General features: G+C 67.9%; 82 protein-coding genes and 18 pseudogenes. 57 read left to right on the forward strand and 43 right to left on the reverse strand.

The features are described 5' to 3' along the window. The 4 genes and pseudogenes from ABZT12_RS27560 to ABZT12_RS27575 all read left to right on the forward strand — a co-directional run. A pseudogene (locus ABZT12_RS27560) lies at positions 1–338 on the forward strand (hypothetical protein); the annotation flags it as partial. After that, positions 335–505, forward strand: a complete 171-nt coding sequence (locus tag ABZT12_RS27565) for a hypothetical protein (protein WP_356389479.1) — start codon at positions 335–337, stop codon at positions 503–505. The pseudogene ABZT12_RS27560 and the gene ABZT12_RS27565, both read left to right, overlap by 4 nt. A 78-nt stretch (positions 506–583) precedes the next feature. Continuing rightward, positions 584–1588 carry a glycosyl hydrolase family 18 protein gene (locus ABZT12_RS27570; protein WP_356389481.1) on the forward strand — a complete coding sequence of 335 codons (1005 nt, stop codon included), beginning with the start codon at positions 584–586 and terminating at the stop codon, positions 1586–1588. 419 nt (positions 1589–2007) lie between these two features. Next, positions 2008–2388 (forward strand): annotated as a pseudogene (locus tag ABZT12_RS27575) (DMT family transporter); the annotation flags it as partial. Between the two features lie 349 nt (positions 2389–2737). On the opposite strand, the pseudogene ABZT12_RS27580 reads toward ABZT12_RS27575, so the two are convergent. Together ABZT12_RS27580 and ABZT12_RS27585 are read right to left on the reverse strand one after the other, a co-directional pair. Beyond that, positions 2738–2944, reverse strand: a pseudogene (locus ABZT12_RS27580) (hypothetical protein); the annotation flags it as partial. A 614-nt stretch (positions 2945–3558) separates the two neighbouring features. Continuing rightward, complete coding sequence (locus ABZT12_RS27585; RefSeq protein ID WP_356389483.1) at positions 3559–4182, reverse strand: TetR/AcrR family transcriptional regulator; 624 nt, start codon at positions 4180–4182, stop codon at positions 3559–3561. A gap of 84 nt (positions 4183–4266) precedes the next feature. On the opposite strand from ABZT12_RS27585, the gene ABZT12_RS27590 reads away from it, so the two are divergent. From ABZT12_RS27590 to ABZT12_RS27610, 5 genes and pseudogenes are all read left to right on the forward strand, one after another. Further along, positions 4267–5202 (forward strand): aldo/keto reductase, encoded by a 936-nt coding sequence (locus ABZT12_RS27590; protein WP_356389485.1) that lies wholly within the window; start codon positions 4267–4269, stop codon positions 5200–5202. 84 nt (positions 5203–5286) lie between these two features. Beyond that, positions 5287–5427, forward strand: a pseudogene (locus tag ABZT12_RS27595) (DUF2316 family protein); the annotation flags it as partial. A gap of 122 nt (positions 5428–5549) precedes the next feature. Then, complete coding sequence (locus ABZT12_RS27600; protein ID WP_356389617.1) at positions 5550–6248, forward strand: helix-turn-helix domain-containing protein; 699 nt, start codon at positions 5550–5552, stop codon at positions 6246–6248. Beyond that, positions 6149–6664 (forward strand): transposase, encoded by a 516-nt coding sequence (locus ABZT12_RS27605; protein ID WP_356389619.1) that lies wholly within the window; start codon positions 6149–6151, stop codon positions 6662–6664. Before ABZT12_RS27600 ends, ABZT12_RS27605 begins: the two co-directional genes overlap by 100 nt. A gap of 75 nt (positions 6665–6739) precedes the next feature. Continuing rightward, a pseudogene (locus ABZT12_RS27610) lies at positions 6740–7027 on the forward strand (IS21 family transposase); the annotation flags it as partial. A gap of 71 nt (positions 7028–7098) precedes the next feature. Here the strand turns inward: ABZT12_RS27610 and ABZT12_RS27615 are convergent. From ABZT12_RS27615 to ABZT12_RS27640, 6 genes are all read right to left on the reverse strand, one after another. Then, positions 7099–7830 (reverse strand): SMI1/KNR4 family protein, encoded by a 732-nt coding sequence (locus tag ABZT12_RS27615; protein ID WP_356389487.1) that lies wholly within the window; start codon positions 7828–7830, stop codon positions 7099–7101. A gap of 264 nt (positions 7831–8094) precedes the next feature. Next, positions 8095–8283 carry a hypothetical protein gene (locus ABZT12_RS27620; protein ID WP_356389621.1) on the reverse strand — a complete coding sequence of 63 codons (189 nt, stop codon included), beginning with the start codon at positions 8281–8283 and terminating at the stop codon, positions 8095–8097. Between the two features lie 41 nt (positions 8284–8324). Next, positions 8325–9914, reverse strand: coding sequence for an ISL3 family transposase (locus ABZT12_RS27625; RefSeq protein ID WP_356389489.1), 1590 nt, complete (start codon positions 9912–9914; stop codon positions 8325–8327). 449 nt (positions 9915–10363) lie between these two features. After that, positions 10364–10804 carry a hypothetical protein gene (locus tag ABZT12_RS27630; RefSeq protein ID WP_356389491.1) on the reverse strand — a complete coding sequence of 147 codons (441 nt, stop codon included), beginning with the start codon at positions 10802–10804 and terminating at the stop codon, positions 10364–10366. A 387-nt stretch (positions 10805–11191) separates the two neighbouring features. Continuing rightward, positions 11192–12370 (reverse strand): ABC transporter permease, encoded by a 1179-nt coding sequence (locus ABZT12_RS27635; protein WP_356389493.1) that lies wholly within the window; start codon positions 12368–12370, stop codon positions 11192–11194. Next, positions 12346–13074: a TetR/AcrR family transcriptional regulator gene (locus ABZT12_RS27640; protein WP_356389495.1), complete on the reverse strand. Its 729-nt coding sequence runs from the start codon at positions 13072–13074 to the stop codon at positions 12346–12348. Before ABZT12_RS27640 ends, ABZT12_RS27635 begins: the two co-directional genes overlap by 25 nt. 239 nt (positions 13075–13313) lie before the next feature. Here ABZT12_RS27640 and ABZT12_RS27645 point away from each other — a divergent pair, with 239 nt between their 5' ends. From ABZT12_RS27645 to ABZT12_RS27655, 3 genes are all read left to right on the forward strand, one after another. After that, positions 13314–13901, forward strand: coding sequence for a flavodoxin family protein (locus tag ABZT12_RS27645; protein ID WP_356389497.1), 588 nt, complete (start codon positions 13314–13316; stop codon positions 13899–13901). A gap of 219 nt (positions 13902–14120) precedes the next feature. Then, the gene (locus tag ABZT12_RS27650; protein WP_356389499.1) at positions 14121–15110 is read left to right on the forward strand and encodes an aldo/keto reductase; all 990 of its coding nucleotides are present in this window, start codon (positions 14121–14123) and stop codon (positions 15108–15110) included. Positions 15111–15273: 163 nt separating this feature from the next. After that, positions 15274–15597 carry a hypothetical protein gene (locus ABZT12_RS27655; protein WP_356389623.1) on the forward strand — a complete coding sequence of 108 codons (324 nt, stop codon included), beginning with the start codon at positions 15274–15276 and terminating at the stop codon, positions 15595–15597. A gap of 24 nt (positions 15598–15621) precedes the next feature. Here the strand turns inward: ABZT12_RS27655 and ABZT12_RS27660 are convergent, their stop codons facing one another. The 5 genes and pseudogenes from ABZT12_RS27660 to ABZT12_RS27680 form a co-directional block, all read right to left on the reverse strand. Further along, positions 15622–15951, reverse strand: coding sequence for a fic family toxin-antitoxin system, toxin component (locus ABZT12_RS27660; protein WP_356389501.1), 330 nt, complete (start codon positions 15949–15951; stop codon positions 15622–15624). 448 nt (positions 15952–16399) lie between these two features. Beyond that, a complete protein-coding gene (locus ABZT12_RS27665; protein ID WP_356389503.1) occupies positions 16400–17344 on the reverse strand; it encodes a methyltransferase domain-containing protein in 945 nt (314 codons plus the stop codon). A gap of 130 nt (positions 17345–17474) precedes the next feature. Then, positions 17475–17669 (reverse strand): hypothetical protein, encoded by a 195-nt coding sequence (locus ABZT12_RS27670; protein WP_356389638.1) that lies wholly within the window; start codon positions 17667–17669, stop codon positions 17475–17477. Positions 17670–17706: 37 nt separating this feature from the next. Then, a pseudogene (locus ABZT12_RS27675) lies at positions 17707–17892 on the reverse strand (hypothetical protein); the annotation flags it as partial. Then, positions 17840–18001, reverse strand: a complete 162-nt coding sequence (locus ABZT12_RS27680) for a hypothetical protein (protein WP_356389640.1) — start codon at positions 17999–18001, stop codon at positions 17840–17842. The pseudogene ABZT12_RS27675 and the gene ABZT12_RS27680, both read right to left, overlap by 53 nt. A 3-nt stretch (positions 18002–18004) precedes the next feature. Here ABZT12_RS27680 and ABZT12_RS27685 point away from each other — a divergent pair, with 3 nt between their 5' ends. The 13 genes from ABZT12_RS27685 (at position 18005) to ABZT12_RS27745 (ending at position 30944) form a co-directional block, all read left to right on the forward strand. After that, the gene (locus tag ABZT12_RS27685; RefSeq protein ID WP_356389625.1) at positions 18005–18352 is read left to right on the forward strand and encodes a lytic polysaccharide monooxygenase; all 348 of its coding nucleotides are present in this window, start codon (positions 18005–18007) and stop codon (positions 18350–18352) included. 352 nt (positions 18353–18704) lie between these two features. Further along, positions 18705–19454: an SDR family NAD(P)-dependent oxidoreductase gene (locus ABZT12_RS27690; protein WP_356389505.1), complete on the forward strand. Its 750-nt coding sequence runs from the start codon at positions 18705–18707 to the stop codon at positions 19452–19454. 517 nt (positions 19455–19971) lie between these two features. Further along, entirely contained in the window at positions 19972–20811 is an 840-nt protein-coding gene (locus tag ABZT12_RS27695) for a helix-turn-helix transcriptional regulator (protein ID WP_356389507.1), read from the forward strand. 240 nt (positions 20812–21051) lie between these two features. Continuing rightward, complete coding sequence (locus tag ABZT12_RS27700; protein WP_356389509.1) at positions 21052–21645, forward strand: helix-turn-helix domain-containing protein; 594 nt, start codon at positions 21052–21054, stop codon at positions 21643–21645. A 106-nt stretch (positions 21646–21751) separates the two neighbouring features. After that, positions 21752–22492: an NAD(P)-binding domain-containing protein gene (locus ABZT12_RS27705; RefSeq protein ID WP_356389511.1), complete on the forward strand. Its 741-nt coding sequence runs from the start codon at positions 21752–21754 to the stop codon at positions 22490–22492. 160 nt (positions 22493–22652) lie between these two features. Beyond that, positions 22653–23255, forward strand: coding sequence for an NUDIX domain-containing protein (locus ABZT12_RS27710; RefSeq protein WP_356389513.1), 603 nt, complete (start codon positions 22653–22655; stop codon positions 23253–23255). 81 nt (positions 23256–23336) lie between these two features. Further along, positions 23337–23786 carry a histidine triad (HIT) protein gene (locus ABZT12_RS27715; protein WP_356389515.1) on the forward strand — a complete coding sequence of 150 codons (450 nt, stop codon included), beginning with the start codon at positions 23337–23339 and terminating at the stop codon, positions 23784–23786. Then, on the forward strand, positions 23783–25402 hold the full coding sequence (locus tag ABZT12_RS27720; RefSeq protein WP_356389517.1) for a phosphotransferase: 1620 nt from the start codon (positions 23783–23785) through the stop codon (positions 25400–25402). The genes ABZT12_RS27715 and ABZT12_RS27720 overlap by 4 nt, the downstream gene beginning before the upstream one ends. 601 nt (positions 25403–26003) lie before the next feature. Next, the gene (gene uppS / locus ABZT12_RS27725; RefSeq protein ID WP_356389627.1) at positions 26004–26723 is read left to right on the forward strand and encodes a polyprenyl diphosphate synthase; all 720 of its coding nucleotides are present in this window, start codon (positions 26004–26006) and stop codon (positions 26721–26723) included. Then, the gene (locus ABZT12_RS27730) at positions 26720–28189 is read left to right on the forward strand and encodes an oxygenase MpaB family protein (RefSeq protein WP_356389519.1); all 1470 of its coding nucleotides are present in this window, start codon (positions 26720–26722) and stop codon (positions 28187–28189) included. The genes uppS and ABZT12_RS27730 overlap by 4 nt, the downstream gene beginning before the upstream one ends. Before the next feature lie 198 nt (positions 28190–28387). Continuing rightward, positions 28388–28732, forward strand: a complete 345-nt coding sequence (locus ABZT12_RS27735) for a hypothetical protein (protein ID WP_356389521.1) — start codon at positions 28388–28390, stop codon at positions 28730–28732. A gap of 170 nt (positions 28733–28902) precedes the next feature. Further along, positions 28903–30078 carry a protein-L-isoaspartate O-methyltransferase gene (locus tag ABZT12_RS27740; RefSeq protein WP_356389523.1) on the forward strand — a complete coding sequence of 392 codons (1176 nt, stop codon included), beginning with the start codon at positions 28903–28905 and terminating at the stop codon, positions 30076–30078. Further along, complete coding sequence (locus tag ABZT12_RS27745; RefSeq protein ID WP_356389525.1) at positions 30075–30944, forward strand: methyltransferase domain-containing protein; 870 nt, start codon at positions 30075–30077, stop codon at positions 30942–30944. Before ABZT12_RS27740 ends, ABZT12_RS27745 begins: the two co-directional genes overlap by 4 nt. Positions 30945–30999: 55 nt before the next feature. Here the strand turns inward: ABZT12_RS27745 and ABZT12_RS27750 are convergent. The 6 genes and pseudogenes from ABZT12_RS27750 to ABZT12_RS27775 all read right to left on the reverse strand — a co-directional run. Further along, positions 31000–31668: pseudogene (locus ABZT12_RS27750) on the reverse strand (IS3 family transposase); the annotation flags it as partial. After that, positions 31665–31832 (reverse strand): hypothetical protein, encoded by a 168-nt coding sequence (locus ABZT12_RS27755; protein WP_356389527.1) that lies wholly within the window; start codon positions 31830–31832, stop codon positions 31665–31667. The pseudogene ABZT12_RS27750 and the gene ABZT12_RS27755, both read right to left, overlap by 4 nt. Before the next feature lie 527 nt (positions 31833–32359). Beyond that, entirely contained in the window at positions 32360–32935 is a 576-nt protein-coding gene (locus tag ABZT12_RS27760) for a hypothetical protein (protein ID WP_356389529.1), read from the reverse strand. A 20-nt stretch (positions 32936–32955) separates the two neighbouring features. Beyond that, on the reverse strand, positions 32956–33174 hold the full coding sequence (locus ABZT12_RS27765; RefSeq protein ID WP_356389531.1) for a hypothetical protein: 219 nt from the start codon (positions 33172–33174) through the stop codon (positions 32956–32958). A gap of 83 nt (positions 33175–33257) precedes the next feature. Further along, entirely contained in the window at positions 33258–33533 is a 276-nt protein-coding gene (locus ABZT12_RS27770; protein ID WP_356389533.1) for a hypothetical protein, read from the reverse strand. A gap of 174 nt (positions 33534–33707) precedes the next feature. Further along, positions 33708–34604, reverse strand: coding sequence for an aminoglycoside phosphotransferase family protein (locus tag ABZT12_RS27775; protein WP_356389535.1), 897 nt, complete (start codon positions 34602–34604; stop codon positions 33708–33710). Positions 34605–35708: 1104 nt separating this feature from the next. Between ABZT12_RS27775 and ABZT12_RS27780 the strand changes: the two genes are divergently transcribed. The 4 genes and pseudogenes from ABZT12_RS27780 (at position 35709) to ABZT12_RS27795 (ending at position 38585) form a co-directional block, all read left to right on the forward strand. After that, entirely contained in the window at positions 35709–36044 is a 336-nt protein-coding gene (locus ABZT12_RS27780; protein WP_356389537.1) for a hypothetical protein, read from the forward strand. Between the two features lie 314 nt (positions 36045–36358). Beyond that, positions 36359–36823 (forward strand): annotated as a pseudogene (locus tag ABZT12_RS27785) (DUF6233 domain-containing protein). Between the two features lie 319 nt (positions 36824–37142). Next, entirely contained in the window at positions 37143–37751 is a 609-nt protein-coding gene (locus tag ABZT12_RS27790) for a superoxide dismutase (protein ID WP_356389539.1), read from the forward strand. 378 nt (positions 37752–38129) lie between these two features. Continuing rightward, positions 38130–38585: a helix-turn-helix domain-containing protein gene (locus ABZT12_RS27795; RefSeq protein WP_356389541.1), complete on the forward strand. Its 456-nt coding sequence runs from the start codon at positions 38130–38132 to the stop codon at positions 38583–38585. Here the strand turns inward: ABZT12_RS27795 and ABZT12_RS27800 are convergent. After that, complete coding sequence (locus ABZT12_RS27800; RefSeq protein ID WP_356389629.1) at positions 38579–39424, reverse strand: EamA family transporter; 846 nt, start codon at positions 39422–39424, stop codon at positions 38579–38581. The two genes, ABZT12_RS27795 and ABZT12_RS27800, sit on opposite strands and share 7 nt — an antisense overlap. A gap of 158 nt (positions 39425–39582) precedes the next feature. Between ABZT12_RS27800 and ABZT12_RS27805 the strand changes: the two genes are divergently transcribed. Further along, a complete protein-coding gene (locus ABZT12_RS27805; RefSeq protein WP_356389543.1) occupies positions 39583–40485 on the forward strand; it encodes a LysR family transcriptional regulator in 903 nt (300 codons plus the stop codon). Between the two features lie 216 nt (positions 40486–40701). On the opposite strand, the gene ABZT12_RS27810 is transcribed toward ABZT12_RS27805, so the two are convergent. The 5 genes from ABZT12_RS27810 to ABZT12_RS27830 form a co-directional block, all read right to left on the reverse strand. Then, positions 40702–41364 carry a hypothetical protein gene (locus tag ABZT12_RS27810; RefSeq protein ID WP_356389545.1) on the reverse strand — a complete coding sequence of 221 codons (663 nt, stop codon included), beginning with the start codon at positions 41362–41364 and terminating at the stop codon, positions 40702–40704. Next, positions 41361–41810 carry a hypothetical protein gene (locus ABZT12_RS27815; protein ID WP_356389547.1) on the reverse strand — a complete coding sequence of 150 codons (450 nt, stop codon included), beginning with the start codon at positions 41808–41810 and terminating at the stop codon, positions 41361–41363. Before ABZT12_RS27815 ends, ABZT12_RS27810 begins: the two co-directional genes overlap by 4 nt. Before the next feature lie 19 nt (positions 41811–41829). Beyond that, the gene (locus ABZT12_RS27820; RefSeq protein ID WP_356389549.1) at positions 41830–42024 is read right to left on the reverse strand and encodes a hypothetical protein; all 195 of its coding nucleotides are present in this window, start codon (positions 42022–42024) and stop codon (positions 41830–41832) included. A 9-nt stretch (positions 42025–42033) separates the two neighbouring features. After that, complete coding sequence (locus tag ABZT12_RS27825; RefSeq protein ID WP_356389551.1) at positions 42034–42492, reverse strand: hypothetical protein; 459 nt, start codon at positions 42490–42492, stop codon at positions 42034–42036. A gap of 165 nt (positions 42493–42657) precedes the next feature. Beyond that, the gene (locus tag ABZT12_RS27830) at positions 42658–44082 is read right to left on the reverse strand and encodes a non-reducing end alpha-L-arabinofuranosidase family hydrolase (protein WP_356389553.1); all 1425 of its coding nucleotides are present in this window, start codon (positions 44080–44082) and stop codon (positions 42658–42660) included. 434 nt (positions 44083–44516) lie between these two features. Here ABZT12_RS27830 and ABZT12_RS27835 point away from each other — a divergent pair, with 434 nt between their 5' ends. Then, positions 44517–44837 (forward strand): hypothetical protein, encoded by a 321-nt coding sequence (locus ABZT12_RS27835; RefSeq protein ID WP_356389555.1) that lies wholly within the window; start codon positions 44517–44519, stop codon positions 44835–44837. Positions 44838–44873: 36 nt separating this feature from the next. On the opposite strand, the gene ABZT12_RS27840 is transcribed toward ABZT12_RS27835, so the two are convergent. From ABZT12_RS27840 to ABZT12_RS27850, 3 genes and pseudogenes are all read right to left on the reverse strand, one after another. Then, positions 44874–45179, reverse strand: a complete 306-nt coding sequence (locus ABZT12_RS27840) for a TetR-like C-terminal domain-containing protein (protein WP_356389557.1) — start codon at positions 45177–45179, stop codon at positions 44874–44876. Between the two features lie 9 nt (positions 45180–45188). Then, positions 45189–45524, reverse strand: coding sequence for a TetR/AcrR family transcriptional regulator (locus tag ABZT12_RS27845; RefSeq protein ID WP_356389559.1), 336 nt, complete (start codon positions 45522–45524; stop codon positions 45189–45191). A gap of 618 nt (positions 45525–46142) precedes the next feature. Beyond that, positions 46143–47386 (reverse strand): annotated as a pseudogene (locus ABZT12_RS27850) (IS110 family transposase). Between the two features lie 1553 nt (positions 47387–48939). On the opposite strand from ABZT12_RS27850, the pseudogene ABZT12_RS27855 reads away from it, so the two are divergent. Next, a pseudogene (locus tag ABZT12_RS27855) lies at positions 48940–49143 on the forward strand (transposase family protein); the annotation flags it as partial. Positions 49144–49652: 509 nt separating this feature from the next. Here the strand turns inward: ABZT12_RS27855 and ABZT12_RS27860 are convergent. From ABZT12_RS27860 to ABZT12_RS27870, 3 genes and pseudogenes are all read right to left on the reverse strand, one after another. Beyond that, positions 49653–51371 carry a cellulose-binding protein gene (locus ABZT12_RS27860; protein WP_356389561.1) on the reverse strand — a complete coding sequence of 573 codons (1719 nt, stop codon included), beginning with the start codon at positions 51369–51371 and terminating at the stop codon, positions 49653–49655. Between the two features lie 529 nt (positions 51372–51900). Continuing rightward, positions 51901–52098 (reverse strand): annotated as a pseudogene (locus ABZT12_RS27865) (transposase); the annotation flags it as partial. Positions 52099–52126: 28 nt separating this feature from the next. Continuing rightward, positions 52127–52321, reverse strand: a pseudogene (locus ABZT12_RS27870) (abortive infection family protein); the annotation flags it as partial. A 199-nt stretch (positions 52322–52520) separates the two neighbouring features. On the opposite strand from ABZT12_RS27870, the gene ABZT12_RS27875 reads away from it, so the two are divergent. Both ABZT12_RS27875 and ABZT12_RS27880 read left to right on the forward strand, forming a co-directional pair. Next, a complete protein-coding gene (locus ABZT12_RS27875) occupies positions 52521–53042 on the forward strand; it encodes a hypothetical protein (RefSeq protein ID WP_356389563.1) in 522 nt (173 codons plus the stop codon). Between the two features lie 221 nt (positions 53043–53263). Then, positions 53264–53569: a hypothetical protein gene (locus ABZT12_RS27880; protein WP_356389565.1), complete on the forward strand. Its 306-nt coding sequence runs from the start codon at positions 53264–53266 to the stop codon at positions 53567–53569. A gap of 333 nt (positions 53570–53902) precedes the next feature. Here the strand turns inward: ABZT12_RS27880 and ABZT12_RS27885 are convergent. Further along, a pseudogene (locus ABZT12_RS27885) lies at positions 53903–54416 on the reverse strand (WYL domain-containing protein); the annotation flags it as partial. Next, complete coding sequence (locus tag ABZT12_RS27890; RefSeq protein WP_356389567.1) at positions 54410–55069, reverse strand: helix-turn-helix domain-containing protein; 660 nt, start codon at positions 55067–55069, stop codon at positions 54410–54412. The pseudogene ABZT12_RS27885 and the gene ABZT12_RS27890, both read right to left, overlap by 7 nt. A gap of 93 nt (positions 55070–55162) precedes the next feature. On the opposite strand from ABZT12_RS27890, the gene ABZT12_RS27895 reads away from it, so the two are divergent. Together ABZT12_RS27895 and ABZT12_RS27900 are read left to right on the forward strand one after the other, a co-directional pair. Further along, a complete protein-coding gene (locus tag ABZT12_RS27895; protein WP_356389569.1) occupies positions 55163–56128 on the forward strand; it encodes an NAD(P)-dependent alcohol dehydrogenase in 966 nt (321 codons plus the stop codon). Between the two features lie 626 nt (positions 56129–56754). Further along, on the forward strand, positions 56755–57789 hold the full coding sequence (locus tag ABZT12_RS27900; protein WP_356389571.1) for an aldo/keto reductase: 1035 nt from the start codon (positions 56755–56757) through the stop codon (positions 57787–57789). Positions 57790–57866: 77 nt separating this feature from the next. Here the strand turns inward: ABZT12_RS27900 and ABZT12_RS27905 are convergent, their stop codons facing one another. Further along, positions 57867–58454, reverse strand: coding sequence for a YdeI/OmpD-associated family protein (locus ABZT12_RS27905; RefSeq protein ID WP_356389631.1), 588 nt, complete (start codon positions 58452–58454; stop codon positions 57867–57869). 552 nt (positions 58455–59006) lie between these two features. On the opposite strand from ABZT12_RS27905, the pseudogene ABZT12_RS27910 reads away from it, so the two are divergent. Next, positions 59007–59096, forward strand: a pseudogene (locus ABZT12_RS27910) (IS5/IS1182 family transposase); the annotation flags it as partial. A gap of 6 nt (positions 59097–59102) precedes the next feature. On the opposite strand, the gene ABZT12_RS27915 reads toward ABZT12_RS27910, so the two are convergent. Beyond that, positions 59103–59699: a TetR/AcrR family transcriptional regulator gene (locus ABZT12_RS27915; RefSeq protein ID WP_356389573.1), complete on the reverse strand. Its 597-nt coding sequence runs from the start codon at positions 59697–59699 to the stop codon at positions 59103–59105. An 86-nt stretch (positions 59700–59785) separates the two neighbouring features. On the opposite strand from ABZT12_RS27915, the gene ABZT12_RS27920 reads away from it, so the two are divergent. From ABZT12_RS27920 to ABZT12_RS27935, 4 genes and pseudogenes are all read left to right on the forward strand, one after another. Further along, positions 59786–60295, forward strand: coding sequence for an SDR family oxidoreductase (locus ABZT12_RS27920; RefSeq protein ID WP_356389575.1), 510 nt, complete (start codon positions 59786–59788; stop codon positions 60293–60295). Beyond that, the gene (locus ABZT12_RS27925; protein WP_356389577.1) at positions 60280–60447 is read left to right on the forward strand and encodes an SDR family oxidoreductase; all 168 of its coding nucleotides are present in this window, start codon (positions 60280–60282) and stop codon (positions 60445–60447) included. The genes ABZT12_RS27920 and ABZT12_RS27925 overlap by 16 nt, the downstream gene beginning before the upstream one ends. Before the next feature lie 54 nt (positions 60448–60501). After that, entirely contained in the window at positions 60502–60960 is a 459-nt protein-coding gene (locus tag ABZT12_RS27930) for a nuclear transport factor 2 family protein (RefSeq protein ID WP_356389579.1), read from the forward strand. A gap of 88 nt (positions 60961–61048) precedes the next feature. Beyond that, positions 61049–61150, forward strand: a pseudogene (locus ABZT12_RS27935) (IS5/IS1182 family transposase); the annotation flags it as partial. Positions 61151–62292: 1142 nt separating this feature from the next. Here the strand turns inward: ABZT12_RS27935 and ABZT12_RS27940 are convergent. Continuing rightward, entirely contained in the window at positions 62293–62904 is a 612-nt protein-coding gene (locus ABZT12_RS27940; RefSeq protein WP_356389581.1) for a TetR family transcriptional regulator, read from the reverse strand. A gap of 86 nt (positions 62905–62990) precedes the next feature. On the opposite strand from ABZT12_RS27940, the gene ABZT12_RS27945 reads away from it, so the two are divergent. From ABZT12_RS27945 to ABZT12_RS27960, 4 genes are all read left to right on the forward strand, one after another. Further along, the gene (locus ABZT12_RS27945; protein WP_356389583.1) at positions 62991–63416 is read left to right on the forward strand and encodes a nuclear transport factor 2 family protein; all 426 of its coding nucleotides are present in this window, start codon (positions 62991–62993) and stop codon (positions 63414–63416) included. Beyond that, positions 63413–64252: an NAD(P)H-binding protein gene (locus ABZT12_RS27950; RefSeq protein WP_356389585.1), complete on the forward strand. Its 840-nt coding sequence runs from the start codon at positions 63413–63415 to the stop codon at positions 64250–64252. The genes ABZT12_RS27945 and ABZT12_RS27950 overlap by 4 nt, the downstream gene beginning before the upstream one ends. Then, entirely contained in the window at positions 64249–64722 is a 474-nt protein-coding gene (locus tag ABZT12_RS27955; RefSeq protein ID WP_356389587.1) for a hypothetical protein, read from the forward strand. The genes ABZT12_RS27950 and ABZT12_RS27955 overlap by 4 nt, the downstream gene beginning before the upstream one ends. Positions 64723–64807: 85 nt before the next feature. Continuing rightward, positions 64808–65452 carry an alpha/beta fold hydrolase gene (locus tag ABZT12_RS27960; protein WP_356389632.1) on the forward strand — a complete coding sequence of 215 codons (645 nt, stop codon included), beginning with the start codon at positions 64808–64810 and terminating at the stop codon, positions 65450–65452. A 66-nt stretch (positions 65453–65518) separates the two neighbouring features. Here ABZT12_RS27960 and ABZT12_RS27965 read toward each other — a convergent pair. Further along, positions 65519–66444, reverse strand: a pseudogene (locus ABZT12_RS27965) (transposase family protein). 88 nt (positions 66445–66532) lie between these two features. Further along, complete coding sequence (locus ABZT12_RS27970) at positions 66533–67105, reverse strand: TetR/AcrR family transcriptional regulator (RefSeq protein WP_356389589.1); 573 nt, start codon at positions 67103–67105, stop codon at positions 66533–66535. 104 nt (positions 67106–67209) lie between these two features. On the opposite strand from ABZT12_RS27970, the gene ABZT12_RS27975 reads away from it, so the two are divergent. The 6 genes and pseudogenes from ABZT12_RS27975 to ABZT12_RS28000 all read left to right on the forward strand — a co-directional run bounded on the left by ABZT12_RS27975 (position 67210) and on the right by ABZT12_RS28000 (position 73841). Next, positions 67210–67518, forward strand: coding sequence for a hypothetical protein (locus tag ABZT12_RS27975; protein ID WP_356389591.1), 309 nt, complete (start codon positions 67210–67212; stop codon positions 67516–67518). 84 nt (positions 67519–67602) lie between these two features. Next, positions 67603–68325, forward strand: coding sequence for a VOC family protein (locus tag ABZT12_RS27980; RefSeq protein ID WP_356389593.1), 723 nt, complete (start codon positions 67603–67605; stop codon positions 68323–68325). A gap of 190 nt (positions 68326–68515) precedes the next feature. Then, positions 68516–69374, forward strand: a pseudogene (locus ABZT12_RS27985) (transposase); the annotation flags it as partial. A 1240-nt stretch (positions 69375–70614) separates the two neighbouring features. Next, positions 70615–72348 carry a group II intron reverse transcriptase/maturase gene (gene ltrA, locus ABZT12_RS27990; RefSeq protein WP_356389595.1) on the forward strand — a complete coding sequence of 578 codons (1734 nt, stop codon included), beginning with the start codon at positions 70615–70617 and terminating at the stop codon, positions 72346–72348. Positions 72349–72501: 153 nt separating this feature from the next. Then, positions 72502–72831, forward strand: coding sequence for a hypothetical protein (locus tag ABZT12_RS27995; protein ID WP_356389597.1), 330 nt, complete (start codon positions 72502–72504; stop codon positions 72829–72831). 524 nt (positions 72832–73355) lie between these two features. Then, the gene (locus ABZT12_RS28000; RefSeq protein WP_356389599.1) at positions 73356–73841 is read left to right on the forward strand and encodes a transposase family protein; all 486 of its coding nucleotides are present in this window, start codon (positions 73356–73358) and stop codon (positions 73839–73841) included. A 19-nt stretch (positions 73842–73860) separates the two neighbouring features. Here the strand turns inward: ABZT12_RS28000 and ABZT12_RS28005 are convergent, their stop codons facing one another. Next, the gene (locus tag ABZT12_RS28005; RefSeq protein WP_356389601.1) at positions 73861–74466 is read right to left on the reverse strand and encodes a hypothetical protein; all 606 of its coding nucleotides are present in this window, start codon (positions 74464–74466) and stop codon (positions 73861–73863) included. Positions 74467–74820: 354 nt separating this feature from the next. Here ABZT12_RS28005 and ABZT12_RS28010 point away from each other — a divergent pair, with 354 nt between their 5' ends. Next, entirely contained in the window at positions 74821–76449 is a 1629-nt protein-coding gene (locus tag ABZT12_RS28010; RefSeq protein WP_356389603.1) for a helix-turn-helix domain-containing protein, read from the forward strand. Here ABZT12_RS28010 and ABZT12_RS28015 read toward each other — a convergent pair. Further along, positions 76354–76845, reverse strand: coding sequence for a hypothetical protein (locus ABZT12_RS28015; protein WP_356389605.1), 492 nt, complete (start codon positions 76843–76845; stop codon positions 76354–76356). The genes ABZT12_RS28010 and ABZT12_RS28015 overlap by 96 nt on opposite strands. Positions 76846–77311: 466 nt before the next feature. Between ABZT12_RS28015 and ABZT12_RS28020 the strand changes: the two genes are divergently transcribed. Then, a complete protein-coding gene (locus ABZT12_RS28020) occupies positions 77312–77437 on the forward strand; it encodes a hypothetical protein (protein ID WP_356389607.1) in 126 nt (41 codons plus the stop codon). Here ABZT12_RS28020 and ABZT12_RS28025 read toward each other — a convergent pair. Further along, positions 77424–78089, reverse strand: a complete 666-nt coding sequence (locus ABZT12_RS28025) for a nitroreductase (protein ID WP_356389609.1) — start codon at positions 78087–78089, stop codon at positions 77424–77426. The genes ABZT12_RS28020 and ABZT12_RS28025 overlap by 14 nt on opposite strands. Positions 78090–78292: 203 nt before the next feature. Continuing rightward, complete coding sequence (locus ABZT12_RS28030) at positions 78293–79546, reverse strand: S8 family serine peptidase (RefSeq protein ID WP_356389634.1); 1254 nt, start codon at positions 79544–79546, stop codon at positions 78293–78295. A 926-nt stretch (positions 79547–80472) separates the two neighbouring features. Between ABZT12_RS28030 and ABZT12_RS28035 the strand changes: the two genes are divergently transcribed. Next, positions 80473–81054, forward strand: a complete 582-nt coding sequence (locus ABZT12_RS28035) for a transposase family protein (RefSeq protein WP_356389611.1) — start codon at positions 80473–80475, stop codon at positions 81052–81054. Between the two features lie 33 nt (positions 81055–81087). On the opposite strand, the gene ltrA (ABZT12_RS28040) is transcribed toward ABZT12_RS28035, so the two are convergent. Continuing rightward, positions 81088–82353 carry a group II intron reverse transcriptase/maturase gene (gene ltrA / locus ABZT12_RS28040; RefSeq protein ID WP_356389613.1) on the reverse strand — a complete coding sequence of 422 codons (1266 nt, stop codon included), beginning with the start codon at positions 82351–82353 and terminating at the stop codon, positions 81088–81090. Between the two features lie 572 nt (positions 82354–82925). Between ltrA (ABZT12_RS28040) and ABZT12_RS28045 the strand changes: the two genes are divergently transcribed. The 3 genes and pseudogenes from ABZT12_RS28045 to ABZT12_RS28055 form a co-directional block, all read left to right on the forward strand. Further along, positions 82926–83588: an ISAs1 family transposase gene (locus tag ABZT12_RS28045; protein ID WP_356389636.1), complete on the forward strand. Its 663-nt coding sequence runs from the start codon at positions 82926–82928 to the stop codon at positions 83586–83588. Between the two features lie 683 nt (positions 83589–84271). Further along, positions 84272–84937 carry a hemerythrin domain-containing protein gene (locus ABZT12_RS28050; protein WP_356389615.1) on the forward strand — a complete coding sequence of 222 codons (666 nt, stop codon included), beginning with the start codon at positions 84272–84274 and terminating at the stop codon, positions 84935–84937. 272 nt (positions 84938–85209) lie between these two features. Then, positions 85210–85512, forward strand: a pseudogene (locus tag ABZT12_RS28055) (ISAs1 family transposase); the annotation flags it as partial. Positions 85513–86601: the final 1089 nt, after the last annotated feature.

Here is an 86601-nt window from a genome sequence, read left to right on the forward strand (position 1 = left end):
TCAGCGTCGGGTACCTGCTGGAGGCTCTGTTCAACCCGTACCCGCTTGCTGCCGGCGTCCTCGGGAATCGCTGGCATACCCAGTCGCTCGAAGGCCCCCGGTCACCTCCGGCCGAAACCCGGATCACCTGGGGGTTCCACGCGGAACACAGGACCCGCCGCTTCAACTACTGCCTCGCCAAGAACAACTGGGCCCCGAACAGTCGGGACGCTGCCGAAATCATCAGTGAACCGAACAGACGGTTCTTACGTCGTGCCTACGACCGCCCGGTGCCCGTGCGCCGCAGCACGGTACCGCCGCACCGTGATGAGCGACGTATCTCAAGGAGACGCAGGTGAACCCGAAGGCCGTGCTACGCCCCTCCCGTAGGAGCGCTTCAGCACTGAAAAACGTAAAGGGGCCGGTCGTCCTCGTCGGCCACTTCCACGGCGGTTCCGTGATCAGTGATGCCGACGCGGACAACCCGGAGGTCAAGGCGCTCGTCTACTTCGGTGGATCTCCGTGAGAGAGACGCCCCAAGCCTCAGACACCGAAAACTGACAACTGACAACTGACAAGCGTAGCGCTCAGCGCTAGGAGACCCATGACGAAGAAGCGCATCGGGGCGGTCGTTGCCGCCGGGCTGCTGGCCGCCGGCATAGGCGTGGTGGCGGCCCTGCCCGCCTCGGGGGCCGCGCCTCTGCCGGTGACCGCGTATCAGGAGGAGGGCGACGCGACCTCGCTGATCGACGCGAGCGCCGCCGCCCTCAGCCGCGTCGGCGTGGACGGCGTCAACATCAACTCCGCCGGTACGCAGGTGACTTCGCCGGACTCCGACGCCCGCGCGCAGCTCACCCGCGCCCATTCACTCGGTCTGAGCGCAGACCTTTTGATAGGCAACTTCAGTGAGTCCCTCGGGGACTTCGACGAGGCCGCGGCCCACCGGATGCTCTCCAGCACCGCCAACATCGACGCGGTCGTCGCCACGCTCAGCAAGGCGGTCGGTTCGCAGGGGTGGGACGCGGTCACCATCGACCTGGAGTCTCTCCAGGCCCGAGACACCGCGGGGCTGACGCAGTTCGCGACGGCGCTGAAGAAGGCGCTGCCGGCCGGGAAGACGGTGGGCATCGACATCACCACCTTCACCTCGCTCGACGAGTTCGCCCAGAACGGCTACGACCTGACCGCGCTGGGCCAGACCGTCGACACCGTAGCGCTCATGGCCTACGACGAGCACGGCTGGGGCGACTCCGGTCCCGGACCGGTCGGTTCGCTCTCCTGGCAGGAGAAGGGGCTCGACCTTCTGCTCAGCAAGGTGCCGGCGAGCAAGGTCGACCTCGGGGTGGCCGGTTACGGCTACGCCTGGTCGTCCAGCGGAGACGTCGACCAGGTCGGCGACCAGCAGGCCCGCGATCGGGTCGCCCAGGACGGCGCCACGGCCCGCTACGACACCGCTGCGGGCGAGTGGACGGCCACGCTCGGCGACGGCACCGTGCTGTGGTGGTCGGACGCCCGCTCGTTCGCCGCCCGGCGCAAGCTCGCCGCGAGCAAGGGCGTCCACGGCCTCGCCGTCTGGGACCTGGGGCTGTCGGACACCATCACCTCCTGACCGTGGGCCCCAGGTGACGGTGACGGCGGTCATCGAGCTTCGACGGCCGTCGTCACCCGGTCGGCACCCGGGCGCGTTCCGGTTCGCTGGCCGGCCCCCACCCTGCCGGCGGTCAGCGGCCCAGGTCGTGGTCGGGTCCGTGGTCCGATGCGCGTGCACCACTCGGTTTGCGGACGACCCGGCTGGGTGGAAGGCAGAGCGGCTCCAGGGCGGGCTGCAACGGCGCGGTACCGGCGCGGTCCGGCCCGCCGACCAGTGGCCCGCCCACTTCGTCGCCTCCGACCTGCTGCGCCTCCCGGGCACGGACACCACGGGGCATGGCCGTTCCGCCTATGGCGGGACGCGCTCGACGGTCATCTTGCTTCCTGAACTCCCGCGCTGATCCAGCCCAAGAGAGGCGATGTGGACCGGGAGTTACTGGACTGTTCCTGCTGCCCGTCGCCGCAGCCGTGGAGGGCACCCCGCCCGCACTCTCCGCACCGGCGCTCCTCGCGTTCGGCTACGTCGCCCTGGTCGCCACCGCGCTGGCCTTCACCGCCTGGTTCACCGGGCTGCGGCACCTGCCTGCGGGGACCGTGGGCCTCATCGGACTGCTCAACCCCCTCATCGGCGTGCTGCTCGGCACGGCAGTCGGCGGAGAGGTGCTGACAGCCCAGCAACTGTGCGGGCTGGCACTCGTCGTGGGCGTCGTCCTGGGCCGGCCCACACGGGCAAGCCGACGCGGCAGCGGTCGCACTCCTCCCCGTCCCGTACCCGACGAGCGCCCCGCCCGCGCGTCCTCCACCTGCAATCCCCGATGAGGATTGAGGGCATGGGATCAGGGGCTCCGCCATGGATCCGTACGAGGGTGATCGGGGCTCCCGGCGACCACTTCTGACTCGTACGGTGCCTGCATGGGCAGGGACGGGGTTCCTCAGCAGGGTCATCTGCCCTGCTGCGAGGCGCAGTTGGACGGCGCGTCGGGCACCGGCCCGTCCTGCCAAGCGCGAGCCCGAGATGCTCCAGCATGCGGTTGAGCCGCATGGTGAAGCGCGCGTACGGGGCGGTCGGCTGCGAGAACGGATCGGCGAAGGTACGGCGCGGACCGATCACGCTGGCGCAGACGAAACGTCGGGCCCGCAGCAGGATCACGACGCGCTGCCCACCGACCGGCAGACCTTTCAGCCTGCGCCGGCAGGAGTCGCGCACTCGGTCCGAGAGGCAACCGCAGTCAAGGCCGTGCCGCTGGGGGCGGCCAGCCGATAGCGGACCGGCGGAACTTCTCGATCGCGGCCCGGATCTCCCTCGCCCGTTCCCACTCACCGTCTTCCACCGCGTCCGAGAGGCGCCGGGCGCGCACCAGGCGGTCGGCCTCACCGGCGACCGTCCCGGGAGCGGCAAACACCCGGTGCAGCCCAGCAGTCGGACCGCGCAGGATGTTCTCCCTGCGGGAGGGCGGATCGGCTTGTGTAACCAGCCCGTCCCGTCGTCCCAGGGCAGGCGGACCCCGGCCGGGCCGACGATGCGGCTCGCCGACTACACCGACATGTCCGGTCAGCTCCGTCAGTGCCTCGATCTCGCCTTCGGCATCCTCGCTGAGCCATCGGTACGCGGACGGCGTGAGGATCACTCACACGTCCCAGCCCGCCGCCCGGGCAGCACGGACGAGCACGTGAAGACGTCGGGCGAGCGGGGCGGCGCAGGCGATGAGGTACAGGGTGCGTGTGGTCACCGGGGAAGTCCACAACGATCAGCAAGTGCGCACAAGCGGCTCTCGGCAGGGCCCGTGCCCAACAGACGTGATTCCTCTACGAGTTGCTAGCCCCGGGGCGGCACACGACTTCCTCGGGGGCTTCTTCCTCCGCCTGACGAACATGGCGACGGCTGGGAGTCGGCGCTGCACAGTCTGCTGTTGCTCTTGGCGCCCGACGGCAGCGGATTTGGCGGGAGTGGGGTGCGACTGCCCGCAAGGGGGCTGACCAAGGCGAACGTCAGGCCCGCGGTCGGCCTTCCGTTGCCGGCCGCAGGGCATCCACCACAAGGTCCAGTAGGCGTCCCGTCAGCTCCGGGCTGTTGCTGGCCGTCGTGGACAGGAACACCCCGAGGAGCATCATCGTGACCTCGTCCGGCTCGACGTCCGGCCGCAGTGAGCCAGCCTGCGCCCCGGCGTCGAGAATCACCGCGATCGCCGCGGTAAGCCGTTCCCGGGTGGCCGGTGTTGCGATGGCGCCGGAGGCCCAGCCTGCGCGGAGGGTATCGGAGATGCCGCGTTTGGCCGCAAAGAACGCCGCATATCGGTCCATCCACGCACGCAGCGCCGACTCGGGCGGGAGCGTGGAGAGCAGTGCGGGGGCGCTGGTGACGACGGCGTCGAGTTCGGCGGCGTAGATGGCCTCGACGAGCGCTTCGCGGGTGGGGAAGTGACGGTAGAGCGTGCCGATCCCGACGCCGGCCTCGCGGGCGATGGCATCTAGAGGGGCCTTGCCGCCGGTCGCGGTGAAGGCGTCGCGAGCGACGTCGAGCAGCCGCTCGCGGTTGCGCCGGGCGTCTGCGCGGGCCGGATGCCCGGCCGCTTTCGCTGATCCGTCGGGGGCGGGCGAGTCTGACGCGGTCAAAACGGAGGACCTCCGGTTAGTGCTACGGTCTTGGTAACGGAGTCTCTCCGTTTACATTCATCGTCTCATGAAAGCGAGACTGCCATGGCGTCCAACGCTCGATCTTCCCAGCTCACCGCCACAGGAACGGCACGAGCCGGCGGGCCTGGTGTGCTCGCGGGCCGCACCGTTTCCCGCGTCGGCTACGGCGCCATGCAGCTACAGCGCCTGGATCGCGAGGCCGCGATCGCGCTGCTGCGCCGCGCCGTCGAGCTCGGTATCGATCACGTCGACACCGCCCACTTCTATGGCAACGGCTTCGTCAACGAGGTGATCGCCGCCGCGCTCCGCCCCGAGGACGACGTCCTGGTCGTCAGCAAGGTCGGCGCCGAACCCGCTCCGGGCGGTCCCATCCCGCTGCGCCTCGCCCAGCGGCCCGAACAGCTGCGGACCGGCGTCGAGGACAACCTCAAGAGCCTCGGACTCGAACAACTCCCCCTCGTCAACCTGCGGCGCGCCGACCACGGCCCCGGCCTGCGACCCGAAGGCGACCAGATCGTCGACCTCGACGATCAGCTCGCCGTCATGGCCGACCTGCGGAACGAGGGAAAGATCGGCGCCATCGGTCTCAGCAGTGTGCCCCTCGACGGACTGCGCCGCGCCCTCCCCATGGGCATCGCCTGCGTGCAGAACGCCTACAGCCTGGTGGCGCGCGACGACGAGGACATACTGCGGCTCTGCCTCGCCGAGGACATCGCCTGGGTGCCGTACTTTCCGCTCGGCGGCGCCTACGCGGGCCTGCCGAAGGTCACCGACGAGCCCGCCGTCGCCACCGCCGCGCAGGCGCTGGGTGTCGCCCCCGCCCAGATCGGCCTGGCCTGGCTGCTCCAGCACACCCCGAACACGCTCCTCATCCCTGGCACCGCCGACCCTGAGCACCTGCGGGCGAACGCCGACGCGGGCGCGATCAGCCTCGATGAGGCGACTCTCGCCGCACTCGACGCCGTCCCCACCCGCTCCGGCGACATCGAACTCGGATAACCCTGGTTCGCCCGTACCACCACACAGGCAGGTCACCATGACACTGAACGCTGCCGAACGGCACCGCACAGGCGAGGAGTTCGCCAGAACCTCGCACTGACCGGGCTCGCACGCCACGATGTCGCCGCCGATCTGGCCTTCCCGCCCGAGCGGCTGCGGCACACGCTCGACGTCGCCCCCGCATCCGACCCGGTCGACGTGTGGCAGCTGCGCGACTATTTCTAGCAGGCCGTCCTGGACGCCGGGGGTACGCCCGTCCCTTGCACAGTGCTCAACGACCGCTCTCGGCTCAAGACGCGCCTCTGGTTCCGACTGCGCAGCGTCCCACGGCACGTCTTCGCGAGGGCATGAACCAGCCAACTCATTGCCCCTTTGACCCGTATCTCCGTGCCCCTGAATGCAGCGGCGGTAGAACTGGACGAGGCGGTGTGTGGGTACCTGACAAGGGTGGCCGGGTCGACAAAGCGCAGGTGAGAGGAGTCATCCGGGCGCGAATCGTGCTTGCTGCCGCCGATGGCTTGAGTAATGGCGCCATCGCGCGGGAGCTGGCGGTCACCGTGAACACGGTCCGCAAGTGGCGTGGCCGGTTCGTACTCCACGGGCCGGACGGGCTCAAGGATGCCGGCCGCTCGGGACGTTCCAAGATCTACGGCCCCCAGGTGCGGGTGGCGATCGTGGCGGCGGCAACCGGCGCGCCCCCGCACCCGAAGGCGACCTGGTCGCACCGCACGATCACCGCCCAGGTCGCCGACACCGTCCACGCCGCCATCTCGGCCTCCCAAGTCGGCCGTATCCTGGCGGACTTGGACCTCAAGCCGCACCGAGTCCGCGGCTGGCTCACCCGCCGCGACACCCCCGACTTCTGGGACCGCGTCGCGGATGTGTGCGACCTTTACCGCAACCCGCCCGGGGTGCCGTGGTCCTGTCCATCGATGAGAAGACCGCGATCGCTGCCCGCTCCCGACGCCACCCAGGCCACCTCGTCCGGCCCGGCGAGCCCACCCGCCAGGAGTTCGAGTACCGCCGCCAGGGCACCGTGTCCCTGATGACCGCTCTGGACATGTGCACCGGCGAGGTCCTCACCGAGGTCATCGCCCGAAACGACGCGGTGACCTTCACCGCCTTCCTCGACCAGCTCGAAGCGACTATTGCCCCAGGCCAAAACGTTCGCGTGGTCCTGGACAACGGGTCCTCCCCCACGGCCAAGCACACCGAGAAGTGGCTGCTCGCACACCCCCGCTGGACCGAGCACTGGACTCCGCCGCACGCCTCCTGGTTGAACCAGATCGAGCTGTACTTCTCCGCCATGACCCGCCGAGTCCTGCGCCACGGCGACTTCTCCAGCCGCGACGACCTGATCGACAAACTGGAGACCTACGTTATCGGCCGCATGGCTTTGTCAGCGAGTTACGAGAGCGCCTGTAGCTCAGCCGCGAGAGCACCCTTTTCCACGGAAGAGTGATGTCGCTGAGATTTGAGAGCACCGGGATGCTTGCTTCGGGACCATGGTTGTGCTCCGCACGACGAGGGGGCCCGGGTGCTGCCGAAGTCCAAGGTCGATCTGTACGCGGCGATCCGCCGTGATTCGCGTCAGGGCCTGTCGAACCGTGCTCTCCAGCGGAAATACGGCGTCGGGTTCCTGACGGTGCAGAAGGCGTTGTCGTCGGCCTGGCCGGAGCCGCGGAAGCCGCTTCCGCCGAGGGCGGCCCGGCTGGATCCGTTCAAGCCAGTGATCGACCAGATGCTGCGGGCGGACCTGGACGCGCCGCGCAAGCAGCGGCACACGGTGAAGCGGATCTTCGAGCGGTTGCTGGACGAACACGGCGCAGACGAGATCTCAGACGAGCGAGTCTGATCAGATGGCGCCGGGCAGCTGGCAGAGGGTCGGATCATGATCTACCGGAAGTCGTTCAGCCAATCGCCCGGGAGCAGGTCACGTATTCCGTCAAGGGCTGCTTCGGTGCGGCCACGGGCCAGAAGAGCCATGCCGTCGTCGTCACGCAGGAGTACGTCATGGCCGAGGAACCAGCGGATGCTGTTCTCTTCCTCACCCATCGGATAGGCCGGGAACGGCAGCCGAGTGCAGTTCTGTTCCAGCAGGTCAACGCCTGATTCATCGAAGTCGCTCAGGAAGTCGCAGGGCGCACCATCGGCCTGAAGGGATTCCGACAGCACGATTTCGATGAAGCACAGGGACAGCCGCTCCAACCAGCTCTCCCAGCGTTCGGCAGCCCGGTCAGCCAAGTCGGCCCTGATGAAGACGGCAGGGTCTTCGTCCATCAGCTCGTCGAGGAGGACCCCCCACGAACAGGCCCCCTGGTTCTCATGCCGGAAGACCAGTGCCTCCTTGGCCTCGTCCACATACAGCTCGGACGGGCTGAGGAGGACGTCATGGTTGCTGGTCAGGTTCCGACGGCGGCCGAACAACAGATACGCCTCTCGAAGCGCCAGCGGCAGCCGGAAGCCCAGCCTCTCCTCCGCGGCCACGAGATCCGCCTCGCCCCAGCCGTCGTCATCCCCGAGCGCCTGCGACCAGTTCGCAACGAACCCGCCGATGAACTCCCAGGCACCCCTGCGGCCTTCAACACCCGCAGCGAGCGACCGCACCATATCGAACTCACGTGTCATGCCAGGAAAATACCGGCTTCACCCACGCAGCCTTCGGGCACCGGCACAGAACGGCCGACACGCCGGTGCCGGTGCTGTCGGAACTCGGTTCTGGCACAGATCTTGGGGAGCGGTCGCGGAGCGTCACCTCGATTTTTGAGGGTCGGCTGTCCAAAGACGACCGAGTTGGAGGCTGCCGGCGCTCATCGGGCCGTTGAATCATGTCGGCCGAGGCCAGTTCGGCCACGCTCACACAACCATGCTCCAAGCCGGTCACTCGCTGCGTCAGCGTTTCTGTGCTCGGTACCGCTTGAGGAGAGCGGTGAGCTTCGCGGGTTCGGCAGCGCCGTTCAACTCTGTCAGGAGAGCGTCGGGGCAGAGCTCGTAGTGGTCCCCCCACCATCGCTGCCCCTTGTTGTCCCAAATGCGATAACCGCCGGGTACCCCCCTGGCTACGTACCGTCGCCTGCTTATATCGATCACCCCTCATGACAGTTTCCCCACACTACAAGCTGCTATTGGAGCAGAATCATCTTCCGGAGCAGGGGGAAGCCGGCTCGTCCGTAGAGCTGCCTCTTGATCTTTTTGATGCGGTTGACGGCGCCTTCGATGCTGCCGGAGCTCCAGTGGAGGGTGAGTCCGGCGGTCACGGCGTCGAGGTCTCGGAGCAGGGCGAGTGCGAAGTTGGTGAGGCCGGGTAGTTGGCTGGCGTCGACTGCGTCGATCCAGGTGGGGAGTGTGGCGCCGAGCCGGTCGGTGAGTATTTCGCCGAAGTCGCGGATATGTCCGGCGGCAGTGTCGAGTTCGGGGCAGCGTGCCAGGACGTCTTTCAGAGCGGCCTGTTCGTCCTCGCTCAGGGTGGTGGGGTGCCGGGTGAGCCAGCCGGTAACCTGCCGCACCGTCGGAGGTCTCGTCGGCGTGCCGGCAGGTGTCCCGCGGAGGGTGGCGATGTGGGCGCGGACCATCTGGTAGGTGACGGGCGCATGGTCGGCGAGGAGCTCATTGTGGAGGTGGGTGACGCTGGTGCATCCCGCGGCGAAGCGTCGCTCGAGGTAGGGCTTGTAGGGGTCCAGTCTGCTGGGACGGGGCCGGTTCTCGCGGAAGGTGTCCTGCCAGCTTGGGGCGTTCGCGTACCGGAGGACGGTGTTGAGGCCCCAGCCCAGGTGCCGGGCGATCGCCCGGCGTGAGTGGCCTTGGGCAAGGAGGCCGTGGACCAGGGTGTGCGCTGCCTTCTTGCGCTCGGCTCGTCGGCCGACGGGTTCCGAGTCGTCCTGCCTCTGGCCAGGATCCGGGATGGCCCTCGGCAGCATGCTGCTGGGTGACGGATTGCGCAGGCAGCCGCGGTGGGCGGCGACACAGGTCTCCACGGCCCGGCCGAGGCCCTGCCACAGATGAAATCGGTCGGCGACCTGCAGAGCCTCGGGGGCACCGCGGCGAGCACCCTCGGCGTAGGCGCCTGCCCGGTCCCGGCAGATGATGTCCACGCCGGGGTGACGGACCAGCCAGGCGGCCAGTGGTCCGGCTTCACGGGTGGGGAGCACATCGACCACGCGATGGTCTTCGACGCTGGTCAGGACGGTGGAGTAGGTCTGACCTCGGCGGATCGCGAAGTCGTCCACGCCGAGAACGCGTGGGGTACTGAACTGTGGATCGGGCAGTGCCATGACCCGGCGCAACAACGTCATCCGTCCCGCGCCGAAGCCCAGCTGGGCAGCCAGCCGAGCTCCGGCCCGCCCGGCCAGCGCGACCCCCACTCGCTCCAAGGCGCGGTTGAGCCGAGTGGTGAACCGTGCGTGCGGGGTGGCCAGCCGGGAGAACGGCTCGGCGAACGTCCGGCGCGGACAGTCCGTTGACCCGCAGATGAAGCGCCGGACCGTCAGCCGGATCGTAAACCCCTGCTCAGCGAGCGGAAGGTCCTTCAACCGGCGCTGGTAGCGGTCGTGGACTCTGCCCGAGAAGCGACCGCAGTCCGGACATGCAGCCTCAGCCGCGCGGCCTCTCGCCACCACCTCGACCGTGCCGAACGCGGCCGTAGCCGTTTCGACATCCACATCATCGATCCCGGCGAACACCAGCAAGTCCCAGAACGGCGCATCGGTCTGCATGACCAGCACCATCAACGTCGACGAGTGCCAGCAATAGCGGCGGGCAGACACCTGAGGGAGCGTCAATTCCGATCGTCGGACGACAAGGCGTACGCGGTCTCACGCGAACCGCCCCCTCGCAAACGAACATCAAGGTGACGCTCCGCGACGGCTCCCCAAGATCTGTGCCAGAACCCGGAACTCAGCCACATTTCCACTCGGCTAGATCAACATCCGCTCTTGAAACTCGGCATCAAACGCTCTCCGTCATCACCTACGAAGCCAGCCGCAACGAACCCGCGAAGCCATACAAGTGGACTTACGACGGCATCCCGCTCAAGGCCACCTGATCAGCACCAGCACCCCCTGCACGGGCTTGCGCAGAGCAGCACTCGCGTGTTCGTCGGCCTGGTCCAGGAAGCCGGGGACGGCGCGGCGGGGCTGTGGTCGCCGACCGCCCCCTTACGCGGTCAGCGGCGGCCGGTGGCCAGGATGACGAGGAACTGGCCGCCGCCGGCCTCGATGTCGGCGGTCACCGGCAGTCCCGGTACCAGCCGGGAGAACCGGTCCACCAGCCAATCCGCCGCCTCTTGGGCGTCCCGCCTGGTCGGACAACGGCCCACCATCTCGCGGCCCCCCTTGCGCTCCAGCCTCCCGGCGACGGTGACCAGCGGCGCGGGGTCGACCACGTACAGGCGGTCCGGCCAGGCGATGACCACCTTGACCGCGCCCTTACGGCTGTTGCACCCACGGTGCGCGAGCCGCTCCGCGACCTTGGCCTTGCGGTCAGCGGTCCGGCTGTCGACGCTGGGCCCCCGCGGGTCGTTCACCGACTCGTCGGGGTCAACCGCTTCGTCACACACCCAGCAGCGCCAGCCGTCACGTTCGGCCACATCATCAAGGAGACTCACCCGAGCAACCTAACCTGCCCGGCCACCACTCCGCACACCAGGTACTCAAAGAACGGGACAGCCTGCCAGCACCCGGCACCGGCACCGGCACCACCCAAATCTCTCGGCGCTTTCGACTGCCATGGTTTGTCGTCGCCTCGTCGCTGGGCGATCAGGCGAAGGAGCTCGTACTCGTCGGCGTTCAGCGTCAAGACGGCAGCGTTGAGGGCCGGGATGGGCAGGGCTGCGGAAGCGCGCCGGGACGGGGGTCGCCGTGGTCAGCGCCGTAGACCCGGCCGCGCCCGCAGCAGTTGCCCTTCACCGTTCATCCGACCAGAATTCCAGCCGCCACCGCCACCGCCAACGCCCCTGGCGCCGGCCCAGCCGGTTCCTGGAGATGCCGCTTGCCTACTCGTTGCGGAGGACGGTGGCGATGGTGAGGCGGGCGGCGGAGCGGGCGGGGATGAGGGCGCCGAGGACGGCGATCGCGGTTCCCGCCAGGGCGAGGAGGGCCAGTGTCGGCGCGTGCCAGACGTCCAGCATGGAGGTGGGGATCTGGATGCAGGCGGGGATGAGCATGCGGTGGGCGAGGACGCCAAGTGGCAGGCCGAGGAGGCCGCCGGCTGTTCCTAGTGCCGCCACGGAGGTCACCGTCATCGCTGTGACCTGGTGGGGTGTCATGCCGATGGATTTGAGCATGCCCAGGTCACGGCGGCGCTCTCGGGTGTTGAGGACGACGGTGTGGAAGACCCCCAGGGCGGCGACGGTGGCCAGCATCAGGGTGAACAGGGCCGCGAAGCTGATCACGGTGGTGGCACCGGCGCTGACTGCGCTGTTGACGTGTGGATTCAGTGCAGGGTCGGCCGCTTTGACGGGGTCGGCATAGCTCTGGGCGCTGGTGCCGTGGGCGAGTTGGATGGCGTATTCGTTGGCCTGGGTGAGGGGTGCGAGTGCGGCCAGGGTCTGCCGGGTGGCCAAGATGATCCTCGGATCGTTGCCCATGATCTCGCCCACGATGGTGACCCGCGCCTGGGCGCCGAGGTTGGCCACGGCTACGTCCCGGCCGACCGTCAGGCCGTGCTGGCGCGGGAAGGCGGGTGAGACCACGGCTTCGTCGGGGCCGGTCATCCAGCGCCCTTTGAGAACCTGGTAGCCCAGGGTCGCGGTGTCACCGCGCAGGAACTGCACGTCGGTGCCGCTGGTCCGGCCGGCCAGTTGGACCGGGACATAGGCGGACGCGCTGACGTGGACGGCGCCGGGCAGTGAGCGCAGCATCGCCTCGGTGGCCGCATCGCTGGTCCTGGGTGCCGTCTGGCCGGTTCGGGGGTTGCCGGTGGTGACGACGACCTGGACAGCGCCGGTGTGCTCCTGGGCGTCTCCGTATCGGATCATGGTGTCGGTGATGCCGGTCGCCAGGGTCACCGCGGTTGCACCGCAGAAGGGGGCCAGATCGCCGACGGCGGGATGGCTGAGCCGCAGGTCGCACCGCCTCTGCGACTGAACGCCCTCCGCGCGGCCGGCGTAACCGGCTGTGCCCGCCGCCTGCTGAGCGGGTGGCCGGTTCAGCCTGCCAGTTGCTGCAGCCATTCGCGCAGGAGAGCCGTCTCCGTGTCTCGCAGAGGCATCCCGGCGCTCGCAGCAGGGGGCCCGGTGGTGAGCGCGGTGTGAAGTGCGGCATCGAGGGCGAGTGCGCGCGAGGCCAGGTCCGACCCGCATGAGGCGGGCGAGTCCGTGGTGATGGAGGCGATGACGGTGTCCCGCAGCCGTGCCGAAGTGGTCAGGTGCCGCTTCGAGGACTCTTCGCCGATTAGCGCCAGCGTGGCACCCGTTGTCGCCGCGTGGATGACGCGGGTCGCCTGTTCCACCGGAACCCGAAGGCGGCCGGCGTCGGCGGTCCGGCCCAGCAGACGCACCAGCAGGGCGTGCGCCTCGTCGGCGGCCGGGGGCCGCCGCCCGGGCTGCACGGTGCCGTACATGAGCATGTAGAACGCGGGGTGCTGCACTCCGAACTCGACGTGCAGGTCCCAGCCGCGGTAGAGGTCTGCCACCGGGTCGTCGGGGGTCAGCGCCAGTGCCTCCCGTTTCTCGGCCAGGTACATCTCGAATCCGTAGGCGGCCAGCTCGGCCAGGAGTCCGTCCTTGTCGTCGAACATCCGGTACAGCGCCGGAGCCGTGATGCCCGCGGCTGCGGCGACAGCGCGCGTGGAGACCGCCTCGCTGCCGCCCTCCTCCAAAAGCTTGGCGGCCACTTGTAGCACCTGGCGTCGCGCGGCGTGTCGTCCCTCGTTCATGAAACAACGATATCGCATTTTGCGTATCACCGCTTTATCGGTGCTACTGTTCAAAGCGGAACGACGATCCACGCGGGTGGTCGGCGCCGACCCACAAGATGGGAAGCTGCCACACCCGCCGGGGCCGTCGGTCCGGTCCCCCAATCGTGGAGCTGTGCGGCCGACCGCCCGCAGCGGGCAGCTCATCGTCCGCCGGCACCCACCGAACACGCCGCTACCGCGGCAGGACAGGAACACCCATGCCCGATAGCTCGATCGTCATCGCCTCACATTCCGGCTACGGCCACACCGCGCAGATCGCCACGGCCGTGGCCGACGGCGCACGCTCCATCACCGGGACGCACGTCCACCGCGTGGACGTCGCCTCCCTCAGCGACGCCGACTGGGAACTGATGGACGCCGCGGACGCCATCATCTTCGGCACCCCCACCTACATGGGCACCGCGTCAGGGGCGTTCCACGCCTTCGCCGAGGCCAGCAGCAAGCGGTGGATGACCCGAGCCTGGAGCGACAAGCTCGCGGCGGGATTCACCAACTCCGGCTCCATGAGCGGCGACAAGCTGCACACCTTGCAGTACCTCTCACTCCTGGCGGCCCAGCACGGAATGCTTTGGGTGAGCCTGAACCTCCTGCCGGGCTGGAACACCACCACCTCCAGCCCCCAGGACGACAACCGCCTCGGCTTCTACCTCGGTGTCGGCGCACAGAGCTTCAACGACACCCCCGCGGTCCACGACGCGGACCTGAACACCGCTCGCCACCTCGGCCGACGCGTCGCCGAGCACACCCGCATCCACCGCGCCGGACTGGCCGCCGCAACGCACTGACACAACGGTCCGTGCACGCCCCGGCGGCTCCACCCTGCACGAGCGAACAGCAACTCCGAACCAGGAGGTTGCGGGTGGAGTCCGCCGCGGTCGAAGGAATCTCGCCGAGGAGCATCCTCGGCAGAATCCTTCGGTCTGACGAGAGGCCGCGCGAGGCGCATCACCCATAAAGCACCTTCGCCCGTGAACCACCTTTCGTTCTATGCAAAGGAGTACGTCATGCAGCACCGGACACTGGGAAGCCGGGGTCTTGAGGTCTCGGCGATCGGCTACGGCGCGATGGGCCTGACGATGGCCTACGGGCCCACCGACGAAGAGGCCGGCGTCGCCGCCCTCCGCCGCGCGCGCGACCTGGGCGTCACCTTCTTCGACACCGCCGAGATGTACGGCTGGGGCACGGGATCCAACGAGATCCTGGTCGGCAGGGCGGTCAGGGACTTCCGTGACGACGTGGTCCTGGCCACCAAGTTCGGTGTCGACATGTCCGTGCCTCCCGAGCAGATCGGAGGCGCACTCAACAGCCGGCCCGACAACATCCGCCAAGTCGCCGACAACAGCCTGGGCTACCTCGGTGTGGAACACATCGATGTCTTCTACCAGCACCGCGTCGACCCCCAGGTGCCCATCGAGGAGGTCGCGGGCACCGTCAAGGAGCTGATCGACGCGGGCAAGGTGAAGTACTTCGGCCTCAGCGAGGCCGGACCCGAGACCCTCCGCAGGGCGCACGCCGTGCAGCCGGTCGCCGTCCTGCAGACCGAGTACTCCCTGTTCGAACGGGACGTCGAGCAGCTCTTCCCGGTCCTCGACGAACTGGGCGTCGGCCTCGTCGCCTACTCACCGCTCGGCCGCGGCTTCATCACCGGCACCGCCAAGCCCGCCGGCGAATACGACGTCACCGACATACGCAACGCCGACCCCCGCTGGCAGCCCGGCAACTTCGCGAAGAACGTCGAGGCCGTGGGCAAGCTCGGCGACCTGGCCGCGACCAAGGGCATCACCGTCTCCCAGCTGGCCCTGGCCTGGCTGCTCACCCGGGGCGAGCACGTCGTGCCGATCCCCGGCACCCGCAGCGTCCAGCGCATCGAGGAGAACGCCGGCGCCGTCGACGTTCCTCTGACCGGGGCCGACCTCGCCGCGATCGACGAGATCCTGCCGCACGGTGGCTTCGGCGCCCGCTACTCCGAGGACCAGGCGCCCGTCTGGATCTGAGTCCGCCCCTGGACCCTAGCCGAGCTGTTCGACGGGGTGCATGATGCCGTCATCGCCCTCGCTGGCGCGATCCCGCACAGGGCCGCCGGTGTCGGGATGGACCAGGGAGACCGCGATGGGGTCGGGGCCGTGATCGTCGGCGGGGCGCATTGCCGGCTACCGCATCGGTCCGTTCGAGAGCGAGTGCGGCCTCGCCCAGCACCCCGCCGTTGCCGAGTGCGGCGCCATCGGCGCACCCGACGACATCCGCGGCGAAGTCATCGAGGCGTACATCGTCCTGCGCGACGGGCACCCGGTGCGCCTCGGCTGCCGCGTACGACGAGCCGAGTGCTGCCGGATACGGGAAGGAACTCGTCGACGCTCAGGGCGAAGGCGTGCAGATCGTCGAGACCAAGCTGGGACGGTCGTCCGAGCCGACAGCGTGATGTGGCCCCCGGAGGGGCAAGGATTTCCACTCTCCACCTGCTTACCGACCGGCGAGACTTGAGGTGATCACCGGCCGGTCCGGGACTCAAGGTTTCCCGGTACGCAGGAATGAGGCGATCCGGTTAGCGGTGCAGCGCGCGTTGTTCAACTCATGGGTGAGCGCGGTGAGCTGTTCGCGGGTGGGGTTGACGGGGATGTTGCCGGCTTCGAGATACATGACGGCGACGGCACAGGCGACGGTCAGGTTGGAGCGCTCCAGCCAGCGGCGGCGGCCCAGGGTGTGAACCAGGGCGGCGGCGCGGGTGTATGGGCCGTCGTAGACGGAAGTCTCGATGAGTTCCCCCCGGTGGCGGGCGACGGCGGCGATGGGCACGCCGTAGTCGTCAGGGGCAGGGTCAGCCGCGTCGCCGTACACGTGCGCGAGGCAATCGCACGACACGGCGGACGAGTTGAACTCGGTGGACGCGGGCGCGTACGACAACGACAACAGGGCCTCCCGGCATCGCTCGGTCAGATTCGCATCCCCGAGCTACCGAGAGGCTCTGCCCTCATGCGCGAACAGCCAGAAGATCACCCGACCGGGAGTCCCAGTTCGACCTGCACCGTCCATGATCGGTTGAGATACGGCTCCTCAAATTCCAACGCGATCACCGGCTACGAAATCCTGGAAGAGCCGGTGAGCGTACAGACCTCCGAATCAACAGCTCCGCCAGAGTCAACAGAACGTAGTCGATGACTACAAGTTGCTACTCGGGATCTCGGCACAGCACTACGAGTTCCGGGCCCAGTCGGTCGGCCGCTCGGCTTGGTGGGGAGCAGCGGAAACGTCAATGCACCCGCTTCACCGGAGCGCGATGGCGCGGTTACGACGCGGACGCGGCGCGGTCGGGGCGGCGGCCGGCCACGAGTATCGGGCCGCCGGGCACCGTGGGGATCTCGCGCAGGTCCTGGAACCCAAGGTCACCCAGCGCCTCGATCATCCGGGGCGCGGTCAGGGCGCTGCCGCCGCTGCGCGCCGCAGTCCAGTCTGCGACGGCCGCGAGCAGCGGCTCGTGCGGTGCTGGGTTGGTGCCGGCCACCAGCCATCCCCCTTCGGTGAGGGCGGCCGCCAGGTGCGGGAGACACGCCTGCAACGCGTCGTTGGAGAGGAACGGCGCGGGCAGCCAGATCAGGTCGTAGAGATCCCGTTCGCGCAGATCGACGGCGTCCTGATGCCGCAGTTCAATCCGGTCAGCGCCGGGCCCCGCCCCATCCAGTTCCCGGCGGGCCAGCCGGATCGCCCGCTCAAAAATGTCTATCCCGGTCACGTGGACGTGCGGAAGATCCTGGGCCAGCGCGAGGGCGAGCGCCCCGGTCCCGGTGCCGATGTCCAGGACCCGGCTGCCCGGGGTGGCGAGACGGTCGGCCAGTCCCGGCAGGGAGGGCACGACGCGGGTGGCGAGCGCGTGCCCGGTGAACGCGGAGGCACGTCCCTGATCGAGCAGTACGTCGTCGCTCTGCGCGTCCCACCCCGTCACGGCCTCGCCGCTGGCGGCGGCGACCGCCTGCCGCATAGAGCTGAGCCGTGCGGACGCCGCATTGGAGGAGGCGGGACCGACCTGCAATGCGGGGACTGCGACCACGCCATTCCCCTCGCGGCGCACCACGCCTGCGGCCTCCAGCACCACGGTGCGCGCCGGGTCCGCAGCCAAGGCTTTCTCCAACGAGCCCGTCCCGATCTCCCGCAAGGTCGCGACCACTGCGGCAAGCGCCCACACCTGTCCTTCCAGTATGGCCACCGGATCGCTCTGCTCGACGTTGTCGTTCATGCCTCACCCTTTGTTCGATACGCCGCGGGCCAGACCCAGACCGGCCGACTGGGCCAGCGGGTGCGAAGTGGGGACGTTGTGACGGTCATCAGGGCCCCGTGGCCCGCAGTTTCGCGGTTCACCCTAACAATCACGCCTCGTCCCCCATCACCGAGCACTTCGCAGTCGGCACCGGCGCCGACGCCGCCCTCCCCTGTGGGACGGCGCAGGGACTGACTGCCGCCCGGGGTTGTTCCTCGGAGGCGGCCGGGTCGCGCAGCGGACGCAGCAAGCCGTCGCCGTGGGAGCGGACGATCGGGTAGCGGCCGTGGATTAACGTGTTCATGGACCGAAGGAGAGAGCCGTGAACGGATCTCCTGCGAGATGGTCAGACCGCCGGCCTCCAGCTCTTTGACGGCGGCGTCCATGTAGACGGTGTTCCACAGCGTATTTGGGGCTGACAGATGATCCTGACCGATTGCCAAGAAAGTTGGACGGGGCCGGGGAGCTGACAGATCAGGTGCTCGGTCGGTCGCGGCGAAGCTCTGCTCGACGCTCCTCGACGACATCCATCGCTTCGTGGATCGTGCAGCCTGACGCGTCCCGGTACGCCTTGATCGCATGGATGATCCGGCCGCTCAGGATCTCGTGGTCCACGTCCTCTGGCACGTCATTCATGGGATGACCGTACCGAGGCGTTCAACCGCGCCGGTCAATATCACCTGGCGATCGGTCAAGATTACGCGTCAGAGGACAGGCTCCACCAGGGCGACGGAGGCGTGGTGCGCCAGCTCCACCTCGCAAGCGCACACCCTCACAACTCCCCTTGCCTTCGAGACCAAGCCCTTCCACAGCGTTGAGCTGACCGAACAGCCCTACTGGGAATACCCGCTCGCCACGGGCAACCCCACCACCCACACCATGCGTCTGCCCGAGCGCCGCGCCGGTCACCATGTCCTGCTTGCCGTCTGGGAGGTCGGCGACACCGGCAATGCCCTCTACCAGGTCATCGACCTCCAGTTCACGTAAAACAACCGCGCTCCAAGGCGCGAACGTGTCCCGGCCACGCCACAACGGCAGGGTCGGCGCACCCCGTTGACCGGCGTGCAGGGCCGGTGATCCAACTTCGGTGGCAATCGGTCCGGCTTCCCTGTCATAAGACACCGTGACACCAGCCCGATGCGGCGCGGTGAGGCCGGCTTCAGCGAGGACCACGCTCGAGCGCTGGTATGCGGAGAGGCAGAGCGTTCGGTCGCGGCCTGGCTCAGCCAGGGACCGCCGATCCATGGACAAGCCGTCCTCTCCCGCCCCTGCACGGGCGCCCCTACGGTCGAGGCTGCGGGCGCTCACCGGCCCGCCGTACCGAAGGAGCAAGACCCCCATGAAGATCACCGGCAACACGATCCTGATCACCGGCGGAACCTCGGGCATCGGCCTCGGTCTGGCCCTGCGCCTGCACGAGGCCGGCAACAAGGTGATCGTCGCCGGCCGGCGCAAGGAGCTCCTCGACGAGATCACGGCCGAGCACCCGGGCATCGACGCGCTCGTCCTCGACATCGCCGACGCCGACTCGATCGCCCGGGCCCGCGAGACCGTGGCGGCGAGCCACCCGGATATGAACGTCCTCGTCAACAACGCCGGCATCATGCTGCGCGAGAACCTCCTCGACCCGGCCGAACTCACGGTCGCCGAGGACCACGTCACCGTCAACCTGCTCGGCACGATCCGGATGACGTACGCCTTCCTGCCGCTGCTGGTGGGCAAGGACGACGCGGTCGTCATGAACGTCACCTCGGCGCTGGCGTTCGTCCCGTATCAGAGCACCCCGACCTACAGCGCGACCAAGGCCGCGCTGCACTCCTTCTCCGAGAGCCTGCGCATCCAGCTCGCCAGTGCTGACGCGGGCGTCCAGGTGATTGAGGTGGTCCCGCCGGGCGTGCGCACGACGCTGCTGGGCCAGGAGGACAGCGAACACGCCATGCCGTTGGACGACTTCCTCACCGAGGCTCTCGACCTGCTGCGCGAGAAGCCCGACGCGAAGGAGATCGTTGTCGAGCGCGCGAGGTTCATCCGCGACGCGGTGGCCACAGGCTCCTACGACGATGTCCTCGCCATGATCGCCAGCAGCTGACCGACCTGTAGTGACCGACGCGGAACAACAGCAAGCGGGCAGGTCCTGTTGGGCCACATCATGGACGAACGCGAGCTGGAACGCCCCGGGGGAGGGCCTCACCGAAGGCGCGGAACGGTGAGGGAGCATCTTCGGCGTCGCCACACTCGTCGCACGGCCGGCGCCCCGGCTCCGTCCTGAGTGCCGTCGGGAAGGCGAGCGCCTGGCCGACACGGCGCACATCGTCGTCCGCCGGCCCGGCCGCGAGGTCCGCGGCCGTTCCCAAAGCGTCGGGCGCCGTCGACGGGGGACCGTCGCCGCAGGCCGCCTCCCATACCGGTGGCCTGCGGCGTGCCGCCGACGGCCAGCGCATTTCCCAGTGGGTCATGCAGGTCAAGGGCTCAACGGGTCTTCCTGCCGCGAGCGGCCTCGGCATCGGCCTCACTCATGGGCGGCTTGGCGCGGGTGGGAGAGGAGTGCTCAGCCATGGATTGGCGGTCTCTGGATAGGCGGCCGGGATACGGCGAGGATGGGCGGCATGGACAAGAAGGAACTGGCGGAATTCCTGCGCCACCGACGTGAGACGCTGCGGCCCCGCGACGTCGGACTGGTCGAGGGGCCGCGCAGGCGTACCCAGGGACTGCGCCGCGAGGAGGTCGCGCAGCTCGCCGGCATGTCCACCGACTACTACGCCCGGCTGGAACAGCAGCGTGCCCCGCAACCTTCCGTCCAGATCACCACGGCGCTGGCCCGGGCGCTGCGGCTGACCCTGGACGAACGCGACCATCTCTTCGTCCTCATCGGCCACAACGCTCCGGCCCGCTTCCAGCGCTCCGAGCATGTCAGCCCGCCGCTGATGCGGGTCCTGGACCGTCTGGACGACTCCCCGGCCATGGTGCAGACCGATCTGTTCGACACTCTCGCGATGAACCCCTTGGCCGTGGCGCTGCTCGGCGACCAGACCCGCCGCACCGGTCTGGCCCGCAGCGGGTACTACCGCTGGTTCATGGACCCGGCCGAACGTTTGATGGTTCCCGAGAAGACCCACGAACGCCACGGCCGTGCCCAGGCAGCGCGCCTGCGGGCCGCGCTGACAGCCGGCAGCGACACCCCCCGAGCCGCCCGGATCCTCGCCGACCTCCAGGAACACAGCCCCGAGTTCGTCCGCATGTGGGAACTTCAGGAGGTCGCACAGACCTACGACGACTGCAAGACCATCCTTCATCCCGAACTCGGCCGCATCGACGTCGACGCTCAGGTCCTGTTCACCGAGAACCGTGCCCAGAGCCTGGTGGTGCTGACCACTCGCCCCGGCACCGAGAGCCACAGCAAACTCGAACTGCTCTCCGTCATCGGACACCAGCAGCTCACCCTCTGACGTCCTGGACCGGGTACCGGGCCGGGCTCGGCGCGGGAGGGGCCGGACAAGGGCACGCTGGAACGGTGCAGGCCCGCACCTGCGATCTACGGCCAAATATGTTGGCCCCCCTGCGATGTCCGGGCTCCGCGCTCAGGCCGCCGGTTTGACCGGACGCTGCCTCCGTTTTACTCTCGACTAAGTACGGAGGCAGCATCCGTTTTGATGCGGCCGCAGGATCACGAGAGGCAGGAGGGGCTCATGAGCGCCGGTGAACAGCGGGGACGCAGGCCCCGCGCGGATGTTCAGCGCAACCGCGCTGCCCTCTTGGAGACCGCGCAGCGTCACTTCCTGCAGCACGGGGTCGGCACTTCCCTCGAGGCGGTGGCCAAGGAGGCGGGCGTCGGGCCCGGCACCCTGTACCGGCACTTCCCCACCCGGGAGGCACTGCTGGCGGCCGTGCTGCAGACACGCTCCGAGGAGCTGGTGACCCGCCAGGCGGACATCGAGCAGCTCGGCGACCCGGCTGAGGCGCTGGAGCAGTGGCTGCGGGCGATGGAGGAGTACTTCAGCGCCTTCAGCGGGCTGCCGGACCCGCTCATGGCCGCGGCCCGGGCGCAGGGGCCAGACAACCCGCTCACCATTCCCTGCGACATCCTCATCACCGCCACCGACCAGTACGTGCGAGCCGCACAGCTCGCGGGGCACGTGCGCGCGTCGGTGCGGGGCAACGACCTATTCCTCGCCGCCTGCTCCATCGCCTGGATCAAAGGCAACGGCGCCGAAAAGGAGTCGCTCGACCGGCTCCGCATGCTCATCGCGAGCGGCTACCGCCAACAGGACACCCAGGCGTAAACCGCCGGGCACCCCCCCCCGGCCCCCGCAACGCCAGGCGGCACCACGAACCGGCCATCACATCGCGCTGCCCTCAGGGGTAGCGCAACCTCTGGAGGAACAAATCATGAAAATTTCTGTCATAGGTGCCGGCGCCATCGGCGGGAACCTCGCTGCCAAGCTCAGAACGGCCGGTCACGACGTCCAGGTGGCCGACGCCCGCGGCCCCGAGGCCGTCCGGGCGGAGGTGCTGGAGTCCGGGGCCCGCGCGGTGGAGCTCTCCGACGCCACCGTCCAGGGCAGGGACGTCATCGTCCTGTCGATCCCGTTCGGGGTGGCGGGCCAGCTGGCGAACCTGTTCGCGTCGGTGCCCGACGAGACGGTGGTCATCGACACTTCGAACTACTACCCCGGCATGCTCAGCGAGCCGATCGAGGCAGTGGACAGCGGCCAGGTGGAGAGCGTATACACCGCCGAGCTGCTGGGCCGCCCCGTGGTCAAAGCGTGGAACGCCGCGCTGGCCGAAACCCAGCGGACCAAGGGTGTTCCGGCGGGAACGCCCGGCCGCCTCGCCGTCCCCGTCGCCGGCGACTCCGAGGAGGCGCGGAAGGTGGCCATGAGCCTGGTGGACGACACCGGCTTCGACCCCTACGACGCCGGCACGCTGGCAGACTCCTGGCGCCAGCAGCCGAACAGCCCCGCCTACTGCACCGAACTGACCCTCGACGAACTGCCCGCAGCCCTGGCCGCGGCCGACCGCGCCAAGGACGCGGCCATCCGCGACAGCCTCCCGGAACGCATCGCCGCCCTCGGTACCAACCCCACCGTCGACGACGTCGTCGAAATGAACCGCGCCGCCCACCGCTGAGACACCCGACGCGGCACTCGTGCACCCAACGGCACGAGGGCGGCAGCACGGGGCGTCACGAACACACAAAGACGAAGACGAAGAGCGCACAGTCCCCCACGCGGCAGCCCCGGCACCCCGCTGCCTGCGAACATCCGCAAGCCTGCAGGTATCCGCAAGAGTGCAACTCGAAGGCGTCCTGCTGCAGTGGTTCACCCCCGACATGCTGGACCGGCTGCCTTTGAGCTCCGGCCTCGGCGACCTGATCCGACGGCACGCGGCCGAGCATCCCCCGGCCGGCAGCCCGCCGGACCGCATCCGTCCCCTGCACGAAGAGGCCCCGGAAGGAACCGAGCTCCACATCGTCGATGTCCACCTTCATCTCCAGGACGAACAGGGCCGGATCCTTCTCGGACTGCGCCACCCCGACTCGGCCTTCGCGCCGGACGAGTGGCACTTTTTGGCAGGTCACTGCGAGAGAGAAGATGCCATCAGTTGCCTGGTGCGCGAAGCCCAGGAGGAGGCCGGGCTGATCATCGAGCCCGGTGACGTCGAGCTCGTGCACGTGGTCCACCACGTCGGTTCACCGACGGCGCGGGCACGGATCGCGCTCGTCTTCCGGGCTCGGACCTGGGCTGGAACCCCGCAGCTCCTGGAGCCCGACCGGTGTGTGGCCTGGGAGTGGTTCAGCCCGCAGGCCCTTCCGGCACAGGTCGTGCCGTATACCCGCCAGGCGATCGAAGGCATCACCGCGGGCCGTCCTTACACCCAGACGGGCTGGTGAGGACCTGTGACGCTTCCACCGACACCCAGTACTTCCTGGCCTGAACACTTTCTCGCGCACCGCGCCGGCCACGACTGCCCGATGTGCACCAACGACTGGACGACTGACGACATCGGGTGGGGATTGGTGCTGCACCGTGGCGAAGTCTCGCAGTCCTACCTCTGGCGCTCCGGCCAGGTCCGGGGCTACTCCATCACCATCGTGACCGCGCGCCACGTCGCCGAGCCCACCGAACTCACCGGCGACGAGGCCGCCGCCTTCTGGCGCGACACCCTCACCCTGGGCCGAGCCCTTGAGAGGCACTACCAGCCGCTGAAGATGAACTACCTCCTGCTCGGAAACGCCATTCCCCCCCCCGCCCACCAGCATGTGGTTCCGCGACGCGAGGCGGGTGTGGACCCGGCGCCGGGCGGCCCCTTGCCGTTCGACGTGCTCGACTTCGGGCGCCAGGACGAGGACCAACTGCAGGCGGACGCCCGAGCACTGCGCCAACTGCTGGACGGCCCCGGCAAGCCTGAGGTGGGGCGATGAGCGCGCAGTCCGACGTCATGGTGGTGGCGGGAGTCCTGGCGCTGCACTACTGCATCGTCCCGACCGACGTCTGCGAGGGCCCGTCAGGGACCGCCACGTCCAACTATGTGGCCAGGGACGGCGACGGCCGCCGATGGTTCGTGAAGTCCTACCCGGAGCACGTTGGCCTGGACTCCGAAAGGCGCGCCCTGGAGCTGGCCGAATTCGCCGCGCTCGGCGAGGTCCCGGTGCCGGTGATGCGCCGCACCCTGGACGGCAATCTCATCGCCGTGGACGGCGGGATGGCGGTATCCGTCGCGGCGTTCGCCGAGGGCGCCGAGACAGCGGGAGACGGTCTGTACGGCGCACGGTGGGGCGCCGTCGGCGCGACCGTGGGCCAGCTGCACCGCACGCTCGCGCGGCATCCGGACGGGCCGCCGCGCCGCGCCCCGTCCGAGGAAATCTGCGACGTCCAGCGCGGCCGACAGCTCCTGGAACGGCTTCTCGCCCGCTATGCGAAGCAACCACCGAGTTTCCCGTTCGGCCCGTGGGCGAGAGACACCGCCCAACAACGACTGGACGAACTCCCCGCCACGACAACCATGCTCGAAACACTCCCGGCGACCCTCGCCACGCAGATCGTCCACGGCGACCTGTCCTCCCTCAATCTGATACTGAGAGGCGAGAGCGTCGCCGCGGTCATCGACTTCCGGCCGCCGGCGCACCGCAGCCCGATGTGGGAGCTGGGACGCATCGTGCTCGATCCGCGCACCGTCCTGGGCGCCCCAGACTGGCCCGCAGGGCTGGCCACGGCCGTCGCCGCGTACCAGGAGACCAACCCGGCCATGCCGGTCGAGGACCTCCTGACGGTGCCCCGGGCGGCGGCCGGATACCTGGCCGGCTCGGGGTACCCGCTCTCGGAACCGCTGGACGACCCACCCGCGGTCACCCCTGAACTGGAGGCGTACGGGCGGCCCGCCACGAGGCCCTGGGTGTGCTGTGCGCCCGCCTGGACGAGGCGGAGGAGGTGCTCTGTGACCCGCTCTGCTGACTCTCCCGCTCAGCTCCAGCCATCGCTGTGGCGGCACCGAAACTTCCGAACGTTCCTGATCGGGCAGAGCGACGCCAGCGTGACCGGCAGCTCGATCAGCTCGATGGTGATCCCGGTAATCGCCGTCCTGGAGCTGCACGCCACCACCTCTCAAGTGGCCTGGCTGGCGTTCCTGGGACTGCTGCCACCCGCGGTGCTCGCCCTGCACGCAGGGGCACTCGCCGACCGCCACTCCAAGCAACGCCAAATGATCATCGGGGATCTGGTCAGTGCTGGGGCTCGGCGCCTTGGGCGCGGCCGCCGGCGCGCTCCTCGCCCCTGCCCTTGCGCGGCGGATCGGGCCCGGGCCGATGATGCTGGCCGCGCTCGGGATCACGCCGGTGACCCAGATTCCGCTGCTGCTCGCCTCTCCCGGCCTTGGCTGGCAGATCGTGATCGGTGCGGCGCTGTTCGTGCAGTTGGCGTGCGCCGGGGCGGCGGGCACCACCCAGCGGTCGATCCGTCAGATCATCACCGATTCCCGCATGCAGGCGCGGATGCAGGCGGTGAGCACGTGGCTGACGGCGGGCGCCCGGCCGGTCTGTAGGTTCCGCGATTCCGTGGACATTTCCGCGTGATCATGGACAACGGTAACGTTCAGTAGCGGTCAGTTGATGACGGTTAACGATCCTCCGGCTTGGGGCGGCGCGTTCTTTTTAGCGCCGCCGCCATCGAGCTGATCTTCCAGCGAGTCGGCCTTCCCCGCCGACCGCCTGAGCGTAGACCGCATCGTGGACGGGGACCGGCACAGCGCCGCCCCATCCGGCTGATGTTTCCCCCACTCCCCTTGCTGCACCCGTTGACAAGGAGCCGGGTGGTGCTGGCGCGGACGAGGTCGTCGATCGCGGTCAGCGGAGAAGCTTCCGCCGGAACGCGGGAATCGGCCATACGAGCCAAGGGTGACAGTCACCCGATTGGCCCGTCAGGAATCTTTCGCGCCGTCAGACTCTGGGAGGGAACGCGCCGGTGGGGCGCGGGTACGGACGAGACGGGGTGGGCGTGACCGAGCGCGGTAGGGCCGACCGTGCCGTTCCGGGGGGAGAGGGCTGGGCGTGACGGACCACGGCGTCCCGCACGCCCGCCCGGCGACGAAGGACCGGCCGGGCGGGCAACAGGACGGCGACGAGCTGCGGCAGGACGACAGGCCGGTGCGTGCGGTGCCGCGACACGTAGCCTGCGTCATGGACGGCAACGGCCGCTGGGCGCAGCGGCGTTCGCTTCCCCGGACGGCGGGCCACCGGGCTGCGGAGACGACGGTCATCGACATCATCGAGGCGGCCCGGGCCGCCGGTGTCGAGTGGCTCAGCCTGTACGCCTTCTCCACCGAGAACTGGAACCGCCCCGGCACAGAAGTCGACTATCTGATGCGCTTGGTCCGCCGAATCGTGCGGAAGCATGCGCCGTTGCTGCTGGCCCGTGGCATCCGCTGTCGCTTCCTCGGGGTCGCTGACCCGCGTATCCCCCGTGAACTGGCCCGAGACTTCGACGATCTGGCTGCGCTGACCGCCGACAACCGCGGGATGACGCTGACCGTGGCCTTCGACCACGGCGGCCGCCGGGACATCGTGGAGGCCGCAAGGTCGCTGATCCGCAGCAAGACCCCCGCTGATGAGGTGACCGAGCGGCTCTTCGGGGACCACCTGCCGTTCCCCGACACCCCCGACGTGGACCTCGTCATCCGCACCTCCGGCGAGCAGCGCATCTCCAACTTCATGCTCTGGCAGGTTGCCTACGCCGAGTGGGTCTTCCCCGAGGTGCTCTGGCCGGACTTCCGAGCCCCCGAGTTCCTCGCGTGCCTCCATACCTACCGGCGCCGCGACCGCCGCTTCGGCGGCGTGCCGCCCCAGACGAACGGAGACCCATCATGACCACCGAAACCACGGACACGGCCGACGAGGCACCCCTGTTCGGCCCGGAATCGCAGTTCAGCGCCTTCTTCGACGACCCCCGCTGGGCGTTGGCCATGATCCGCGCCACCGTGTTGGAAGCCGCTCACCCGCAGATCGGCGCTGCCCTCGTCGACAATTCCACCTTCGTCGCCCACCCCTGGCGCCGGCTGCGCAACACCTTCCTCAGTATGCGGCGCATGTTCGGCACCGACTTGGCGGAGCGTGAACGGGAAGCCGCCCGGCTCAACCGGCTGCACGCCCGCATGAGTGGCTCCGACTCCCGCGGCCGCGCCTACGACGCGATGGACCGCGCGACCCGGGCCTGGGTGGTCGCCACCCTCTTCGAGAGCGCCGTCACCATGTGCCGGCTGAGCGGCCAGCCGCTCGACCAGGACACTATGGAGCGGATGTACGCCGAATACCGCGCGTTCCTCGCCGCGCTCGACGGTGACGCCGCAGAACTCCCCGAGGACCTGAATGAATTCTGGCGATACTTCGACCGGGTCGTCGAAAACGAGCTCGAGAACACCGAAGCGGCCCGCGTCATCCTCTACCGGCTCTTCGACCACCTGCCCGCCCCGGCACTGCTCGACGGCGCGCCGACGCTGTGGGCGGCGGGCCGGGCCGTCGCCGGCCCGCTCCTCGGCGCGATCACCGTCGCCTCGCTCCCCGATTCATACCGACGCAGGGCAGGGCTGCCGGAGATGCCCGGTGGCCAGACCCTCATGCAGGGTGCCTACCTCGCCGCCGGGCTCGCCCGCTTCCTGCCCGAGGGCTGGATCAACGCCGAAAGCATCATCGAAGTCCTCTCCCTCTCGCCTGGCAGCGACGACCCCCGCGCCCGCACCGTGGCCGCCCTGCGCGCCCGCATGAAGCGGGCGTCGGCCCTGCTCCGTCTTCTCACACCACTGGGCGGCGACGCCGACCCCGGCCCGGACCCGGCGCCTTCCGCGCACTCGGGTGAGGGCCGACGTTCGGCGGGGGAGTTCTTCCGCCAGGTGCTGGACCAGACCGGCGACGGCCACCTCAACTGGCCTGACCTCGCCGCCATGGCCCGCGAACTGTCTACCCGCCTGGAGCTGGACGAGCCCGAGGAGACCCGGCTCTACGACGCCTTCGCCGCCTGGTGGCGCGAACTCCAGGCCGCCCTCGACACGGACGGCGACGGCCGCGTCAGCGCCGACGAGTACGCCGCCGCCACCCCCTCCCTCGCCGGACCCGCGCTCATCCGCGTCGCCGAGGTGCTCTTCGACGCCACCGACAAGGACGAAAGCGGGAGCATCGATGCCGATGAGTACCGGACCCTCTTCCGCACCGCCTTTCACCGCGACCTCAACCCCACCGACGGCGCCTACGGCCGGAGCACCTTCGTGGGTGACTTCCTCTCCTTCATGTCGGGCCGCCGCACGAGCACCCCGTACGACCCCCTTCTCGCCGACGCCTAACGAACTCGCGCACGTGGCGGCCACGGCTGCACGCTCCTGACTCCACGTCCGGACTTGCGGCTCAGGTACCCGCGAGACTTCCACGGCGGCTGGGCCTCGTCAACGCGCGCTTCTCGTTGGGATTTGGGGGGCCGGTCAGTTCCTGCCGCCGCGGGCACCTCAACGGGGCATCCTGCTCGTGATCAACACCCCCGAGCAGTGCTCACCGCACGCGGAATCCGACGTTTCCGCAGGACGCAGTGCTCACGGAACCGCGGTCCCTACACGGTCGGCGCGCTGCTCGCCGGCGCGCTGGGGACGTGGGTCGGTGTCCGGGCCGCCCTGGTCATCGGTGCCTTTCTGCTCACCGTGCCGCTCCTGGTCCTGGCCCTCTCTCTGCTGCGCGGCCTGCGGCAGATGCCCGGCGCCCCGTACGAGCGGGAGGAACCCGCGCCTGCCGAAGAACTCCCGCGCCCCCGCCCCCCGCCTCAGGTTCTGGCCCTTGGAGCGGCGGCCACCGCAGACATCCGCCGTGAGAGCTCGTTGGACGGAGGCGCCACATGACGGACCTGAGCACCGGGGACACCACGCGAAGGCCCGCTTCCCCAGCTGCCCACGCTCCAGCGACGCCCACCAATGCGGCCCCCTTGCACACGGAGACGGCAGGAGTCACCGGGTCCGCAGACAGCCGCGATGCCCGGGGTGATCGCGACGGTGCTGCGGCCCGGGCTGCGATGGTCGCCCGCCTGGAGGAGACCGGCGATCTGGCAGCCGGCCCGGTCCGCGACGCCCTCCTGACGCTGCCCCGCGAGGTGCTGATGCCACAGGCCTACGTACGTCGCAGTGCGCCGGAAGAGGAGCCGCCGCGATGGGACCTGCTGGACTGGTCGGCGCCGCAGGATCGCCCCGAGCTGCTCGGGCTGTTGTACTGCGGGGCCAGTGTGCTCGTCCAGCACGACGGGGAGCCGTTGCTGGGCCGGGCGCGCGGGACGCGGTCGGGGGCGTCGATCACGTCGATGTCGACGGTGATGGGTCTGACCGCCTCGCTGCTGGAGGAGCTGGATCTGCGTCCGGGTCTGCGGGTGCTGGACGTCGGGACGGGCACGGGGGTGACCGTCGCGGTGGCCTGCCAGGTCTGCGGTGACCAGGGGGTGGTCTCCCTCGACCGGGACCGGCACCTCACCGACGCGGCCGCGGCCCGGCTGGCCGATCTCGGCTTCCGTCCGGAGGTGGTCTGCGGGCCAGGCGAACAGGGCGTTTCGGGGTGGGAGTTCGACCGGATCTTCGTGTCGTACACGGTGGAGCGCGTGCCGACGGCTCTGGTCGAACAGCTCGCTCCCGGGGGCAAGCTGCTGGCGCACGTGAGCAGCGCGTCCCCGTCGTGGCCCGGCCTCGCCGTCGTCGAGCGCACTGCCGACGGTCAGATCACGGCGGAGCTGCGGGCCGTGGAGTTCGCCCACCGTGCCGGGCACGGCGTGGCGCGGATCTGGCTCACGCAGGAGTTCCGGCAGCGCATGGCCACCGAGCCGGGCACATGGACCCAGCGGAGCATGCTGGCGCCGCCCGCGGACAGCGACCGCGGTTTCTGGCTGGTGGCCGACCATCTCCTCGGCGGTGGGCTGGTCAGGGACTTCGGCGCCGAGCACCTCGCGATCGGCGCGCCCGGCTGCGGATCCTGGATGCGCGCGGAGCCGGTGGGCCACCGGCGCTGGAGCGTCACCGTCATGGGGCCGCGGGACATCTGGAAAGAGATCCAGGACCTCGCCGACCGGTGGCGGGCCGCACGCTCCCCCGACCGCTACCGCCTCCTTTTCGACGCGGACGGTAGGCAGCGGGCCGCCTCCGCGTGCGGGCGCCTGTCCTGGCAACTACCCGCCACCCACCCGCTCGATGAGGGAGCCACTTCGTGACCTACCCCGACGGTCCCTTTCCGGGCCTCCCACCGGAGCAGGAGGGAATATTCGAGGCCGCGGCCTCGACCTACGCCCGCCACCGTCCAGGCTTGCCGGACGCGGCGGTGCGCCTGCTCGCCGACGCGCTGCGGAGCCGGCGGTCACCGGTGCTGCTCGACCTGGGCACCGGAACCGGGCAGGTGCCCTTCGCGCTCCTGTCGGCCGGCGCCGGCCTGACGCACATCGAAGCGGTCGACGTCAGCCCGCAAATGCTGCGTCAGGCCGGGCAAGCCCTCAATCCCGTGCTCGGCCGCTGCACCCTCACCCTGGTCCACGCGGCGGCCGACGCCTACGAGCCGCTCGCGACGCTGCCGGGCGAACCGGATTCCGGCCCGGACCTGATCACCTGCTGCCGGTCCTACCACTGGATGAACGGTGAGGCGGTCCTGGAGATGGCAGACCGGGTCGCCGCACCGGGTGCCACAGTGGCGATCATGGGTGACGGGAGCCTGTGGACCCACGACGCCGACTGGACCCGTGCGCTGCGCGAGTTGATCCAGCGCTACCTGGGCGCCGAGCGCTGGGCGGGCGCCCGCCGTACCTACGCCGAGCCCCGCCGCTCGTACGAGGAGGACCTTGCCGCCTCGGCGTTCAACGACGTCACCGAACACCATTTCCCCGTGACCCGCATCTGGGCGCCGCGGGCGGTACTCGGCTACCTGCGCACCACGTCCTTCGCCGGGGCTGACCTCTTCGCAGAGCGGCATCAGGCGTTCGAGAACGAGGCCCTCGCACTTCTCCACGCGCACGCGATGGATGGGTCTCTGGTCGAGGAGACGACGTTCGGGGTTCTGCTCGCCCGACGTCCGGAGGGAGCGCGATGAGCGGCGGGCAGCGGCACACCGAGCCGGTGGACGTCCACCTGACCCAGCATTGTCCGGTGCGGCCGGCCGATAGCTGGACTCCCAACTGGTCTGCCAGTGAGGAGAGTTGCTGACTGGTGTATTGACAGCCGCGGTCCGAGTGGAAGATCACCGGACTGGTGGGGCGACGTTGCCGGCAGGCGTTCGTCAGGGCATCGGCGACGAGATCGGTCCGCAAATGATCAGCCGTTGCCCAGCCGACCACGCGGCGGGAGGCGATGTCGATGACAGTGGCCAGGTAGAGCCAGCCCTCGTCCGTGGCGATGTAAGTGATGTCGCCGCACCAGCGGGTATTGAGCCCGCCCGGGTCGGGCTTGAAGTCGCGGACGATGAGATCGGGCCGCAGAACAGCCCGCGGATCGGGGACCGTCGTCAGGTGCCGCCGTCTGCGATGCCTGCCCTGCAGGCCGGCTGCCCGCATCAGCCGCGCGACCCGGCGCCGCCCGCACCCGGCACCCGCCCGCTTGAGCACGGCATGGACGCGCGGGGCACCGTAGGTTCCCCGCGATCGCGTGGGGACATCGGCGATCTGTGCCGCCAGCTCGGCGTCACGGACCGCGCGTGGACCGGGCGTGCCGGTGCGGCGGGCATAGAAGGCGGTCCGGGAGACCTTCAGCAGCTCACACGCCCGTTTCACGCTGTGACCTGCACGCTTCTCCGCCTCGATGAACGGGTGCACCGTCACCGGCTCTCCTTCGCGAAGAAAACCGTCGCACGCTTGAGGACCTCCACGTCCTCACGCAGCTGGCGGTTCTCCCGCCGCAGCGCGGCCAGTTCCTCGCGTTCACTGCTGGTCAGGCCGTCCCGCTCGCCCGCGGCCACCTCGGCCTGCTTCACCCAGTCGCGCACCGCGGTCTCGGTCAGATCGAAGTCCCTGGCGATCTGACCGACCGAACGGTCACCACGCCCGGCACAACTCGACGATCTCCGCCTTGAACTCCGGCGTGAACGAACGACGAGGCCGAGGCTTCTTCTTCCCCATGCTCTCCATGATGGACATCCTCCCGGGCCAGAACCCCTGATCTCAGATGTCCGTCAAAGCGGATCAAGCCCAGGGGTGGCGTGCCTGGCCGCGGGGAAGCCGTGTGCCCGGGCCCATCTGAGGACATCGCGGGCGGCGACTCCGACGCCCCAGCGGTCCGCCTGTTGGCCCTCTCGACTCCCGCTGAGATAGAGCGAGACGAAGGCCGCGGACGCCCCGCTGTGGCGGCGCGGCAGCTCCGCGAGCGACAGCAGGAGCAGGTACAGACGCAGCGGCGCCGCATGAGACGGGGTTCTTCCGCACCGACGCCCAGGAGATCGGCGACGTCGTCGGGCAGGTGCTCCAGCGCGGCGATCATGTGTTCCCGTTCGGGGCCTCGCCGGGGCTTGGACTCCTACACCAGAACGACGCGCTCGTCGTCCCGGGCACCCTCTGGGTGAAAATGGGCGGCAGGCCAATTGGCGACGGTGCCGAAGTTCTCCTGGGTCAAAGCGGTCAACAAGAGACAGAACGCGGTCGCGTCCGACCTGGTCAGACACAGGCTCGCAGCCAGGCGGCGAGAACCGCCGCCGCGCAGCACCGCGGCCGTGTAGTCACCCGAGCGTGGCATACGCGGCAAGTCGGCGGTCCGGTCGAACAGGTCCAGGAGCGCGCCCTCCTCCGCCTCATCCCGGCTGAGGCTCGGATCGCCACCTCGCCACCGTGCCAGAAGGCGGCGTCCGGACCCGATCCGCTCCCGAGCCAGGCGGACGTCCCTGCGCGCCGCCGTCATGATCGCCTGCCAGTCCTCGTCCTCATAGGCACCGGGGCTTACCTCCTCCGGCTTCTTCACACGGATGTCGAAGAGAGCCTGGAGTGCTTCCTCCGGCAGTTCCGGGTCGTCCCGCAGTGCGGCCCGCAGCCTCTTGAGAGCGGAATACTGTCGCGTGGGACGGTCGTCGTAATACTGCACGAACGCGCGGATGTGCACGTCGGCCAGCTCCCCCGGACTCACTGGCTGGGGCAGGAACCGGTTGAGAGCTCGCGCAAATCCTGCAGAGTCTCGAAGTGCCCGCCGGCCGCCCTGAGCCGCTTGACCGGGGTACGGGCCGGGCCGACGAGACGGCTGAAACACCTGGCCAGCCACTGCTGCAGCTCGGGCGCCACCTCGCAGGTGGAGAAGTCGTAGGCCTTGAACCGATCGCCGGACTCCTCCAAAAACCGCACCATCGTGCCGGATCCCTCCGGCACAATGCCGCGCTGCGGTGGCTCCTACGCGGCCGACGGCAGACTCGCTCGCCGTCCACCCCGGCTCATCGGGTAACCTCCACTGCCGTCAGGACGACCCCGGTGGCGGCAACGGCGGTCCGGACTTGAGCCTCCAGTGCCGTCTGCTCGTCCTCGTCGAGCAGTGCCATCAGGTAGTCGACGTGGAGCCCGGTGAATGGCGCCAGATAGTGATCGCGCGTCGTGTCCGGGTGGCTGTGACCCATCAAAATCGACAGGGCGTACCAGACGTCACCGAACTGGTCACGAAGGTCCTTGAGCTGCTCGTCGGTGTATCCGTCCAGATGCGGCTGCCACACCATGGACAGCACCAGGTACCAACGCAGGGCGAACGAGTGGCGGATGTCCCGTCTCTGGTGATCTGGTGATCTGGTCCCATTCGCTCGTCATCTCAGATGAACGGGTCCGGTGGTGCTGCTGTCGGTGGGGGCAAGCGATCGTCCTGGTCACGGCCTGCAACCGGGGCGACACCACTATCACTGCATCGATTCCAGAATGCGGTCGAGTGTCCGGCGTCCCATCCCGCTCATCGTCGGATTGCTCTCGACGTAGTACCAGACAACACCCATCGCCTGCTGGAACGCCCATGCTCTGCCGCGCTCCCACTCCAGATCGTCACAGTCCAGTGTCCGCCGGAGCACTTCCCGCGGCCCCTGCTGTAGCAGGTGCCAGGCACTGACCAGATCCAGCGCGGGGTCGGCCGGCCCGAAGCCGCCGGTGTCGAGTACGCCGCTGAGCCGGTCTCCCGCGACCAGTACATTGCCGGGAATCAGGTCACCATGGCTCATCACGTCGGCACCCGTGCGTGGCAATTCCCGGAAGTGGCTCCACGCCTGGCGCAGTCGGGGCACGTCGAGCAGCCCCTTACTCTCCTCGAAGCACTTCGCCATCCAATCGTCATGGCGAGCGAGAACGCCGCCACGACCCTCGCCGCTGAACAGCCGCCCCCGCGTCTCGGCGTCCCGCAGGGCAGCGATGAAGGCCGCAAGATCCTCGGCAAAAGCGTCCGAGCCGCTCGGGTCGGCATCAAAGGCGACCGTTCCCGGCACCCATGTCTGGACCGACCACGGCATGGGGTGACCCGCTCCGGGCTTTCCCAGGGCGGCGGGTTCCGGGGTGGGGAACCGGGACACCTGTGCCAGCTCCGCGCTCGCCTGGGCTTCCTGTTCCAGAACCGCCAGCGCCTCGGCGGCATCGGCCAGGCGCAGTGGGAAACGCGCAGAGAGGTCGTTCCCGATGCGGAAGATGGCGCTGACCGTCCCGGTCGACGACAGGGGTTGGATCGCCTTGCCGCTCCACTGAGGGAACTGTTCTTGGATCAAGGTCGCAACGATTTCGGTGGTCACGTCCACTTGGTCATCGTGCATGGTCATTCTCGCAGGCCCCTCCACCAGTCCCATTCGAATCGCCGGAAGCAGACCAGATCAACCGAGACGACAGCCAGTATTCATACGCCAGGGTCCAGATCAACTGAGATTTTCGGCCACCCTGGTGTCTCAACCGTTCTGGTCGCCCCAGGTCACAGCCGCGGCTTCGGACCAGATCACTTGCGACGGGACAAGAGACAGGCAACGCGCACACCGGGCACCGGGCACCGGGCACCGGTCTGACCCCACACGATCCCGCCCCGGATCAGTTCCAGGCTGCTCGTCACGGCCCGCTGATAGATGGCGTTGTAGCGCTGGATGCGCCGCCAGTGACGGCTGCGACACGTCGGACCGCAGTAGCGGCGGCGGGGGCCGGCATCACGGGGCAACGGTGAACGGCACTGCGCACACCGACGCAGGGGCGGCTTCCTGGGCACATCCGCCAGCGTCCTCCCGGAACCGTTCCGGGACGGCGTGAACGCACAAAACAGCCGCTTGCCCTACAACTTGCTCGTCAACTTGCCTCACCCGCCATGGCACAGGAAGCCGGTCAAGGGGTCTGACCTGCCGGTCAAGGGGCGCGCCGAGAGCGGCCGGGACGCCGACTACTTCTGTACAAGGGGGTCCCGCACGCCGTACGGCCCCGGTCCCCGCCGTCCCAGCGCCTCTTCGCAGGGTCTGCGATTCCGTGGTCGGGCCGGCCGTGGTCGGGCTCATGGGCGGCCCAACCACGGCCCCCACCATGGTGGTCACGGCGCCAGAGGCCCGCGGCGGATCGTGGAAGACGCCGGCCTCCCGTACGAGAGCCTGTCCGAGGACATCGCCGAAGCGATCGGCCACCAGGAGTCCGGCAGCTGGAGGCCGCGCTGGAGGACCGGGTCGTCGGACAGGACCGGCTGGTCGACGCGGGCCGACAGCTCCGCCCGGTAAACGGTGCCGTTTTCGACGGCGTCGTGGACAGCCAGGAAACATCGGCTGGTGCGGGCAGGTTCAGCTCGTACCCGGGGCAAACCACTCCGGTGAGGGCGCCGGTGAGCGATCCGCTGATCCCACACCTCACGGACTCGCGCCGCCCGGTCCATGTACTGCTGCCGTAGGGCGACGCGGTCGGTGTCGGCGCCCGCCACCTTCTCCAGCGTTCCGGTGAGGTCCTGCCACCCGTGGGGCCTGCACGGCAACAACTACTCTGTGGTGGAACGTCAAGCAGCCGCGTTCCTGACCCTGACACTCCGCAATGGGCAGGAAGCCCGGCAGGATGCCCGGGCAGGGTTCCCTACCGATGACCTTGAGGAAGACGAAGCCGCCGACCTCTGCACGACCCTGGTGGAGCACATCGCCCAGGCCGCCGACGAAGACGGCCCCCGCATGGTGTGGATGGCTCGCGATGAGGACGTCAAGGGTGTGCTGTGGAAGCACGGCCCCCTGATCGATCGCAGCGCCCGCTGATCATGCCCAGAGGCGCGTCCTGCCCGGTCCTCCCGAGTGGAGGGTCGGGCCCGACGGGCGTGCGAGCGCCCGGCTCAGCGGGTCTCGATGTTGCCCTGCGGGCGCACAACCCTGGTGCCGGTAGGAGTCGTGTCGTTCCACTTGCCGGTCCCGATCACGTCGGGTCGGTGTAGATGTCGACGATGTCGGGCTGCGGCGCCGGGGCGGGGGCAGGGATTGAGAGCCTAGAAGCGGGTTCGGTCCGGCGGCTGCATACGGTGGGAGCCGTGACCACGCCATCCGACGACGAAGCCGGCCCCGTACCGGTACGGGTCGTGCTGCCCGCCGATCCTGTGCTCGGGACCGAGCAGCAGGAAGTCGTGGCGCGGCTGTGAAGACGGCGGCAGACGGAGACGGGCTGGCTGTACCTGGTAGGGCTGCCGTCGTTCCGAGATTGCGAGGACGGCGGTGTGGAGGCGGCGGAGTACCGGGTGTGGGTGCTCGCTCCCGACCACGTACGGCCGGTCGGCGGCGTCGACTACGAGCAGGTCGTCACCGAGAAGCTGAAGCGGTCACCGCAGTCGGTGGTCCGTGAAGTCCTCGGGGAGCACCGGCCTTCGGGGTGGGTGCTGGCGAAGGTGCGCGAGGGCCGCGGCCCGGCCCGCTCCGTCCTGCACGCACCGGACTGCGAGGAAGCACCGGCGGGTGCGCCGCTGCTCGATGTGGACCGCGCCCTGGACGCGGCAGAGCACCCGGGCACCCGGCTGTGCACGCTGTGCGGAGCCGCCCAGGTTCCATAGCGACAAGGCTGTTGTAGGAGGCGGGTGTTCACTCGCCGCGACGCCGGTGCAGAAGTGCTCCCCACCCGCAGGCCGCCGGCCACGGAGCAAGAGGGCATGAACGAGCGGGGTCGGCCGGATCCGGCGGGCGCCGGGTGAGAAGACGATCACTCTCCAGGAAGGACACGCCGACGGACGGAAGGCGCTCAGACACCGAAGACTGACGGGCCGACCCCGCCACAGATCATGCTGATGCATATCTGTCGTTGTTGCAAGCTCTTCGCAATAGAGGCATAGGCTGTCCCAGGACGATCACTCACCCGGAAAGGGGACGTGCCTGATGGGCACCTACGCGCTTCCCGACCTGCCCTACGACTACGCCGCGCTGGAGCCGGCCATCACCGGGCAGATCCTGGAACTGCACCACGCCAAACACCACGCCGCCTACGTCAAGGGCGCCAACGACACCCTGGAGCAGCTCGCCGAGGCCCGTGAGAAGGACCAGATCACGCCCACCGGTCTGGTCGGGCTGGAGAAGACCTTCGCCTTCAACCTCTCTGGGCACGTCCTGCACTCGATCTTCTGGCAGAACCTCTCCCCGGACGGCGGCGACCGCCCCGACGGCGCCCTCGGCAACGCCATCGACGAACACTTCGGCGGCTTCGAGCAGTTCAAGAAACAGCTCACGACGGCGACCGCGTCCGTCCAGGGGTCCGGCTGGGGCGTCCTGGCCTGGGAACCGCTCGGCAAGCGCCTGATCGTGGAACAGGTCTACGACCACCACGGCAACGTCGGCCAGGGCACCACCCCGCTCCTGGTCTTTGACGCCTGGGAGCACGCCTACTACCTGCAATACAAGAACGTTCGCCCCGACTACGTCACCAAGCTGTGGGACCTGGTCAGTTGGGAAGACGTCGCCGCCCGTTACACCACGGCAACCGGCGCCTGAGCCAACACCGGCACGCCACACCCGGCGGGCCGGGAAGCCACGGCGGCTTCCCGGCCCGTCCAGTCATTCCCATGACCGCTCATCACTGCCCGCAGCTGTTTCTTCCTGGAGTTCTTCTGGTGTGGTCCTGGCCTGCGAGGACCACACCCTCATGAAGGCAGTCCACAACAGGCAAAGGAAGCGAGATAGCGCAGGAGCTGACGCCTCTGCTCCACGACTTCGACCACATCACCGACTCCGCCCCCGACGACTCCTGACCCCGGCCGCCGCACCGTCGGCGGCGCTGGTGCGCCGGCCCCGCCCGGCGCGCAACAGCTGCGAGGGATCTTTTCGTAAGTTCGGTGAGTGTGCTGGCCGTGTGGGTGGGAGGCTGTCGGGGTGGCATATCAACCCTCTCCTTCGGTTGCCGGCTCCTCCCTTCCTCCTTTGTCGCGGCCTCAGTTGGCGGAGGCGCGTCGTGTTCGGGCAGTCGAGCTGTTCGAGGGCGGCGTCTCGCATGCGGAGATCGCGAGGGCGGTGGGGGTGTGTGCCGAGAGTGTGCGGCGTTGGCGGCGAGTGTGGGAGCAAGACGGTGCTTCGGGCCTGCGGAGGCGGGCAGCCACCGGACGCCCACCCAAGCTGGACGAGCTGAACCCGGTGGAACTGCTGTGGTCCTCACTCAAGAAGCGTGAACTCGCCAACCTCGCCGGCGACCACCTCGCCGATGTCGCCGACACCACCGAGCAAGGCATCCACCGCATCAACGCCAACCCCCGACTGCCATGGTCATTCCTCGCCCATACCGGCCTGACCATCCACCCACCACACCCACCGAACTTACGAAAAGATCAGTAGGGCGTGTTCCGAAAGTTACTGACCTGCCGAGTTGGTGGCTTGTGTGTCGCTGTGACTGCTACGGCGTTGGCGCCGACGATGACGAAGACGGCCGTCCACGCAGCCGCATCGAGGTGCTGGTGGAGCACGATGAGACCAACCAGGGTGGCGAAGACTGGGTTGACGCTCATGAATACGCCGAAAAAGTGTGCTGGGACACGTCGCAGCGCAAGGAGATCGGCGAGGAACGGCACCGCCGAGGACAGCACTCCGGCTGCCAGCGCGCAGGCGAGGGCGGCGGGGGACGGGGGATGCTGCCAGAGCACCAGTACACCAACGGGGAGATAGAGCGCGCCGGAAACGGCCGCCGCGGCGGCCGAGCCCTCCAGCCCAGGCAAGCGCTCTCCTACGGTGCGGTTGAGCAGGATGTAGCAGCCCCAACACACCGCGGCCAGCAGCGCCAGGCCGATGCCTAGGTAGTCAGTGGACGGGGAAGGGCGGGTGAGTACGACGACGGCGGCTGCGGCCGCCGTCGCGCACAAGGCATCGATCCATCTACGGGAGCCGGCCAGCGCCACGGCCAGCGGTCCGCAGAACTCCAGCGTGACGGCCAGGCCAAGTCCGATGCGGCCGATGGCCATGTACAGAGACAGGTTCATCACGGCGAACACCAGCGCCAGCGCCAGCACCGGCCGCCACTGCGCCGCAGTGAACGAACGCGGGCGCGGCCTGCCGGCTGCCCACAACACTCCGGCTGCCACCCACTGGCGGATCGCGACCACTCCGGCCGGACCGATGACCGGGAAAGCCAGCGCCGCCACTGATGCTCCGACCTGATTGGACAGACCGCTGCCCAGCATCAGCGCCACCCCGGCCCGACGGCTCTCGCCCCCGCCCGATGCCCCGCCGTCGGCCGCAACGGCGCAGACGGTGTCCTGTGAGGTTTCCATGCCCTTACCGTGTGCTCCCACCGGAAATACACAAAATGCATTCTCCGCACTATCGATACGCTGAACGTATGGATAGGCGCCGAGGAAACGATGACGGGCTGGAACTCAAGCACCTGCGCTGTCTGGTCGCCATCATCGACACCGGCAGTTTCACGGACGCGGCCGTGGAGCTGGGCGTCTCGCAGGCCGCCGTCTCCCGCACCCTGCTCGCCCTGGAGAAGGTCCTGGGCGTGCGGCTGCTACACCGCACCAGCCGCACGGTCGAGCCCACTACGGCGGGCGTACAGGTCCTTGCCCGCGCCCGCCTGCTGCTGGCCGCCGCCGACGAGCTCGTCGCCGAAGCCACCACCGGCCACAGCCGTCTCCACATCGGCCATGCCTGGTCTGCCTTCGGCAACCACACCACCGAGTTCCAACGCCGCTGGCATCACGACCACCCCGAGACCGAACTCCGGCTCGTCCGCCACAACTCCTCCACCGGCGGCCTCGCCGAAGGGCTGTGCGACCTCGCGATCATCCGCAGCGCCCTCGACCTCAAGCCCTGGTCGCACGCTCTCGTCGGCTACGAGCAGCGCTATGTGGCTCTCGCTTCCGACGACCTGTGGGCCCGCCGTCGCAGCGTCCGCCTGGACGAAGTCGCCACCCGCACTCTCGCCCTCGACCGGCGCACCGGCACCACCACCTTGAACCTGTGGCCCGAAGACGAACGGCCCGCTGTCGAGCACACCCACGACATCGACGACTGGCTCGCCGCCATCGCCTCCGGCCGCTGCGTCGGCGTCACCCCTCGGGCCACCGCCGCCCAGTACCGCCGCGACGGCATCACCTACCGGCCTCTGCGCGACGCCGCACCCGTCCCCGTCCACCTCATCTGGCGCCGACAGGATTACCATCCGGCCACCCATGCCGCCGTCGCCCTTGCCATCGACCTCTATCGCAAGAACCGGCGTACTCACACCGAGCAGCGGTGATCGGGTGACGCAGCTTCGCGTCAACCAGAGGTCTCCCACCCGGAAAGCAGGCGACCCGACACCAAATTCGAGCGGTAAGGAGCAGCCCCTGCCTGAGGGCTGCAGCCAGGGGCTCTGCGAGGAACTCGAAGGCGCCACCCAGCATCGCCCTTGCTCTCCGAGCAGGCGGGATCTGAGAGGCCAAGATCGACTCGCGGGAGCAAGACCACCACCCAGTCAAGATGTGCGTTGCGTGAACGTGCGAGATACCTTGAGGCGCTTTGGGTCGAAGGCGTCGGTTGCGCCGGCACCGCGGTTGCCCGGGCCGTCGTTCCACCCGAGTATCTTGCGAGCCACCCCCTTTACACGGGGGTGGCTGGGCTTGAGTGCGATCGCAAAGTGGGAGTCCTTCGGCGTCTTGAAGTCACCGCCCCAGGCCACGACGCCATCAAGTTCAGCGAGGATGTCGCGGACGACGACAAGTTCGTTCAAATACAGGTTGCCCTTCGCGCCGACCGGATACGCGACGGGCCGGATTGCTATCGCGCTTCCGGACAGGTAGTTCGACTCGTATGCCTCGGCCACCTCACGGTTGATGGTCCAACCGTGAACGTCACCGGCCCGCAGGGAGTCGATCTCGTAGTGGAATCTTCGGGCCACGTGCAGCAGGATCGTGGCCGCGTCGTCCTTAGCGAGTGAGACCTTCCGGCCGCTGCCCTCAATGGTGAATGCTGTTGCCTCGTCCAGGACGGACCAGCCGTTCTTCGACGTTGCGCTCTTCCACGTGGGAGTGTCGGCGGAAGCCACTGCGGTTCCGCTGAGGTTGACGAGTGTTGCGGCTGCCGCAGCGCCGGACGTGGCGCCGATGAACCGGCGTCGTGACAGACCAGTCTGGGTCATGACTGACTTTTTTTTCGGGGCAAGCGAGTGAGGTGCGTGATGCCGAACTTTATGAGGACGGCAATGGCGACGGTGGAGATGACGGCACACACCACAAGGGACGGATTGACCCATGCGGGAACCAGATCGAAGTGTGCATTGCACCTGTTGTGCAGTGGGAAGAACTTCTGAAACTCCGCAGCATGCGCATCCCTGTACACCCTGTCGTAGTGCACGTGATGGACGAACTGACACGTTTCGCGGACATCGAGCCCTGTTCTGAACACGCCCCAGATCCACGCCAAGAGGCCCGCGAAGAGAGAGACAGAGCACACGCGTGCCCACCACAGCGGGCGCCGCCATGATCGGTCTCGAAGTCCGGTCACGATGCGGAAGACATTCCATAGGTTCCACACCAACCAGACGACGAGGATCACTGCGGCGATGAGGGCTCCGGCTTGCTTCATTCCGTAGTTCTATCCGTCGTCACTGGGCGGCGCGTGAGCGGGCTGCCTGGAGGTACTTTTCGTGGTTTGCCTGGTACAGAGACAGCTTGGTGGTCTCCGTTCCCATGCGGGCCAGCAGTGCGTCAACGAAGCCCTGCTCGAAGTTGCTGAGCTTGTCACCGCCACCGGGGAGGTTTTGGTAGTCGCTCGGAGACACCACGTCGGCGAGGGTCATGAGTTGGAGCTATGCGGCGGATAGCGTCGCGTCCACCGCGGTCAAGGCGTTGTGCGCGGAAGTCTTGCAGTCGGTGGCGTTGCCCCACCTGTTGGTGAAGTAGTCGTTGAAACGTTTGAGGCCGCCGCCGCCGTTGTAGTGGTCTCTCACAGCATCGACGATGGTCTTGCCGCCATTTACGGCCCGAGCGATAAGGTATCCGTCGGCGTCCTCGATGAGATCGTTGAATCCGAACGATGAATTGACTCCGGGTACCGCAAGTTTGGCGTGAGTGAACTGCAGCGGATCGGCATACTCCTCCTCGGAGTTGCGCCAATCGGCCCAGAACGTCATCAAGTCGCCTGCCCAACCGCCGACATCGCCCCCGTTGGCCGATTTCTTGTTGTCCGGCTGCGCCGTCAGGAGGTGGGCGTTGGCCGTGGCCATCATGTGCTCGGCGCCGTCGCCCGGTCCTTCCACGAGGAGCACCGAGGTGGCGAAGAACGCCGTACCCGGCCTCGCCCAGCGCTTGCCTGCTCTGCACGTCAGGCCCCCTGGCTTCGGCCATGTGCGAGGCGCAATCAGTGGCCGTGCGGAGGAACCCCGGCCGACGCACGGCTGGGGTTCCTCGACGCGATGAGCATCCGTCAACGATCAGCGTTGCAGGGTGAGGACGCCCGGCCGCCACGGCAGTTGGTCGTAGGGACCGCTCGCGCTCGGGGACTTGCCCTGGTAGAGGAACTGCAGGTTGCAGGGGTCGATGGTCTTGGTCTGGTCGGGGTTGTTGCGGACCAGGTCACCGTGGCTGATGTCGTTGGTCCAGGTGGCACCGATGTTGGCCTTGCCCGCGAAGGGGTTGCTCTCGGTGGCGGCCTGCGGGGTCCACGAACCGTTCAGGCTGGAGGCCGTGAACGAGCGGAAGAAGCGCTGCTCGTTCGCACCCCGAGCCTCGACGATCATCAGGTACTGGTTCTGGCCCTGGACCTTGTAGACCTCCGGTGCTTCGAACAGGTTCTTCACCGTGTCGCTCATGACCGTCGTGTACGACGAGCCGAAGCTGCCGGGGAAGTTCCCGATTGGCATGCTCGCCCGGTAGATCTTGCCGTTGTCACCAGCGAAGAACAGGTACATGTTCTGGTCGTCGGCGATCAGGGTCTGGTCGATCGGGGCGGCCCCAGAGATGCTGCCGGTGAACAGGGGCTGGGGTGCGGACCAGCCGTTGGGGTTGGTGGGGTCGCTCGATGTGCGGTAGATGAAGGGCCACGCGCCCCACTGGTACGCCAGCACCCAGATGTTCTTGGGTGCGAAGTAGAACAGCGTGGGCGCCACCGCGGCCTGGCTCATGCCGGTCTGGCCGGCCGACGCCATGTCGGACCAGTTCGTGAAGGGACTGAACGCCATCGAGCCGTACGACGATCCCGACACGTTCGACGCGTAGACCAGGTGCTTGCCGTTGTAGACCACGTTGGTGAAGTCCTTCAGGGCGGCCCGCCCGTTCGCCGGCTGGGCCAACGCTCCCGTCGACGTCCATCGGTATGACGACGACAGAGCGCAGTTGCCGCCGCCCGGCGGGGTTGTCCCGGACAGGCCGGTCCACTTCTGGTTGCTGCCGCCGTTGCACGTCCAGATCTCCACCGCCGTGCCGTTGGCCGTACCGGAGCCCGTGACGTCGAGGCACAGTCCGGACTCCACGCCGACGATCGTGCCGTCGGAGCTCACCCGCCACTGCTGGTTCGCACCCCCGCTGCAGGTCCAGATCTGCACGCGGGTACCGGCAGCAGTGGCGTGGCCCGGAACATCGAGGCACTTGTTGCCGAACACGGTCAACTGGTTGTTGTCCGTCGCCGTCCACTGCTGGTTGGTCCCGCCCGAGCAGTCCCATATCTGAACGTACGTACCGTCGGTCTGGCTGGAGTTCGGCACATCGAGACATCGGCCGGCGCCGACACCGCGCAAGGCGCCGCTGGTGGCCGCCTGAGCCGGGTTGGCGACGAGCATCGCCGCCAACGCGACCAGGACCGCGATCACAGCGGCGAGCACCACGGACACACGTCCGCGGTCGAAACTGCGTCTGCGCATGGGAACCTCGTTGTCCTCGAGTGAGCGGTTCCGGCTGCCCTCGCGAAGGCCGGCCGGACTGTCGAGATGGTGCGGTTTGTAGCGGTCCGCGGCACCCGGGCGGCGGCGAAGGGCCAGTGGCGGCCGTCGACGCACGGTTGCGACGGCAGGCTTGATGAGGCCATGACAGATGCATCGTGCGACATACCCTTCGCGACTCAAGCATGAGCGGCAGGCGTGTGCGGTGACGTCCTGCCGTGCGGGTGCAGCGGCCCTCTCGTTCGTCATACCGAACAACAGTCGAACTACCGGCAATCTGGATGATAGGGAACCGCAGAGCGGCGTCAAGACATCTCGCATGATGCGTCGAGAATTCCGAAACATTCGATGCAGTGAGGGAGTGCACGAGAGTCTTCCGCGGGCCTCGAACCGAACCGCCCGGATCCGACAGGCCGGTGCTGACCGACGCGACCGGCTCCACCGGCGGGCTCACCATCCCCACCCAGTACCGGGGTAACCGGCTGGCGACCATGGAGGCCACCTACGCCGACGGCTCCAACGCCGGGCCCGTCAACTGGAGTCCCTACCAGGAGGTCAACGTGTCCTTCACCTTCAGCCCGGACTACTCCGGCAACGGGCTCCTGCTCACCTCCGACTTCCTCAACGCGCTCCGGAACAACGCGCAGGCCTCGCTCGTCTTCCACTTCTGGAGCGGCGCCACCGTGACCTACCGCGTGATCAAGAACGCCGGCGCGGTGACCGGCACCGTCGTCTGACCGGACCGGCCCCGGATGCCGTCCACGAACCCGGGGTCAGCCCGACTGCGTCACGTCGACCAGCGAGGGTCCGGACGTGTGGGATGCGGTGAGAAGCGCGCCGCGGACTGCCGAGGACGCCGCCCGTCCGACGTAGCGATCGCGGTCCGGAGGCCAGGCATCACGGTCTTGGTGGATGAGCAGGGAAACCGCCCCGTGCACGCCGGCACACAACACCCTGGCGGTCTCGGTCCTACTCGTCACCGGAACCCCGGCGTCAACACACGCTGCGACCTTGTCCCGGAAATAGCGGAAGCATTCGTCCTCGTTCCGGCGGCTGGCCTCTGCGTCCTCCCCCGTCATCACGAGCCGTTACTGGGACGGATGACGAAGTCCGAACGCGATGTAGGCGACGCAGATCTCGTATAGCGCCGTCACGGGATCCGGGATGTCCCGCGACACTGCTTCCAACTCGCTGAACAGGGAGCTCCATACCCGCAGGCACGTCGCATGGACGAGGTCCCGCTTCGATGGGAAGTGGAGATAGACGGCCGGCGGGCTGACTCCCGCACTTGTCGCCACGGCACGAATCGTCAGCGCCTCGGCACCCCCGTCCCCCAGCAACTGATCGGCGATGTCGAGGAGTTGGTTTCGTAGCAGCCCGCCCTGGCCCTTGGCGGCGCGCACCCGGGAACCGGTCGCAGACATGTATCAGGATGCCTTCGGCACGACGGCGGTGACCCCTTGGGTCACCCGGGCGCACAGTTCGCCCTTCTCATCGTGAACGTGGACCTCGATGACGGTGTTGCGCCCCAGACGCAGGGGACGGGCTGTCGCCACGACGCTCGAGCGGGCGGGGCGAAGCTGATCTCAGCGGAGCGAACCTCCTCAACACCTTCAGTGACAATGACCTGCTCGTACCGGGCCTCAACTCCCTGCGGCTGGGCGGAGCACGCTGGAGCCTGGAGACGGAATGGCCCCCCGAGGTGTACACCACGATCCGGTCCCGGTCCGTGGAAGTGGCAGAGGGCGTCTTCGTCATCGCCCCAGCACACGTCCACGATCACGCGCCCGTCCCCCAGCCCGTCTCCAGATGATGTCGACGACGTACAGGCGTGAGGCGGGGCGGTTGATCCAGTAGACGGTGGTGAGCTGCCCGATGGCGGCGGAGCGGACGTCTTCACCTTCGGGGCTCCGGGCGGCCAAGTCATTTGAGCCATCGGACGGCGATAAGCTCACAAGCATACCCGGAACCGCCGGGTCCGACGATCTTACGAATGACCGTCTCAGATCCACGCTTGGAAGACACCTCAGGCGCTCAACATGTCAAGCGGCGGCGGCGAGTTGGGCTGGGAAGGCGGTGTGTTCGTCGAACAGCTTGTGGTGCTGGAGGCAGTGGTAGAGCTGCCCGAGCATGCGGTTGAAGAGGTTTCTCTGGGCGGATGCATGCCAGTCTCCGCGGTCGTCGCGGCGCCTGCGGTAGTGGGCTTTGGCGCCGGGTGAGGCGGTGATGGAGGAGAAGGCCCAGAGGTATCCGGCGTGGTTGAGCCGGTCGTTCTTCACCCAGCGGCGGGTGATGCTGGACTTCTTGCCGGAGGCCCTGGTGATGGGTGAGGCGCCGGCGTATGCCTTCAGGCCGCGTGCGTCGGCGAACCTGTTGCGGTCGTCACCGATCTCGGCAAGCACCCGGGCGCCGATCTGGATGCCGAGGCCGGGGAAGCTGAGGATGATCTCAGCGTCCGGGTGCCGGGGGAAAGCCTCTTCGACCGCCTCGGCGAGGTTGTCGGCAGCGGTGCAGGCGGCTTGGAGCTGGACCAGGAGCGCGAGCATCTGCTTGCCGAGCGCGTCCTCGACCAGCGCCGGCTGGTGGGCCCAGTCGGCCCGGAAGACTTCACGGAGCCGGTCGGCCTCGGCTGCCATGCCGCGCTGGCGGCCGGCTCGCTTCAGAGCCGCCTGCAGCTGCGGGCGGCTTAGCTGTGCGGCCGCGTCGGTGTCGGCGCGGCCTTGAGGAGCTCGTGGGCCTCCGGCCGGCACAGACCGTTGCGCCAGGACTCGAAGGCGGCCAGCGCGGAGGGGTAGTACTCCCGCAGCAGGGAGCGGAGCTGGTTAGAGATCTGCTGCCGGTTCCAGGTGGCGTCCTGCTGGGCGCGCGCGAGCACGGCGACCGCGCGGGCCAGGTCGCTGTCCTGCGGGAGCGGCCGGTGGGCGTGCATGTCGGTGCGCAGGATGTTGGCCAGGACCAGGGCGTCGCCGGGGTCGGACTTCTTGCGGGAGACGGAGGTCCGGTCGCGATAGCGGGCGGCGGCCATCGGGTTGATCGCGAACACCTGTCGCTTGCCCGTCGTCAGCACTGCGACCAGTAGTCCGCGAGAGGTCTCGATCGCGACCGGGATCGGACTCTCTTTGGTGTCGCCGTACTCGGCGAGCAGGTCTAGCAGGATCTTGTAGCCGGTCATGTCGTCGGTGATGTGCCGCTTGGCCAGAAGCTGGCCGCTGTCATTGACGAGGGCGACGTCGTGCGTGCGTTCGGCCCAGTCGATGCCGCAGTAGATCAACTCTTTCCCCTCCATCGTGCGATTTCTGCTGGTCACGAGCCTGTGAGGAACCACGCGGCGACCTAATCCCAGGACTCAGCCATGCTGGCCGGTCCGCCACCTCAGTAGCCGTTCGTGGTACCAGCTCGATCCGCGGGCCTCGGTCTCTGCGGGAGCTCAGAGGGCTCGGGCTTCGTAAGAGGTGACCGGGGGGCGGGCTCGCACCACCAACACCAACGAGTGATCTTGCGATGGGTGTGACGCTTGGCGGCGCTGGACGGCGCCGCTCTTTCGGTAGGCATCGTGTGTGCCCGGAGGGACGTCAAACGTCCGTCCAGCGCCGGCGGGCGCCAACACCCGACTCTCCGGTGGTGTGCTGCGAAGGCTCCGGATGCCGCACGATCTACATTTGGGCACCAGGCCGGGTAAGTACAAGGCGTCCATCCGAAGCCCACGCAACCCACCACGACGAGTTGACTGAGGCGAAGACGCCGGACGCCGCTCTTCCAAGAGGCATCGGCTTACCAGGTAGGACACAGGCGTTCGTCCGACATCCACGCGACAGCCAGCTCGCTGTGATGGCCGGGAAGACACCGAAACGCACCGGGCTCACAGGAGGCCTCAACGGGCACGGTCTGTGAGGAGGCATCCGCTCGGCACCCGTCCGACCATCACCACGAGTACCAGGCCCACGCATCGATCTACGGAGAGGCTTCCTGCAGCCCGGGAATCGAAAGATGTCGCAACCCTGTACTCGAACAGACTGACGGAATCGATCTCCTCCAGCGCTGCCCTTAACAAGGGATTAGGGATTAGGCCGCGTCCCGATCGCATCATCGTGAGCGAACCTGAAGCTCTCCAGCAGCAGTCAGTGTCATCGGGGTCTGCCACCAGCTGACCCTGCCGCACGGCCCGTCCTCCGTCTGTTGGACTGGCCGGACTCTTCTGCTGACCCGGAGCACCTGCCCGTCGCTTGCTGCCGCAGTGACGGTGACCGTGACGGTACGTCCGGCGTCCGGCCCTACCGGTGTCGGCAGGAACAGGGAGTGCACGTGGGGAGACGTACGCGATATCGCCTGGCACCGGTGGTTGACGCAGGCCCGCACGGTGGCCTGTTGATGCGATGCCGCCCACGGTGCGACGTCCAACAGCACGTGCGGAGCGGGCTGATTCGGCCCGTTGCACACCCGCGGTGACGCACAACCCGCGACGGCACCAGTGGCCAGGACGGCCACCCACAATAACCTGGTCGCACCGGATCGCACTGCTCTGCCGCTCACAGTGATGGCTCCGATCGCTTCGTGACAGGGCCTGCCCTAATTCCTCCCCGCCCAGGACCGTAGTCATCCGTGCCGTCCGGCGACGGAACCGAACCAGGTCAGCTGAGATATCTTCCGGCATCCGTCACCCAGGACCAGAACAACCGAGATTCTCGGCATGCTCACGTTTCACTGGCGCTGCCAGGAAGGCACTGAGCGTTTTCAGAGTGGCCACCGATGGAGTGACGGAGTCAGTGTGCGCAACGCACGAGGCACCCGTGCCGTTGAGGGAGGTGTTCGACGTCTCAACTCATCAGCGCAGGTGCCTCGTTGGTTCCTTATCCTGCCGTACTCGACTTGCCTCATGCGCTGGTCGAGTGGGTCACCATGCTCATCGTCACCCGTGAAGGTGACCGCCGTTGCAAGCTCCCGCCGCATCAACGCGCGCTCGTCGCTCTGGTGTACCTGCGCAAGCATGACACCCTGGCCCAGCTCGCCGCCGGCTTCGCCATCTCGGTCGGCACGGCTCACGCGCAGGACGATGACGGCGCACACTCCGGCCAGGATGAGCACCGCCTTGATCCAGTTGGCCATTTTGTGCCAGCCTGCCTGCCGGGCCTGGAACACCTCTTCCCACCGCCAAGCCGACGGGTTCGCGGATTCTCGAGGCAGAATCACGGGGAACCCGAGGGAGACTTGGCGCGCGCTGGCGGAGTAGCCGACGGGTTCGGGACCATGCGGTCGCCCCCGGAAAACCTGGCACCGGTACTCGACTGGTTCATCCAGGCCTTGCGTACCCCGGATATCGGGATAGCGGCCCGGTCGCGACGCGGCGTGGCCGGACCGGTTCACGTCACGCTGCCTTCGCCTGGCGTGGGCCGCCCCACGGGTCGGGACCGGTGCCGAGGCAGGCCAGGTCCAGGTCAACGACCCGGGCCTTTGTTTGTTTCCTGACCGCCGACGCCGGCGCGGAGGCCGACGGCCCGGCGCGCACGCCACGGGTGGGTGGCGTTGCTGCCGGGCCGTCAGTCACTCACGCACTCTCACTTCCCGTGCGAAGCCCTGCGGCGACGTCCGCGAAGCGCCAGCATGCCGCCGACAGCGATGACCAGCAGGCCACCGAGGGCGCTGTACGTGACAGCGCTGCTCGCCCCGGTGGAAGCCAGGCCGCCGGACGTGCCGTTAGGGGTCGGCTGGCTGACGGGTGTGCCTGCGCTGTTCTCCGCCTGCGCACGGGTGCCGGTCGTGCCGGAGGCGGAGACAACCGGCGTGGCGGCGGTCGGCGTGGGGGCGGGCGACGGCTTGTCAGCGCTGGCGGTCCCCGACGCGGGCTTCAGCTGAAGAGTCGTGATCGAGTACGGCGGCAGCGTCTGTGCGCCCGCCGTGCCCCGCTTCGCCGTCGTCAGGGAGGTGGCTCCCTTGGCATACGAAACGGTCGTGACCGCCCCTGCGGCCGGGGTGAATCCGGCGTACGAGAGCGACACCTGCGCCGCGTTCTGTGGGCTCTTGTTGATCAGCATGACGTTCAGACCGCCGTTGCTGCTCCGCACCGCGTGCACGGCGACCGACGGGTTGCGCGAGGACGACTTGACTATGGTGTCGCCAGGCTGCGCCAGTGCGGTCAGCGAGCGGATGCCCCAGTAGGTGGGGAAGGGCGTGTCGCGCGGCGGTTGGCACTTCCCCCCGGCGCAGGTTCCAGCGGAGAGAATGCCCCCGTCCTGGTAGTCGGTCTGGCCGTTGACGGTGGTGGGTGCTTGGTCCGTGCCGTTGTGCAGGTTCCACCAGTCCACGTGGGTGGCGCCTTGCTCGAACCAGGTCATGTAGGTGTCCGGCGCGAACAGGGCTGCGGCCTGGCTGGTCAGGGCGGGTGAGAATGTGGCGTCGGTCTCGGTGACCGCGATCTCCACCGAAGCGGCGTGCGAGCCCGCGTAGGTGGAGATCAGCGAGCGCAGCTCGGACGTGACACCGGCGATCCGGGAGGGGGTGTTCAGCAGGTCGGCCGTGGTGGTGCCGCCCGGATACCAGTGGACGATGACGAAGTCGATCGACTTTGCCGCGATGGAGAGCACCGTGTTGTTCCAGTCGGCGCTGTCACCGGGGGCCTTCTCCTTGTCCGGCCAGCCTCCGGGGGTGGTGAGCACCGCTCCGATCTTCACCTTCGGGTCCACGGCCTTCATCGCCTTCGCGTAGGCGACCAGGTTCTTCGCGTACTCCTTCGGGCTCTTGTCGGCGTGCGTGTCGGTTTCCCAGCCCTTGCCGTTGGCGTAGTGCCCGTTGCCGTAGACCTCGTTGCCGATCTCCCAGTACTTCACGCCGTAACCTTTGTCGACGTTGGCGTACTTGACCCAGTCGGCGGCCTCCTGGGGGGTGCCGGAACCATAGTTCGCGGTCAGGATCGGCTGGGCGCCGACCTTCTTCGCGGTGGCCATGAAGTGGTCGAAGTCGGTGTTGGGTACGACCCAGCCACCGTCGCTCATGGTGTGGGTCTTCCAGTGGTAGCCGTCCGCGCCGGAGCCGCCGGGAAAGCGCAGCTGCCGAACTCTCGCGGCCTTCATCAGCGATGACACCTTGGCGGTGCCCATGTTCTCGTCGCCGACGCCCGTGTTGAGGCCGACACCACTGCTGGGCACCGTGCCCACGGAGGTACCGGCATCCACACTGATGCCGACGGTCGTTGCGGCGCCCGCGCTGGGCGCCAGGGCGCCGACACCGGCCGAGGCGGCGAGCACCGCCACCGCCCCCACGACAAGATGCCGGAGCACCCGGCTACGGCGGTGGGGCGTGCGACCCCGAGGCATCGGCTGCTCGGCGGATCTCGGGTCGTCTGATGACACTTGTGGAGCTCCGATCGGGTGGTGACACAGAAGGCGTAGCGCCGCTGACCACGGCTCGCCCTCGTTCGGTACACCCCTAAGTGGCCGCCCGGAGCGGAAAGGTTGCCACTTCAATCGTTTTTTTCGCCGAGAGCCGGTCGCACCGTCTCACCGGACCCCGTGACCCCCTGACCCGATGCCCCGCCCGGGCTCCCTTTCCACCTCGACGGCGCGAACCACCACATGCTTCCGGCCGCACACCACCCCGAGGCGGCCGAGCGGCTGAAGCCGCACAGGAAGCACAGGAAAAGACAGACGGCGGCCGCCGCCAACGCGACGGGCGGCGGCGCGGCCCAGGCCGCACCTGCCGGCCGGAGCGTGGTGGCCGAAGCACCCGACGACCCGGCCACGCCGCATCACCACGCCCGGGTCTGTCAAACGGGCCCTGTCTCACATTCGGTGGTGACGGAAAGTGTTGCTATCCGAGGAGGATGCGATGGCGGAGGAGGGTGAAGCCTGCTCGTCCGTGTATCTGGCGTGCGATCCGTTTGGTCTTGGTGTTGACGCCCTCGGTGGGGCCGTTGCTGCACGGAAGGGTGAGCGCGGCGTTCACGGCGTCGCGGTCTCCTTCCAGGCCCCGGACGAAGGAGTGCAGATGGGGGAGATCGGCTTCGCGGACCTGGACGATCCCTGTTCAGAGCCAGCCGGGCATGGCGGATCAGTGCTGGACTTGGTGCGGCGCGCCCGTGGCCGAGTCCGAGCTGGTTGCGTGGCTCAGCCAGGCCCTGCACTGTCGTGGTGAGTGTGCGCAGGATCTTGACCACCGTGGCACTGGCCTTGGCGTTGTCGGCCACGGCGTCGGCGTACAGGCCCAGCAGCGTCGTGACGCGCTTGAACAACGGTGGCAGGTCTTTCCCGGGCGGGAACTCGATGCCTTGACGTTCCCAAGCCAGCCGCCTCCCCGCACACCAACAAACCCCACTCCGAGCGTCACCGGGACGCCGCGACAGAGCTCCGCAGAACCCATGCGCATTGACTCTACGCAGTCATTATTTTACCCTCCGTAGCGACCATTGGACCGGAAAGTAAAGGCTCGCAATGCGAATCTCCCGTGCTCTCCGCGCCGTCGTGGCCGGAGCCCTGACGGTCTGCGGCGCGTTCGCCGCGCTCCCGTCCGCCGACGCTGCCACGCCTGCGCCCCCGCACCGCGCCGGCGCCGCGACCGCGGCCAGGGCGAATGTCACCGTCATCACGCAGGTGCAGAACGCGATGGACTACCCGGCGTGGATCTACATCGGAGAGAAGGACTCCTGGTTCGGTCCCATCGACGCCCACAGCACGAGAACGAGTGACATCCAGGTTCCCTGGGTCGGCAACTCGGACGAGGTGTCGCCGAAGAGCATCAGGGTCTACAAAGAGGGCCTCACCTGTCCACCCGGTGAATCCTGCCGCGCGCAGAAGTTCCACCTGTACTACGTCTTCCAGGACTACTGGCAGCCGAGCGACCAGGTGAAGTACACCACCAACGGCATCTACGACTACGCCCAGCCCGTGTCCGGCCCCAGCACCGGCGGCGGCGACAAGCGCCTCATCATCGCCCCCGACAAGCCGTACATGTAGGCCCCGAAACCTCGAGCAAGCAAGGCCCGGACCAGGGGCGGATTCCAGTGGTCGTCGCAACACGTGATCTCTGACCTGTGGCACAGAGAGTTAAGCAGTTGCTCGGTCGTGGTCACGCGGCCGGGCGGCTGCGGTCACGCATGGGCCGTACTGGCGGCCCTCGAGTCTGCGTATGCTCGGCTCGATGGTTGCCCAGATCACAGAGGCTGACGGGGGTGCGCGTGCTGAGGCTGCTCGGCTTCTTCGATGACTTCGGTTATTCGAGCGAGTTGGTTGCGAGACCGCTGAGGGCTCAGGTGCAAGCGTCCGGCGAGCCGGATGAAGCGGAAATCGTGGAGTATCTCGACGTAGGTCATCACCTCACGTACTTCATGCAGGCAGGGGTCGATGTCGTCACGGGAGAGGTCCACCGGCACACGTCCGGCTGCTCGTCGCTGGTAACCGATGGCATGTGGGTATGGCGCGCGGACTTTGCGCACTATCTGGAGGCGTATCACGTGCCGTTGCCCGCAAACTTCGTGACCTGACTTCGGCGCGGTGAACTGTCGGCCATGCCGGATCCAAGTTCACCAGCGAGCGCCGCAACGCGGCGGCCCGGGGCGGGACCACGACGTTACGGGCACCGAGATCACGCAGTGCACCGCGAAGTGCCATTCCTTCGCTATCGTCCGGGGCTTCGCCTCGCTGGCGAAAGGCTTCATGGGCTCGCTGAAGTTCCGGCACCGCACACTGGATCTCCAGGTCCGCCAAGGCTTCGGCCGCCCGCGAACGGTGGAGTTCTCGCTGTCCGGCAGGTCGATCAGCACGTCTCCCGGCCGTGGCTCCTGCAGCGCAGTGAAGACCTCAATGGCACACAGCTGTGCGGCGTGGGCGTAGCGGGCGGCGAGGTCACCGCATGCGGTGGCCAGTTGGGGTGGGCCGATGACTTCGATATCGGTGTCGAAGCGGCCGATGGCGGCGGCGAGTCCGGTCCATGACCAGGAGCCGAGGATGAGCCGGCAGTGACGGGAGCCGAGTTCCTCAACGATTCCGTTCCGGGAGCGGAGGATGACTTCGCCTTGGCAGGGCCAGTCGGTGGCGGTGCCGTCGTCGTTGCCGCGGAATCGGCTGGTGATGAAGGTGGAGACGGTGCCGCCGGGGAGGTCACGAGAGGTGAAGCGGGGGCCGGTGGGTGTGCGGGGCCGGATGCGGTCGACGCGGAAGGTACGCCAGTCCTCGCGGTGGTGGTCCCAGGCCACGAGGTACCAGCGATGACACCAGGTGAGCCAGGTGGTGGGGTTGTACGCGGCGGACGTCATCGGCCGAGGTGCTTGGGGCGTAGTCGAAGCGCAGTTCCTGGCGGGCGTGGATGGCACGGCTCAGGTCCATCAAGACCGGGTCTGTGTAGCGAGCGGAAGACTGCGCAGCGACAGTGCGCTCGGCGCTGGCAGCGCTCCGTGGGCCGCCTCGGCGCGGAACGACTGGAGCAAGTACGCCACCAGGCGCCGGGACGCCGCGCGGTCACCTGGCAGTGCCGTGACCAGACCGCAGTGGGACAACAGGGCCAGGGCAAGGTCGGAGGGGTGGAAGTCGGGCCTGAGCGCGCCCGCCGCCTGAGCCCTGCGGACCAGGGTCATGAAGTCCCGCTCGGCCTGTTCCCGTAGCCGCGCGTGTTCTCGCGCGCTGTCCGGAAAGGCCGCGACGAACGCGGCCGGGAAGCCCCGCTCCTCCCGTTGTAGTTCGCAGACCGTCTCGACCAGCCGCTGGAAACCCTGCCACGGATCGGGGTCGGCCAGCGCCTCGGTGAGCGCCCGAGCACAGGCGTCCATCTGGTGCGCGAAAGCGGCCCGCACCAGGGCGTCCCGTGTCGGGAAACGCCGGTACAGCGTCGCCACGCCGACCCCCGCCCGTCGGGCCACGGTCGCCATGGGCGCCTCGATGCCGTGCTCGGCGAAGACCACGCGGGCAGCCGAGAGGATGCGCCGCCGGTTGAGCCGGGCGTCCGCACGCAGACTGTCCTGCCCCGCGATCCGAGAGGATTCCCCCACCACTCTCTCTCACCTCCGGTCAAATGGACGATCTCGTCCACTTGCCAGCCTACGCTCGGCGCCACTACTGGTGGCGAAGGTGAGAACCCAACGATGGACGACCGCACGATGAAAGCCATACTGTTCGACCGCTTCGGCGGCCCCGAGGTGCTGTACGTGGGCCGGGTGCCACGTCCAAGACCGGCACCCGGCGAGATCCTCGTGCGCGTGCGCGCGTTCAGCGTGAACGCCGGCGAACTGGCGGCCCGTTCCGGTCGGGCCCGCCTCCTCACCGGCCGGAAGTTCCCGCAGCGCATCGGGCTGGACTTCACTGGCGAGATCGCCGCCCTCGGCACCCGCGCGACCGGCGTAGCGGTCGGCGATCAGGTGTGGGGCGTCCTGGGCCGCAGCTCCGGATTCGGCAGTGCTGCCGAGTACGTGACGGTACGGCCCGAGCGGCTCGGCCGGGTCCCGGACGGACTGGACCTCGTGGCCGCCGCCGCGCTGCCGGTGGCCACCACCGCCATCACGGCCCTCCGCGACAAGGCCGCGCTGCGCCCAGGCGAACGGCTGCTCGTACGGGGCGCGACGGGCGGCGTCGGCAACGCCGCCGTCCAGCTCGGACAGGCGTACGGCGCCGAGGTCACGGCCCTGGCCCGCGCTGCCAACCTCGACTTCGTCCGCACGCTCGGCGCCCACCACGCCGTCGACCACCAGGCCGTGTTCCCCACGGAACTGGGACGGTTCGACGTGGTCCTCGACACGGCGGGCACCGACCTGCGTACCGTACGGCGGATGCTGAAGCCCGGCGGACGCATGGTCACCATCGCCCTCGACCTGACGCGGCCCGCCGCCTCGCTGGGCTACATCGCGGCCAGCGCCGTCCACGGCCGCGGCCGGGTGCGCTTCTTCAGCGGCAACCCCCAACGTGCGCTCTTCGACGACCTCGCCCGCCAGGTGACGGAGGGGAAGCTGCGGCCGGCGGTGGACACGGTCTTCCCGCTGGAAGAGACAGCGGCGGCACACCGGGCGCTGGAGGCGGGCGGGGTGCGGGGCAAGTACGTGGTCAGGGTCGACTAGCCGTACTGCAGACGAGCCAGGCAGCAACAGCACCCGGCGGGAACGCCCGCCCGAGCGCACCTCTTCCCAAGGGGATACCAGGCTACTTCTTCGAGCGCTTGAAGAAGGCCTGGCGCAGTGTGGTAAGGATCAGCTACAGGTCGGTGTGGCACTGGGGAAAGCGACGGCCTTCATCGTCCGGGATGGGCACAGGCGCGGGTTCATCGTCCTCGTCACCTTGCGCCCGCCAGGCCTCGCGCCTCTGTCCCAGCCGGGCTTTCGTGTCTGCTGCCGGGCGCGTTCCCGTTCCCGTTCCTGCTGTTCCTGACGTCGGCGTTCGGAGTCGCGGTGTGCCCAGGCGTCGTGGTGGTCCAGGTTGGCCAGGGCGTCGGTGAGGGTCGGCCCGATCCGCGGTGCCGGGGAAGGCAGGCGTGCAGCTCGCGCCGAGCGGCTACCGCGCCGCCAGGACCGGAGCTCCGCCGGCACGTGCGGGGAGAAAGGCAGTCGACCCGGGACGTCGGTGATGTAGAGGACTCGCACTGACCTCTTCATTCGTCAATGTCGAGGAGACAGGCGCGCGCGGCCTGATGCGCGCTCACCCGACGTGACGGGAATTCCCTGTCACCTGCTCACTGCGGAGAACCAGCATGAAGATGCGCACACTCGGTCGAACCGGCATCCGTGTCAGTCCCTACTGCCTCGGCACCATGATGTTCGGTCCTGCCGGGAACCCGGATCCTGACGACTGCCGACGCATCGTGGACCGGGCCCTGGACAGCGGAATCAACTTCATCGACACGTCGGACGTCTATGGCGGTGGCGAGACGGAGACGATCGTCGGGAAAGCCATCAGAGGCCGCCGGGACGAGGTCGTGCTGGCCACCAAGTTCACCGGTCCGATGGGCGAGGACCCGAACCGCCGGGGCGCGTCACGTCGATGGATCATGACTGCCGTCGAGGAGTCCCTCCGCCGACTCGACGTGGATCACATCGATCTCTACCAGATCCACCACTTCGACCCCGAGACAGACCTGGACGAGACCCTCTCCGCCCTCACCGATCTGGTCGCCAGCGGAAAGGTGCGGGCGATCGGCTCATCGAACTTCCCCGCATCGACGATCGTCGAATCGCAGTGGATCTCCGAACGCCGCGGGTTCGCACGATTGCGAACCGAGCAGCCGACATACTCGATCCTCGCCCGTGGCATCGAGCGCGAGGTGCTGCCGGTGTGCGGCGAGCACGGCATGGGAGTGCTGACATGGAGCCCGCTGTCTTGGGGTCTTCTCACCGGCAGGTACCGCCGGGATCAGCAGGCCCCCGTGACGGCGGGCCGTATGGCGTGGGGACCCCGTCATATGACCGATCCGCACAAATTCGACGCGATCGAGGAACTGGTCCCGCTGGCGGATTCGGCCGGCTTGCCGATGACGCACCTGGCGATGGCGTTCGTTGTCGCGCACCCGCAGGTCACGTCCGCGATCATCGGACCCCGAACACTCGACCAGCTCGAAGACCTGCTCGACGCAGCGGAGACCCGCCTTGATGACGATGTCCTCGACTGCATCGACCGGATCGCCCCTCCCGGCACCGATATCGGTGTGATGGACGTTGGCCATCGGCCGCCTGCGATCGAAAACGCCGCCCTACGGCGTCGCCCGGCGGCCGACCGTAGTGCCGCTTAGGGAGTCCGGAAAGCCTGGGAAACAAACCTGGAAGGTTCCCTCTCCCCTGCCACCCCCGGAAGCCCGACCAGACAACGTCAGGCCTCCGGGGTGCCTTCCAGACGCGTGAGGGACTTCGTGATGCGGCTGCTTCGACTGGTCCCGCTCGGAGCCGTGATCACCTGATGGATGACGGCGTAGCGCTGCGCGCGGGTCAGCGCGGCGAAACGAGCCGCCGCCGTGGGCGACGCGGCGAGCGCCTGGGCGAGGTCGGCGGGTACTTCGGCCCCCGCCTGTCCGGCATAGGCCCGGTCCCAGCGCCCGTCCGCCTTGGCCCGTTCGATCTCCGCCAAACCCCGTGGCCGCATGCGTCCCTGCTCGATCAGCGTCGCGACGATGGTGACGTTTCGCCGGGACCAGATCGACGCCGTTCGACGCGGGGTGAAGTGCTGTTGGAACGTGCGTGCGTCGACGGCGTTGCGGCGGCCGTCGATCCAGCCGCTGCAGAGAGCCTCTTCGAGGGCCTCGGCGTAGGTAAGAGAGGTCGGCTCCGTGATGCCTTTCTTCGCAAGAATCAGCTTCACCCCGGCAGATGAACTCTCGTGAGCATCGAGCCATGTCCGCCAGGCCTGCGCGTCGGCCACGATCAACCGGTCCGTCAGCTCCTCTTTCGTCATGCCTGTCATGTTCGTCACGAGGTGAGCCTCGCACGCGAAGCGGTCACTTTCTGTCCTGTACTCCCTGGCACTTTCCCGTACTTCCCTCCACTTCCCCACACTTTCGGCGCGCATGGGATCTCCCGCTCGACGGTCAATCTTCCGGCGACGGCGGAGAGACGGATTCCTGGACCCGCTCGGCGAGCTTCGCCGCGGCCTCGGCCAAGGCGTCCGGGCCCACCACGGTGAAGGGAGCGTCGTACCGGACCACGGATGCAAGCAGACCGGCCCAGACCACGACCCGATCGTGACACGACAGGACCGCTCGGTGAGCTCTTCGACCTCACCGTCACCGATGAAGGGTGTGATGTCACGCGCGGGAAGCTCGATGACGACCTCGCCCACGCAAGGCCAGCGATCCTCGCTCCGCGATCCCCTGGACCGGGCGGCGAGAAAGGAGCGTGCATCGGCCGCGGGAAGCGTGCGGGGCGTGAATACCGGCCCCGTCGGGGTGCGTGGTGCCATACGGTCCATGCGGGTCGTGCCGGTCCAGATCCCACGCGATCAGATACCAGCGGCTGTGCCTGGCGAATCTTCCGCAGGTCCCGATGCAGCCCCAACCGCATGACGTCAATTGCCAAGGCCGTCCTCACACTGGAGCGGCAACGCTGAGGAAACTCAGTGAGCGGGGCGGGGCAGTACAGCAAGGGCTGTACTGGCAATATCGGTCAGCGTCTCCTCACTCGCTCCGGCCTTGCCCAGCGCTTCGATGCCGCGCAGTACGGCGAGCACCAGCGCAGCCAGCTTTCCCGGATCCGCGTCCGCGGTGATATCGCCATTGCGCTGGCAGGCTGCGATGTCGCCCTCCAGCAGCGCCTGGAGCGCCTCGATGGCCGCGCGCGCCCGCTTGGCCACCTTCTCGTCGTGTTCGGCCAGCTCGGCGGCGCCCTTGGCCAACAGACATCCGCGGTGGGCGGTGTCCGCGGCAGTCGCCGCCGCCACCGCGTACACGTGGGCGGACAGCCGCGCGTAGGCGTCCGCGTCGTTGCCGCGCAGCTGCCGACTCACAGCATCGACGACGGAGCCGCAGTAGTCGTCGAACACGCGGTGGAACAGTTCCTGCTTTCCGCCGAACGCCCCGTAGAGGCTGCCTTTGCCAAGCCCCGTTGCCTCGGCGATGTCTTCCATGCGTGTGGCGGCGTACCCACCCGACCAGAACCGCTCCCGGGCAGTGTCCAGTACCTGCTGCTCGTCGAACTTCCTGGGGCGCGCCATGGGGACAGCCTACCGATTCTTGACTCGTTCGTCCATAACAGTTAGCGTTATGGACGAACGAGTCAAGAATCGAGAGTGGGCACGTCATGACGGAAGTACCCGCAGGCAAGGTGGCGGTGGTCACTGGAGCCGGCAGCGGCATCGGGCTAGCCATCGCCAGGCGGTTCGCCGCGGAGGGGGCACGGGTGTTCCTGGCCGGTCGCCGTCAGGAGCCGCTCGACGCGGCCGTCGCTGAGATCGGGCCCGCGGCCACCGGTGTAAGGACCGATGTTTCGGTACAGACGGACCTCGATGCCCTTTACTCGATCGTGCGCGAGGAGGCGGCCCGCATCGACGTGCTTGTCGCCAACGCCAGCAGCGCTGTCCCTCAGCGTCTCGGCGAGATCACCGAGGAAGCCGTCGACGCCACCTTCGGCACGAACGTGAAGGGCACGATCTTCACCGTGCAGAAGGCGCTGTCCCGGCTGTCGGACGGCGCCTCGATCATGGTGACAGGATCGACCAACTCCCTGCCCACCGAACCGGGCCTGGACTTTCCGGGTGAACGTGTTGAGCCCCGGGCCCGACCGAGACCCCGGGCTTGGTCGGCGTCGTAGGCCCGGACCACCAGCTCGCCTCGCAGGTGCCGCTCGGCAGGATCGGCTGCCCGGATGAGATCGCCGCCGTGGCGACGTTCCTAGCCTCGGACGCCTCCAGCTTCGTCAACGGCGTCGACTGGTTAGTCGATGGAGGCCAGGCGCAGGTCTGACCGCGCCCTCAACCAGCGCGAGAGCCCACCACACACCACGTACCAGGAGGAAAAGTGAACGCCACCAGCGATATCCAGAAGCGTCGCGAAGAGATTGCTATCAACTACTTCCGCATGGTGGACGCCGGCAACCCTGCGGTCATCGACATCTTCACGGACGATGCTCGTATGTTCTACCCGAAGTTCGGCATCGCGCGCGGGAAGGCGCAGATCGGAGCGTTCGCTCAGGGTCTTGGACGGGGAATCGCGTCGCTCGAGCACGAGATCGAGGGCTTCACCGTGTTGTCGTCCGGGAACTACGTGATCGTCGAGGGCGTGGAAAGGGGAACAACGACGTCAGGCGTGGACTTCCCTGACGGTGTTTCCTCCTTCGGACTGTTCTGCAACGTGTTCGAGTTCGAGGGTGAACTCATCAAGAGGGTCCACATCTACGTGGATCCAGACTTCGCCCACACGCACGCCGAAGGTGTGGCTTGGGGCAAGTCGGTGCAGGACAGCATCGCCAGCCTGTAGGCAACAGCCTGCATCATGGTGTCGCTACCGGACCACTGGGACGGGGACGCGGAACCGAGGTCGCAGTGCTCAATCCTGCCGCCTCGGCGCCTATCTCGGGTCCTGGCAACTCTTCCGTCACGCCCGCTGCAGCCCGAACCGCATGACGTCAATCGCCAAAGCCGTTCTCAGCCTGGAGCGGCACCGCTGAAGAAGCTCAGTGATCGGGCGAGTGCAGTCCTGCCAGAAGCAGACCAGCAGGGTGCGAATCGCATCGGACCGCCGATTGGCCTGTGTGGGGCGCAGCGAGGAGATCGCCATCAAGCCTACGCGGACGCCTGTTGGGCACTCGACGTCGCGGGGGCGGATCGCTGAGTGCACTGATCGAACTGACCGGTACCGCGGACAGCGTCGTCACCCTGGCCGACTTCAAGGCTTCAAGGCTTCAACCTACGGAGTTCGGCTGTCCACGGGCCGCATCGGTGGCCAGCCCGACGGCGTCCACGGACTCACGTCAGCCACGGCCCTCGCCGACAAGGGCCGCTTCCGTGTTCCAGTCCGGGACACCTACCCGGCACCCGGCCCATCAGGCAGCACAGGCACACGAGACAGTCGCACGGCCACCCCGACGGGGAAAGGTCGTCCTCGGGGCCCTCCAGTTAGGCGATGCCCTATGAGCTCGTAACAGGATCTTGTTGAAGTGCCCTGGTCGGGCGTGGCCGATGTGACGATTCGGCCGTTCGGGATGGTGTGAGCACTCGGCCTTGGATCGTGGACGACGACTCGGGGGCGCTGATCGAACCGCTGCTGCCACCCTGGCCGGAGAAGTCGCCAGGCCCGTAGCCGGTGGCGGATCGACTGTGTCACAGGGCATTCTGTACGTGCTCCACAACGACATCGCCTGGCAACTCCTGCCGCTGGAACTGGGATTCGGCTCGGGATAGACCTGCTGGCGACGTCTGGACCGCTGGCAGCAGGCCGGCGCCTTCGACCAGTTGCACCGCGTTCTGCTCGCCGCGCTGAACGCGGCCAGCGAACTCGACTGGTCGCGAGGGTGTGTGGACGGCTCCCACATCCGCGCGAAAGAAGGGGGAGCCGACTCCGGTCCGTCGCCGGTCGACGACGTCGTCGCCGTCCGGCCGGTCGAGCGGGGAGGGCTGCCGAGGGTCCGTCATGAACCCGGATTTTCACACCATGCAAGTCTCACAAGGAAGTCAGCCGTGCTTTCGAGTGAGAACGGGTTCTGAGAACGAATCCGGGTTCGGCGGGGGTCTGGCGACTTGCGATTTATCTTGCTCGCGCAATGGACCGCTTGCGAGAGGCCCCGCCGATCAAGGACTCGCCGATCCTCGATCAATCGTCGGCGGTCAACCCTTGCATTGGGCCGGAGGCCAGGACTCCGGTGACGAAGTTCGCGAACTGCTCCCGCATTCGTTCCCGCGGAATGCGCTCTTCTCCGGCCAGGTGCTCGACGAGGTCGGCTCGTGTGGCGGCGAGCAGGGCGTGGGCGGTGAAGTCGCTGTCGGTCAGGCTGGGGATCTGCTCCAGTACGGCTTGGAGCAGGCTGTGCCACCGCTCGTAGTGCTCCGCCTGGTACGGGCTGCTGCTCCCGCTTTCCTCCAAGGCCAGTGCGAGGCGCCGGTTGTCGAGTTTGAAACAGAGGACAGCATCGAGCAGTGCGGGTACGCGACCCTGCGGTGGGGTCGTGGGCCCCAGGGGTGGTGGGCCGGCTTCGATGGCCTGCCTGATCGGTTCGAGCCGTGCCTCGTACAGCGCGCGGAGCAGCCCGGCGCGATCGCCGAATGCCCGGAAGAGCGTGCCCTTGCCGACGCCGGCCGCTGCCGCGACGTCGGCCATGGTGACGTCCTCGGGACTCTCCCGGCGGGTGAAGAGGGCATCGGCAGCTGTGAGCACAGCCTCCCTGTTGCGGATGGCGTCCTTGCGAGACGACTGGCGTTCGGGCATGCCGCTCCTTCCATTTGCAAAACGGACCTAGGGTCCGTATCTTCAAAACGGACCTAAGGTCCGTATTCTATGACTGGAGGATACCCATGTCCGCACCGACCTCCCCGGCGGATCTGTACCGCCACAGCCTGCGACTGCTGCTCGACAAGGACATCCCCGCGTGGGTCGCCCTGTGGGCCGAGGACGGCCTCTTGGAATTCCCCTTCGCACCCGACGGGTGGCCACGGCGCCTGGAGGGCCAGGAGGCCATCGCCGCCTACATGCGTCATTACCCCGACCACATCGACCTGCACGACTTCCCCGACCTGCGGATCCACCAGACCACCGATCCACAGACAATCGTGGTCGAGATGCGCGGGGTTGGCCGCCTGGTGGAGAGCGACGCTCCCTTCGACATGACCTACATCGCCGTGGTGACCGTACAAGAGGGGCACATCACCTCCTACCGCGACTACTGGAACCCCCTCGCCGTCCAGAAGCCCGGCACCGACTTCACCGGGAGCAGCCGATGACCACCGCCGGCACCACACTGGTCATCGGCGCCACCGGCACCACCGGAAGCCGCACCGCCGCACAGCTGACGGCCGCGGGTCACCGCGTCAAAGCCGCCAGCCGCCGGGCCACCCCGGTCGCCGACACTGAGCCGGTCCCCTTCGACTGGTACGACCCCGCCACCCACGCGGCCGCCCTCGACGGAGTCGACCGCGTCTACCTCATACCGCCCCTGGGTGACTCCGACCCTGCGGCGATCATGCTGCCGTTCCTCCATCAAGCCCGCACCGCCGGCGTGCACCGCGCGGTGCTGCTGAGCTCCTCGGCCATCCCCGAGGGCGGTCCGGCGGTGGGAACGGTGCACCAGGCCCTGCCCGAACTGTTCGGACAGTGGGCGGTACTGCGGCCCTCGTGGTTCATGCAGAACTTCACCGGCACGCACGTGCACGCTCGTAGCATCCGCGACGAGAGCATCATGTGGACCGCCACCGAAAGCGGCCGGGTCGGCTTCGTCGACGCCGAGGACATCGCGGCCGTCGCCATGCGCGCTCTGACCGACGAGCAAGCCCCCAACAGCGATCTCCTCCTCACCGGACCCGAGGCACTCTGCTACGACGACATCGCCGCGATCATCACCGAGGTCACCGGTCGGCCCGTCGTCCACCGCCGCCTGTCCTACGAGCAGATGCGCGATCGCCTCACGACGGAGGTGCCGGTGGAGTTCGCCGCAATCCTGGCCGGCATGGACCGTGCCATCGCCGAAGGGGCGGAGGACCGCATCACCGACACCGTCCAGCGCCTCACCGGTCGGCCCCCGCGCACCTTCCGGGCCCTCCTTGAGAGGGAGATGCGATGAAGCAGCTGATGTTCCAGGACGATCAGCAGTTCTGGTTCGAGACCCTGCGTAATCTCGGCCTGGCCGTCTACGGCGGCTCGGACGGCGGTGAAGTCGTCGCAAAGGCCTCCCAGGTCACCTCCGGCGACTACGACGGCTGGCACGACGCCTGGCTGTCCACCGCCGAACGTCTGGAGGTCGAAGCCCGTGCAAGCCACCCCGTCAGCGCGCGGGACGGGCTGCTGCGGGCCTCCACCTACTACCGGGCAGCCGAGTTCTTCCTGCATGGCGACCCCCACGACCCGCGCATCGACCATGCCTACCAGCGCGGTGCCGCCTGCTTCCGTGATGCCATCGCCCACCTCCCGGGTATCACTCCCGTGGAGATCCCCTATGAGGACGCCGTATTGCACGGCTACTTCTATCGGGCGGCAGGCGAGGGCCCGAAGCCGACGCTGGTGATGCACAACGGATCTCGACGGCGGCGCTGAAGAGCTGCACTTCTTCGGCGCCGCCGGCGGACAGGAACGCGGCTACTACGTCCTGACCTTCGACGGCCCCGGGCAGCCTGCGGCCATCCGCCGGAACGGGCTGACCTTGCGACCGGACTGGGAGAACGTGGTCGGCCCCGTCCTGGACTTCCTCACCCAGTACCCGGGCGTCGACCCCGCCCGCATCGCGCTGCTCGGCGTCAGCCTCGGCGGCTATTTGGCGCCTCGCGCGGCAGCCTGTGAGCGGCACCTCGCAGCTGTCATCGCCCTCGACGGTGTCTTCGATGCCGTCTCCGCCCTGACCGCGCACCTCCCGCTGCCGCACGACGAGGTGGTCCGGCGCGCGGCAGCCGAGGACGACGGAGAACTGGACCAAATCATCGCCGACGCCTGTGCGCAAAGCCCGACCCTGCGCTGGGCCTGCGACCATGGCCGCTACGTCACGGGGACCTCGACCGACAGGGCATTCCTGGCAGAGTACGCCCACTACAACTTCGACGACGGAAGCGCCGAGAAGATCACCTGCCCCGTCCTGGTATGCGAAGCAGCAGCCGACCTGTTCTACTCCGCCACCGAAGAGCCCGATCCGCGCAAGCTGTACCAGCACCTCACAGCACCGAAGAAGATCCTGACCTTCACCGAGGAGGAAGGCGGCGACGCTCACTGCCACCCCGGTGCTCTTCGCTTGGCGGTGGCGCGCATCTTCGACTGGCTCGACGACACGATTTGACGCCTAACGGCCTTGTGTACGAATGAGGTCGGGGCGTGTTGGCCTGGCGGGTTGTCTGATGGGTGCTCACCTCTCGGCGGCGCGGTCGAAGACGAGGGCGGCGACTGCCGCGTAGGTCTCGTCGAAGTACTCGCGGCGTCCGAGGTAGCGCTGGAGGGTTCGCCACTGCTTGTGTTCAGCGTTGGCGTGCTCGACGCAGATGCGCTCCGAGGACTGCTGATGGCGGGCTGCGTCCCAGGCGGCGATGTCTTCGGGCGCGGCGCCCTTCTTCGGTTTGAGCGGCGGGGCTTGGACCTGGTCGGGGAATTGCTTGGCAAGTCCCCGGTAGCCCGCGTCGACCTTGGCCCTGACCTGGGGGTACTGCTCGAACAGCTCGCAGATTCCCTCGGTCTTCACGGCTGTCTGGTCGTGCATTCGGCCGGGTCGGAAGGCCCCGGCCCACAGGGTGCGGCCCTGCCCGTCAGTGACGACGGTGGCCTTCTTGGTGTTCTGCCGCATCTTGCCCGAGACGTAGGCGCGACGGCCTGGCTTGTTCGCCCGGGGTCGTCGAACCCGGACTTCCGTCCCGTTCAGCCGCAGCTCGACGTCCTCAGCCGCCGCGTAGGCGAAGACGTCCGCGAGAGTGCGAAGCCGCCGGTCACCCTGTGCCCGGGAACAGCAAAGCCACGAGCGGCCAGAAGGGGACGGACCTCGTGGACAGCCCGGGTGATCGTGGAGCGGTCCACTCCGTAGAGCAGGGCCAGAGCCGCGTGCGGGAGCTGGAACCGCAGGACGACCAGCGTGGCGATGACCCGGTCGGTGAACACCAGCTGGTGATTCGGTCCCGCGCCGGCCGCGCGCAACCGGCTGCGGCCTCGACGCTCGTGCAGTCGTCCCTCCTCGGCGGCCATCCATGCCTCGGCCAACTCTGCGATCAGCGAACCGAGTCGACGGCGCTGGAGGCCGGTGAAGACACGATGGGACAAGGCCGTGCGGCCAAGGTGTTGCGTCACAGCAACACCCAGCCCGCACGGCCCTGTGCATGCCATGGCAGAAGCCTGATCGTGTCAGCGCGCCACGTTGTGGTGTTCCGGCACCGGCTCAACCCGAGCTCGGGAGGCCGGAGAGCAGGGCGGCGGCAGCTCTGTCGAAAGGGGCGATGCTGCCCGCAGCGCGACACAGGATGTGGGCGCCTTCAAGTGTGACGATCATGAGGGTGGCCAGATCAGCGGCCTGGGATGGACTCATTCCGGCGTGGGTGAGTTTTCCGGTGAGCTCGCCGGCCCAGCCGGCGAACCCTTTGGCCGCGACAGTGCGCAGGCTGCCCTGGTCGGCAATGGCCGCACCGCCGTCGACGGTGACCGCCGCGACTGCGCAACCGCCGCCCCCGGCGGACGCCTGCACGACAGGGCGGACGTTGCCAAGGAACGCCTCCACGACTTCGCGTGGCGTGCGGGCCGGCAGTTCGTGCAGGTGGCTGCGGACGTCCTCCGCGTTGCGGCGAGCGGCTTCGAGCGCGAGTTGCTGTTTGCCGCCCGGGAAATGGTGATAGATCGCTCCGCGCGCGGCCCCACTCTCGGCCAGGACGTCGGTGAAGGACATCGCGGCCAGGCCGTGGCGCTGCAGCAGTCCGATCGCTGCGCTGATCATGCGGGACTTCGTGTCCGCGGCCATCGCGACCCCCTTGACTAGTACGGACATCCTAGTCCATGCTCACCCCACTAGGACGCACGTACTAATAGCGTGGGCTGGACAGCCCCCGAAACCGGAGGTTCGTGATGGGCAAGACCTTTCTCTACACCGAGATCCAGGCGGCAGTGCCGTTCGATCAGTTCGACTGGCACCAGGTCAACGTGGCGCTGAAGACCGCGCCGGGCCTGATCCGCAAGACGTGGCTGTCCGGGGTCGGCACCCACACCATCGGTGGTTTCTACGAGTTCGACAGCGCCGAGAACGCCCTGGCCTTCGCCCAGGGCCCCTTCGCCGAAGAAGCCCGCCGGGCCGGAGCCCCGGCAACGACACGACTGTTCGACGGCGACATCGTCAAGGACGCCAGTATCGACCTGAACTCGCCCTACTACACCTGATACCGCAGGGCTCCGTGGAGTCAGCACCGGACACCGCCTCGCCCCGCTGCCGGGGCGAGGCGGTCCCAGCGGAGAGGCATCTCGATGAACATCACGCGGCACCCCGAGAACACCGTGAGCTGGATCGACCTCGGCACTCCCGACACGGAGACGACGACGGCCTTCTACACCGCCCTGTTCGGCTGGACCGTCGCCCCACCGGACCCCAACGGCTACCGGCTTTGCACGCTGCGCGGACAACTCGTCGCCGCCCTGGGGCCGGCCGAGGACGCAGGCGCACCCTACTGGACGATCAACGTCACCGTGTCGGACATCCAAACCACCGCCACCCGCTTCACGAACCTGGGCGCCCAGATCATCGTGGCACCCACCGAAGTCGGGACACTCGGCCACTACGCCGTCACTCTCGACCCCCTCGGCGCACCACTGTCACTCTGGCAGCCCGGCACCCACACCGGCATGCAGCTGAACCACGAACCGGGCACCTTCGCCGGCATCAGCCTTCTCACCGACCACTCCGCGCATGCCGCCGCCTTCTACCGACCAGCACTGCACTGGAACTCCAACCCCCAGCACACCGAGTTCCGGCTGCCGGACAAGTCCATCGCCGCCACCGGCAAGCCGCCAGGGAAACCAACAGTGCAGCGATCACTCTGGCTGGTCAGCTTCGCCAGCAACACACCCGATGCCGACGCCAAGCAGGCCCGACAGCTCGGTGCGACCGAAGTCCGCCAGGACTCCAACAAAGACGTGATCATGCGCGATCCCACCGGCGCCCTGTTCGGCCTTACCCAGCACGTCCGATAGCCCCGCTCCCCCCGGGACGCGCTGCCCCAGGCAATCGCGCACCAAGTTGCAAGCTTGGCGTCTATCGTCTGCGGTCGAACGCGGCCTCGAACTTGCTGACGCTTTCGGCTGAGTGTCTGACGTGAGAGCGGCCTTCGCCTGATCCTGTGCTCCGTCACAGAGGCACTTGACCAGCACGAAGGCCGTAACAATGAATCTGCTGCAGCGGGATGTCCCGCGGGATGCGTTTGCCGAACTGTCATGCTTCCGGACGGAGTTCTATGCCTGCCTGACCCAGAGGCCCGGCGCCTTGTTCGAGCTGAGTGACGCCTTGCTGTGTGCGGATGGCCCGGTGAGGACGCTGGTGGAGTTGTCTCTGGCGCCTGAGCATCGGCGTGGGCATGGTGCGTTGTACGGCGGGCTGAACCGCGGGCATCTGGAGCTGTCCCGGCTGCGCAGGGCGCTGGCGGGACTGCCACTTCCCCGGACGGCAGAGGGGCGGCTGGTGCTGGCGATCGATGTCAGCAACTGGCCGCGGCCGGATGCGAATACGAGCCCGGACCGGTTGTTCTGTCACACGTACGGCCGGGGCAGGGGCTCGGCCCAGATGATCCCCGGGTGGCCCTACTCCTTCATTGCCGCTCTGGAGCCGGGGCGCGCGTCGTGGACTGCCGTGCTGGACGTGGTCCGGCTGTGCCCGTGGGACGACACGATCGCCGTCACCGCCGCCCAGGTCCGGGACCTGTTCCAGCGGCTGTATGTGGCAGGTCAGTGGCAGATCGGTGACCCGCCCGTCCTGATCGTCGTCGATGCCGGCTACGACGTGACCCGCCTGGCTTTCCTGCTCGCGGACCTGCCCGTTGAGCTGCTGGGCCGGATGCGTTCGGACCGTGTCCTGTACCTTCCCGCCCCCGCCGCAGCCGATGGGCAAAGTCGGGCGCAAGCCCAAGCGCGGGGCGGAGTTCGCGTTCGAGGCCGCGGCCACTCAGCCGGTCCCGTCCATCACCACAGCGACCGACACCACCCAGTACGGGAAGGCCGTCGCCACTGCCTGGGACCGCCTGCAGCCTCATATGCCTGCGTCGCTTGCGAACCTCATCCTGAAGCGATCAGCTGCCTACGCGGAACCACCCCGGCCGCACCTCGTCCAGAAGCGGTTGCAGCGACTGCACTGCGGCCCGCAGGTCCTGATCCGTGACGTCAAGAGGCTCCGGCAGGCTCAGCCCATACCAGCGCAGTCGCCAGAGGTCGAAGACTTCATTCCCGTCGGCTGCGAAGTCCACATCGACCTCAGTGCCGCTGTCGCTGACGAAACGGCACCCTGCCCCATGAACCATGTAGGAGTAGGTGCCGATGCGCCCACTCCGGCCGATCCGGCGCGAACGGGCCAGGCCGAGGACATCTGCCAGTCGCTCAAGAGAGGGGATCGCCACCCTCATGGCCTCGTCAATCGCGTTCAGAGCGCGGACGTAACCGAGCACGAGGTCTCGCACAGCCCCAACCTGTTCCATACGGCGTCATCCCCCTGAGCCCGTGGCTGAAGGGATTGTTCCATGGGGCAGCCAGCGTCTCCGCAGGACGGCATTCTGAAACGATCAGGTGCGACACGAGGTCGCTCCAAGTAAGTAAGGACAGCCAGGTGAAGGAGGTATCGATCGGCTGAACTTCGGGCCAGTGTCCAAGGCCCGTCCCCGCGCTCACGTGCGTCGCTGGCAACGGCGGGGTGTGAAGCTGAGCGTTCAAGCCCAAGGGCGCCTCGGCCATCGAGGAGTCACAGGCGAGGGGAAGGCTGGACGGGCGAACGCGAGTGAACCCCTGACGACGCCCCGTGATTTCAAGACCGCGCGATGGCATGCAAACGGCGGTCACAGGACCCGGTGCTGTGAGGCATCGAGCGACCCTCAGGAAGCTGAGACCTGAGGGGAGGACACCGCTGGTCCCGGGGTAAAGGGGGCGCCCACCCCAGCCGCGTCTTACTGGTGCGGAACGTGGAAACCCCGTCGAGGTCCAGGTGAAGAGCCTGGTAGGCCGACCGCAAGGAGAGCTGAACTCCCCGGCGGGAGAAGGATGATCCAAGAAGCGAAGGCCGGTGGGCCGAAAGGCCGGAGGAAAGCGGGAGGACGGGACCTTCACCCGCTCCCGCATAACTCGCCGGATACGGGCCCTGGTGGCCCGGCCCGAAAGGGCGCCCACGTGGATCAGGTGAGCCTTTGAAGTCACCGCTGCAAGGACGTCGGAACCGAAGGACAAGTTAGGTACTGGAGGCGCGAATTGGGGGGCACGGTCTTGGCTGAGCTCTCGGCGGCTGCGGTGAACGGACCTGAGGACGAGACCCTTGACTGGCACAGCATCGACTGGGCCGAGTGCGAGGAGAACGTACGGCGCCTGAGGCAGAGGATCTTCAAGGCGACGCAGGACGGGGACCTGAAGAAGGTCCGCAACCTGCAGAAGCTCATGCTGCGGAGCCGGAGCAACACGCTGGTCAGCGTGAAGCGGGTGACGCAGCAGAGCAGTGGTCGCAAGACCGCCGGCATCGACGGGGAACGAGCCCTCACCCCAGCGGCGAGGGGGAAACTGGCGGCCGAGATCCATCGGTCGTCCCAGCCCTGGAAGGCCAGGCCGGTCAAGCGCGTGTTCATCCCGAAGAGCAACGGGAAACAGCGACCGCTCGGCATTCCGGTCATCCGTGACCGGGTGCTCCAGGCCCGCGTGAAGAACGCGCTGGAGCCCGAGTGGGAAGCGCGGTTCGAGCCGAGGTCCTACGGCTTCCGGCCCGGCCGCGGCTGCCAGGACGCGATCATGGCGATCTTCCTGACGTTGAAGGGCAAGTCCTCGAAACGTCAGTGGGTGCTGGACGCGGACCTGTCGGCGGCGTTCGACCGCATCGACCACAACCACCTGATGTCCTCCATCGGCCAGTTCCCTGCCAGGGGCCTGATCCGGGGCTGGCTCAAGGCGGGAGTGGTCGACCGAGGTCGGTTCGCACCGACGGAGGAGGGAACTCCTCAAGGCGGTGTGATCAGTCCGCTGCTGATGAACGTCGCTCTGCACGGATTGGAACAGGCCGCAGGGTGCCACTACAGGGTGGCGCGGGCCGGGCGAGAGCTCGGCGCATCCCCCGGCACTCCCGTGCTGGTGAGGTACGCCGACGACTTCGTGGTGCTCTGCCACGATGAAGCCCAGGTGCACCAGGTCAGGGCTCGGCTGGAGGACTGGCTGAAGCCGAGGGGTCTTCGCTTCAACGAGGAGAAGACCAAGGTCGTCCACCTCGACGAGGGGTTCGACTTCCTCGGCTTCACCGTCCGCCGGACGGGCGGCAAGCTGATCATCAAACCGAGCACGGCGGCCTGCAAGAGGCTCCGGGAGCGGTTACGGACCGAGGTGAAGTCCCTGCACGGGGCCAACGTCGAGGCCGTTCTGCGCAGGCTCGTCCCGATCGTTCGCGGTTGGGCGGCCTATTACCGGGCGATGTCCTCCACGACGACGTTCGCGTCGTTGGACCACTACATGTGGCGTCTGACCTGGAACTGGGCCAGGCGAGGCCATCCCAAGAAGTCGAGGTACTGGATTGTTGACCGGTACTTCGGCAGGTTCCACCCGTCCAGGCAGGACCGGTGGGTCTTCGGTGACCGCGACAGCAACGCTTTCCTGCCCAAGTTCGCCTGGACCGGCATCGTCCGCCACCAGCTCGTCAAGGGCGGAGCGTCCCTGGACGACCCCGCGCTCGCCGAGTACTGGCAGGACCGCCGCCGCAGAAAGGCGCCACCGCCGATGGACAAGACCAGTCTTGTCCTGGCGGTCCGGCAGCAGGGGCTCTGCCCCCTCTGCAAACAGGCGCTGATCGCCGGAGCCGAATACGAACCGGACAGTCCACGCGAGTGGATCAATTGGTTCGCGGCCTCGAAGAAGATGCTCCACAAGCATCACTTCACCTACCGGCGACACGGCGGCACGGACGAACGGACCAACCTTCGCCTCGTGCACTCCGAATGCCATCGCCAGCACCATGCGGGCGACGGCGAACGGGCCACATCAACCTGCTGACCTGCGAAGCCCTCGTGGCTTGCTTGAGCCGGATGCCGGGATGACTGGCACGTCCGGTTCTGAGGGGGCCGGGTCACGGCAACGTGATCCGGCTACCCGACTTAGGCGGGATGTTCTGGGTCCGGGCGTTGTGTTTTCAGGAGCGACAGCCTCATGATGACCATCATGTTTTCTGCAAGCTCTGCCTGGTTGGGCCTCGTGGTGGGTGTCGCGCTGCTTCTGGAGGTCGCGGTGCTCTTCGTGATCGGCCAGCGGCGGGATGAGGCCAAGCGCCGTCCGCGCAGCCGTCAAGTGCCGATGTTGTTCTGCATGGGTGTCATGTTGGCCACCTCCGGTGCGGCGCGTCTGCGTGGGTGGACCGGGATCGGCATGACGGTGGTGCTCGGGGTCGGGATGGTTGCCGCCGTCGCGACCGTCGTCTTCGCGATCCGGTCGCTGGCAGCCCGGGCTTCTGCGCAGCGTCGAGCCACACCACCGTTGTAGCGAGTGGGTGAACCGCGACGTGGGCTGGTCCCTGGTTTCTGCGGCCCCGATGCCTGGTCAAGAAGAGCAACGCAGGATCATCGGAATGTGAAGCCAGATTGGGCCCGCGCGGCCTGCTCCGATTCTGCTCTGTGTGGGATCTCGAAGGAATACCTGGGCGACCTGATCGCCGAGTTGGCGAGCCCGTGGTCGGCAGCACGGGGCTCCGATCAGCACGATCGACGCGGTCATGCCCGGTTGCGGGCGTCCGGTGCCGGCCCGGACCACCGGCTGGTATTCACCGACCAGGGTATTGGTCACCCTGGTGGCACTGCGCTGGGGGTTGTCCCACCGGGTACTGGCGGTTCTGTTCGGGGTGTCATGTTCGACGATTGATGGGCGGTGGCAGAGGTGCGTCCGCTGCTGGCCGCCCGCGGGTTCGCCGTTCCGGGACGGCCCGGCGTCCGGCTGCGAACCCTGGCCGATGTGTTCGCCTACGCCGAGGCCGAGGGAGTCACGCTGCGCTGCGGCTCGACGGTACCGAGGTGCAGGTGCGCCAGCCGAAGGCGCATCGGCCCGGCCGCAAAGCGTTTGTGTCGGGCAAGAAGCGCCAGAACACCGGGAGAGCGGTGATGATCAGCGACGGGCAGGGCCGGGAGCTGTGGCTCGGTGCGGTCCGTCCCGGGCGCATGCACGACGTCACCCAAGTCCGTACGGACGGCATCGAAGAACAACTGCGCCTGCACCCCGGCGTTCACGCCGAGGTCGACTCCGGCTACCAGGGTCTGGCCCGCGACTACCCCGATCAGGTCAGCGCCCCACCGAAGAAGCCGGAAGCACAGGCAGGGCCGAGCAAGCGCAACTTCTACGACCATGCCCGACGTCGCCAGTCGCAACGGCGGATCATGGTCGAGCACGCCATTGCCGAGCCGAAGCAGTGGCGGCCACTTCAACGCTGGACCGGGCGCCGCGACGACCGCGCTGTGAAGGCAGGGGAACCTGCCAGGCTCCCCTGCCTTCACTGGAATTAAGTTGACCTAGTCGGTGGGCCTACCGGTAGCCGTTCCAGTAGTCCTGGCTGCCGGGGCAGTAGTGGTAGGTGTTCGACGCCCACACGGCCTGGCCGTTCTCCCACAGGACGAAGTTCCCGTCGGTCTGCACGATCGCGATCGTGTCCGCCCCGTGCCAGGTCTGGGTGTTCCACGTGACGCTCTGGCCCCCCGTGGTGACGTCTATCGAGTAGGTGGCCATGTTGCCGTCGGACCAGAAGTCCCACCTTTGGTAGTGATTGCTGGTGGGGTCGCTGTAGCCAGATGCCCACACGGCTTGCCCGGCCGAGACGGTGCGGCCCAGTCCGTAGGAGTAGCCGCCATACCTGCAGTACAAGACGAGGTTGCCGTCGTTCTGGAACCGCAGGTAGGTGAAAGCGCTGTTGAACGTCTTCGGGGCCGACCACTCGCTGCTGGTGTGCAGGGTGGAGGTGTGGGTGCACTGGGAGGTGTCGACGCCGGATGACAACGGGTAGCAGACGTAGCTGGTCGCGGATGCGGCGGGTGCGGACGCCAGGCCGAGTCCGGCGATCAGGCCGGCGGACGCTGTGAGGGCCGCCAGGCGGCCGAAAGTTCGGGTGTGTCTGGCGCTGCGGAGCTTGAACATGGTTGCTGTCTCCTGCGATTGAGCGGCACGGCCACGTTTGAGGCCACGTTTGTGTGAGGCGCGCGGAGTGGGCGGTCCTTCCTCGGCGGCTAGTCCAGTGTTTCTGGGTGCCGGGAAGGCCCAGTCGTTCGGTCAGGAACGTGAGGATCTCGGCTCGGGCAGCCGCAGCGGGGGTGTCTCCCCGATGCCGGGCAAACCAGAATCTATGACGGCTGCGGGTAGCGCGAAGGACCTGTTTGCACTGTGAAGCGGTCCCTCCGGTGTCGGTCTGCACAGCGAGCCTTGTTGTGCCCCTGCCAGCACCTGCTTACTCTGCGACTGAACCGACTTGCGAGTCTCTCTCGGGGGGGCGACATGCACGGTGATCTGCGTGCGGACACGGCGGCTGCCGGACGGATTCGACGGGCCGACGACGTGCTGGATATGCAGCGCGCCGCCCGCAAAGGCGGCACCAAGCCAGTGCTTCGCTGGCTGGCGGGCCGCACCGGCGCCAGCGTCTTTCTGATGAACTCCGCGGGTACTCCGGCCCACCCGCCCCACGCTCCCCTCGGCGACGCCGAGCGCGGTCTCGCGCTGCGCGGTGCACGAGAGTTGGCTGAGCGGCGGCTGGGATCCGTTGCCATCGACCAGGACGGACTCACCTGCATCGTCCTTCCCCTCGACGGATCGCGGGGTGCCGCCGCCCCCCTTCTCGCTGCCGTTGCGCCCCATCCGGCACCACGTGAACTCCCGCTCCTGCTTGCGGATGCCACATCCGTGCTGAGCCTGAGCTGGCTGGCCGAACACACCCGGCGCAAGCAGCGACGACTGAGGATCGCCGAAGCCGGGACGCGCGAAGCAGTCCTGCATTTGCTGCTGAACGGCCATACGTCCGCTGCGCGCCAGATCGCGAGGGCGCTGCGCCCGGCTCTGCCGGCGATGGTGCGGGTGTACGTCATCGAGGGTCCGCCGAGGGTTCGCGGCCAACTGGTCGGGGAACTGACCGATGCGGCCGACGGCGCGTGGATCGTGCCGTGCCCGGTGTACGCCGACCACCTCTTCCTACTTGCGCCCGATGACGGCGCCCCGGCACCGGTCTGGCCCCCCGAGCTGGCGGCCGCCTGCTGGATCGGAGAGAGCAGCGCCGTGACCCTGCGGGAAACCGCCACCGGCTACGCCCAGGCGTTCCATGCTCTCGCCGCCGCACGCGGCCGCCCCGAACGGCATGCCTCCTTCGCGGCCAGCCCCGACCTGGCACCGACCATCGGACCCGCTGCGGCGACCTGGGCCGAGGCCCTTTTGACACCGATCCGTACCCACCGCGCCAGGCGGGCCCAGGACCCCGACAGCGCGGAACTGCTAGCCACCGCCGCGTCATGGCTCAGCTTCTCCTCCCGTGCGACGGCCCACCTGGATATTCACCGCAACACCCTGAGCGCGCGCATGGCATGCATCGAAGAACTGCTCGGCTTGGACCTGCATCGGCTCGCCGACCAAGCCGCACTTGCACTTGCTCTGCGCACCGTCGCCGCACAGGTCCCGCCGCCGCCCGAGGGCGACGCCGCACGGGCGGGAGAAATGTTGCCCACCTTGGACGAGCTCCTGTTGCTGCCCCGCGTCGGGGCGTGGGCCCAACAACAGTTCCGTCCCGTCACCGCACCCGACGTTCCAGCATGCATCGCGGAGACCCTCACCACCTGGCTGCGCCTCGACGCACGCATCGGCCCCACCGCGACCGCACTGTCCATCTCGACATCCACAGTACGCAAGCGCCTGACACGTAGCGAAGCACTGCTCAAACGCTCGCTTCTACGCTCCCCCAGCGCCACCCATGACCAATGGCTCGCACTACGCGCCCTCGACCTGGCCCAGCCGAACGAAGTGCCACGCCACTTGCCGGCCTCTCCGTCAGCACATGATGAGGCTGCCTGCGCCGGGCTGGGCACGTCGCGTAGCCATAGGGCAGCTCACGGCGCTGAACTGCCCTTTTGGGTTCAGAAATAGCTTCTCAGCGCATTCCCGGAGCCGGGGCGCGGTCAGCGCTGGATGTGGGGCGCAGGGGGTGCCGTCGGTGTGGTTAAACTCGATGCACAGCCACGTGCCCGCACCGAAGCGGCGGTTGAGTTTCCAGTCGGCCATGGACACGCGTGCCAGGCCGGAGGTGAGGGGGGTGGCGTCCTTCCAGCGGGTGAGGATGTGGCGCCGGCCGCCCGGACCTGTCGTGCAGAGGCGGGCGCGTACGCCGGTACCGAGGTGGTCGATCCAGCCTCCGGCATGCCGGACCATCAGTCCCTTGCCCGTGACGCTCAGGCTGACCTGGTTGTCCCGGACGGTCGCATCCGCGTGCGCGGGTGCGGCGGTCGCGGCCAGGGCGATGACGGTGAGCGCGACGGTGGTCATTCGCTTCATGCCCGGCCAACTCCCCTGCTCTGTCTGCCGGTCACGGCCGGGCGGTGAGGATCACCCGCACCGGGATGCTGGGGCGCCCGTCGGCGGCGCGCGGGCGCCCACCGCGCGCGAGCACCATCCCGCCGGCCCCGATCCCCTCGCCCGCCGCTCCTCATCCACCCCGCCCCCATTCCTCTTTCTTCCTGCTGTGGGGCGTCGGTGAGGGGGGAGTAGAGGGGATGTCCGCCTCCCGACCGCACCCGGATCAGCGTGGTGACCTGTGAGAATGCGGCGGGGGTCATTGGGGGGTGGGGACGGGTTGCCGGAGGGGTTGTCGGCCCGGTCTGGGGCAGGGTTGTCGGATCGTGACCATGGTCGGGGCCCGGTGGTCGCCGGTCCGGTCAGGGCCGATTGGTGGCCTGGCCCGCAGACGGCGCTGCGCGAGGGCGGGGCCGCGGCTGCGGGAGGGCGAGAGGCGATGGTCGATGTGGATGCGGGCGGCGGGGACTGGCTGGCGCTGACGGTGCTGGTCCAGTACCGGGCGGTGACAACGGAGCAGCTGCATCTGCTGATCGCGCCGGGGGTGCGGGTCACGCTCCGATGAAGCTCACTGTCTCTGTCATGTCCGCCCGCCCGGTACGGAGCCGTGGCACGCCATCCTTCTCGAATCCCGCCGCGACACCGCAGAACAGTGCGAGTTTGTCATCGACTCCGACTATCTGGCTGACGGTCTTGCGATACATCGTCCACATCACCTGAGGGCAGCTGTGCAGCCCTTCCGCCCTCAGTAACAGCATGACCGTCTGCAAGTACATCCCCGCGTCCCCCCACTGTCCGGGCCCCATCGTCCGGTCGAGGTAGCAGAACAGTACGACCGGCGCCCCGAACGCCTCCGAGTTCAAGGCGGCGATCTTCGTGGGCCTGTCGGGGTCGTCGCGCTTGATTCCCAGCGCTTTGTACCGCTGGACGGCCGCAGCGGAAAAACGGTCCAGATACGGCGAGGTCAGTCCGGCCGGGTACATCGGATACTCCCGTTCATCACCCGGGTCTCTCGCCAGCGCCCTGTCCGTCGCGCGTCTCTTCAGTTCGGCCAAGGGCTCGCCGGTCACGACGTAGGCATGCCATGGCTGGAGGTTCCCGCTCGACGGAGCCCGCGTCGCTGCAGCCAGCACTCGTTCGAGTACCTCCTTGGGCACCGGCTCATCGCTGAACGCCCGCACAGCCCGGCGGCTGTCCACAGCTTCATACACATCCACGTCTGCTGGTCCTCTCACTCCATGGCGGGCAGCGAAGACACAAGGATGATCATCGCACCAGGCGAGCAGACCGGGCGGAGCTTTGGCGCTGCCAAAACTGGCCGACATTCCTGTGCCCACCGATCACGAAGTGCTGCTGAAAATTCATCTGCATGCGCTGTCGGCTCTCATCGACAAAGCCAGCTGTCGGCCCGGAACATCGGTCAGCTGCTGCACGGTGCCACGTTCTGCGGGGCGAGCGCGGCCTCCAGCCGGTCCAGCCGTTCGTAAAGCGCACGGACCAGGCGGGCGCGGTTCTGGACGCAGAGCACGGTTCCCTCCAGTGGGACGCACAGCCGGCCTTCCGCCTCGCGCAGCACGACATCGGCGAGCGCCGGGCGCCCGCTGCTCTTCGGGAGCTGGCTCGCGCGGCGTCGGACGTCGGAGGCGACCGCGCGGGCGTGGCCGGTCAGCTGGAGGGCGATCTGCTCGTAGTCGCGGATCGTGAGCGTGTCCTCGCCGGTCCACGCGAGGACGGCCTTGACGAGGCACTCGTACGGCTCGCGATCCAGCGGGAACTCCGCCTCGATCAGCCCGTCGGGGTCGTACAGGACCGTGTGGCTGCTGGTGTGCATGGCGGGCCTCGCTGCTGGGGCGTCGTCGCGCGGCGCGGTCACCGCTGGGGGTCCTCGCCGCTGCCGTCCCCGTCGTTCTGGTCCTCGCCGTGCTGACCGAGGAACCGGGCGAAGCCCCGGCCTGCTCGGGCCAGCAGGGCCGGGGAGGGAACGCCGTAGACGGGTGGCTCGGCCTCGGACAGTGTGATCTCCACAGCAGAAGGCCCGGGAGTTCTTGGAGGCGATCACCTGGTGCTTGAGGTCCGGGTGGTGGTAGTCGACTCCGGTGTCCAGGACGGCGATCTTGACTCCCTTCCCGGTGTAGCCGGCCTTCCACGCGGTCGGTGCGCCGATCTGCGGCCCGGACTTGTCGTCGGAGGCCTTGCGGACGGCGTCCAGCCAGAAGTGCGCGACCCCCGGGACGGCCTTGTCGCCCTCGGTGACCGCGTTCCACAGCCTGCCGGGATCCTGCTTCGGCGCCCGGACCGCTTCCGCGTCGAGGGACGTCAGGGTCCGGCGCACGGTGGCCGCGTCCCGTACGTCCTTGCGGGCGGCGGACGCCGTGCCCTTGAAACCGATGATGACCTTGACGCCGTCGTGCTGGTCCCTGCGGTTCGCCGTCTTGTTCAACTCTGTTGTGTCGAAGAGCCGTTGGTCGATCCGTCCGGAGGCGACGAGGGCGGCGGCGTCGGTTGGCACGACCAGGGTGTGGCCGCGGACGGTACGGGTCTGGAAGGGCACGTGCTCACGCCCCTTGGCCCGCCGTACGCCGACGATCTTGCCCTTGGCGTCCACGGAGACCCGGTCGCCGGTGATGAGCGTGATGCTGTGGTCGGGGGTGAGGACGCCCGGTGACGCGGCCACGGTGGCCGTCGCCCCGGCCTCCCCGGTCTGTACCAGGGCGACGGTGAGGGTCGTGGTGGTCGTCAGTGCCACGCAGGCGCGTATCAGGTTGCTGGGCTTTCTCGGCAAGGTCCCTCCCTGTGGGCATCGTGCCGTTCGATCTCGCTCACCATGAGGCACACGAAGACGTTCCGGTTCCCAACATCCTTTCAATTATGAACAGTTGACGATCGGGAGCGTTCCAGAACAGAAACGCCCCACAGCTTCAGCCACCGCGGCTGTGCTGCCGCTAACGGAGCGCGGCGAGCCGACCCGCGCAGGGTGTCTACGGTCCCTGGGCGCTGATCAAGAGCGCCCAGGGCGATTCCACCGCCGCCGGATCACCGCCATCGGCGTCTTCCACCCGCTGCTGCAGGGCCTGGGTCCGGAACGGCGAGTTCATCCTGATGAGCAGCTGGTCCAGCTCCTCAAGGGCGAGTAGGCCTTGCCGCGGCGCCGGGAGGTTCGGCCGCTGACAGAGCACTGCGGCGACCAGGTCCGAGTCGCCCTGAAGGACGAACTCGGCTGGGCCGGCTCCAGGTCCGCTCCGACCGCGCCATCCGCCGCCACCAAGCTCTGGTCAACTGTGCCTTCTCCTTCTGCTGGGACCAGTGGTTCGCCCCACCCGGACCCTTGGATGCCACCGCGCCGGACCCCTGCCCCTACCAGAGGGCGAAGCGGGGCCCAGCCATACCCCACCAGCACCCACCGCCCTGCTGGCCCAGGGCCTTACTCGCCATCCGGTCCTGGCTCACCCCCCAGGGCTGATGCGTTCTCAGCCCGCGAGATGAGCTGATCGCTTGCCTACGCACCGCCGTGGGCGGTTCGCCCGGTTCGGCAACGAGAGACGCGACCCCTGATGATCAAGGTTGTCGAAGCCTTTGATCACGAACAGGGGTCGCGTTCGCGTGCCATCCTCCCTGATCGGTGTCCTGCAGCGCCACTGCGAGGACATCGACTCCGCCTGCCCGGATCCGGAACCGTCGCAACTCATCTCCCTGGCCGAGGTCTTGGGTCGGATACCCGATCCACGCCGGGTCCGTGGCCGCCGCTACCGCCTGGGCTCCCTGCTCGCCCTGTGCCTGGTCGCCGTCCTCGGCGGAGCTAGGTCCCTGGCCGCCGTCTCCCGCTTCGCCGCCAATACCCCCTCCGACCTGCGCAAACTACTCGGACTGGCCTCCAGTACACCGAATGCCTCGACGCTGGGACGACTCCTGTCCCGCCTGGACGGCGACGCCCTGGACGACGCCGTGGGCTCCTGGCTCGCCCGGTACGCCGCCGACCCGGTTGACGAACCCAGCGAAAGGCTGGTCGGCCTGGCCGTCGACGGCAAGACGGTGCGCGGATCCCGCACCGGCGGCGAGGCCGTCCACCTGCTCGCCGCTGCACTGCACGCCTGTCAGACTGTGATCGCCCAGCGCCAGGTGGCCGCGAAGAGTCGAGTAGCCGGGGGGAGTTTCGCCCCCCGGCTCTCACGGAACCGTGCGTAAAGATCTCCCTTTACACGGCTCTTGCCATCCTGATCACCAGCCCGAGGACGCTGCGGTGGTCACCTTCCACTGGGCGAACATGCGGGGATAACGCTTCGCGATCTCCCCCATCTTCCTAAGGGCCTTGCACAACGCCGAGAGCCGCCTGTACTTCTTGCGGATCCATCGCACCAAGTAGGCGTTGATGCGCTGCAGGAGAGGGATCAGGGCCGATCGGTAGAACCGGCCGTAGTAGTTGATCCAGCCCGCCACGATCGGATTGATCCGTCGGGCGAGCTCAACGAAGGAGAGGTCGGACCGCCGGTGAAGACGCCAGCTGCGTACTTCCCTGCCGATCCTCTTCAAGGCGTCCTTGCTGATCGCGGGCTCGAAGGACAGGAACCGCCTGCCCTGCTTGTCCTGCGACTTGCGCGCGCGGAACGTGTACCCGAGGAAGGTGAACTCCCTGTGCTCATACGAGCCCTGGCGTTTCCCGTCCCGGCAGTAGACGATCCTGGTCTTGTCGGGATGCAGCCGCAGCCCGACTTCCTCCATCCTGTCCGTGAGCGCGGCCAGCACCTGGCGGGCCTGACGCTCCGAGACGCAGTGCACGACCGCGTCGTCGGCGTAGCGCTCGAACGTGACGGTCGGGAACTCCCGGTCCAGCCACATGTCGAACGCGTAGTGCATGAACAGGTTCGCGAGCACGGGCGAGACCGCTGAGCCCTGTGGGGTTCCGCGGTCCCGCTGCTGCAAGGTGCCGTCGGGCAGTTGCAGCGGTGCTTGAAGCCACCGCCGCACATACAAAATCACCCAGACGGCGTCGGTGTGCGCTTCCACGGCCTTGACGATGAGGTCCCACCGGACGCTGTCGAAGAACTTCTCGATGTCGAACTCGACCACCCAGTCCTTCCTCCAGCAGCGTTCCCGACAGGACTCCACCGCGTCCAGCGCCGACCGCCCGGGCCGGTAGCCGTAGGAGTCACCATGGAACACAGGTTCCACCTGGTCCATGAGGTGCCTGGCCACTACGGTCTGGGCGATTCGGTCGGCCACCGTGGGCACGCCCAAGATCCTCACGCCGCCGCCGGGCGACGCCTTGGGGATCTCCACCGCTCGCACCGGCGGTGGAAAGTACGTCCCTGACGACATTCGATTCCAGATCTTGTACAGATTGTTCTTCAGATCCTTCTCAAATTCCTCAATGGACTGCCTGTCCACACCCGGCGCACCTTTATTCGCCTTCACTCCCTCGTATGCCTCCCAGACCGTCCGCTTTGAAATATAAAACGGCTTGGCCGATGACTTCAACGTGTCCATGCAGTTCCTCCCGGAGAACATCCGGTTGTCTGAATACACAACGTCGCGAATGGCCCGGCCCCTTCGCTCCACCCCTATTACGGAGGTTTCATCACTACTACGAGCCGGTCCGCCGGCGCACCTCGCATCGGTACTCGGCCCCTCACGGTTCCAGCCGCTTGGGGTACTCCCTCTCGCCACTCCTACCAGGGCGGACAGTGTCGAGGAGCGCCTTCTCCTGTTCCGTACGGAAGCGGCAGATCAGGCTCACGTCGTCTTCATGCCGGACACCGCCTGGCCAATAAGCGGGCACCCACCAGGCTCATCCCGGGACTCATTACACACCCCGGTTCTGATGTCGTCTAAGATCTTTCGACACTTCAGCAACGATTCACTTGCGTTCGTCTTCCTGATCCCCACCTGACGCCTCTTACGGCGCCTTTTCCTCAATCGCTCACCACGACAGTCTTCGGCTAACGCAGCATGAGGCGGTTTGAAGCCTCCCCCCGCAGGGCGACTCCGAAGGGCCAAACACCTTCATCTCCCGTACAGCATTACTTCGAGCAGCTTTCCTACAATCAGCTCCCCTACGTATTCAGGACACACGCAACGAAATCCCCGCCTTCGCCCCATTGCTGGACCGCATCGCCTTGCGCGGCGTCGTCGTCACCGCCGATGCGATGCACACCCAGCGCGCCCACGCCGAGCACGTCATCACGGCCGGCGGCCACTACCTCCTGGTCGTCAAAGGGAACCAGAAGAAGCTGCGCAAGCAACTGCGGCGCCTGCCCTGGCGGGACATCCCGCTGCAGGCTCGCACCACCGGGGCCGGGCACGGCCGCCGCGAGGTCCGCCGCCTAAAAGTCTGCACCGTCCAAACCGGTCTGCTCTTCCCGTATGCCGTCCAGGCCATGGAGATCAAACGCCGCCGCACCCACCGCAAGACCGGCAAGGTCGAGACGAAGACCGTGTACGCGGTCACCAGCCTGCCGCCTGAGCAGGCCAGCCCGGCACGGCTCGCCGAACTCATGCAGGATCACTGGTCAGTCGAAGCCCTGCACCACATCCGAGACGTCACCTACAGAGAGGACGCTTCGCGGATACGTACCGGCACCGCACCCCGCGCCATGGCCACCCTGCGCAACCTCGCCATCGGACTCATGCGCCAAGCGGGCTGGACCAACATCGCAGCCGCAGCCGATCACTACCGGTCACGCCCCCAGCACGCGACAGCCATGCTCCGACTCACAGCGTGAGAACGCATCGCCCCTGGCTCACCCCCGCCATCACCCTCAGCCGGTGGTGACGAGTCTGGACGGACACGGACCCACCCTCCGAGCTCCAGGCCCTGATCGACGCGGTCACCACCAGACACAGCATTGACCTCTACCTCCGGATTCAACGAACTACCGGTAGTACTGCTGTTCCTACCCTCGCGACTGGCAGCTGCCGTTTTACTGGAGGAAGATCAGGCACGCAAAGGATCCGGCGAGTTCGTCGACCACGGCCGTCGGACCTTCATGCCGTGAGATGGCGACGCCGCCCTGGTTGTGACCTGGCCCCGCAGCGCCGCAGACCCCGAACCGGAGACAGTCAGAAGCCGTTGCACAAACCGAATCTGAGGCTTAGAAACTTCAATAATCACGAAGCCCGTGCCTGCTCTGCCATGTGCCCCAACTGGTCACAACCCGCCCAGCCGCACGACCCCGGAATTTGCAACCGCCCTGGCTTGACCGGCGACCTCACTTCAGAAGAGCCGCATGCAAAAAGGCGCGATTACACGCAACTCCGGAAGGATTTGAGTTAGTTGTCACGGGTGGCGTTAGCATTCAAAATCGCGGGGTGCACGCACTGTGTCACAATCCATGCGCACCCTCTCAGATAAATCCCTCCTTTAGGAAAGCGACAGGCACTTATGAGTACGGCAACCGACGTTCCCATGGCCGATGTGCGCGACATGTATGTCGCGCACACCGTGTTCCGCCGCGAGTTCGGCCTCGCCCCGGGGCTCATACGCGGTGTCAGCGACGGTGACATCACACGCTCCAAGATTGTGGCAGCGCATCTCGACCTCGTCCTCGGGATGTTGCTGACCCACCACGAGGGCGAGGACCTGCTGGTGTGGCCCAGGCTGCTGGAGCGCGTCAGCGAGGAGATCGCTCCGGTGGTCCACCTGATGGAGGAGCACCACGGGAGGATGCACACTCTTTGCGACGAACTGATCGCGCAGCTGAAGTCCTGGCGTTCCAACGCCTCCTCAGCCGAGGGTGAAACGGTCGCCACTACCTGCGAACGGCTCAACGAGGTCCTTTTCGAGCACATGGGCCTTGAGGAGGAGAAGATCCTGCCGCTCGCGGCGAAGTACATCACCGCCAAGGAGTGGCACGAGTTCGCCGAGCACGCCTTGGCCGAGACACCCAAGAAGAACCTGCCACTGGGCCTCGGACTGGCTCTTTACGAAGGCGATCCTGAGGTCATGAAGGGCGTACTGAAGGAAGCTCCTCTTCCCCTCCGTCTCGTCATGCCCGTCATCAGCCGCCGCCTCTTCCGGTCTCACGCGAAAAAGGTCCACGGCACCCCTACCCCGCCCCGCGCGAGCGCCTGACGTGAAGGACGAGCACGAGTTCTCCGACGCGGGCGGACTGCCGCCTGACGCTTCCGTCGGCCTGCGGCCCCGGCCCTGACCCGGGCTCCGCGACCATCTCGTCGCCGGACTGGATCTCCGTCATCGCCTCCCGGGTGATCCCCCAGGGCCCCGTCGAGTGCCCGGATCGTCCCGGCTTGGGGTGTTGATCTTGGTGGTGGGTCCCGGAAGCAGGTGAACACGGCGCCTGTGGATCATGTAGTTCTCTACGCTGCAAGATCCACGAAGGTGCCGTGTTCGTTCCTCCACCATCCCCTGTCGCTGTCCCCATGCCTCATGCGCCCTGCCTGGAAGGCCTCGGCGAGAGTGCCGCCAAGGAGCAAGTCCACTGCCTGGTCGCCGAGTTCGAGTCGGTCTGTGATCCGAGAGGGGCTTGCGGAGTGCGGTACCGGCTCTCCTCGCTGCTGGCCCTGGTGGTCTGCGCGATGCCCCCGTCCGGCCCCGACTTGATCACCGCGGCGGCGGAGTGGTGTCGGCGTGCGACGCCGGAGGAACTGGCCGCCCTCGGGCGGCCCTTCCACCCACTCCTTGGCCGCTCGGGTGCCGACCCCTCATCCTGTGTAGTGCGGGTCCGGTCCGAACCGTCCTCACGGCTCTCGCAACGGTCACACCTTCCTTTCACGAACCCTCCCCAGGCCCTTCGACGCCACCTGCGTCAGCAGTTGTTCGCCATTGCTGTTTGAGGCACAGGCCCGTCCGCGCCGACTACCTCGACAGCGTCGTCTGGGACCACATCATCGGCGTGATCGCCGACCCGCACCTGATCCGGTCCGAGATCGAAAAGCGGCTGGACCGCGCCCGCACCAGCGACCCCGCCATCCGCCACCCGCCACCCGCCACCCGCCACCCGCCACCCGCCAGCGCAGCCGACTCGAACTGGCCCTGCCAAGGCCACGGAAGCGATCACGCGCATGATCGAAGCGTTCCAGGAACAGCTGATCACCCTCGATGAACTGCGGGCCGGGATGCCCGGCCTGCGGGCCAGCAAGACCAAGAACAGTCGGCGGGAGCGGTCCGGGTCGCGGATTCACTGCCGCAACTCGTTCTCACTCAAAAGTGGAACCAGGCGCGTTCTGGGAAATGTTTGTGGCAGCACCCAGGGTCATGACGGAACCTCAGATCGCACCCACGTCCGAAGCGGACGACGTCGGGCGCCACCCCTGCCCACGTTGTAACGCTCAGCCAGGCTGACGCTGACGCTCACGCTCCGGGGCGGTCGCCGGCACTTACCGCACCGGCCGCTTCACCAAGGTGCCCCGTCCATACCCGGCCAGTTCGTCCCCGGTGTCCGCGCCGCATTCCTGACCACCGCAGCACTGAGCTTACGAAAATCTTGTATGAGCCGAGAGCCACACCCATCGGTGATCGTCAGTTGCGCAGCGACAAGCAGGGGTAGGTGAGGCCGGTCAGTAGCCGGGTCACAGTCCTCGATCAGGGCTGGAGACCTCTGGATCGGGGCGGGTCAGGCTGTTTCCCGGCAGTTGACAGGCCGCGCGTAGAGCATCCAGCTTCTCTGCGTCAGTGGTCTCGTGAGGGGCCTCGCGTTTTCCGGACAGGCATCTGACTGTCTATTTCACGCGGCGATTCGCAACTTCTCGTGCTCGGCGTGGACTTCGCGCGGAGGG

It is taken from the genome of Streptomyces sp. NPDC005423, assembly GCF_040606415.1.
In the GTDB taxonomy this organism is placed as follows: domain Bacteria; phylum Actinomycetota; class Actinomycetes; order Streptomycetales; family Streptomycetaceae; genus Streptomyces.

What these genes read in the sequence shown, in the direction of transcription:
- ABZT12_RS27570 (WP_356389481.1), top strand. Translation starts at nt 584, where the DNA reads ATGACGAAGAAGCGCATCGGGGCGGTCGTTGCCGCCGGGCTGCTGGCC.
- ABZT12_RS27590 (WP_356389485.1), top strand. Translation starts at nt 4,267, where the DNA reads ATGGCGTCCAACGCTCGATCTTCCCAGCTCACCGCCACAGGAACGGCA.
- ABZT12_RS27600 (WP_356389617.1), top strand. Translation starts at nt 5,550, where the DNA reads ATGAACCAGCCAACTCATTGCCCCTTTGACCCGTATCTCCGTGCCCCT.
- ABZT12_RS27615 (WP_356389487.1), bottom strand. Translation starts at nt 7,830, where the DNA reads ATGACACGTGAGTTCGATATGGTGCGGTCGCTCGCTGCGGGTGTTGAA.
- ABZT12_RS27625 (WP_356389489.1), bottom strand. Translation starts at nt 9,914, where the DNA reads ATGCAGACCGATGCGCCGTTCTGGGACTTGCTGGTGTTCGCCGGGATC.
- ABZT12_RS27635 (WP_356389493.1), bottom strand. Translation starts at nt 12,370, where the DNA reads ATGGCTGCAGCAACTGGCAGGCTGAACCGGCCACCCGCTCAGCAGGCG.
- ABZT12_RS27640 (WP_356389495.1), bottom strand. Translation starts at nt 13,074, where the DNA reads ATGAACGAGGGACGACACGCCGCGCGACGCCAGGTGCTACAAGTGGCC.
- ABZT12_RS27645 (WP_356389497.1), top strand. Translation starts at nt 13,314, where the DNA reads ATGCCCGATAGCTCGATCGTCATCGCCTCACATTCCGGCTACGGCCAC.
- ABZT12_RS27650 (WP_356389499.1), top strand. Translation starts at nt 14,121, where the DNA reads ATGCAGCACCGGACACTGGGAAGCCGGGGTCTTGAGGTCTCGGCGATC.
- ABZT12_RS27665 (WP_356389503.1), bottom strand. Translation starts at nt 17,344, where the DNA reads ATGAACGACAACGTCGAGCAGAGCGATCCGGTGGCCATACTGGAAGGA.
- ABZT12_RS27670 (WP_356389638.1), bottom strand. Translation starts at nt 17,669, where the DNA reads ATGAACACGTTAATCCACGGCCGCTACCCGATCGTCCGCTCCCACGGC.
- ABZT12_RS27680 (WP_356389640.1), bottom strand. Translation starts at nt 18,001, where the DNA reads ATGAATGACGTGCCAGAGGACGTGGACCACGAGATCCTGAGCGGCCGG.
- ABZT12_RS27685 (WP_356389625.1), top strand. Translation starts at nt 18,005, where the DNA reads ATGACCGTACCGAGGCGTTCAACCGCGCCGGTCAATATCACCTGGCGA.
- ABZT12_RS27690 (WP_356389505.1), top strand. Translation starts at nt 18,705, where the DNA reads ATGAAGATCACCGGCAACACGATCCTGATCACCGGCGGAACCTCGGGC.
- ABZT12_RS27695 (WP_356389507.1), top strand. Translation starts at nt 19,972, where the DNA reads ATGGACAAGAAGGAACTGGCGGAATTCCTGCGCCACCGACGTGAGACG.
- ABZT12_RS27700 (WP_356389509.1), top strand. Translation starts at nt 21,052, where the DNA reads ATGAGCGCCGGTGAACAGCGGGGACGCAGGCCCCGCGCGGATGTTCAG.
- ABZT12_RS27705 (WP_356389511.1), top strand. Translation starts at nt 21,752, where the DNA reads ATGAAAATTTCTGTCATAGGTGCCGGCGCCATCGGCGGGAACCTCGCT.
- ABZT12_RS27715 (WP_356389515.1), top strand. Translation starts at nt 23,337, where the DNA reads ATGTGCACCAACGACTGGACGACTGACGACATCGGGTGGGGATTGGTG.
- ABZT12_RS27720 (WP_356389517.1), top strand. Translation starts at nt 23,783, where the DNA reads ATGAGCGCGCAGTCCGACGTCATGGTGGTGGCGGGAGTCCTGGCGCTG.
- ABZT12_RS27730 (WP_356389519.1), top strand. Translation starts at nt 26,720, where the DNA reads ATGACCACCGAAACCACGGACACGGCCGACGAGGCACCCCTGTTCGGC.
- ABZT12_RS27740 (WP_356389523.1), top strand. Translation starts at nt 28,903, where the DNA reads ATGGTCGCCCGCCTGGAGGAGACCGGCGATCTGGCAGCCGGCCCGGTC.
- ABZT12_RS27765 (WP_356389531.1), bottom strand. Translation starts at nt 33,174, where the DNA reads ATGGTGCGGTTTTTGGAGGAGTCCGGCGATCGGTTCAAGGCCTACGAC.
- ABZT12_RS27770 (WP_356389533.1), bottom strand. Translation starts at nt 33,533, where the DNA reads ATGGTGTGGCAGCCGCATCTGGACGGATACACCGACGAGCAGCTCAAG.
- ABZT12_RS27775 (WP_356389535.1), bottom strand. Translation starts at nt 34,604, where the DNA reads ATGACCATGCACGATGACCAAGTGGACGTGACCACCGAAATCGTTGCG.
- ABZT12_RS27790 (WP_356389539.1), top strand. Translation starts at nt 37,143, where the DNA reads ATGGGCACCTACGCGCTTCCCGACCTGCCCTACGACTACGCCGCGCTG.
- ABZT12_RS27800 (WP_356389629.1), bottom strand. Translation starts at nt 39,424, where the DNA reads ATGCTGGGCAGCGGTCTGTCCAATCAGGTCGGAGCATCAGTGGCGGCG.
- ABZT12_RS27805 (WP_356389543.1), top strand. Translation starts at nt 39,583, where the DNA reads ATGGATAGGCGCCGAGGAAACGATGACGGGCTGGAACTCAAGCACCTG.
- ABZT12_RS27810 (WP_356389545.1), bottom strand. Translation starts at nt 41,364, where the DNA reads ATGACCCAGACTGGTCTGTCACGACGCCGGTTCATCGGCGCCACGTCC.
- ABZT12_RS27815 (WP_356389547.1), bottom strand. Translation starts at nt 41,810, where the DNA reads ATGAAGCAAGCCGGAGCCCTCATCGCCGCAGTGATCCTCGTCGTCTGG.
- ABZT12_RS27820 (WP_356389549.1), bottom strand. Translation starts at nt 42,024, where the DNA reads ATGACCCTCGCCGACGTGGTGTCTCCGAGCGACTACCAAAACCTCCCC.
- ABZT12_RS27830 (WP_356389553.1), bottom strand. Translation starts at nt 44,082, where the DNA reads ATGCGCAGACGCAGTTTCGACCGCGGACGTGTGTCCGTGGTGCTCGCC.
- ABZT12_RS27840 (WP_356389557.1), bottom strand. Translation starts at nt 45,179, where the DNA reads ATGACGGGGGAGGACGCAGAGGCCAGCCGCCGGAACGAGGACGAATGC.
- ABZT12_RS27845 (WP_356389559.1), bottom strand. Translation starts at nt 45,524, where the DNA reads ATGTCTGCGACCGGTTCCCGGGTGCGCGCCGCCAAGGGCCAGGGCGGG.
- ABZT12_RS27875 (WP_356389563.1), top strand. Translation starts at nt 52,521, where the DNA reads ATGCGAATCTCCCGTGCTCTCCGCGCCGTCGTGGCCGGAGCCCTGACG.
- ABZT12_RS27895 (WP_356389569.1), top strand. Translation starts at nt 55,163, where the DNA reads ATGGACGACCGCACGATGAAAGCCATACTGTTCGACCGCTTCGGCGGC.
- ABZT12_RS27900 (WP_356389571.1), top strand. Translation starts at nt 56,755, where the DNA reads ATGAAGATGCGCACACTCGGTCGAACCGGCATCCGTGTCAGTCCCTAC.
- ABZT12_RS27905 (WP_356389631.1), bottom strand. Translation starts at nt 58,454, where the DNA reads ATGACAGGCATGACGAAAGAGGAGCTGACGGACCGGTTGATCGTGGCC.
- ABZT12_RS27915 (WP_356389573.1), bottom strand. Translation starts at nt 59,699, where the DNA reads ATGGCGCGCCCCAGGAAGTTCGACGAGCAGCAGGTACTGGACACTGCC.
- ABZT12_RS27920 (WP_356389575.1), top strand. Translation starts at nt 59,786, where the DNA reads ATGACGGAAGTACCCGCAGGCAAGGTGGCGGTGGTCACTGGAGCCGGC.
- ABZT12_RS27940 (WP_356389581.1), bottom strand. Translation starts at nt 62,904, where the DNA reads ATGCCCGAACGCCAGTCGTCTCGCAAGGACGCCATCCGCAACAGGGAG.
- ABZT12_RS27945 (WP_356389583.1), top strand. Translation starts at nt 62,991, where the DNA reads ATGTCCGCACCGACCTCCCCGGCGGATCTGTACCGCCACAGCCTGCGA.
- ABZT12_RS27950 (WP_356389585.1), top strand. Translation starts at nt 63,413, where the DNA reads ATGACCACCGCCGGCACCACACTGGTCATCGGCGCCACCGGCACCACC.
- ABZT12_RS27955 (WP_356389587.1), top strand. Translation starts at nt 64,249, where the DNA reads ATGAAGCAGCTGATGTTCCAGGACGATCAGCAGTTCTGGTTCGAGACC.
- ABZT12_RS27970 (WP_356389589.1), bottom strand. Translation starts at nt 67,105, where the DNA reads ATGGCCGCGGACACGAAGTCCCGCATGATCAGCGCAGCGATCGGACTG.
- ABZT12_RS27975 (WP_356389591.1), top strand. Translation starts at nt 67,210, where the DNA reads ATGGGCAAGACCTTTCTCTACACCGAGATCCAGGCGGCAGTGCCGTTC.
- ABZT12_RS27980 (WP_356389593.1), top strand. Translation starts at nt 67,603, where the DNA reads ATGAACATCACGCGGCACCCCGAGAACACCGTGAGCTGGATCGACCTC.
- ABZT12_RS27995 (WP_356389597.1), top strand. Translation starts at nt 72,502, where the DNA reads ATGATGACCATCATGTTTTCTGCAAGCTCTGCCTGGTTGGGCCTCGTG.
- ABZT12_RS28005 (WP_356389601.1), bottom strand. Translation starts at nt 74,466, where the DNA reads ATGTTCAAGCTCCGCAGCGCCAGACACACCCGAACTTTCGGCCGCCTG.
- ABZT12_RS28010 (WP_356389603.1), top strand. Translation starts at nt 74,821, where the DNA reads ATGCACGGTGATCTGCGTGCGGACACGGCGGCTGCCGGACGGATTCGA.
- ABZT12_RS28015 (WP_356389605.1), bottom strand. Translation starts at nt 76,845, where the DNA reads ATGACCACCGTCGCGCTCACCGTCATCGCCCTGGCCGCGACCGCCGCA.
- ABZT12_RS28020 (WP_356389607.1), top strand. Translation starts at nt 77,312, where the DNA reads ATGGTCGATGTGGATGCGGGCGGCGGGGACTGGCTGGCGCTGACGGTG.
- ltrA (WP_356389613.1), bottom strand. Translation starts at nt 82,353, where the DNA reads ATGGACACGTTGAAGTCATCGGCCAAGCCGTTTTATATTTCAAAGCGG.
- ABZT12_RS28050 (WP_356389615.1), top strand. Translation starts at nt 84,272, where the DNA reads ATGGCCGATGTGCGCGACATGTATGTCGCGCACACCGTGTTCCGCCGC.